This window comes from Streptomyces sp. WMMB 322 (assembly GCF_900090145.1).
Classification (GTDB): domain Bacteria; phylum Actinomycetota; class Actinomycetes; order Streptomycetales; family Streptomycetaceae; genus Streptomyces.
Map to the genome: position 1 here is coordinate 114,058 of NZ_FMHI01000008.1, position 111,570 is coordinate 225,627.

Annotated in this window: 101 protein-coding genes and 1 pseudogene (2 of these 102 cut by a window edge); 52 read left to right on the top strand and 50 right to left on the bottom strand. The window is 71.0% G+C overall.

Features of this window, described 5'->3' with window-relative positions; all coding sequences use genetic code 11:
- From H180DRAFT_RS15045 to H180DRAFT_RS15060, 4 genes are all read right to left on the bottom strand, one after another.
- Window positions 1–2,327, bottom strand: the 5' portion of a protein-coding gene (locus H180DRAFT_RS15045; protein WP_055486571.1) for a DUF3376 domain-containing protein. 136 nt of this gene lie to the left of the window's left edge; the window shows 2,327 of its 2,463 coding nt (coding positions 1–2,327); its start codon is at window positions 2,325–2,327; the stop codon falls past the left edge of the window.
- Window positions 2,328–2,574: 247 nt separating this feature from the next.
- Window positions 2,575–3,507 carry a sulfite exporter TauE/SafE family protein gene (locus tag H180DRAFT_RS15050; protein ID WP_055486572.1) on the bottom strand — a complete coding sequence of 311 codons (933 nt, stop codon included), beginning with the start codon at window positions 3,505–3,507 and terminating at the stop codon, window positions 2,575–2,577.
- Between the two features lie 139 nt (window positions 3,508–3,646).
- Entirely contained in the window at window positions 3,647–4,105 is a 459-nt protein-coding gene (locus tag H180DRAFT_RS15055; protein ID WP_055486573.1) for an RrF2 family transcriptional regulator, read from the bottom strand.
- A gap of 118 nt (window positions 4,106–4,223) precedes the next feature.
- Complete coding sequence (locus H180DRAFT_RS15060) at window positions 4,224–5,030, bottom strand: thioesterase family protein (protein ID WP_254666032.1); 807 nt, start codon at window positions 5,028–5,030, stop codon at window positions 4,224–4,226.
- 193 nt (window positions 5,031–5,223) lie between these two features.
- Between H180DRAFT_RS15060 and H180DRAFT_RS15065 the strand changes: the two genes are divergently transcribed.
- Both H180DRAFT_RS15065 and H180DRAFT_RS15070 read left to right on the top strand, forming a co-directional pair.
- Entirely contained in the window at window positions 5,224–5,910 is a 687-nt protein-coding gene (locus H180DRAFT_RS15065; protein WP_055486574.1) for a TetR/AcrR family transcriptional regulator, read from the top strand.
- A 342-nt stretch (window positions 5,911–6,252) separates the two neighbouring features.
- Window positions 6,253–7,638: an MFS transporter gene (locus H180DRAFT_RS15070; protein WP_055486575.1), complete on the top strand. Its 1,386-nt coding sequence runs from the start codon at window positions 6,253–6,255 to the stop codon at window positions 7,636–7,638.
- A 113-nt stretch (window positions 7,639–7,751) separates the two neighbouring features.
- Here H180DRAFT_RS15070 and H180DRAFT_RS15075 read toward each other — a convergent pair whose 3' ends face one another.
- The 3 genes from H180DRAFT_RS15075 to H180DRAFT_RS15085 all read right to left on the bottom strand — a co-directional run bounded on the left by H180DRAFT_RS15075 (window position 7,752) and on the right by H180DRAFT_RS15085 (window position 10,066).
- Window positions 7,752–8,195: a PaaI family thioesterase gene (locus H180DRAFT_RS15075; RefSeq protein WP_055486576.1), complete on the bottom strand. Its 444-nt coding sequence runs from the start codon at window positions 8,193–8,195 to the stop codon at window positions 7,752–7,754.
- A 319-nt stretch (window positions 8,196–8,514) separates the two neighbouring features.
- Entirely contained in the window at window positions 8,515–9,411 is an 897-nt protein-coding gene (locus H180DRAFT_RS15080; RefSeq protein WP_055486577.1) for a cytochrome c biogenesis CcdA family protein, read from the bottom strand.
- 31 nt (window positions 9,412–9,442) lie between these two features.
- Window positions 9,443–10,066, bottom strand: coding sequence for a redoxin family protein (locus H180DRAFT_RS15085; RefSeq protein WP_055486578.1), 624 nt, complete (start codon window positions 10,064–10,066; stop codon window positions 9,443–9,445).
- A 313-nt stretch (window positions 10,067–10,379) separates the two neighbouring features.
- On the opposite strand from H180DRAFT_RS15085, the gene H180DRAFT_RS15090 reads away from it, so the two are divergent.
- Both H180DRAFT_RS15090 and H180DRAFT_RS15095 read left to right on the top strand, forming a co-directional pair.
- On the top strand, window positions 10,380–10,748 hold the full coding sequence (locus H180DRAFT_RS15090; RefSeq protein ID WP_055486579.1) for a hypothetical protein: 369 nt from the start codon (window positions 10,380–10,382) through the stop codon (window positions 10,746–10,748).
- Window positions 10,749–10,856: 108 nt separating this feature from the next.
- Window positions 10,857–11,984 (top strand): CapA family protein, encoded by a 1,128-nt coding sequence (locus H180DRAFT_RS15095; RefSeq protein WP_055486580.1) that lies wholly within the window; start codon window positions 10,857–10,859, stop codon window positions 11,982–11,984.
- 152 nt (window positions 11,985–12,136) lie between these two features.
- Here the strand turns inward: H180DRAFT_RS15095 and dgoD are convergent, their stop codons facing one another.
- From dgoD to H180DRAFT_RS15120, 5 genes are all read right to left on the bottom strand, one after another.
- A complete protein-coding gene (gene dgoD, locus H180DRAFT_RS15100; protein ID WP_055486581.1) occupies window positions 12,137–13,285 on the bottom strand; it encodes a galactonate dehydratase in 1,149 nt (382 codons plus the stop codon).
- Window positions 13,286–13,382: 97 nt separating this feature from the next.
- On the bottom strand, window positions 13,383–14,195 hold the full coding sequence (locus H180DRAFT_RS15105; RefSeq protein WP_254666039.1) for a carbohydrate ABC transporter permease: 813 nt from the start codon (window positions 14,193–14,195) through the stop codon (window positions 13,383–13,385).
- 122 nt (window positions 14,196–14,317) lie between these two features.
- Complete coding sequence (locus H180DRAFT_RS15110; RefSeq protein WP_055486583.1) at window positions 14,318–15,331, bottom strand: carbohydrate ABC transporter permease; 1,014 nt, start codon at window positions 15,329–15,331, stop codon at window positions 14,318–14,320.
- The gene (locus H180DRAFT_RS15115) at window positions 15,331–16,656 is read right to left on the bottom strand and encodes an ABC transporter substrate-binding protein (protein ID WP_055486584.1); all 1,326 of its coding nucleotides are present in this window, start codon (window positions 16,654–16,656) and stop codon (window positions 15,331–15,333) included. The genes H180DRAFT_RS15110 and H180DRAFT_RS15115 overlap by 1 nt, the downstream gene beginning before the upstream one ends.
- Before the next feature lie 105 nt (window positions 16,657–16,761).
- A complete protein-coding gene (locus H180DRAFT_RS15120; RefSeq protein ID WP_055486697.1) occupies window positions 16,762–18,783 on the bottom strand; it encodes a beta-galactosidase in 2,022 nt (673 codons plus the stop codon).
- A gap of 138 nt (window positions 18,784–18,921) precedes the next feature.
- Between H180DRAFT_RS15120 and H180DRAFT_RS15125 the strand changes: the two genes are divergently transcribed.
- Both H180DRAFT_RS15125 and H180DRAFT_RS15130 read left to right on the top strand, forming a co-directional pair.
- Window positions 18,922–19,716, top strand: a complete 795-nt coding sequence (locus tag H180DRAFT_RS15125; protein WP_055486585.1) for an SDR family NAD(P)-dependent oxidoreductase — start codon at window positions 18,922–18,924, stop codon at window positions 19,714–19,716.
- 85 nt (window positions 19,717–19,801) lie between these two features.
- A complete protein-coding gene (locus tag H180DRAFT_RS15130; RefSeq protein WP_055486586.1) occupies window positions 19,802–20,533 on the top strand; it encodes a FadR/GntR family transcriptional regulator in 732 nt (243 codons plus the stop codon).
- 26 nt (window positions 20,534–20,559) lie between these two features.
- Here the strand turns inward: H180DRAFT_RS15130 and H180DRAFT_RS15135 are convergent, their stop codons facing one another.
- The 5 genes from H180DRAFT_RS15135 to H180DRAFT_RS15155 form a co-directional block, all read right to left on the bottom strand.
- Window positions 20,560–20,775: a DUF397 domain-containing protein gene (locus H180DRAFT_RS15135; RefSeq protein WP_055486587.1), complete on the bottom strand. Its 216-nt coding sequence runs from the start codon at window positions 20,773–20,775 to the stop codon at window positions 20,560–20,562.
- Window positions 20,776–20,850: 75 nt separating this feature from the next.
- Entirely contained in the window at window positions 20,851–21,066 is a 216-nt protein-coding gene (locus tag H180DRAFT_RS15140; protein ID WP_055486588.1) for a DUF397 domain-containing protein, read from the bottom strand.
- Window positions 21,063–21,902: a helix-turn-helix domain-containing protein gene (locus tag H180DRAFT_RS15145; RefSeq protein ID WP_055486589.1), complete on the bottom strand. Its 840-nt coding sequence runs from the start codon at window positions 21,900–21,902 to the stop codon at window positions 21,063–21,065. Before H180DRAFT_RS15145 ends, H180DRAFT_RS15140 begins: the two co-directional genes overlap by 4 nt.
- 127 nt (window positions 21,903–22,029) lie before the next feature.
- Complete coding sequence (locus tag H180DRAFT_RS15150; protein WP_079100128.1) at window positions 22,030–23,289, bottom strand: PP2C family protein-serine/threonine phosphatase; 1,260 nt, start codon at window positions 23,287–23,289, stop codon at window positions 22,030–22,032.
- Window positions 23,286–24,089, bottom strand: coding sequence for an alpha/beta fold hydrolase (locus tag H180DRAFT_RS15155; protein ID WP_055486591.1), 804 nt, complete (start codon window positions 24,087–24,089; stop codon window positions 23,286–23,288). Before H180DRAFT_RS15155 ends, H180DRAFT_RS15150 begins: the two co-directional genes overlap by 4 nt.
- Window positions 24,090–24,221: 132 nt before the next feature.
- Here H180DRAFT_RS15155 and H180DRAFT_RS15160 point away from each other — a divergent pair, with 132 nt between their 5' ends.
- The 4 genes from H180DRAFT_RS15160 (at window position 24,222) to H180DRAFT_RS15175 (ending at window position 28,822) form a co-directional block, all read left to right on the top strand.
- The gene (locus H180DRAFT_RS15160; protein ID WP_074466823.1) at window positions 24,222–24,824 is read left to right on the top strand and encodes a MarR family winged helix-turn-helix transcriptional regulator; all 603 of its coding nucleotides are present in this window, start codon (window positions 24,222–24,224) and stop codon (window positions 24,822–24,824) included.
- Complete coding sequence (locus tag H180DRAFT_RS15165) at window positions 24,824–25,723, top strand: EamA family transporter (protein WP_055486592.1); 900 nt, start codon at window positions 24,824–24,826, stop codon at window positions 25,721–25,723. Before H180DRAFT_RS15160 ends, H180DRAFT_RS15165 begins: the two co-directional genes overlap by 1 nt.
- Before the next feature lie 142 nt (window positions 25,724–25,865).
- A complete protein-coding gene (locus H180DRAFT_RS15170) occupies window positions 25,866–28,523 on the top strand; it encodes an ATP-dependent Clp protease ATP-binding subunit (protein WP_175437774.1) in 2,658 nt (885 codons plus the stop codon).
- A 50-nt stretch (window positions 28,524–28,573) separates the two neighbouring features.
- The gene (locus tag H180DRAFT_RS15175) at window positions 28,574–28,822 is read left to right on the top strand and encodes a DUF4236 domain-containing protein (RefSeq protein ID WP_055486593.1); all 249 of its coding nucleotides are present in this window, start codon (window positions 28,574–28,576) and stop codon (window positions 28,820–28,822) included.
- A 117-nt stretch (window positions 28,823–28,939) separates the two neighbouring features.
- On the opposite strand, the gene H180DRAFT_RS15180 is transcribed toward H180DRAFT_RS15175, so the two are convergent.
- The 3 genes from H180DRAFT_RS15180 to H180DRAFT_RS15190 all read right to left on the bottom strand — a co-directional run bounded on the left by H180DRAFT_RS15180 (window position 28,940) and on the right by H180DRAFT_RS15190 (window position 31,099).
- Window positions 28,940–29,650: a GAF and ANTAR domain-containing protein gene (locus H180DRAFT_RS15180; RefSeq protein ID WP_055486594.1), complete on the bottom strand. Its 711-nt coding sequence runs from the start codon at window positions 29,648–29,650 to the stop codon at window positions 28,940–28,942.
- 92 nt (window positions 29,651–29,742) lie between these two features.
- Window positions 29,743–30,621: an Fpg/Nei family DNA glycosylase gene (locus H180DRAFT_RS15185; protein WP_055486595.1), complete on the bottom strand. Its 879-nt coding sequence runs from the start codon at window positions 30,619–30,621 to the stop codon at window positions 29,743–29,745.
- A gap of 52 nt (window positions 30,622–30,673) precedes the next feature.
- Window positions 30,674–31,099, bottom strand: coding sequence for an OsmC family protein (locus H180DRAFT_RS15190; protein ID WP_055486596.1), 426 nt, complete (start codon window positions 31,097–31,099; stop codon window positions 30,674–30,676).
- A gap of 250 nt (window positions 31,100–31,349) precedes the next feature.
- On the opposite strand from H180DRAFT_RS15190, the gene H180DRAFT_RS15195 reads away from it, so the two are divergent.
- The 3 genes from H180DRAFT_RS15195 to H180DRAFT_RS15205 all read left to right on the top strand — a co-directional run bounded on the left by H180DRAFT_RS15195 (window position 31,350) and on the right by H180DRAFT_RS15205 (window position 33,284).
- The gene (locus H180DRAFT_RS15195; RefSeq protein ID WP_055486597.1) at window positions 31,350–31,904 is read left to right on the top strand and encodes a glycoside hydrolase family 25 protein; all 555 of its coding nucleotides are present in this window, start codon (window positions 31,350–31,352) and stop codon (window positions 31,902–31,904) included.
- Window positions 31,905–32,013: 109 nt separating this feature from the next.
- Entirely contained in the window at window positions 32,014–32,436 is a 423-nt protein-coding gene (locus H180DRAFT_RS15200) for a hypothetical protein (protein WP_055486598.1), read from the top strand.
- A gap of 38 nt (window positions 32,437–32,474) precedes the next feature.
- A complete protein-coding gene (locus H180DRAFT_RS15205; protein ID WP_079100129.1) occupies window positions 32,475–33,284 on the top strand; it encodes a DUF1707 SHOCT-like domain-containing protein in 810 nt (269 codons plus the stop codon).
- 39 nt (window positions 33,285–33,323) lie between these two features.
- On the opposite strand, the gene H180DRAFT_RS15210 is transcribed toward H180DRAFT_RS15205, so the two are convergent.
- The 4 genes from H180DRAFT_RS15210 to H180DRAFT_RS15225 form a co-directional block, all read right to left on the bottom strand.
- A complete protein-coding gene (locus tag H180DRAFT_RS15210) occupies window positions 33,324–34,934 on the bottom strand; it encodes a CoA transferase (protein WP_079100137.1) in 1,611 nt (536 codons plus the stop codon).
- Window positions 34,935–35,091: 157 nt separating this feature from the next.
- Complete coding sequence (locus H180DRAFT_RS15215) at window positions 35,092–35,898, bottom strand: DeoR/GlpR family DNA-binding transcription regulator (protein WP_055486600.1); 807 nt, start codon at window positions 35,896–35,898, stop codon at window positions 35,092–35,094.
- Entirely contained in the window at window positions 35,895–36,737 is an 843-nt protein-coding gene (locus H180DRAFT_RS15220; RefSeq protein ID WP_055486601.1) for a class II fructose-bisphosphate aldolase, read from the bottom strand. Before H180DRAFT_RS15220 ends, H180DRAFT_RS15215 begins: the two co-directional genes overlap by 4 nt.
- 242 nt (window positions 36,738–36,979) lie before the next feature.
- Window positions 36,980–37,876 (bottom strand): SIS domain-containing protein, encoded by an 897-nt coding sequence (locus tag H180DRAFT_RS15225; RefSeq protein ID WP_055486602.1) that lies wholly within the window; start codon window positions 37,874–37,876, stop codon window positions 36,980–36,982.
- Between the two features lie 410 nt (window positions 37,877–38,286).
- On the opposite strand from H180DRAFT_RS15225, the gene H180DRAFT_RS15230 reads away from it, so the two are divergent.
- From H180DRAFT_RS15230 to H180DRAFT_RS15250, 5 genes are all read left to right on the top strand, one after another.
- Window positions 38,287–39,459, top strand: coding sequence for a CaiB/BaiF CoA transferase family protein (locus H180DRAFT_RS15230; RefSeq protein WP_055486603.1), 1,173 nt, complete (start codon window positions 38,287–38,289; stop codon window positions 39,457–39,459).
- A complete protein-coding gene (locus H180DRAFT_RS15235; protein ID WP_055486604.1) occupies window positions 39,456–40,481 on the top strand; it encodes an LLM class F420-dependent oxidoreductase in 1,026 nt (341 codons plus the stop codon). Before H180DRAFT_RS15230 ends, H180DRAFT_RS15235 begins: the two co-directional genes overlap by 4 nt.
- 118 nt (window positions 40,482–40,599) lie before the next feature.
- Window positions 40,600–41,742, top strand: coding sequence for an acyl-CoA dehydrogenase family protein (locus tag H180DRAFT_RS15240; RefSeq protein ID WP_055486605.1), 1,143 nt, complete (start codon window positions 40,600–40,602; stop codon window positions 41,740–41,742).
- Window positions 41,743–41,790: 48 nt separating this feature from the next.
- Complete coding sequence (locus H180DRAFT_RS15245; RefSeq protein ID WP_055486606.1) at window positions 41,791–43,005, top strand: acetyl-CoA C-acetyltransferase; 1,215 nt, start codon at window positions 41,791–41,793, stop codon at window positions 43,003–43,005.
- A 105-nt stretch (window positions 43,006–43,110) separates the two neighbouring features.
- Window positions 43,111–45,303 carry a 3-hydroxyacyl-CoA dehydrogenase NAD-binding domain-containing protein gene (locus H180DRAFT_RS15250; RefSeq protein WP_055486607.1) on the top strand — a complete coding sequence of 731 codons (2,193 nt, stop codon included), beginning with the start codon at window positions 43,111–43,113 and terminating at the stop codon, window positions 45,301–45,303.
- 346 nt (window positions 45,304–45,649) lie between these two features.
- On the opposite strand, the gene H180DRAFT_RS15255 is transcribed toward H180DRAFT_RS15250, so the two are convergent.
- Together H180DRAFT_RS15255 and H180DRAFT_RS15260 are read right to left on the bottom strand one after the other, a co-directional pair.
- Window positions 45,650–46,114, bottom strand: a complete 465-nt coding sequence (locus H180DRAFT_RS15255; protein ID WP_055486608.1) for a Crp/Fnr family transcriptional regulator — start codon at window positions 46,112–46,114, stop codon at window positions 45,650–45,652.
- 124 nt (window positions 46,115–46,238) lie between these two features.
- Entirely contained in the window at window positions 46,239–46,850 is a 612-nt protein-coding gene (locus H180DRAFT_RS15260) for a DoxX family membrane protein (protein WP_055486609.1), read from the bottom strand.
- A 371-nt stretch (window positions 46,851–47,221) separates the two neighbouring features.
- Between H180DRAFT_RS15260 and H180DRAFT_RS15265 the strand changes: the two genes are divergently transcribed.
- Entirely contained in the window at window positions 47,222–48,085 is an 864-nt protein-coding gene (locus tag H180DRAFT_RS15265) for a universal stress protein (RefSeq protein WP_055486610.1), read from the top strand.
- 144 nt (window positions 48,086–48,229) lie between these two features.
- On the opposite strand, the gene H180DRAFT_RS15270 is transcribed toward H180DRAFT_RS15265, so the two are convergent.
- Window positions 48,230–48,955 carry a response regulator gene (locus H180DRAFT_RS15270; protein WP_055486611.1) on the bottom strand — a complete coding sequence of 242 codons (726 nt, stop codon included), beginning with the start codon at window positions 48,953–48,955 and terminating at the stop codon, window positions 48,230–48,232.
- A 299-nt stretch (window positions 48,956–49,254) separates the two neighbouring features.
- Here H180DRAFT_RS15270 and H180DRAFT_RS15275 point away from each other — a divergent pair, with 299 nt between their 5' ends.
- Window positions 49,255–49,728 carry a pyridoxamine 5'-phosphate oxidase family protein gene (locus H180DRAFT_RS15275; RefSeq protein ID WP_079100138.1) on the top strand — a complete coding sequence of 158 codons (474 nt, stop codon included), beginning with the start codon at window positions 49,255–49,257 and terminating at the stop codon, window positions 49,726–49,728.
- A 118-nt stretch (window positions 49,729–49,846) separates the two neighbouring features.
- On the opposite strand, the gene H180DRAFT_RS15280 is transcribed toward H180DRAFT_RS15275, so the two are convergent.
- Both H180DRAFT_RS15280 and H180DRAFT_RS15285 read right to left on the bottom strand, forming a co-directional pair.
- A complete protein-coding gene (locus H180DRAFT_RS15280) occupies window positions 49,847–51,532 on the bottom strand; it encodes a sensor histidine kinase (protein WP_055486700.1) in 1,686 nt (561 codons plus the stop codon).
- Between the two features lie 149 nt (window positions 51,533–51,681).
- Entirely contained in the window at window positions 51,682–52,449 is a 768-nt protein-coding gene (locus H180DRAFT_RS15285) for a MerR family transcriptional regulator (RefSeq protein ID WP_055486613.1), read from the bottom strand.
- 160 nt (window positions 52,450–52,609) lie between these two features.
- Between H180DRAFT_RS15285 and H180DRAFT_RS15290 the strand changes: the two are divergent.
- Window positions 52,610–52,810 (top strand): annotated as a pseudogene (locus tag H180DRAFT_RS15290) (long-chain fatty acid--CoA ligase); the annotation flags it as partial.
- A gap of 59 nt (window positions 52,811–52,869) precedes the next feature.
- Here the strand turns inward: H180DRAFT_RS15290 and H180DRAFT_RS15295 are convergent.
- From H180DRAFT_RS15295 to H180DRAFT_RS15315, 5 genes are all read right to left on the bottom strand, one after another.
- Entirely contained in the window at window positions 52,870–54,069 is a 1,200-nt protein-coding gene (locus H180DRAFT_RS15295) for a cytochrome P450 (protein ID WP_175437779.1), read from the bottom strand.
- A 110-nt stretch (window positions 54,070–54,179) separates the two neighbouring features.
- Window positions 54,180–54,794, bottom strand: coding sequence for a GTP-binding protein (locus H180DRAFT_RS15300; protein WP_055486614.1), 615 nt, complete (start codon window positions 54,792–54,794; stop codon window positions 54,180–54,182).
- The gene (locus tag H180DRAFT_RS15305; RefSeq protein WP_055486615.1) at window positions 54,775–55,131 is read right to left on the bottom strand and encodes a DUF742 domain-containing protein; all 357 of its coding nucleotides are present in this window, start codon (window positions 55,129–55,131) and stop codon (window positions 54,775–54,777) included. Before H180DRAFT_RS15305 ends, H180DRAFT_RS15300 begins: the two co-directional genes overlap by 20 nt.
- Window positions 55,128–55,544 (bottom strand): roadblock/LC7 domain-containing protein, encoded by a 417-nt coding sequence (locus H180DRAFT_RS15310; RefSeq protein WP_055486616.1) that lies wholly within the window; start codon window positions 55,542–55,544, stop codon window positions 55,128–55,130. The genes H180DRAFT_RS15305 and H180DRAFT_RS15310 overlap by 4 nt, the downstream gene beginning before the upstream one ends.
- Window positions 55,541–57,244 (bottom strand): sensor histidine kinase, encoded by a 1,704-nt coding sequence (locus tag H180DRAFT_RS15315; protein ID WP_079100130.1) that lies wholly within the window; start codon window positions 57,242–57,244, stop codon window positions 55,541–55,543. The genes H180DRAFT_RS15310 and H180DRAFT_RS15315 overlap by 4 nt, the downstream gene beginning before the upstream one ends.
- Before the next feature lie 586 nt (window positions 57,245–57,830).
- On the opposite strand from H180DRAFT_RS15315, the gene H180DRAFT_RS15320 reads away from it, so the two are divergent.
- Window positions 57,831–58,745 (top strand): oxygenase MpaB family protein, encoded by a 915-nt coding sequence (locus H180DRAFT_RS15320; protein WP_079100139.1) that lies wholly within the window; start codon window positions 57,831–57,833, stop codon window positions 58,743–58,745.
- A gap of 133 nt (window positions 58,746–58,878) precedes the next feature.
- Entirely contained in the window at window positions 58,879–59,664 is a 786-nt protein-coding gene (locus H180DRAFT_RS15325) for a VOC family protein (protein WP_055486618.1), read from the top strand.
- Between the two features lie 123 nt (window positions 59,665–59,787).
- Here H180DRAFT_RS15325 and H180DRAFT_RS15330 read toward each other — a convergent pair whose 3' ends face one another.
- Both H180DRAFT_RS15330 and H180DRAFT_RS15335 read right to left on the bottom strand, forming a co-directional pair.
- Window positions 59,788–61,278, bottom strand: coding sequence for a M1 family metallopeptidase (locus H180DRAFT_RS15330; protein WP_055486619.1), 1,491 nt, complete (start codon window positions 61,276–61,278; stop codon window positions 59,788–59,790).
- Window positions 61,279–61,415: 137 nt separating this feature from the next.
- The gene (locus tag H180DRAFT_RS15335) at window positions 61,416–62,342 is read right to left on the bottom strand and encodes an FAD-dependent oxidoreductase (protein ID WP_055486620.1); all 927 of its coding nucleotides are present in this window, start codon (window positions 62,340–62,342) and stop codon (window positions 61,416–61,418) included.
- A 160-nt stretch (window positions 62,343–62,502) separates the two neighbouring features.
- Here H180DRAFT_RS15335 and H180DRAFT_RS15340 point away from each other — a divergent pair, with 160 nt between their 5' ends.
- Window positions 62,503–65,979, top strand: a complete 3,477-nt coding sequence (locus H180DRAFT_RS15340) for a hypothetical protein (RefSeq protein ID WP_055486621.1) — start codon at window positions 62,503–62,505, stop codon at window positions 65,977–65,979.
- Window positions 65,980–66,075: 96 nt separating this feature from the next.
- Entirely contained in the window at window positions 66,076–67,755 is a 1,680-nt protein-coding gene (locus tag H180DRAFT_RS15345; protein WP_055486622.1) for an ABC-F family ATP-binding cassette domain-containing protein, read from the top strand.
- A 205-nt stretch (window positions 67,756–67,960) separates the two neighbouring features.
- Here H180DRAFT_RS15345 and H180DRAFT_RS15350 read toward each other — a convergent pair whose 3' ends face one another.
- From H180DRAFT_RS15350 to H180DRAFT_RS15360, 4 genes are all read right to left on the bottom strand, one after another.
- Window positions 67,961–70,393 carry a Tex family protein gene (locus H180DRAFT_RS15350; RefSeq protein ID WP_055486623.1) on the bottom strand — a complete coding sequence of 811 codons (2,433 nt, stop codon included), beginning with the start codon at window positions 70,391–70,393 and terminating at the stop codon, window positions 67,961–67,963.
- Between the two features lie 163 nt (window positions 70,394–70,556).
- On the bottom strand, window positions 70,557–70,682 hold the full coding sequence (locus tag H180DRAFT_RS30435) for an LPFR motif small protein (protein ID WP_254666040.1): 126 nt from the start codon (window positions 70,680–70,682) through the stop codon (window positions 70,557–70,559).
- 88 nt (window positions 70,683–70,770) lie between these two features.
- Window positions 70,771–71,631, bottom strand: a complete 861-nt coding sequence (locus H180DRAFT_RS15355; protein WP_055486703.1) for an SCO6745 family protein — start codon at window positions 71,629–71,631, stop codon at window positions 70,771–70,773.
- A gap of 98 nt (window positions 71,632–71,729) precedes the next feature.
- Entirely contained in the window at window positions 71,730–72,593 is an 864-nt protein-coding gene (locus H180DRAFT_RS15360) for an enoyl-CoA hydratase/isomerase family protein (RefSeq protein ID WP_079100131.1), read from the bottom strand.
- Between the two features lie 245 nt (window positions 72,594–72,838).
- Between H180DRAFT_RS15360 and H180DRAFT_RS15365 the strand changes: the two genes are divergently transcribed.
- Complete coding sequence (locus H180DRAFT_RS15365) at window positions 72,839–73,387, top strand: ATP-binding protein (RefSeq protein ID WP_055486624.1); 549 nt, start codon at window positions 72,839–72,841, stop codon at window positions 73,385–73,387.
- Here H180DRAFT_RS15365 and idi read toward each other — a convergent pair.
- From idi to galE, 3 genes are all read right to left on the bottom strand, one after another.
- The gene (idi, locus tag H180DRAFT_RS15370) at window positions 73,362–73,922 is read right to left on the bottom strand and encodes an isopentenyl-diphosphate Delta-isomerase (RefSeq protein WP_055486625.1); all 561 of its coding nucleotides are present in this window, start codon (window positions 73,920–73,922) and stop codon (window positions 73,362–73,364) included. The genes H180DRAFT_RS15365 and idi overlap by 26 nt on opposite strands.
- 64 nt (window positions 73,923–73,986) lie before the next feature.
- Complete coding sequence (locus H180DRAFT_RS15375; RefSeq protein ID WP_055486626.1) at window positions 73,987–74,922, bottom strand: cation diffusion facilitator family transporter; 936 nt, start codon at window positions 74,920–74,922, stop codon at window positions 73,987–73,989.
- A 172-nt stretch (window positions 74,923–75,094) separates the two neighbouring features.
- Window positions 75,095–76,087 (bottom strand): UDP-glucose 4-epimerase GalE, encoded by a 993-nt coding sequence (gene galE / locus H180DRAFT_RS15380; protein WP_055486627.1) that lies wholly within the window; start codon window positions 76,085–76,087, stop codon window positions 75,095–75,097.
- Window positions 76,088–76,468: 381 nt separating this feature from the next.
- On the opposite strand from galE, the gene H180DRAFT_RS15385 reads away from it, so the two are divergent.
- The 15 genes from H180DRAFT_RS15385 (at window position 76,469) to H180DRAFT_RS15455 (ending at window position 94,126) form a co-directional block, all read left to right on the top strand.
- Complete coding sequence (locus H180DRAFT_RS15385) at window positions 76,469–78,370, top strand: DUF5941 domain-containing protein (protein WP_055486628.1); 1,902 nt, start codon at window positions 76,469–76,471, stop codon at window positions 78,368–78,370.
- Window positions 78,367–79,119 carry a phosphocholine cytidylyltransferase family protein gene (locus tag H180DRAFT_RS15390; RefSeq protein ID WP_055486629.1) on the top strand — a complete coding sequence of 251 codons (753 nt, stop codon included), beginning with the start codon at window positions 78,367–78,369 and terminating at the stop codon, window positions 79,117–79,119. The genes H180DRAFT_RS15385 and H180DRAFT_RS15390 overlap by 4 nt, the downstream gene beginning before the upstream one ends.
- A complete protein-coding gene (locus H180DRAFT_RS15395; protein ID WP_055486630.1) occupies window positions 79,107–80,168 on the top strand; it encodes an iron-containing alcohol dehydrogenase family protein in 1,062 nt (353 codons plus the stop codon). The genes H180DRAFT_RS15390 and H180DRAFT_RS15395 overlap by 13 nt, the downstream gene beginning before the upstream one ends.
- Complete coding sequence (locus H180DRAFT_RS15400) at window positions 80,146–80,925, top strand: CDP-alcohol phosphatidyltransferase family protein (protein ID WP_074466829.1); 780 nt, start codon at window positions 80,146–80,148, stop codon at window positions 80,923–80,925. The genes H180DRAFT_RS15395 and H180DRAFT_RS15400 overlap by 23 nt, the downstream gene beginning before the upstream one ends.
- A gap of 14 nt (window positions 80,926–80,939) precedes the next feature.
- Window positions 80,940–81,848, top strand: a complete 909-nt coding sequence (locus tag H180DRAFT_RS15405) for a glycosyltransferase family 2 protein (RefSeq protein ID WP_055486705.1) — start codon at window positions 80,940–80,942, stop codon at window positions 81,846–81,848.
- Window positions 81,849–81,915: 67 nt separating this feature from the next.
- Window positions 81,916–82,857: an ABC transporter permease gene (locus H180DRAFT_RS15410; RefSeq protein ID WP_055486632.1), complete on the top strand. Its 942-nt coding sequence runs from the start codon at window positions 81,916–81,918 to the stop codon at window positions 82,855–82,857.
- Window positions 82,844–83,677: an ABC transporter ATP-binding protein gene (locus tag H180DRAFT_RS15415; RefSeq protein ID WP_055486633.1), complete on the top strand. Its 834-nt coding sequence runs from the start codon at window positions 82,844–82,846 to the stop codon at window positions 83,675–83,677. The genes H180DRAFT_RS15410 and H180DRAFT_RS15415 overlap by 14 nt, the downstream gene beginning before the upstream one ends.
- Before the next feature lie 705 nt (window positions 83,678–84,382).
- The gene (gene hpnC / locus H180DRAFT_RS15420; RefSeq protein ID WP_055486634.1) at window positions 84,383–85,297 is read left to right on the top strand and encodes a squalene synthase HpnC; all 915 of its coding nucleotides are present in this window, start codon (window positions 84,383–84,385) and stop codon (window positions 85,295–85,297) included.
- A 7-nt stretch (window positions 85,298–85,304) separates the two neighbouring features.
- On the top strand, window positions 85,305–86,246 hold the full coding sequence (gene hpnD / locus H180DRAFT_RS15425; protein ID WP_055486635.1) for a presqualene diphosphate synthase HpnD: 942 nt from the start codon (window positions 85,305–85,307) through the stop codon (window positions 86,244–86,246).
- A complete protein-coding gene (hpnE, locus tag H180DRAFT_RS15430) occupies window positions 86,243–87,820 on the top strand; it encodes a hydroxysqualene dehydroxylase HpnE (protein WP_079100132.1) in 1,578 nt (525 codons plus the stop codon). The genes hpnD and hpnE overlap by 4 nt, the downstream gene beginning before the upstream one ends.
- The gene (locus H180DRAFT_RS15435; RefSeq protein ID WP_055486636.1) at window positions 87,817–88,887 is read left to right on the top strand and encodes a polyprenyl synthetase family protein; all 1,071 of its coding nucleotides are present in this window, start codon (window positions 87,817–87,819) and stop codon (window positions 88,885–88,887) included. The genes hpnE and H180DRAFT_RS15435 overlap by 4 nt, the downstream gene beginning before the upstream one ends.
- Window positions 88,888–88,936: 49 nt before the next feature.
- Window positions 88,937–90,952: a squalene--hopene cyclase gene (gene shc, locus H180DRAFT_RS15440; protein WP_055486637.1), complete on the top strand. Its 2,016-nt coding sequence runs from the start codon at window positions 88,937–88,939 to the stop codon at window positions 90,950–90,952.
- Window positions 90,949–91,641 carry a phosphorylase family protein gene (locus H180DRAFT_RS15445; RefSeq protein ID WP_055486638.1) on the top strand — a complete coding sequence of 231 codons (693 nt, stop codon included), beginning with the start codon at window positions 90,949–90,951 and terminating at the stop codon, window positions 91,639–91,641. The genes shc and H180DRAFT_RS15445 overlap by 4 nt, the downstream gene beginning before the upstream one ends.
- A gap of 7 nt (window positions 91,642–91,648) precedes the next feature.
- Window positions 91,649–92,662: an adenosyl-hopene transferase HpnH gene (gene hpnH / locus H180DRAFT_RS15450; RefSeq protein ID WP_055486639.1), complete on the top strand. Its 1,014-nt coding sequence runs from the start codon at window positions 91,649–91,651 to the stop codon at window positions 92,660–92,662.
- 81 nt (window positions 92,663–92,743) lie between these two features.
- Window positions 92,744–94,126: an aspartate aminotransferase family protein gene (locus tag H180DRAFT_RS15455; RefSeq protein ID WP_055486640.1), complete on the top strand. Its 1,383-nt coding sequence runs from the start codon at window positions 92,744–92,746 to the stop codon at window positions 94,124–94,126.
- Between the two features lie 20 nt (window positions 94,127–94,146).
- Here H180DRAFT_RS15455 and H180DRAFT_RS15460 read toward each other — a convergent pair whose 3' ends face one another.
- Complete coding sequence (locus tag H180DRAFT_RS15460) at window positions 94,147–94,938, bottom strand: tyrosine-protein phosphatase (protein WP_055486641.1); 792 nt, start codon at window positions 94,936–94,938, stop codon at window positions 94,147–94,149.
- 738 nt (window positions 94,939–95,676) lie between these two features.
- Between H180DRAFT_RS15460 and H180DRAFT_RS15465 the strand changes: the two genes are divergently transcribed.
- The 5 genes from H180DRAFT_RS15465 (at window position 95,677) to H180DRAFT_RS15485 (ending at window position 99,842) form a co-directional block, all read left to right on the top strand.
- A complete protein-coding gene (locus H180DRAFT_RS15465; RefSeq protein WP_254666033.1) occupies window positions 95,677–97,674 on the top strand; it encodes a sensor histidine kinase in 1,998 nt (665 codons plus the stop codon).
- Window positions 97,675–97,890: 216 nt separating this feature from the next.
- A complete protein-coding gene (locus H180DRAFT_RS15470) occupies window positions 97,891–98,307 on the top strand; it encodes a roadblock/LC7 domain-containing protein (RefSeq protein ID WP_055486643.1) in 417 nt (138 codons plus the stop codon).
- 9 nt (window positions 98,308–98,316) lie between these two features.
- Window positions 98,317–98,700, top strand: a complete 384-nt coding sequence (locus H180DRAFT_RS15475; protein ID WP_055486644.1) for a DUF742 domain-containing protein — start codon at window positions 98,317–98,319, stop codon at window positions 98,698–98,700.
- The gene (locus H180DRAFT_RS15480; RefSeq protein WP_055486645.1) at window positions 98,678–99,283 is read left to right on the top strand and encodes a GTP-binding protein; all 606 of its coding nucleotides are present in this window, start codon (window positions 98,678–98,680) and stop codon (window positions 99,281–99,283) included. Before H180DRAFT_RS15475 ends, H180DRAFT_RS15480 begins: the two co-directional genes overlap by 23 nt.
- Window positions 99,264–99,842: a GAF domain-containing protein gene (locus H180DRAFT_RS15485; protein ID WP_055486646.1), complete on the top strand. Its 579-nt coding sequence runs from the start codon at window positions 99,264–99,266 to the stop codon at window positions 99,840–99,842. Before H180DRAFT_RS15480 ends, H180DRAFT_RS15485 begins: the two co-directional genes overlap by 20 nt.
- A 71-nt stretch (window positions 99,843–99,913) precedes the next feature.
- On the opposite strand, the gene H180DRAFT_RS15490 is transcribed toward H180DRAFT_RS15485, so the two are convergent.
- Entirely contained in the window at window positions 99,914–101,116 is a 1,203-nt protein-coding gene (locus H180DRAFT_RS15490; protein ID WP_055486647.1) for an acyl-CoA dehydrogenase family protein, read from the bottom strand.
- Window positions 101,117–101,799: 683 nt separating this feature from the next.
- Here H180DRAFT_RS15490 and H180DRAFT_RS15495 point away from each other — a divergent pair.
- Window positions 101,800–102,741 carry an alpha/beta fold hydrolase gene (locus H180DRAFT_RS15495; protein ID WP_055486648.1) on the top strand — a complete coding sequence of 314 codons (942 nt, stop codon included), beginning with the start codon at window positions 101,800–101,802 and terminating at the stop codon, window positions 102,739–102,741.
- Window positions 102,742–102,775: 34 nt separating this feature from the next.
- The gene (locus H180DRAFT_RS15500; protein WP_055486649.1) at window positions 102,776–103,138 is read left to right on the top strand and encodes an MmcQ/YjbR family DNA-binding protein; all 363 of its coding nucleotides are present in this window, start codon (window positions 102,776–102,778) and stop codon (window positions 103,136–103,138) included.
- A gap of 62 nt (window positions 103,139–103,200) precedes the next feature.
- Here the strand turns inward: H180DRAFT_RS15500 and H180DRAFT_RS15505 are convergent, their stop codons facing one another.
- Both H180DRAFT_RS15505 and H180DRAFT_RS15510 read right to left on the bottom strand, forming a co-directional pair.
- Complete coding sequence (locus H180DRAFT_RS15505) at window positions 103,201–105,414, bottom strand: putative bifunctional diguanylate cyclase/phosphodiesterase (RefSeq protein WP_055486650.1); 2,214 nt, start codon at window positions 105,412–105,414, stop codon at window positions 103,201–103,203.
- Window positions 105,411–106,232: an SAM-dependent methyltransferase gene (locus H180DRAFT_RS15510; protein ID WP_055486706.1), complete on the bottom strand. Its 822-nt coding sequence runs from the start codon at window positions 106,230–106,232 to the stop codon at window positions 105,411–105,413. Before H180DRAFT_RS15510 ends, H180DRAFT_RS15505 begins: the two co-directional genes overlap by 4 nt.
- A gap of 589 nt (window positions 106,233–106,821) precedes the next feature.
- On the opposite strand from H180DRAFT_RS15510, the gene H180DRAFT_RS15515 reads away from it, so the two are divergent.
- From H180DRAFT_RS15515 to H180DRAFT_RS15525, 3 genes are all read left to right on the top strand, one after another.
- Window positions 106,822–107,022, top strand: coding sequence for a DUF2180 family protein (locus tag H180DRAFT_RS15515; RefSeq protein ID WP_055486651.1), 201 nt, complete (start codon window positions 106,822–106,824; stop codon window positions 107,020–107,022).
- A 123-nt stretch (window positions 107,023–107,145) separates the two neighbouring features.
- Window positions 107,146–107,484 carry a DUF6343 family protein gene (locus H180DRAFT_RS15520; RefSeq protein ID WP_074466824.1) on the top strand — a complete coding sequence of 113 codons (339 nt, stop codon included), beginning with the start codon at window positions 107,146–107,148 and terminating at the stop codon, window positions 107,482–107,484.
- Window positions 107,485–107,534: 50 nt separating this feature from the next.
- Window positions 107,535–108,035, top strand: a complete 501-nt coding sequence (locus tag H180DRAFT_RS15525; RefSeq protein WP_175437776.1) for a hypothetical protein — start codon at window positions 107,535–107,537, stop codon at window positions 108,033–108,035.
- Window positions 108,036–108,159: 124 nt separating this feature from the next.
- Here H180DRAFT_RS15525 and H180DRAFT_RS15530 read toward each other — a convergent pair whose 3' ends face one another.
- Both H180DRAFT_RS15530 and H180DRAFT_RS15535 read right to left on the bottom strand, forming a co-directional pair.
- On the bottom strand, window positions 108,160–109,527 hold the full coding sequence (locus H180DRAFT_RS15530) for a transglycosylase family protein (protein WP_055486652.1): 1,368 nt from the start codon (window positions 109,525–109,527) through the stop codon (window positions 108,160–108,162).
- Between the two features lie 171 nt (window positions 109,528–109,698).
- Window positions 109,699–110,472 (bottom strand): DUF6227 family protein, encoded by a 774-nt coding sequence (locus tag H180DRAFT_RS15535; protein WP_055486653.1) that lies wholly within the window; start codon window positions 110,470–110,472, stop codon window positions 109,699–109,701.
- Window positions 110,473–110,667: 195 nt separating this feature from the next.
- Between H180DRAFT_RS15535 and H180DRAFT_RS15540 the strand changes: the two genes are divergently transcribed.
- Window positions 110,668–111,312, top strand: a complete 645-nt coding sequence (locus H180DRAFT_RS15540; RefSeq protein WP_055486654.1) for a phosphoribosyltransferase — start codon at window positions 110,668–110,670, stop codon at window positions 111,310–111,312.
- A 240-nt stretch (window positions 111,313–111,552) separates the two neighbouring features.
- Here H180DRAFT_RS15540 and H180DRAFT_RS15545 read toward each other — a convergent pair whose 3' ends face one another.
- A protein-coding gene (locus tag H180DRAFT_RS15545; protein WP_055486655.1) for a zinc-dependent alcohol dehydrogenase crosses the window boundary here: on the bottom strand, window positions 111,553–111,570 show its 3' end. It continues 1,164 nt past the right edge of the window; only the last 18 of its 1,182 coding nucleotides appear in the window; the start codon falls outside the window, past its right edge; the stop codon is at window positions 111,553–111,555.

Below are 111,570 nucleotides of genomic sequence, written 5' to 3' on the forward strand. Positions count from 1 at the left end.
CCGGCCATGTAGGCGCGCAGTGCTTTGCGGCCCAAATGTTTGATGATGCGCTTGAGTACGGGGTGGCGGATGCGGAACGTTTCCAGGACGGAGTCGGCGGCAGCCTCGAGGACCTTCCGGCCGTCTTCGGAGGCGGTGGCCTCTTTCAGCAGCCGGCTGTCGGTCGATTCGAGGAGTTCCTGCAGGTTGCGCCTCATCCACTCCCCGGGCTGCTCTCCGTCTGGGCCCTCGACAGCCAGGATCGCCTCGTGCAGTCTGCGCTCGAATTCCCTGCGCTTGCCTTCGCTTTCGGGTGTGAACAGGCACAGCAGATGATGAGCGGCGTCCAAGCGCCCCCAGGTGAAATCACTCTCGCGCCAGTCACTCTTGAAGAATCCGCCGAAGTGCTGGAATCGGATGCCGTAGAGCTTCCGGTCGCCCATGTCCGCGAAGCGGTCCTCGTAGAGCGCTCTGCTCATCTTGTCCGGCCCGAGGCGAAGAAAATCGCACTCCGGCAGGGGCGGCTCGATGACCTTCGATGGAGGGGCGTACGCACGGGAGACGACCTCGATCGCGAGGCAGCGCGCGATGACAGCCTCAGCCTCAGCTTTGGTCTCCTCCGGTTCGTTCTTCTTTGCCGCGTGGTCGATGTTGGCTGCTCTGCGTACCTTCACGTACCGGATGGCCGCTTCTTCGATCAGCTCCTTCAGAATCTTCGGGATTTCCATGACCCTGAATTCGTCTCGGATGAAGAATGCAGCTCGCTCATCGGAGAGCACTGGTTCTCCGTGACCCTGCACCCGGATCAGGATCTGGCCGACGTGGGCCTCCATGAGTGCGGTCGCATGGCGGAGACGTTCAGTGATGAACTGGGCCCCCTCGATCAGGCGCAACTGCTGGGCTTCCCCGAGGCCGTCCGACAGATGGCAGTGCAGCTGCTCGCTGAGTGACTGCAGGACACGCGCAGCGGGGATGAACCCCCATCGCCATTCCCCGTCGGAGGTCGACAGTGGCTTGGTGATCTGCTCCATTTCGTTGAGTGGAATCCAGTTGGGGGACGGGCTGCCGTTGACGATCGCGGTGATCTGGTCGGCGGACGCTTCGGGGGGAACGCCGAGGAAGGTGACCGCGGTGTTTTCCGCAAGCCGCATGCGCAGGTCGTGGATCACTCCGCGGGCGCGGTTGTGGCGGTACTCGGGCAGGAGCTCCGCCGCCTGCTTGGTGAGGCGATCAGCCAGCTGTCTCCCGCCCTCCTTCGCCATCGTCCGCTGGAACAACTCGACGTGGATCTCGCGGAAACTCCCGTTCAGGCGTCTACTCAGCTCCTCGGCGCTCGACCGGAAGTCCGCCTCCTGGGGAAAGCTGGTGGCATGGAAGGCGACCTTGTAGGCGGCGGTCTTCTCGTCGATCTGGTCCGTGTGGTCGTGTTCGCCCCTGCCGGATGAGGGCGCGACGTAGACGACAACCCGGCGGATCGGGTTGTCCACGGTGCGATTTGCGATGGTCTCCAGCACCGGCTCGAATGGAGCGTTGTTGAGGACCCCGCCGTCCATGACGAAACTCGCTGGATCGTCCAGCGCCGTCTTGGGACGCACGCGGTAGCGCATGAGCGGGGATTCATTGACAGGCGGGAAAGCCACCGGGAAGCTGCCGGTCGCCCGCGCCGCCTGGACCAGTGCCTCCGCGTTCTCCGGTACGAAGTCCGCCTTCCTGAACTCCTTCCGGGTCCACTTGTCGCCGTCGCGTGTGTAGCTCACGGCCTTCTCGTCGTGCTGGAACCGGTAGAGACGCCGGTGGTCACGTACCTCGAAGTCGTTGCCGAACCCGTCCGTACACAGCCGGGACCGACCGGCCAGCGATGTGGCGGGCAGGAACAGTGTGACGGGAGCCCGAGTCGACTCATTACCCAGGTCGATGAGTCCGACCGCTTGGCGAACCTTGTCCTCGAACGACTCTCCGCTGAGCACGCTCGTCGAGGAGCTCTGCTTGAGCAGTTCGCTGAGAGCGGCGGAGTCCTTCCACACCTTGCGCAGATTGGGAAGGTTGGCGCCGCGAGCGATCGCGGTCGCCAGGAGCATGCCGTTCAACCCGCCTGCCGACGAACCTGCTACCACGTCGATCACGATCCGCGTGCGCGGGCACGATGCCGCGATCTCCTTCCAGATCTGGAACACGCCCTTGTCGCCGGGCTCGACGGTGTCCTCACCCGCACCGCTCGTGGCGTGCCGCAGCAGGTTGAGTTCGTGCGTGACGCCCCCCATCCAGACAGCGAGGCTGACGCCGCCGTTCATTACCAGAGCGAGCCGCGTCTCGTGGCCGGCGGGCAGGGAGGTCGGTGGCTTCGTCATGCCAGCAACATTGATCGGCAAGCCGGCAGTCCGGCTGCGTCGAAACGGGTTCGCTGGGCCATGTGGCGCACGATGTCGAGCCGGGCAGGCGCCGGGTGACGCGAACCGGTGACCATCCACCGGGTTCGCTTTCCCGGCGGACCGAAGACGCAGAGCTCGTGTTCGCCCCTGCCGTGAGCGCAGCGGAATTGAGAGCATCCGACCGCCGGGTGCCCGGGCCGCCCGGCCCGGGCACCCGGTCTCGCGGTCACGCCGAGGGCGTGCCCTCCTTCGCGGTGGCGTCCGTCGCCGCTGCTTCATCGTTCCGCTCACGTGCGACGTTGCGGCGGTGCTCCCGCACCGAGTGGGCGAGTGCGGCGGCCCAGACCGCGTACAGCACCACGTACACGGCCGTCTTCACCGTGCCGCCCGCGCTCACCCAGTCGCCGTTCAGCAGGGTGCGGACGTTGGTGAGGACGATGATGCCGCCGACGGCGGACCCGAGGACGCGCGGCGGAACATGCCGGACCAGCCAGGCCGCGAGCGGTGCAGCTATGACACCGCCCACCAGAAGGGCCGCCGCCCACGACCAGTTGACGCCCCCGGAGCCGAGCCCCGCCAGGAAGCCGATGCTCGCCGCGATGGTGACGAGGAACTCGCTGGTGTCGATGGAGCCGATCACCTTGCGCGGCTCCAGCCGTCCGCTGGCGAGGATGGCCGGGGTGCCGACCGGCCCCCAGCCGCCTCCGCCGGTGGCGTCGACGAATCCGGCGACGAGGCCCAGCGGGGAGAGGAAACGCTTGCGCAGCGGCTTGCCCAGATTGCGGGAGGAGAAGCCGGTGAAGGTGAAACGCCCGAGCAGGTAGAGGCCCAGCGCGAGCAGGATGAGCGACATGACGGGCTCGGCGACGGCGGTGGAGAGGCTGGAGAGCACCGTGGCGCCGGCGAACGCGCCGACCGCGCCCGGCACACCGATCTTCGCCACGACGCGCCAGTCGACGTTGCCGAAGCGCCAGTGCGAGGCGCCGGAGGCGAGGGTTGTTCCGATCTCGGCCAGGTGCACCGTGGCCGACGCGGCCGCCGGATTGGTACCCACGGCGAGCAGCAGTGTCGTCGACGTGACGCCATAGGCCATTCCCAGGCTGCCGTCGACAAGTTGGGCACCCAGGCCCGCCAGCGCCAACAGGATGAGCGTTCGCATGCTGCCCCGATCTTAGAGATCCCTAGTATTCCTACCGCTTAAGTAGAGAAACTTGCCCGACCGTCCGAGAGAGGGTCAAGGGTGTCTCGTCACGTGGACAGGATCAGGAGTCGTGCACGGTCGGAAAGGCCGCGCAGGCTCAGGGGTTGGTCCACGACTCGGGCTTTTCCGCGAGCCTGGTGACGCGTTCGGGAAGGTCGGAGCGCGCGACGTCGGCGAGCGTGACCTCGCCGAGGACCGCGCGCACGTTGGCGCGCACCGCGATCCACAGGGGCAGCAGCGACTCGGCCGGGCCGGTGTAGGAGAGTGCGGGCGGGCGCTCACCGCGCACGGAGACCAGCGGCCCGTCCACGACGCGGATCACATCGGCGATGGTGATCGTCTCGGCGGGAGCACCCAGGTTGTAGCCGCCCTGGCCGCCGCGGCGGCTGACGACGAGTCCGCCCCTGCGCATGTCGTTGAGGATGCCCTCGAGGAACTTGCGGGGGACGCCCTGGGCCTCCGCGATCTTCTCGGCCTTGACGGGGTGTTCGTCACCCGCGGCCGCCAGTTCCAGCGCGGCACGCACCGCATAGTCCGCTCTCGCCGAGATCCGCATACCCGCATTGTCCGGCACCGCGGCGGCGGTCCGCCGGTGGCATGCGCGAACCCGCTTCCCGCGAGCGCGCAGGAGCGTACGGCTTACGGCCTGCGGCGAGCGGCGGGGGAGGGGGACTTCAGGGGCGGGAGGCCACGAAGAGGCTCTGCACACCCCGGCCGATCGGTCCCTGTTCGTCGTGGAGCGCGGATTCCGTCATGCCGACGCCGGCCGCGTCGATGCTCGTACGTGCGTCGACGCAGACCCATTCCCCGGCCGGGTGACGGTGCAGATGCACGGTCAAGTCGGGGTTGACGAAGAGGTGTTGGGAGAAGTCCAGCACGTTGCTCACGCCGTTGCCGGAGTCCGCCGCCACCAGCACGCGGTCCAGCGGCGCCGTCTTCTCGCCGTCCACCAGGGGAACCCTCATCCGCAGCCAGCAGGCCGCGGGCCCGTTCCCGAGGAACGAGCCGTGCGCGAACCGGGACTCCATGGCCGTGTGGTAGCCGACGTCCCACGGGACGGGGAAGAACGGCTCGGGCTGCCCGCTCGCGGGTCCGGGCACCTCCGGACCCGGGGTCTCCTGGGGAACCGAGCCGGGTTCGGTGCGGATGCGCAGCGCCCGTGCGCGCATGACCTCCTTGCCGCCCTCAGGCGTGAGCGAGGCCTCGACGAGTTCCACGCTGCGTCCCTCGCGCAGCACCTGCGTGGTCACCGTCAGGGGCTTCAGCGGCACGGGACTTGTGATCTCGAAGGTGATCCGGGCCAGCCGCATGTCCTCGCGGGCGCCCGGACGCACCCGCACGGCGCGGCCCAGCAGCGCCGCGGGCGGCCCGGCGTGCTGGCTGTCCGCGGACCAGGGGCCGCGGGTGTTCTCGGTCGGCACGTACCGGTCGTCGGCCACCTGCTCGAAGAAGGCCTCTGCGCAACTGGTTATTTCTGGCACGGCTGTTCTCCTGCCCGCTGGGTGGTCCGGCAAGAAGGCTACTGGCAGGTAGTGGCGGGTGTCACGGCCGCGGGGATGCCGCTCTGCCGGACGGGGAAGGGCAGGTCAGCCGCCCTCGGTCGCAGGCCGGGATGCCGTGGCTGTCGCCTTGAACGGAGTTGGAGGTGAAGCCGAGTTCAGGTATAAGTTGCCCATGGCACTCACCGCGTTCGACGACTGGGACGGTCCGCCGCTGCCGTCGATGGTGAACCCGGCCCTGTTGCGCGAGACCCCCGCGACCGAGCGGGGCGCCCGCCGGCGGTCGGAACTGATAGCCGCCGCGCGCAAGGTCTTCGAGCGCTCCGGCTACCTGGACGCCCGCCTGACGGACATCACCAAAGAGGCCAAGTGCTCGACGGGCTCCTTCTACACGTACTTCAAGAACAAGGAAGAGATCTTCGCCGCGGTTCTCGAGGTCGCCCAGCAGGACATGCTGCACCCCGGCATGGACCGGGTGCCGGACACCGACGACCCCTACGCCGTCCTCGAAGCGAGCAACCGGGCCTATCTGGAGGCCTACCGGCGCAACGCGAAGCTGATGGCGCTGCTGGAGCAGGTGGCCAACATCGACCCCGTCTTCCGCGAGTTGCGCCGGCGCCGGAGTGAGGCGTTCATCCACCGCAACGCCCGCGGCATCGCCGATCTGCAAAAGCGTGGCTTCGCCGATCCCGGCCTCGATCCGATGCTGGCCTCGCGGGCGTTGTCGAGCATGGTCAGCCGCGTCGCCTTCGGGCTCTTCGCCGCGACCGGGGGTGCTCAGGAGCCGGTCGACTTCGAGCAGGTCGTCTACACGGTGACGAGGATCTGGGCCAACGGCCTCAGGTTCCCCGGGCATTCCTGAGCCGGCCGGTTCAACTCGTCAGAGCCGTCGGCCCGTTGCCGGACCCCGCCTCGCTGCCGCCCCAACTTGCCGCTCCCCTCGCCCGGTTGCGTCACCGGGAGGCGCCCGTTTGCACCTCCCGCCGCGCAGCGGCCGGGGTCACCGGCTCCGGTCCGCTGTCCAACGGCGCGCCGCCGCAGGGCCGTCGGGGGCGCCACTGCGTCCTCGGTGGGCGTCCTCGCAGCGCAGACGGTTGTGTTCCGGCTGTTGACACCGCAATGGCCTTCCCCGAAGCTTCGCCCAGAAGTTGAACATGACGTCAGCTTACGGCGATCAGTTGCAGTCCACCGCCAAGGGAGAGCCATGACTGAAACGGCGGAACCGAGCGAGGATGCGGCAGCGGCAGCGGCGGCGCAGCCCGGAACCCAACCCGAGGGCCATCGCAAGCTGCTCGCCGCGGGGCTGATCGGCAGCTCGATCGAGTGGTACGACTTCTTCCTCTACGGCACGGCTGCCGCGCTGGTCTTCCCCCACGTCTTCTTCCCCTCCAGCTCGCCGCTCACGGGCACGCTGCTCTCCTTCAGCACCTTCTGGGCGGGCTTCATCGCGCGGCCGCTGGGCGGCATCCTCGCGGGACACTTCGGCGACCGCTACGGCCGCAAGCCCATGGTCGTCGCCTGCCTGCTGGGCATGGGCCTGGCGACCTTCCTGATCGGATGCCTGCCGAGCGCCGGGAGCATCGGGATACTCGCGCCGATACTCCTGGTGACCCTCCGCTTCATCCAGGGCCTGGCGTGCGGAGGGCAGTGGGGCGGCATCGTGCTGCTGCTGACGGAGTCGACCAGCCCGAAACGCAGGGGATTCGCCGGCACCTTCGGGCAGATGGGCGTGCCCTTCGGCGTCATCCTCGGCAACGTGGCCTTCCTGGCGTCGACCGCCGTGATGTCGGAGTCGGCGTTCATGACCTGGGGCTGGCGCATCCCGTTCTTCTTCTCCGCGCTGCTCTTCCCGGTGGTGCTGTACATCCAGACGAAGGTCGAGGACAGCCCGGAGTTCCGCGCGCTGCAGGAGGCCTCCAGGAGCAAGCAGGAGAAGGTCGCCCGTGCTCCGCTCAGCGAGGCCGTCCGCAAGGACTGGCGCAAGATCCTCCTCGCCTGCGGGATGCTCGCCGCCACCAACTGCCTCTTCTACATCAGCATCGCGGGCGTCCTCAGCTACGCGACCGCGGAACTGGACATGAGCCACGAGTCGCTGCTCTCGGTCTCGCTGCTCTCCTCGCTGCTCGGGGCGGGCGTGATCCTCTGGTCGGGCGCGGCGTCCGACCGGATGGGCCGCCGTCCCATGATCCTCATCGGTTCGGCCGCGCTGATCGTGTGGGCCTTCCCCTACTTCTGGCTCGTCGACACCAGGAGCCTGCTGCTGTTCTTCGTCGCGCTGGCCGTGGGCAGCGTCTTCCAGTCCATGACATACGGGCCGGCCGCCGCCTACATCGGGGAGATGTTCGCGCCCAGGATCCGCTTCTCCGGCGCCTCCCTGGCCTACCAGCTTGCGGCCATCACGGTCAGCGGCGCGACACCGCTCGTCATGACCGCCCTCATAGCCGAAACCGGCTCGACCACGCTGGTGTCCGTCTTCGTGGCGGCCATGGGCCTGGTCACCTTCTGCTGCACCTGGGCCCTGCGGGAGTCCAACCCGGCGGAGGTGCGCAACGATCCGGACGCGGTGCCGGGCGAGCTGCTGCACGCCTGACCGTTCTCCACGGCCTGCCCGCACGCCCACGGCCTGCCCGGCACGTCATGACGAGGCCGGGCAGGCGGTCCCGGGAGGACCGGGGGCGCGAACTCCCGCCCCCGGTCGCGCCGTCAGGCGCCCTCGGGCTGTCCCTGCGGCTCCTCCTTGGCTCCGGTGCCCTGCGAACCGCCGCCGTCGGAGGGCAGGTTGGTCAGACGCACCTCACCGCGCGCGATGTCGCGGCCCGTGTCGTCCGTGACGGTGACGAGCCACAGCTGCTGGGTGCGGCCGCGGTGGATCGGCGTCGCCGTGGCCGTGACCCTGCCGGAGCGTATGGCCCGCAGGAAGTTGGTGTGGTTCGCGACGCCGACGACGTTGCCCCGGTCGCCGTACCAGACCGCGGCGGCGATGCTGGCAGCCGTCTCGACCAGCGAGCAGTACACGCCGCCGTGGACGATGCCGTAGGCCTGGAGGAGTTCGGGGGTGATCTCACAGGTGACGACGGTCCTGTCGGCCGTGATCTCGGGGAACTCCATGCCGACGGTCTTCTCGAAGCCCGTGCCGAAATCGTTCATTGACTCTCTCCGTGGTCGAGGGCTCTTCGTGACGGTCCGCGGCGGGCCGCCGCGCTCTGCGGCGTTCGCGGCAGAGCACGTACGCCTGGGGGCCGCACCTCTCCCGCGAAGTGCCGGGCGCCAGACCCGGGCGGGGGAGGGGAGACGGCGCTGTCCTGCACCAGTCTGGTGCCGGGGCGCGGACGTCCGGACATCGGCCCCCTTGTTCGGGTGTGCAACGTCGGGGAAGGGCCGTCGGCGCCCGCCCGCGCCGGAGCCCGGGGGCGATGCATGCGGAGTGCGGCGACGGGCCCGCCGTGGGCGGAACCCGCCGCCCGCCTCACCCGGCGACGTGCTCCCGGCCGGCTTCCCCCTCGCGCCGGCTCTCCACCGCGGAGCGACGGCCACGGCCCCTCACCCGCACCACCGCGACCGTCAGCAGCACCACGAACGCGGCCGCCACGAGGGGGAGTCCCGTCCACTCCAGGCCCGCCGAGATCGTCCGCTGCACCGTGCTCGCCGCCTCGATGACGGGGTCGCTCGTCGCGCCTCCGCTCAGGGACCGGATCTCGTACCAGCCGTAGTACGCCGTGTAGGCGCCCGCGAGCACGACCAGACCCCCGCCCACGCGGGAGGCGGCGGCGCCCATGCGCCGCAGACGGCCCAGGGCGGAGGTCCGCGCCAGGGCCACGGCGAGCGCGGCGGTGCCGACCACAGCACCCATCCCGGCCGTGTACGCACCGAACAGCAGCAGGCCGCCTGCCGTCGAGCCGCTCCGGAACGCCGAGACGACGACCGCGAGGAACGGCGCGATCGTGCAGCCGAGGGAGGCAACGGCGTACGCCCCTCCGAACAGCGCCATCGACGGCACGGAGCCGGTGACTCCGGGCGCGCGGCGGACGCGGGGCAGCAGCGTGGGAAGCTGCCGCCCGGCCAGGAGCCACACCCCGGCGCACGCGAGGAGCAGCCCGAACACCACGGTGAACCAGGGCAGATGCTGCTGCACCTGGCCCGCCAGAGGGGCGACGACCAGCCCGAACAGCCCGAAGACCGCCGCGAATCCCAGCGTCATCGCGGCGGTCGCCGCCAGCGCCCGCCCCACCGCGGCGCCCCGCGAGGGCGAGTCCTCACCCAGCACCAGCAGCGACAGATACGCGGGCAGCAGCGCGAAGCCGCAGGGGTTGACCGCGGCGAGCATGCCCGCGGTCAGTGCCAGCGCGAGGGGCAGGTCGTCCATGGGCCTTCCAGCGGCTCAGCAGGGCAGCGGGTCAGCCGGCGAGCCGGGCGACCTGCTCGGTCAGCTGGCCGGGAGTGGTCGCCGCCTCCTGCTCGACGGCCTTGCCGTTCTTGTCGAGCATGACGTACGAACTCTGCTGCGTGATCCCGAACTTCTTCCAGACCGCGCCCTTCTGGTCGTTCAGGTGCGGGAAGTTGCCGACCTTCTGCGTCTTGACGAAGCCCTTGATGGGTTCGGTCTTGTCGAGCCCGGCCACACCGATGAAGTTGACCTTGCCCTTGTACTTCTCGGCGAGCTTCGCCGTCTGCGCCGCCTGCCCCTGGCACGTCCCGCACCACGGCGCCCAGAACCACAGCACGGCGGGCTTGTCCGCCAGCGAGGCGCCCTTGAAGGCCTTCCCGTCGATCGTCCGGCTCGTGAACTGCAGCTTCGCCGGAGTGCCGTTCGGGTTCTTCTCGCCCGGGGCGACCCCTTCCGGTGCGTCCTTCTCCGGCGCCTTCTTCCCGTCGCCGGCGTTTTCGCCGTCGGTCTTCTCCTTGCCGGCGGGCTTCGTGGAAGCCGGGCCGCCGTCGTCCGAGCCGCATCCGGCCAGGGCCAGTGAACTCGCCACGAGCAGGGCAGTGAGGGCTACACGGGAGCGACCGGCACGCATCATCTGAATCCTCTGGTGGTGGATCGGGCTCGCCACGCTAAGACGTGGCGTGCGGCTTCAGTCGGACTTTAGCCGCAGCTGACTAATCCGCAGGCCCGCCCTCCTCGCCGGGCCGGCCACCGGCCCTGTCCGACTTCCCGAGGCCCGCCCGCCCGTCGGTCGCGCGAGTGCGTCCCCTGCGTCCACTCCATCGCGTGACTGCCCGGCCGTGCGCGGGCGGGTCGACGCGGGCCCGGCCGCGCCGGGGGAGCACGATGCGCGCACCACGGGCCCCGCGTGCGGCCCGGAGGAGCGCGGGCCCCGGAGGTCACGGACGATGGACACCCACTGGCATGCCTTCAGCTACACCGGCCACGAGAGGCCGAGCGACGGGGAGGCCCGTGATCCGGAGTCCCCCACGCCGCCGATCGAGCTGAACATGTGGTTCCGCAAGCCGCGTTCGATGATGGACGGCACGTTCACCGAGGCCACGGGCGCGGCGGGCTGGCTGGAGAAGGAACTCACGGAGTCCCCGCCGCGGGACACCGCCCTCCAGGTCCCGAGGCACATGGACCGCGCCCGTGACGCGCTCCGGCGCGGAGCGGACGCCTACGTCGGCTACTACACGGCTCACGACCGCTTCCTCGTACGGGCGGTCCTCGCCTGCCCGCGCCGGGGTGTGCCGTGTCCGTCCCCTCCGCGGTAGACCGCCGTCGTGCCTGCACAGCGCCGGGATCTCCGCGGGGGCGGGCACGGGCGGGACCACGGGGCGCAGCTTGCGGCCCGGCTCGTCCCGGCATGAAATATTGCGGTGATGAGCGGCGAATCGGTCACTTTGTCCCTGTGCGGTGACGTCATGCCCGGCCGCGGCGTCGACCAGATCCTTCCGCATCCTGGTGCCCCCGAGCTGCGCGAGGGATTCATGCGGGACGCGCGGTCCTACGTCGAGCTGGCGGAGAGGGTCAACGGGAGCATCCCCGCCCCGGTCGACTTCTCCTGGCCCTGGGGGGAGGCCCTGGACGTGCTGGAGGAGGCCGCGCCCGACGTCCGGGTGATCAACCTCGAGACGAGCGTGACGCGGCACGGCGACTTCGACCGCTTCAAGGGTGTCCACTACCGGATGAACCCCGCCAACCTCGGCTGTCTGACCGCCGCGCGGCCCGATGTGTGCGTGCTGGCGAACAACCATGTGCTGGACTTCGGACGGTCCGGCCTGGAGGAGACCCTGGACTCACTCGCCGGAGCGGGCCTGCGCACCGCGGGCGCGGGCCGGGACACGGCCGGGGCGCGCGAGCCGGCCGTGGTGCCGCTCGACGGGGGGAGGCGGCGCGTGATCGTCCTGGCGATGGGGACACCCTCCAGCGGCATCCCCATGGACTGGGCCGCACTCCCGAACCGCTCCGGTGTGAACCTCCTGGACCTGACCACCCGCAACGCGGCCGCTCTCATCTCCGGCAGCATGCGGGAGTCGAGACGTCCGGGCGACATCGTGGTCGTCTCCGTCCACTGGGGATCCAACTGGGGATACGACCTGCCCAGGAACCAGACCGTCTTCGCACGCGCGCTCATCGACGGCGGAGGCGTGGACATCGTCCACGGGCACTCCTCGCACCACCCTCGGCCCATCGAGGTCTACCGGGGCAAGCTCGTGCTCTACGGCTGCGGCGACTTCATCGACGACTACGAAGGCGTCGAGGGTCACGAGGAGTACCGCGACGATCTGCGGCTGCTCTATCTGGCCTCGGTCGAGGCGGACACGGGCAGACTGACGGAGCTGCGCATGGCGCCCTTCCAGGCACGGCGCATGCGGCTGTCGCGGGCGGCGCCGGAGGACGCCGAGTGGCTGCGGGCCGTCCTCGACAGGGTGAGCGGTCAGTTCGGGGTGCGGGTCGGGAACGGCCGGGACGGGATGCTGACGCTGCAGCAGGCCGGCGGCTCCTGACGGGGGCGGCGCCTCGCGCACAGGGCCCGCCGCCCCGGCGACGCCGGGCGGCCGCTTCCTGCCGCGCCGCCCGGCCGCCCCGCCGCCCCGCTGCCGGGAGGCCCGTCCGTCCGTCCGTTCCGTCGGGCCGCCCCCCGGGGAACCGGCGCAGGTCACCACTCGGCGAACGCGCCGTCCCCGTACCGCCAGAGCGGGTTGTGCCAGCTCTTCGCGCTGCCGTCCGCGTCCCGCACGGCCTTTTCGTCGATCTCCACACCGAGCCCCAGGGCCGTCGGCCGCAGCAGATGGCCCTCGTCGAATCGGAAGACGGACCGGTCGGCGACGTAGTCGAGGAGTTCGGCGTCCGCGTTGTAGTGAATGCCGATCGACTGTTCCTGGATGAGGAAGTTCGGTGTGCAGAAAGCGAGTTGGAGGGACGCGGCGAGAGCCAGCGGCCCCAGCGGGCAGTGCGGTGCAACGGCCACGTCGAATGTCTCGGCGAGCGCCGCGATGCGGCGGCACTCCGAGATGCCGCCGGCGTGCGAGAGGTCCGGCTGGAGCACGGCGATCCCCGCCCGGAGCGCGGGCAGCACGTCCGTGCGGGAGTAGAGCCGCTCACCCGTGGCGACGGGCAGCGCGGTCGAGCCGGTCACCTGCCCGATCAGATGCGTGTACTCGGGCAGCACGGGCTCCTCGACGAACATGGGCGCGTACGGTTCGAGCACGCCGGCCGCCCTGACCGCGCCGGCCGTGGAGAAGCGGCCGTGGAAGTCGATCGCGAAGTCCCTCTCGGGCCCCAGGACTTCGCGCGCGGCCTCCGCACGCGCCGCGACGTCGTTCAGCTCCGAGACGGTGGGCAGGCGGCTCATCCTCCCGGAGGCGTTCATCTTCACCGCGGTGAACCCGGCCTCGACCTGTGCGGCGACCTGGTCCCGTACGGCCGCCGGCTCGTCGCCGCCCACCCAGCAGTAGGCGCGGGCGCGCTCGCGCACCGGTCCGCCCAGCAGCCGGTGCACGGGAGCGCCGAGCGCCTTGCCCGCGATGTCCCACAGCGCCTGGTCGATGCCGGCGACCGCGCTGGAGAGGACGGGGCCGCCACGGTAGAAGGAGCCCTTCGTCATGACCTGCCACAGGTCCTCGATGCGTGAGGGGTCCGCGCCGGTCAGGAACTGGTCGGCGAGCTCGTGCACGGCGGTGCGTACGGTATCCGCCCGGCCCTCCACGACGGGTTCGCCCCAGCCGACGAGGCCGTCGTCTGTCTCGATGCGGCAGAAGAGCCAGCGCGGCGGCACGGCGAAGGTTTCGACTCGGGTGATCTTCAAGTGGTGCTCCAGATGGTGCGGTTGAGCGTGCCCGGCACGCCGCCCGGTCCGTCGGGTGCGGACCGGGCGGGCCCGGGCCTGTCGTGCGTGGTGGTGGTCAGCCCTTCACGCTCCCCTCGGTGAGACCGGTCCGCCAGTAGCGCTGGAGGACCAGCATGGCCGCGGCCAGCGGAATCACGGAGAGGAAGGCGCCGCCGATCGTGTACTGCAGCAGTTCGGGCAGCCGTTCCGCAGCGGTCTGCCACGTGGTCAGGCCCAGCGTGATCGGGTACTTCCGGTCGTCGGAGAGCATCACCAGCGGCAGGAAGTAGTTGTTCCAGATGCCGACGAACTGGAAGAGGAAGACCGTCACCAGCGCCGGTGACATCAGGCGCAGCACGAGCTGGAAGAAGATCCGCCCCTCGCGTGCTCCGTCCACGCGTGCCGCTTCCAGCAGCGTGTCGTCCACGGCCGACTCGGCGTAGATCCGGCACAGATAGACGCCGAAGGGACTGACGACGCCGGGGATGAGCACCGCCCAGTAGGTGTTCGTCAGCCCGAGCTGGTTGAACAGCAGGTACAGGGGGAGGGCGAGCGCGGTGTGCGGCAGCAGCACGCCCGCGAGCACGGACCTGAAGACCGCCTCCCGTCCGCGGAAGCGGTACTTGGCCAGCGCGAAGCCCGCCGCGGCCGCCAGCACCGTCGCCAGCAGCGCCCCGACTCCGGCGTAGAGCAGCGAGTTGAGCACCCACTGGAGGTAGATGTGGTCGTCGTGGGTGAGGATCTTGCCGACGTTCTCCAGCAGTTGCGGGCTGTCGAACCACAGCCCGTTGCTGCCGTACAGCTTCCCGGTGGTCTTCGTGGCGGCGACGACCAGCCAGTAGACCGGCAGCAGGAAGTAGCCGGCGGCGGCGGCGAGCGCCAGGATCATCAGGATGCGTCCGGGCGAGGGCGTGCGGCGCGGACCTGCGGGCGCGTTCACCGCGGCCGGGCCGGGCCCGTCGGCGGTGGTGGTGCTCTCGGGCCCGGGGTCTGCGGGAGTTGTGGTCGCGCTCATCGCCTGCTCCTGTCCTTGCGGGTGACGAGGGTGAGGAAGCCGAACGACAACGCGCAGGCGACGAGGGCGAGCAGTACGGCCTTGGCGGCGGCCAGATAGACGTTGGCGTTGGCGAAGGCGTCGTTGTAGGCACTGAGGTTGGGAGTGAAGCTGCTGGAGACCGCCGGTGAGAGCACCTGGATGACGAGGGGCTCCGCGAAGAGCTGCATCGTGCCGATGATGGAGAAGACGCAGGTGAGCACCAGGGCCGGCCGCACCATCGGAATCTTGATCCGCAGGGCCGTCTGCCAGGGACCGGCGCCGTCGATCCTCGCCGCCTCGTACAGCTCCTGCGGAATGGATTTGAGCTGCGCCACGATGATCAGCATGTTGTAGCCGGCGAACTCCCAGACGACGATGTTCGCGACCGACCACAGCACGTTGTCGTAGCCGAGGAAGTCCGGCGACGACGCACCCAGCGCCTCGGTGATGGGGCTGATGCCCGGGACGTACAGGAACCCCCACAGAATCGTGGCGATGACACCGGGGATGCCGTAGGGGAGGAAGTAGGACGCCCGCAGCAGACCGGCCCAGCGGTGGGAGAGCTGGTCGAGCAGCAGCGCCAGGACGAGGGCCAGCACCAGCATGACCGGCACCTGGACGACGCCGAAGAGCAGCACCCGGCCGAAGCTCTCGATGAAGTCGGCCTGCTGGAGCGCGATTGCGTAGTTCTCCAGGCCCCCGAAGCCGACCGTCGGCTCGCCGAGGCCGAGCGGCCCGTGCCGCTCCACCTTCAGCAGGCTCTGGTACACGGCGTAGACGATCGGCAGGACGAAGGCGAAGACGAAGAGCGCCAGGAACGGGCCGAGGAAGAACCAGGCGGCGGAATCGGGCCGGGAGGAGCGGCGGGGGCGAAAATCCCGTGCGCCGGTTGCGGGGCGGGACGCGCCGGAGGTGCCGGAAGGGACGGCCGGGCCGGCGCCGGCGTCGGCCCGGCCGGCAGATGCGGTGGAGTCGGAAGGTGTAGGCATCACGCGCTCCTCGCCTTGAGTCCCTTGGCCTTCATGTCGTCCAGGACCCGTCCCTGCACATCGTTGAGGGCGTCGACGAGCGTGCCGTGACCCGCCGTGGCCCGGCCGAAGGCGTCCTTGATGTGCTCGAAGGACTGGATGGTGGTCGGCGCCCACTTCCAGGACGTGTCGACATGCTTGTCCGACTCCTGGAAGACCTCGTTGTAGCGCTGGCCGCCGAAGAAGGGATCCGCCTTTCCCAGCGCGGACTTCTCCAGATCGATGCGGGCGGCCGGCCAGCCGTATCCCGCGGCGACGAGAAGGTCGATGCTCTCGGGGTCGGTGTTGAGCCAGTGCGCGAACTCGATGGCCTCGGCGGGATGCCGGGTGCCCTGAAGAACCGCCGTGGAGGAACCGCCCCAGTTGGCGGAGGCGGACTCGCCCTCCTCCCACTGGGGGAGCGTCGTCACACGCCACTTCCCCTTCGTGCCGGGGGTGTTGCCGCGCAGCAGGGCGTCGCCCCACTGGGCTCCGGGCCAGCTGGCCAACTGGCCCGTCTGCAGGGCCCGGTACCAGCCGCTCTGGGTGTCGGGCATGACCTTGACCAGGCCGTCCCGTATCAACCCGTCCCAGTAGTCGGCGACTTCGAGCGAGACCTTGCTGTTGATGTCGACCAGCCAGGTGTCGCCCTCGGACCGTATCCACTGCGCACCGCGCTGCCAGGGGAAAGCCGCGTACCACATGGCGTTCCTCGGCGGGAACGACGTGATGCGGGCACCCCCGCCGCGCTTCTTGATCTTGAGGGCGGCTTGCCGGAACTCGTCCCAGGTGCGCGGGACTTCGACGTCCCAGCGCTCGAAGAGGTCCTTGCGGTAGTAGTAGCCCATCGGGCCGGACCCCTGGGGCATCGCGAAGACGTCGCCGCCGAAGACCCCTTGGTTCCACTGCCAGTCGACGTAGGAGCCCTTCAGCTTGTCCGCTCCGTGTTCGCTGAGGTTCGTCAGTCCGTTCACGAGCATGAACTCGGGCAGTGCGTAGTACTCGACCTGAGCAAGGTCGGGCGGGCTGCCGGCCTTCAGCGACGAGTGCATCTTCTGGTAGCCGCCCTGTGTGTTGGCCGGCACGGTCTGCACCTGGACGTGGATGTCCGGACGCCTGCTGTTCCACAGCGCCACGGCCTTCTGCAGCGGAACCCAGGTCCAGAAGACCAGCCGGACCTTCTGGCCGTCCCTGCGCGGTGCCTGCGTCGTGCGCCGCGCCGCGCCTGCCGACTCGGCGCACCCGGCGAGCGCGGGCGCCGCTGCCGCGGCGGCGCCCCATGAGAGAACCTTCCTGCGAACGGGCATCCGACCTCCTCGTCTGGGGTCCCCCCGGGCCGGAGGCGCAGGGGGAGGGTCCCCCGCCGGGCGCAGGGGGAAATGCCGGACTTCTCAGTGCCCCGTGACGGCGGCTCAGTGCTCCATGACGGCGACCCCGCGGGGCGGCAGCGTCACCGCGGTGACCCGGTCCGTTCCGTACGGGCCCAGCCGGTCACGCATCGGTTCGGGCAGTTCCACGACGGCGTCCTCGTCCCCGTGGTTGAGCAGGAACAGGAAGCGGTGCTCGTCGTCCTCGCGGACCGTGGCCTGGACCCCTTCGGGCAGCCCGGCCAGCACGGGGCCCACGCCCGCGGCCTGACGGACCTGGTCCATCAGGCCGCGCATGGCGGCCCGATGGAGCCGGGTGCCGATGTACCAGGCGGTGCCGGCGCCGTAGGCGTGACGGGTGACGGCGGGGCGTCCCGCCAACTCACCCCCGCGGAAGACGGCGACGGCCTCCGCGCCCTCCAACTCGACGGCCTCCGACCACAGATCGCCCTCGGTGCCCGGCGCGCCGAGCGGCCCGCCGGGGTCCACGCCCTCGACGGGGACGCTCACGCCTTCGTCCAGCGGCCAGAACTCCTCGACGCGCAGACCGAGCAACTCCCGCAGCGGTGCGGGATATCCGCCCAGGTGCACCCGGTCGCAGCCGTCGACGATCCCGGAGAAGAACGAGACGAGCAGCTGCCCGCCGCCCTCCACGTACTGAGCCAGACGGCGGGCGTCGTCCTCGCCGAGCAGATACAGATTGGGGACGACGACCAGTTTGTAGCCGGACAGTTCGCTCGACGGCGGCAGGACGTCGCAGGCCACACCCGCGTCGAAGAGCGCACGGTGGTGGGCACGGTTGATCAGCGCCTGGTCCAGAGCGGTCGAGGGACGCGAGTCGAGTTCCAGCGCCCACCAGCTGTTCCAGTCCGTCAGCAGCGCGGCGTCCGCGCGTGAACGGGTTCCCGCGATCTCCGGTACGGAGCCCAACTCGCGGCCGAGATCGCTGACTTCGCGGTGGATGCGGGTGCCGGTGCCGCCGTGCGGGAGCATCGCGGAGTGGAACTTCTCGGCGCCGCCGCGCGACTGCCGCCACTGGAAGTACATGATCGCGTCGGCGCCCTGCGCCACGGCCTGCCAGCTCCACAGCCGCATCGCGCCCGGTGGCTTGGGGCCGTTGCGCGGGCGCCAGTTGACGGCGCTGGGCGCCTGTTCCAGCAGCAGCCACGGCTGCCCGCCGCGTGCCGAGCGCATCAGGTCGAAGTTGTACGCGGCGGAGAGGTGGGTGTCCGGGTCGTGGGGGTCCTGGTAGAAGTCCAGCGACATCACGTCCTGGTGCCGCGCCCATTCGAAGGCGTCGACGGGCTTGTGGTGCGGCATCAGGTTCGTCGTCACGGGCACGTCCGGCGTGACGCGGCGCAGCACCTCCGTCTCGGCGAGGAAGCACTGTCGCAGCGCGTCGTCGCTGAAGCGCCAGTAGTCCAGCTGCTGGGAGGGATTGGCGAAGGTGGGGGCCAGACGCGGCGGCAGCACCTCGTCGAAGGAGTCGTAGCGCTGCGACCAGAAGGCCGTGGACCAGGCCTCGTTGAGAGCGCCGACGGTGCCGTAGCGCTCCCCCAGCCAGCGGCGGAAGTCGGCGGCCGACACGTCGCAGAAGCACTGCCGGATGTGGCAGCCGTACTCGTTGCCGACGTGCCACACCTCCAGGGCCGGGTGCTGCGCGTAGCGGCCCGCGACCTGCTCGACCAGGCGGGTCGCGTACTCGCGGTAGACGGGGCTGGAGGGGCAGTAGTGCTGCCGGCCGCCCGGCCATTTGCGGCGGCCGTCCTCGGTCTCGGGGAGGATCTCCGGGTGCAGCCGCGTCAGCCACGGCGGCGGGGAGGCGGTCATCGTCGCGAGGCAGACGCGCAGACCGGCCTGCGCGAGGTTGTCCATCACGCGGTCGAACCAGCCGAAGTCGAAGTCGCCGGGCCGGGGTTCGACCTGCGCCCAGGCGAAGACCCCCGCCGTCACCATCGTGACCCCGGCCTCCTTCATCAGCCGGGTGTCCTCGGCCCACACCTCCTCGGGCCATTGCTCGGGGTAGTAGTCGCCGCCGAAGTGGATCCGCCTGTCTGACCTCTTCATGCTGCCGGGCACCTTCGGGTCGTCGGTCGCTGTCGCACGCAGATGGTTCAATCCATTAATTATGAATTAACGTAAGTGCACCCCGGGAAGGGGTCAACCCTCCCCGGCCGGTTCCGTACGAAGCGAGGGAGGTGCCCGATGACAGGGCCGGCGAAGGACGCCGACGCGGGGGCCGTACGCGCTCCCGGCCGGTTCCACGGACGGACCGCCGTCGTCACCGGAGCCGCATCAGGCATCGGCGCGGCCACCGCGCACCGCCTCGCGCACGAAGGCGCCGCCGTCGTGATCGCCGACGTCGACGAACCGCGCGGCGCCCGGGTGGCGGAGGGGATAGGCGACGGCGGCGGCGACGCGGTCTTCGTCCCGGCCGACGTGGCGGACCCCGGCGCGTGGCGGCGCATCCTCCGCGCCGCACGCGAATTCGGGCCCGTCGGTGTGCTGGTCAGCAACGCGGTCAAGGTGGAGGTCGCCCCCGCCCACGAGACCACGCCCGACTCGTGGAACCGGCAGATCTCCGTCGGGCTCACCGCCGCCTTCCTCGGCGTACGGGCCTGCCTGGAGGACCTTCGTGCCGAACGCGGAGCGGTCGTGCTCGTCTCGTCCGTCCATGCGCACCACGGCATTCCCGGGCACCCCGCCTACGCGGCCGCCAAAGGCGGACTGCTGTCGCTGTGCGGTCAGTTGACGGTCGAGTACGGACCACAGGTGCGGTTCAACACCGTGCTGCCGGGGCCGGTGCTCACCGGGCTGTGGGACCGGGTGCCGGAGCAGGAGAGGGCCGCCAGCGTCGCGGGGACCGCGGCCCGCCGTTTCGGCACGCCGGACGAAGTCGCTTCCGCCGTCGCGTACTTGGCCTCGCCGGAAGCGTCGTACGTGACCGGCGCGAGTCTCCTGGTCGACGGGGGGTGGAGCGTCATGAAGTCCTCGTCGTGACGATTCAGCATGAGGCGGCCCCCGGAAGAGACGGGCACCGGGCGGACCGGCGGTCAAGAAGGCATCGGAGAAGGAGAGTCAGGGCATGTCCGGTTACGCGCGCCGCGGAGTACACGGCCAGACCGTCGAGGCCATCGCACACCGCGTACTCAGCGGTCGCATCGGTGCGGGAGACACACTCGACCTTGGCGCGCTCCAGAGCGAACTCGGCGTCAGCCTCACCGTGTTGCGCGAATCGCTGAAGGTGCTCGCAGCCAAGGGGATGGTCGACGCACGGCAGAAGCGGGGCACATTCGTGCGGCCCCGCGCCGACTGGCACCTCCTCGACGCGGACGTGCTGCGCTGGCAGTTCGAATCCGCCGACGGCCCGGACACGGGCGCCGGCAACGCCCTGCTTCGTGACCTCGCCGAAGTGCGGGGCATCGTCGAACCGGCGGCGGTACGGCTCGCCGCCGAACGCCGCACCGACGCGGACCTCGCGACGCTGGACGACGCACTCGCCGCCATGGAGCGTGCCTCGGAGATCGGCGACGAGGCCGTCGACGCCGACCTCGCCTTCCACCGTGCCCTGCTCGCCGCCTCGCACAACGAGATGCTGGAGCGCATGGAGATGGTCATCGCCACCGGCCTCGCCTACCGCGACCGGCTCGTGCACGCCTCCGGCCACCGCCCGCAGAACCCCGTGCCCAGCCACAGGGCCGTGCTCGACATGGTCCGGGCGTGCGACGCCGACGGTGCGGAAGCGGCCATGCGGGCCCTGCTCGAACAGTCGGCCAGGGACCTGGACGAGATCCGCGGCAAGGGCGCGGCAGGCTGAGACCTCGCCTCGCCCTCGCCCTTGCGTCAGCGGCGGGCGGCGCCCGCGACGAAGCCCACGAATGTCGTCCACTGCCGGGTCGGCAGCGAAAGCACCGGCCCGAGCGCGGACTTCGAGTCCCGCACGTTCACCGTGCCCGCACCTGCCGCGACTTCGAGACAGTCACCGCCGCCCGAACCGCTGTGGCTGCTCTTGAACCAGTGCAGCTCGCCGTGACCGGCCTTGTGCTGCTCGGTGTTCATAGCTCTCCCGCAAGCTGCTCGATGAAGGCCCTCGGCTCCCTGAGGTTCAGGGCCACGGGGGCCCGGCTTCCTGCGTCAGCGGCGGGCGGCGCCCGCGACGAAGCCCACGAATGTCGTCCACTGCCGGGTCGGCACCGAAAGCACCGGCCCGAGCGCGGACTTCGAGTCCCGCACGTTCACCGTGCCCGCACCTGCCGCGACTTCGAGACAGTCACCGCCGTCCGAACCGCTGTGGCTGCTCTTGAACCAGCGCAGCTCGCCGTGACCGGCCTTGTGCTGCTCGGTGTTCATAGCTCTCCCGCAAGCTGCTCGATGAACGCCCTCGACTCCCTGAGGTTCAGGGCCATCGAGCGCAGCTTGCCATATCGGAGAGAGAACGAACTCACTTGCGCGCGGTCGCCGACGACATGACCGATTCCCTGCGATTCGAAGTAGCCGAAGTGATGGTGCTCCGCAGTCTCGATGAGCACCATCGGGCCGTTGAGCCCCGGGTGGAAGCCGCGCCCCAAGGGCATCACTTGCATCTCCACATTGCGCAACTGGCCCTGGGTCAACAGGTGTTCGAGCTGGTGCCGCATCGTTTGCGGGTTCCCGAGGGGATTGCGCAGTGCTGCTTCGTCGATGACGAACGAGAAGTTCACAGCCGGGCGCCTGGTCAGGAGGCGCTGTCTGTTCAGGCGGGCGTCGACGTGCTGTTCGACGACCTCTTCTTCCAGGGGTGGGCACCTACCTTCGAACACGGTACGTGCGTAGTCCTCCGTCTGGAGCAGGCCCGGAACGAGTTGCGGGTCGTACGAGCTGCGGCTCACCGCCTCCATCTCGATGAGGGCGAAGTCCCGGAAGAACGCGGGCAGTTTGGCGAAATCGACCTCCTCCTGGAGGACTTGCAGCGCACCGCCCGCCTCCAGTACGCGCTCGGCCGCGGCCGTGAAGGGGGCCTTCGCCGGGCGGCGGCCCTGCTCCACCGAGGCGACCGTCTCGTGCGAGTAGCTGATGAGTTCGGCCAGCTCCTCCTGCGTCAGCCGTGCCTTCTCGCGGAAGAGCTTCAGCAGCTTTCCGTAGCCGACCCAGATGGCGGGCCGGTCGTCGTTCTTCCTGCTGGCCTGCTTGCTGTTCGTCCCGCCCATGAGCGCCCCACGTCGTTGCCGAAGATGTGAGGTCCAACTCCGCTACCTCGCACGGAGGTACGGGCTGTGCCCCGTACAACGCCGGGCGGCACTCGTACACGGGCCGCCTTCGTTCACTCCGTTCACGTCAGCTCTCGGGAGGCACGCCCAGTGCCAGTACCGCCGTGTCGTCGACCAGCCCTTCGCCGAAGGCGTCCAGCAGGTCGGTGATGGCGGCGACGACCTCTCCGGCTGTGCTGGGCGCCAGCACGTCTGCGTAGCCCAGCAGCGCGTCGTCTCCGTAGCGCTCACCCGATTCGGTGGCGGTGTGGGCTTCGGTGAGCCCGTCGGTGTACAGGAGCAGGGTGTCTCCGGGGCCCAGATGCACGTTGGTGGTCGCCACATGCGGTGTGGCGAGCACACCGATCAACTGCCCGCCGGGAGTGGGGAGATACTCGGCGCGTCCGCAGCGGCGCAGCAGCAGCGCGTTGGGGTGCCCGCCGCTCGCGAGTGTCACGCCGAAGCCGTCGTCCTCGGGCCGGAGAACTCCGAAGAGGACGGTGCAGAAACGGGGGTCGTGCTCGAAATCAGCCGTGTTCAGCACGGTGTTGAGGTTCTTGAGCACGGCCACGGGGTCGGGGTTGTAGACGGCCGCGGCCCGCAGGGTGTAGCGGGCGAGCGAGGTCAGCACCGCCGCGGGCGCGCCCTTGCCGCACACGTCACCCAGGAACAGCCCCCATGTGTCCTTCGTGAGCGGGAACAAGTCGTAGAAGTCTCCGCTGACTTCGTCCGGGGAGGCGACGTGGTAGTGAGCGGTCACATCCATCCCCGGAGGTGATGCCAGTGCCGGCGGCACCAGCGTCTGCTGGAGCGTGCTGACCAGGCGCTGGGAGCGCTCGCGTTCGAGTTCCGCCTTCTCTCTGGAGCGCAGCAGCTCCGACTCGTACGCACGTCGGTCCCGGGCGTCGTTGACCGTGGTGCGGATCAGTTGCGGCTGTCCGCTGCTGTCCGTCTTGACGACGGAGGTGACGAGCACGGGCAGCCGGGATCCGTCGGCGGTCCTCAGTTCCAGGGTGACCCCGCTCACCTCGTGCTGGAGGTGGACCAGCGGTGCGAAGTGCGTCTCGTGGTAGATCTTCCCGCCCACCGTCAGCAGATCCACGAAGCGCATGTTCCCGACGACATCGTCGTGGGAGCGGCCCAGCCAGTCCAGAAGCGTGCGGTTGGCCTTGACGATCCGTCCGTCCATCAGCGTGGAGAGGTAGCCGCACGGAGCGTTCTCGAACAGATCCTCGGGGTTGTCCTCCAGCAGCCCGGCGTGCGCGGCCGCCCCCGGTGTGCCGTGGCCGTCGGGGGTGTCGTGCTGCTGCGGAGGGCCCTGCTCCGCGTCGTCCGCGCCCCGCATCATCCGTCACGGGCTGCGAACCCGGCGATGGCCTCCGTGGTGGCGGCAGGCGCGCTCAGCTGCGGGCAGTGGCCGACGGCTTCGAGGGTCACCAGTTCGCTGCCGGGGATCGACTTGTGGACGAACGCTCCGACCTCGCGGGGAGCGATGACGTCCTGGGCGACGTCGATCACCCGGGTCGGTACCGAAACGCGCCCGAGGTCGGCGCGGTTGTCGGAGAGGAACGTCGCACGGGCGAACACTCTCGCGACGGCGGGGTCGATCCGGCAGAAGCTGTTGGTCAACTCCTCGGTCAGCTCAGGCCGTTCAGGGTTGCCCATCACGACGGGGGCCAACGCCTCGGACCAGCCGAGGTAGTTGCTGTCCAGTGACTCCAGCAGCTCGTCGATGTCCTCGGCGCTGAACCCGCCCCGGTATCCGGCGTCGTCGATGTAGCGCGGCGAGGGCGTGAGCAGAATGAGCTTCTCGAACAGCTGGGGCTCCCACGCCGCGGCCAGGACTGCGAAGACGGCGCTCACCGAGTGCCCGACGAGCACGAGCGGCCCCAGGTCGAGTTCATGGCAGATCTCCAGGATGTCCTCGGCGTACGCGTCCAGTGAGGAGTACCGCTCCTCGCTCCACGCCGAGAGATCCGACTTCCCGGTGCCGACGTGGTCGAACTGGACGATCTTGAACTGCCGTGCCAGCTCCGGGGCCACGAGGCGCCACATGTTCTGGTCGCAGCCGAAGCCGTTGGCCAGCATCAACACGGGGCCGTCGCCCCGGCCGGTGATCACCACGTTGTTCCTGCTCAGTACATCCATAACGCTTCCATTGTCCTACTTGGCCTGGTATGCGGCGATGGGTGGAGCGTGACTCGGCGGCGCTCTCGTGCCGGGGAATGCCGAGGGTGCCGAGGGGTTGAGGTGAGGGTCGGCGCGCGATATGCATGAGTCATGCATGACTCTAATCGCACGGCCAATCTCCTCGGCGCCACCGCGCTCGCCGTGACCGACCTGGCTCTCACCGGAGCCACCAAGGCCGCCGGGACCAGCGCCAGCGGCTCCGCCGCGCTGGTGGTGCTCTCCGCCTCGCCCGGCCTGAGCGTCACCGAACTCGGCCGCCGCGTCGGTCTGTCACAGCCCGCCGCCGCCCGCATGGTCGACTCGCTCGAAGCGGGCGGGCTCGTCGAGCGGCGCCCGGGGCCGGGCCGGTGGGTCTCCGTGACGCCGACCGCCGCCGGCACCCGCACCGCCCGCACGATGCTCGCCGCACGCGGCACCCCGCTGAACCAGATCGTGGACGTACTGGACGAGGCCGAACGGGAGAGGCTCGACGCACTTCTGGCCAAGCTTCTGACGCGGCTCTACGCGGAGGTCGGCAACGCCGATCTGCTGTGCCGCCTCTGCGACCGCGAGGGCTGCGTGCACGACGGCGCGGTCTGCCCCGTCGGGCAGGCCGAGCGCGACGAACAGCGTGAGCAGCACGGCGGCCGGCAGCGTGAGCAGCAGGGCGGGGGGCGCCGGAGCGGTGCGGGCGCCGCACCGCGCCCCGACTGATGGGTCCGCTCCTCGCGCTGGCCTCCGCCGTCTTCTACGGCGTCGCCGACTTCACCGGCGGCCTGCTCGCGCGCCGCGCCGGCTTCGCCCTCGTCGCGCTCACGGGCCAGGTGGCAGGACTCGCGCTCACCCTGGCGGCGGCGCCGCTGTTCCCTGCGCACGGACCGGCGCTCCCCGACCTCGCGTGGGGAGCGCTCTCCGGGACCGGAACCGGCCTGGGCATGGTCTTCCTCTACCGGGGGATGAGCCGCGGAGCCATGAGCGTCGTGGTGCCCGTCAGCGCGGTGGGCGGTCTGGCCCTGCCCGTACTGGCGGCCGTCGCGGTCCTCGGGGACCGTCCGTCGGCGCTGTCCTGGCTGGGCATCCTCGTCGCCGTGCCGTCCCTCTGGCTGGCGTCACGCAGCGCGCCCACGCCCGGCGCACCGGCCGCCGTCACCGGAGCCTCCCTGGACGGACTCACCGCGGGCGCCGGAATCGCCCTCCAGTACGCGGCCCTCGCGCAGGCCGGTCAGAGCTCCGGCATCTGGCCCGTCACGGCAGGCCGCGTCACCGCCGTCGCCGTGATCCTGCCCGCGGCGCTCCTGGCGCTGCGTGCGGCGGGGCCGAAGGCGGCGGCTGCCGACCGGGCGGGCAGTGCGGCGCGGGCTGCGCGGACGGTGCTGACGCCGCGCCGCGCAGCCGGCGCCGCCGCGACAGGCATGGCCGCTGCGCTCGCCCTCGTGCTCTACCTCCTGGCCACCCGGGAACAGATCGTCACCGTCGCCGTCGTGCTCTCCTCGCTGTATCCCGCGATACCGGTGCTTCTCGGACTCACCGCCCTGCGGGAACGCCCCACAGGGCTGCAGTCCGCGGGGCTCGTGGGCGCCGCCGTCGCGACGGGGCTGCTCACCGCGGGCTGAGAGCGGGGGAAGAGCGGCGCGAACGCGGCGCGAACACCGCCGCGCACGTGTTGCCGGGCCATTCGGGGGAACCCCGCACCGCAAGCTCGATGAAGCCGACACAGCGTGGCCCGGCGCCGCCGGGCCGGCGGGACGGATTCCAATGACCAGCGGGTACATGGGTCCCCGGGACTTCGGCAGGGACCCGTTCGGAGAGTACATACGGCGCATCCTCGGGGGCGCCGACCCGTCGGGCGGCAGCGGCGGAGGCCGGGACCCCCGCTACTACGACTTTCTCCGTCTGATGAGCGAACCGGCCCGGCAGCTCATCTCCGAAGCGGCCTCGTACGCGGCCCAGCGCGGCAGCAGCGACCTGGACACCGAGCATCTGCTGCGCGCGGCGCTCACCACCGAACCGACCCGCACCATGATCACGCGGGCCGGCGCGGACACCGACACGCTCGCCGAGAACATCGACCGCGAGGTGGGGGAGGGCACGCCACGCAAGTCCATCGCCGTGAGCCCCGCCGTCAAGCGGGCGCTGCTGGACGCCCACGACATCGCCCGCGCGCGGGGTGCCTCCTACATCGGCAGCGAACACGTGCTCATCGCGCTCGCCGCCAACCGCGACTCGGCGGCCGGACAGATCCTGGGCGCGGCCCACTTCGACCCGGGTGCGGCCTCCTCCGGCCCCTTCCCCGGGCATCCGGGTCACCCCGGCCAGCCGGGGCAGCCCGGCCAGGGCGCCCCGCAGTACCCGGGAGGGCAGCCCCCAGGCGCGGAGACGCCCCCCGGCAGGGGCGCCCAGGGCAAGCCGCGTTCCGAGACGCCCACTCTCGACAAGTACGGCACGGACCTCACGGAGATGGCCCGCGACGGGCGCATCGACCCCGTGATCGGCAGGGACGAGGAGATCGAGCAGACCATCGAGATCCTCGCCCGGCGCGGCAAGAACAACCCCGTCCTCATCGGTGAGGCGGGTGTCGGGAAGACGGCCATCGTGGAGGGCCTGGCCCAGCGCATCACCGACGGCGACGTGCCGGACAACCTCCTGGGCCGCCGCGTCGTCCAGCTCGACGTCTCCGGCGTCGTCGCGGGCACCCGCTACCGCGGCGACTTCGAGGAGCGGCTCAGCAACATCATCGACGAGATCCGCGCACGGTCCGAGCAGCTGATCGTCTTCATCGACGAGCTGCACACCGTCGTCGGCGCCGGCGGAGGCGGAACCGAAGGCGGCTCCATGGACGCCGGCAACATGCTCAAACCGCCGCTCTCCCGCGGCGAGTTGCACGTCATCGGCGCCACGACGCTCGAGGAGCACCGCCGTCACATCGAGAAGGACGCGGCGCTCGCCCGGCGTTTCCAGCCGGTCCTGATCTCCGAGCCGAGCGTGCCCGACGCGGTCGAGATCCTCAGGGGCCTGCGGGACCGCTACGAGGCGCACCACCAGGTCCGCTACAGCGGCGACGCGCTGATCGCGGCCGTCGAGCTCTCCGACCGCTACCTGACGGGCCGGTTCCTCCCGGACAAGGCCATCGACCTCCTCGACCAGGCCGGTGCCCGCGTGCGGCTGCGCAACTCCACCCGCGGCACCGACATGAGGGCGCTGGAGCGCGAGGCCGAACGCGTCAGCCGGGACAAGGACCAGGCCGTCGCCGCCGAGGACTACGAGCGCGCCACACAGCTGCGTGACCGGCTCACGGAGCTGGAGGAGGAGATCGGCCGCGGCGAGCGCAAGCAGCACCCCAACGGGCGCATCGCCGAGGTGACCGTCGAGGACATCGCCGACATCGTCTCCCGCCAGACGGGCATCCCCGTCAGCAGCCTCACCCAGGAGGAGCGCGAGCGCCTGCTCGGCATGGAGGACCGGCTGCGCGAACGCGTCATCGGTCAGGACGAGGCGGTCTCCGCCGTGGCCGACGCCGTGCTGCGCTCCCGGGCCGGGCTGGCCAGCCCCGACAGGCCCATCGGCAGCTTCCTCTTCCTCGGTCCCACCGGCGTCGGGAAGACCGAACTCGCCCGCGCGCTCGCCGATTCGCTCTTCGGCACGGACGAGCGGATGGTGCGCCTCGACATGAGCGAGTACCAGGAGCGGCACACCGTCAGCCGGCTCGTCGGTGCTCCGCCCGGCTACGTCGGGCACGAGGACGCGGGCCAGCTCACCGAGACCGTGCGCCGCAACCCGTACTCGCTGCTGCTTCTCGACGAGATCGAGAAGGCGCACGCCGACGTCTTCAACCTCCTGCTCCAGGTGCTCGACGACGGACGCCTGACGGACTCCCAGGGCCGCACCGTCGACTTCACCAACACGGTCATCGTCATGACCAGCAACCTCGGCTCCGAGGCGATCACGGGACGCGGCGCCGTCCTCGGCTTCGGCAGCGGCGACGAGGAGGAAGAGGAGGATGCCCGGCGGGAGCGTGTGCTGCGGCCGCTGAGGGAGCAGTTCCGTCCCGAGTTCCTCAACCGCATCGACGAGATCGTCATCTTCCGGCAGCTGTCCGACGAGCAACTGCGCACCGTCACCGACATGATGCTGGACGAGACCCGGCACCGGGTCCATGCCCAGGACCTCGCGGTGGAGTTCACGCCGGCCGCCGTCGAGTGGCTCGCCAGGCGCGGCTACCAGCCCGAGTACGGGGCGCGTCCCCTGCGCCGCACCATCCAGCGCGAAGTGGACAACCAGCTCTCGCGGATGCTGCTCAGCGGTGAACTGAAACCGCACACCCGGCTGTTGGTCGATGCGGAGGACGAGGAGCTGGTCTTCCGCCCGCAGGGGGAGGTCACCTCGGCCGGTCCGGACGACGGGCGCATGCCGTGAACGATCACGGGCACGAGGGACAGCAGCGGTCCTGACACAAGGAGGCGATCATGCCGCTGACGTTCCGTAAGAGCTTTCAGGTCCTGCCCGGGGTCAAGCTGAACATCAACCGCAAGTCGTGGTCGGTGACCACGGGCGGCAAGAAGGGCCCGCGGCGCACCGTCAACTCCAACGGTCGCCAGACGACGTCGATGGACCTGCCGGGCCCGTTCGGCTACCGGCACACCACCTCCTCCAAGCGCAGCAGCAAGGGGGACAAGCTGAAGATGCTCAGCGAGGCCGTGCGGGGGAAGCACTAGGAGACGGACGAAGATCTTCAAAGGGGCCGCCCGGCTGCCGGCCGGGCGGCCCCTTCGTGCGGTGGGATTTCGCGGCGGCTTTCGACAGCGACCCAGGGGCCTTCGTCGGAGGGACCGCTACGAGCGGGGCTTCGCCCCGGGGACCTCGCCGGTCTCGGTGACCACGCGCACGATCTCGCGCAGCTTGATGTTCCGGTCCTGTGAGCTCTTCTTCAGCACGGCGAAGGCCTGGTTCTCGTCGAGGTGGTAGCGCTCCATCACGATGCCTATGGCCTCGCCGATGCTGTGCCGCGTCTCCATGGCGGCGTTCATCTGGGCGTGCGTACGTGCGCTGGAGAAAGCGACCGCCGCGTGCGAGGCGAGCAGCCAGCCGACGTGCTCGGAGCGCGGCGTGAAGACCTTCGGCTTGGACGAGTAGAGGTCGAGGGCCCCGAGGTTGTCGTCCTCGGTGTAGAGCAGGAAGCCCATCATGCTCCCGATGCCGAGCTTGCGGGCCTCGGGCGCGTACCGGGGCCACCGCTTGACGGTCGTGCTCATGTCCGCGATGCGGTAGACCTCCTTCAGCGTCCGTGCGGCGTCGAAGCAGGGGCCCTCACGGACCTCGCCCTGGATGCGGTCCGAGGCGCGTACCACGTCGCTGGTGGTGGCCAGGGTGCTGACCTGATGGTTCTCCAAGGTCATGACGCCCGCGGCCTCGCAGCCGTCAACCAGCTCCACGGCGTACTCCACGAGCCGGTCGAGGGTCTTCTGCACGGATTCCTGGGCGAGCAGGTCGCGTGCCATATGGGCGAGGCCTGTGGCGAACTCGTCCAGCTCGTCGGCAGACATACCCGTTCCCTCAATATTCGGCATCGGTGGACCCTTCCGTCGCGCCACAGTACGCCCCTCCACAACGGCATTCTGCGGGCCCGGGGCCGCGGCTATTTCAGCAGCCGGGACATGCGCCGGTCGGCGAGCGGCTTCCCGCCGGTCTGGCAGGTGGGGCAGTACTGCAGGGATGAATCACTGAATGAGACTTCCCGCACAACGTCCCCGCACACAGGACACGGTTGTCCTTTGCGGCCGTGGACCCGCAGCCCCGTCTTCTTCTCCGACTTCAGCTTTCCGGCGGCCAGCCCCCGCGAGCGTTCGACGGCGTCCTTGAGCGTGGAGCGCAGAGCGTCGTAGAGCCCGGTGACCTCCTCCTCCGAGAGCTCACTCGCGATCTTGAACGGGGAGAGGCGTGCCGCGTGCAGGATCTCGTCCGAGTAGGCGTTGCCGACCCCGGCGATCACGCTCTGGTCCCGCAGCAGCCCCTTGATCCGGTGGCGCTGCCCCCGCACGAGACCGGCGAAGGCCTCCCGGGTGAAGTCGTCGGCGAGCGGGTCCGGCCCGAGCCGTTCGATGCCCGGCACCTGTGCCGGGTCGTCCACGCAGTAGACGGCGAGGCGCTTGCGCGTCCCGGCCTCGGTCAGATCGAACCCGCCGCCTTCGCCGCCCTGCTCCGGCCCGGTCAGCGACAGCCTCAGAGCCAGCGGCCCCTTGCCGGGGCGGGGCGGCGCCGCCGGGACGGAGTCCCGCCAGCGCAGCCACCCCGCTCGGGCCAGGTGGACGACCAGATGCAGACCTCCCGCGTCCAGATCGAGGAACTTCCCGTGCCGGGAGACTCCCGTGACGGTCCGGCCCTCCAGCGCGGAGGGCTGCGGCTCGTACGTCTTCAGCACGCTGATCGCGACGGGCGTGACGCGCTCCACCGTGCGTCCGGTGACGCGGTCGTCGAGGAAGTCGCGCAGCGCCTCGACCTCGGGCAGTTCGGGCATCTCTCCTCCGCTCCCGTGCGGCCGCGGGCCTCGTGCCCGCCTGCGGCCCGGTTCAGCTCAGCTTGGCGGTCAGCGTGATGGTGGTGCCCGAAAGGGCCTGGGAGACGGGGCAGTTGGCCTTTGCCTCCTCCGCCGCGGCGGTGAAGGAGGCCTCGTCGATGCCGGGGACCTCGCCCTGCACGGTGAGGTGGATGCCGGTGATGCCGGTGCCCGGCTGGAACGTCACGTCGGCCCGCGTCTCCAGCCGCGTCGGGGGCTTGCCCGCGGAGTTGAGCCCGTTGGAGAGCGCCATCGAGAAGCAGCTGGAGTGCGCTGCCGCGATCAGCTCCTCCGGGCTGGTCCTCCCGTTGGGCTCCTCCGCGCGCGATGCCCAGGTGACGGACTGGGTGCCGATGCCGGAGGAGTCGAAGGTGACCTCACCCGACCCCTTCTTCAGGTCGCCGTTCCACACGGTGTGAGCGGTGCGTGTCGTCGCCATCGTCGGACTCCTCGGTCGCGTGTGCGTCTCTGCCAGTGTGCCGGGCGCGCCCGCGGCCGCGCCCGCACCGATCCTCTCCGCCGGGCGCCGCGGGCGGCGGGGGACGCGCCGGAGCAAGCCCCGGGCCCCGGTCGCGTTGCCGCCCCGAGCGCCCGATCGGCGCCCCGCGGCGGCCCGTTCGGGGTACGGTGCGCCGACTTGGGGGTATCGGACTGATGACCGCGCGGCCGGACGGCAGAAGGAGTGCAGGGTGATCAAGGGCGTCGACGTCTCGTCGTACCAACCGTCGGACTACAGCACGAAAGGGCTCGACTTCGTCTTCATAAAGATCACGGAGGGCACGTCGTACACGAACCCGAAGTGGGTCGCGCAGCGCCAGACCGCGCGTGACGCCGAACTCGTCACCGGCTTCTACCACTTCGGCCGCGCCGGGAGCATGAAGAACCAGGCCGACTACTTCATGTCGAAGATCAACCTGGTCAAGGGCGACATGCTCGTCCTGGACTGGGAGGACTCGGAAGTCTCCAACTCGGAGAAGGACTACTTCATCAAGTACGTCCAGGAGGAACGCCCCCACACCAGGGTGCTGCTCTACTGCAACACCAACTTCTGGTTCAACCACGACACGACGTCGTTCGCCGGCGACGGCCTGTGGATAGCGCACTACAACGGCAAACCCGGCAATCCCGGGATCGAGCACCCGTGGCACTTCCACCAGTACACCGACGACCCGATCGACACGAACCTCGCCAAGTTCGACAGCCGCGCCGATCTGCGCGAGTGGACGTACAAGGAGCCCTCGTAGGCGAGGAGTTGGGCTCCAGCCCGCATTCCCTCCCCGCAGGTTGGGCCGCCCCCGGCCCCCGGCAGGCCCTCGCGCGACAGGCGGTGCCGAATGCGGATAACCTCCCGGCATGCCCGAAGCCAACATAAGCGCGCCGACCGAAGAAGAGACGACCGGGGACGGGGCCGCAGAGGTCACCCGTGACGAAGAACCCGGGTCCGCCCCGGGAGCAGAGGGGGACCAGGGGGAGCAGTTGGACCAGGGGGACCAGGGGGAAGGGGACGCGCGTACCGGCCTCACGCCGCGGCAGGCGCGCAGGGTCCGCATCGTCCTCTCCGGCGTCGTCATGGTCGCCGTGGCGGTCGCGCTCGTCGTACGCCTGGGCAGTGCACCCTCGGTGCTCACCGTGGGCTTCTACGGCATCGCGCTCATCCTCTCCGGCACCGCGATCGTGCTCAGCCGCCGTGGCCGCACCCGTGTCGCCACCGGAGTGCTGGTGCTGGGATTCGGGGCCGTCGCCCTGGCCGAGTGGCTTCTCGCGTCCGTCCAGTAGCCGATCCCGGGGGCCACGGCGCGTAATAGGCTGACCACATGAGTGACGAACTCCCCGAAATGCGCGCTTCGGACGCCGAACGGGAGCGCATCGCAGACGTGCTGCGCGATGCGCTGGCCGAAGGGCGGCTCGGCATGGACGAGTTCCAGGAACGCCTCGACAGCGCCTACCGGGCCCGCACACGCGGGGAGTTGGTGCCTCTCGTACGCGATCTGCCGCACCACGGGGACGACGGTGCTTCCGCCGGCCGCTCGCCGGAGAGGCCCGGTGCCCTGGACGATTCGCCGCCCCCGTCGCTCAGCAAGACGCGACGGTGGGCGGAACGGATCGGCGGAAGCGCCACCTCGCGCTGGGGCATCGGCATCATGGGCGGATTCGGCCGCCGTGGCCAGTGGACGGTGCCGCGCGTCTTCACCGCCCTGGGCATCATGGGCGGCGGCGAACTGGACCTGCGGGAGGCCCGGTTCGAGGACCGGAACGTGGTCATCCGCTGCTTCGCGCTGATGGGCGGCTTCAGTGTCACCGTGCCGCCCGGTGTCGGCGTCGAGGTCCGCGGTGTCGGCATCATGGGCGGATTCGACTCCTCCGCCTCCGGATTCGGTGACGCCGACGCGCCGCACGTGGTGATCACCGGCGTCACGATGATGGGCGGCGTCGCCGTCGTACGGAAGATCCCGCGCGAGGAGAAACTGAAGTTGCGCGCCGAGCGGCGCCAGAAGCGGGAGCTGGAGCGCAGGGAGCGACGGCAGGGACGGGACCGCCACCGGCACGGCGGGCCGCACGCAAGCCACCGCGACCACGGGCCCGGCGGCCACGGCCACCGCGGTCACGGCAAGGAGTCCCTGTAGGGCGAACTCGCGGCCCGGCGTGCGGCCGTCCCGCCCTGATCACCACCAGGCAGCGGTGTCCGTGCCGGGCATGCCGGGCGGATGCGGCCAGTCCGGAGGAGACCCGTCGTAGGCGACGGGCGGCAGCGCATAACGCAGGCGTCCCAGCGGGCTGTCCGCCTCGGCCAGCCAGGGAGCGGGATCGACCGGGTCCTGGGCCGCGGCGTCTGCCGCCTCCTCCCGCGCGTACGGTGAGAGCTGCGAGGCCAGCCCGTCGACCAGCCAGTTGGCGGTCTGGGCGAGCGCCAGCCGCACGAGCCTCGCCCCGCGCCCGCCACGCCGCTGCTCGGTCAGGGCCCGCATCACCGCGGCCGCCAGCAGATAGCCGGTGCCGTGGTCGAGGGCCTGCGCCGGCAGGGCGCCCGGAATGCCCTCGCCCGCCTCGTCCCGCTGGCCCTCGACGGTGGCGATGCCGCTCGCCGCCTGCACCAGGCTGTCGAAGCCGCGTCTTCTGTGCCAGGGCCCGTACGCACCCCAGGCGCTGAGCTGGCCCACGACCACTCCCGGCCGGCGGTCCGCCAGCGACTCGGGAGCGAGTCCGAAGCGGTCCAGCGCTCCGGGACGGTAACCGGTGACGACGACGTCCGCCGACGACAGCAGTTCGTCGAACGCCGCCTGCCCGGACCGGGACGAGAGGTCGAGGAGCGCCGAGCGCTTTCCGGCGCCGGTGTCGGCGTGCGTGTCCAGGTTCTCCGGAAGCTGCGGCGCGTCGATGCGCAGAACATCTGCACCGAACAGTGCGAGCGCCCGGGTGGCGACGGGACCTGCGAGGACTCTGGTGAGGTCCAGCACGCGCACCGCGTGCATCGGGCCGTGGCCCGAAGACTCCGGCAGGGTGCGCAGGGGCGCCTGGTCCATGCGGGCCGTCGACAGCAGCGGACGGCGGGAGGACTGCGCGCCCTGAGGATGCACCGCCCACTCCTGCGGCGTGCGCACGGCCACGGCGAGGCCGCCCGCCGCGTGCACCGTCTCCTCGACCTCGGCGGCGTCGCGCTGGGCGAGTTCCGTGGCGAGGATCTCCGCGAGTGTGGTGTCGTCGCGGTCCTCGACGGAGATGCCGAGGGCGGACAGCAGCCGCGTGCGGTGGTGCGGGTAGTTGGCGTGGGTGCGCACCCATCCGTCCGCGGTGCGCCAGAAGCGGGACAGCGGGGAGAACGTCACAGGGGCGCGCCCGTCCGTCCTCAGGTGGCGCCCGCTGGTGAACGAGGTGGCCACCGCGCCGTCGTCGACCTGCACGGACGGAACCGCGAGGGGGCCGCCGTCGCCGGCGCTGCCCGCGCTGCTGCCCGTCCCGGTTGCTCTCGCCCGTACGGACGACAGTTCGGCCGCGGCCAGTGAGCACACCGCGACCGACGCGCGGGCCAGTTCGAGTACGGGCAGCCGGGCCGGCAGCACCGCTCGCCGTGTGTAGGAGACCCTCTCGAGCAGGGCGGCGTCGCCTCCCAGCGCGGCCCAGGCGTGGGCGATGCCCGGAAGACCGGCGTCACCGCCGGGCCCGGCGGTGTCCGCGGGCGCCCGGGCGGGCTCCGTGCTCACCGGGGCGCTGCCGGGGCCGGTCGCCGGGCCGGAGGGGGTCGCTGTACCGACTGCCGCTGAGGAAGATCGTTCCATGCCGGGCATTCTGGCACCGGCCGGGCGTTCTCCCGTGGCAGCGGACTCGCAGGCCCGGCCGCGTCGCCAGGGCGACGCACCCGAGAGGCCGGGTGGGTGCCGGCAGGGCGCGTGCGGCACGCGCATGCCGTGGACCTGCCGAGGGTGTCGGTGGCCGTCAGCCCTCCGCCGCGGACGGCGCCGAGGTCACGACACGCAGGCCCTGGTCGGAGAATTCCCGCCGGGCGGCTTCGTCCATGGACGGGTCCGTCACGAACGTGCCGAAGACCTCCTCCCCGCCGACGCGGGCGAAGCAGCGCAGGCCCAGCTTCGAGGAGTCCGCGACGACCACGGCACGGGCCGCCCGCTCGGCCATGAGCCTGTTGGTGCTCGCCTCGGCTTCGTCGTGGACGGTGCCGCCCCACTGCGCGTCGATGCCGTTCACGCCGATGAAGGCGATGTCCAGCGTGAGCTGCCGCAGAACCATCTCGCTGTAGGGGCCGGTGAGTTCGAAGGAACGGGAATGGGCCACACCGCCCGTCAGCACGATCCTGATCTGCGGCCGGACCGCCAACTCATTGGCGATGTTGAGGGAGTTGGTGACGATCGTCAGCCGCGCATGCGGCCCGGCCTCGGCGAACTCCGGCCGCGTGGCGAGCGACCGGGCGATCTCCGTCGTCGTCGTGCCTCCGCTCAGCCCCACGACGTCGCCCTCCTCCACCATTGATGCCGCCGTCTCGGCGACGGCGTGCTTCCGGGCGGCCTGGTGACCGTTCCTGTACCGGATCGGCAGGTCGTAGGCGACCGGGGCGAGCACGGCCCCGCCCCGGGTGCGCTTGAGCAACTGCTGCTCCGCGAGGGCGTCCATGTCGCGGCGCATGGTCGCAACCGACACCTCCAGGGATGTCGCGGCCTCCGCCACGTCGAGCCGCCCCCGCTCACTCAGCAGCTCCAGCAGGGCGTTCATCCGCTCGTGCCGTTTCATGAAGCCGGGGCTCCCAGCATGCGCAGCAGCCGTTCGGCCTCCCGCGAGACCGCTTCCCTTGCCGGCCCCACGTACTTGCGGGAGTCGATGAGCGACTGACTCTCCGAGAGCGTCCGGCGCACCTCGCCGGTGAACACGGAGACCAGATGCGTGGAGATGTTGATCTTCGTCATGCCGGCGCCGACGGCTGCACGCAGTTCGCCGTCAGGGACCCCTGACGAACCGTGCAGCACGAGGGGCACGGGAAGCCGCTGCCGCAGGGAGCGGATCAGCTCCTTGTCGAGGACGGCCGTTCGCTCCCGCATCGCGTGGGACGAGCCGACGGCGACGGCGAGGGCGTCCACCCCCGTGGCCTCGACGAAGGCGAACGCCTGCTCGGGGTCGGTACGCGCACCGGGGGCGTGCACACCGTCCTTGCCTCCCACCTCGCCCAACTCGGCTTCGACGTAGACCTGTTCGCGATGGCACCAGCCCGTCAGCTCCGAGGTGGTGGCCACGTTCTCCTCGTAGGGCAGAGCGGACGCGTCGATCATCACGGAGCGTACTCCCGCCGAGACGCCCTCCCGCAGCAGCGCGGCGTCGGTGATGTGGTCCAGGTGCACGGAGACGTCGGCCTCGGATGCCTCAGCCAGGGTGAGGGTGGCACGCAGGAGCGGCAGCAGACTCCCATGATATCGGACGCAGTTCTCGCTGATCTGGAGTATGAGCGGCACTTCCGCGCGCTCCGCCGCCGCGACCAGTGCCTCGGCGGTCTCCAGGTGCAGCACGTTGAAGGCGGGAGCGCCGAGACCCGCCGCGCGCGCCGGACCGAGGACGGCATCGGTGGAGACAAGGGGCATGCTGCGGACCTCCGTTGAGGACGGGACAGGGCAGGGACCAAGGCCGGAAGGCAGTGATGATCAGGCAGGAGGATTGGCAGGTGGCAGGTGGCAGGTGGCAGGTGGCAGGAACAACGGCACAGGCGCGGGCAGCGGCCGAAGAAGCGGCGGCGGGAAGCGGCGCGAGACGTAAAGGCCCGGGGGGAGCGGAGGACCGGTCCCGGGCCGGGCCGTCCGTCGGCGCTCGCCGGCCTCCAGCAGCCTCAGCGGGTTTCCAGCATCACCGAACGGGTCAGGCTGCGCGGCGTGTCGGGATCCAGACCGCGCTCACGGGCACGCGCCAGTGCAACGCGCTGCACCAGCACCAGCTCCGCCATCGGATCGCGCCTCCCGTGGTGCACGAACGCGGCCCCCGTGCGGGCCACTTCCTCTCCCAGCCCTTCCGGCGAAGATCCGAAAAGCCAGGTGACGCGCCCGGGGGCGGCGATGGATATGGGCCCGTGCCGGTACTCCATCGCCGGATACGACTCGGTCCAGGACTGCGACGCCTCCCGCATCTTCAGCGACGCCTCGTGCGCCAGCCCGACGCTCCAGCCCGTGCCCAGGAACGTGAACTGCTCGGCGTCCACCCACTCCTGCCGGACCTCGGCCGAGAGTGCCTCCTCGGCGTCCCGCACCGCCGCCGTGATGTCCTCGCCGAGATGCGTCCTGAGCAGCGCGAGCGCGCTCGTGGCGAACCGCGTCTGCACAACGGACTGTTCGTCGGCGAACGGCAGGGCGACCGTCTCGTCCGAGACGGCGGTCGCGGGGGTGTCCGGGTCGCCCACGACGGTGACGGTGGGGATGCGTCCTCGCACCGCTTCCAGCAGACGGAGCACCTCTGTCGTGGTGCCGGAGCGGGTGACGGCCAGCAGTCGGTCGTAGCCCCGGCCGGCACCGAGCATCGCCTCCGATGCTGCGAAAGCGTCCGTCACACCCAGTCCCGCGCTCTCGCGCAGGGCGGCGTACGCCTGAGCCATGAACCAGGACGTGCCGCACCCGACGACCGCGACCCGCTCCCCGGCGCGGGGCAGCGGAGCCCCGGCGGCCAGCTCGGCGGCCGAGTGCCACGTCCCGGGCTGGCTGCTCAACTCCCGTTCCATGTGCGTGGTTCCGCCCATCGACCCCACCTCTCCGCGCCTCCCCGGCGCCTCTCCACCCGGCTGCTCGTTTCCGGAATCCGGCTGGTCCCGTCGTTCGGGCGCTGGTCCGGAGGACCGCCGGGCACTCACGCTATTGCGCGAAGTTGCACTTTTTCACCGGTCTTCAATCAGTATCACGCAGTCGAGCCCCTGGTGCCAGGCCACGTACAGGTGAGCAGTCGTGCCCGATGTTGACGTCCTGAGTGGTTCCTCGGTGCGCTGGCCCGAAGTGCCGCCCGGGAGGCCTGTTTTCCGTGTGGTTTTCCGTGTGGCGCATGCCACGGCGCGGCCGCTGCTCCGCCTGCCGCCCGGGCTTGTGGAATGGGTGACGCGTCCTTAGCATCACCGGTGTTACATCAGTTGTGTCAAAGTGTCAGAGGGCGGGCCAGATGGCAGCAGCGACGTCGTACGGCGAGGGCCCGCTCCGCGGTGTACGCGTCGTGGAACTGGCCGGTATCGGCCCGGGACCCTTCGCGGCGATGGTGCTCGGCGACCTGGGCGCGGACGTGGTGCGCGTCGACCGTCCCGGCGGCGCCGCACTGGGAATCGACCCCGCCGGCGACGTCACCAACCGCAACAAGCGTTCCGTGACGCTGGACCTGAAGGACGCGGACGGCCTCGCGAACGCCCTCGGCCTGGTCGAGCGCGCCGATGTCCTCATCGAGGGCAACCGGCCCGGCGTCGCCGAACGCCTCGGGATCGGCCCGGACGCCTGCCTCGCGCGCAACCCCGCCCTCGTCTACGCACGCATGACGGGCTGGGGCCAGGACGGGCCGCTCGCGCCGCGCGCCGGTCACGACATCGGGTACATCGCCGTGACGGGTGCGCTCGGGATGACCGGTCCCGCCGAGGGCCCTCCGTACGCCGCCGCCAACCTGCTGGGGGACTACGCGGGAGGTTCGCTCTACCTGGTGATCGGTGTGCTGGCGGCCCTCCAGCACGCGCGCACCCCGGGCGGACGCGGCCAGGTCGTCGACGCCGCCATCGTCGACGGCACGAGCCACCTCACGGCCATGATCCACGGGATGCTCGCCGCCGGGGCGTGGCAGGACCGGCGGGGCGCTAATCTGCTCGACGGCGCCGCGCCCTTCTACGGCACCTACGAGACGGCCGACGGCGGTTTCATGGCCGTGGGTGCGCTGGAGCCCAGGTTCTACGGGGAGTTCACAAGGCTCCTCGGTCTCGGCGACGAGGCGCCCGGGCGCGACGATCCGGCCGCCTGGGGGGAGTTGTGCGCCGCCGTCGCGGACCGCTTCAAGACCCGCACGAGGGACGAGTGGGACGAGGTCTTCCGCGATTCGGACGCCTGCGTCGCCCCCGTGCTCTCCCTGCGGGAAGCTCCCCGGCACCCGCATCTGGCCGCCCGCGGAACCTTCGTCGAACACGCCGGAATCACCCAGCCCGCACCGGCGCCGCGCTTCTCCGCGACTCCGGCCGCGGTCTCCCGGCCGCCCGCGCTGCCCGGTGCCGACGCCGCCGATGTGGCCCGCGACTGGCAGCTGCCGGCACTCGCCGGGCCCGCCCCCTCCGACTCCGACCCCGCCAAGGACAGTGACGCATGAAGATCGCCACGCCCCTCCAGTACGCCGACAACCCCCGCACCGCAGCCGAAGAGGTCGTGAAGCTGGAGGCCGCCGGCCTCGACGCCGTGTGGGTCGCCGAGGCGTACGGCTTCGACTCGCCCACCGTCATGGGCTACATCGCCGCCCGCACCGAGCGCATGCTCATCGGCGCGGGCATCCTCAACGTCTACTCCCGCACCCCCGCGCTCATCGCCCAGACCGGCGCCGGCCTGGACGTCCTCTCCGAGGGGCGCGCGCTGCTGGGCCTGGGCGCCTCGGGGCCGCAGGTCGTCGAGGGCTGGCACGGCAAGGCGTACGACAAGCCGCTGGGCCGAACCCGGGAGACCGTCGAGCTGTGCCGGCGCATCTGGCGGCGCGAGGTCATCGACCACCACGGCATCACCGACATGCCGCTGCCTCCCGAGAAGGGCGGCAAGCTGGGCAAGCCGCTGAAGTTCCTCAACCGGCCGCAGCGGGCGGAGATCCCCCTCTACATCGCCTCCCTCGGCCCGGCGAACGTCCGGATGACCGCCGAGATCGCCGACGGCTGGCTGCCGCATCTCTTCGTCCCCGAGAAGGCCAAGCAGGTGTGGGGCACCGCGCTGGCGGAGGGAACCGCGCTGCGCGCACCGGAACGCGGTCCCCTGGAGATCTCCGCGGGCACCCTCCTGGCCATCGGTGAGGACGCGGCGGCCGTCCGGGAGTCCGTGCGGCCCCTGATCGCCCTGTACATCGGCGGCATGGGCGCAAAGGGCAGGAACTTCTACAACGATGTGGCCCGGGCGTACGGTTATGAGGAGGCGGCCGAGAAGGTGCAGGACCTCTACCTCGCGGGAAAGAAGCGGGAGGCGGAGGCCGCGGTTCCCGCCGAGTTCTGCGAGCTGGTCTCCCTCTGCGGTCCCGAGAGCTACGTGCGTGAGCGCGTCGAGGCGTTCCGCGAGGCCGGGGTGACGATGCTCAACGTGACGCCCGTCGGGCCCGACCCGGCCGCTCTGATCGAGAAGGTCAAGAGCTGGCTCTGACGTAGCCGTCGTCCGGTCGGCACCGCGGTCGCCACGGGGTGTGCGACACGGCCCACGGGGTGAACAGGCGAGACGTGAAGAGCGACCACGCGAAGGCCCGAAGGGGAGCACCGACCACATGAAGCGCCAGATCTTCACCGAGGACCACGAAGCGTTCCGGCAGACCGTCCGCACCTTCCTGGCCAAGGAGGTCGAGCCGCACTACGAGCAGTGGGAGAAGGACGGCATCGTCTCCCGCGAGGCGTGGCTCGCGGCCGGGCGCCAGGGTCTGCTCGGTCTCGCCGTCCCCGAGGAGTACGGGGGCGGCGGCACCGCCGACTTCCGGTACGCCGCCGTGCTCGGCGAGGAGTTCGCCCGCGCGGGCGCCGCGGGCATCGCCCTGGGCCTGCACAACGACATCATCGGCCCGTATCTGACGTCTCTGGCGACGGACGAGCAGAAGCGCCGCTGGCTCCCCGGCTTCTGCTCCGGCGAGATCATCACCGCCATCGCCATGACGGAACCCGGCGCCGGCTCCGACCTCCAGGGCATCCGCACGACCGCGGAGGACAGGGGCGACCACTGGGTGCTGAACGGCTCCAAGACCTTCATCTCCAACGGCATCCTCGCCGACCTGGTGATCGTCGTGGCACGTACGAAGCCCGAGGGCGGCGCGAAGGGCCTGAGCCTCCTCGTCGTCGAACGGGGCACGGAGGGGTTCGAGCGCGGCCGCAACCTCGACAAGATCGGGCAGAAGTCGCAGGACACCGCCGAGTTGTTCTTCAACGACGTGCACGTGCCGAAGGAGAACCTTCTCGGCGAACTGCACGGCGCCTTCGTCCACCTGATGACCAACCTCGCGCAGGAGCGGCTGGCCATCGCGGTCGGGGCGATCGCCGGCGCCGAGGAGATCCTCGGGCAGACGACGCGGTACGTGAAGGAGCGGGAGGCGTTCGGACGGCCGCTCGCCAGGCTCCAGCACGTGCGTTTCGAGATCGCCGAGCTCGCCACGGAGTGCGCCGTGACCCGCGCCTTCCTCGACCGCTGCATCGAGGACCACTCGAAGGGCGAGCTGGACGCCGCCCACGCGTCCATGGCCAAGTGGTGGGCGACGGAACTGCACAAGCGCGTCACCGACCGATGTCTCCAACTGCACGGCGGCTACGGCTACATGAACGAATTCCCTGTCGCCCGTGCCTACACCGACGGACGCATCCAGACGATCTACGGCGGCACGACCGAGATCATGAAAGAGATCATCGGCCGTTCGATCCTCGACTGAACCGGCCCCGACCCGCCCGAACCGCCACGCACCGAAAGGCTGCCGATCTTGAGCACCGAAGCGTACATCTACGACGCGATCCGCACCCCGCGCGGCCGCGGCAAGGCCAACGGCGCCCTGCACGGGACCAAGCCCATCGACCTGGTCGTCGGCCTCATCCACGAACTGCGCCGCCGCCACCCCGCAATGGACCCGGCCGCGATCGACGACCTCGTGCTCGGCGTCGTCAGCCCCATCGGGGACCAGGGCTCCGACATCGCCAAGACCGCGGCCATCGCCGCCGGGCTCCCCGACACCGTCGCGGGCGTCCAGGAGAACCGCTTCTGTGCCTCCGGCCTCGAAGCGGTCAACCTCGCTGCGGCGAAGGTGCGTTCGGGGTGGGAGGACCTGATCCTGGCGGGCGGCGTCGAGTCGATGTCCCGCGTGCCGATGGGCTCCGACGGCGGCGCATGGCACATGGACCCCCTGACGAGCCTGGAGACGGGCTTCGTGCCGCAGGGCATCGGCGCCGACCTCATCGCCACCATCGAGGGCTTCTCCCGCCGTGACGTGGACGAATACGCCGTGCGCTCGCAGGAGTTGGCAACCGAGGCGTGGAAGGACGGCCGTTTCGACCGTTCCGTCATCCCCGTGCTCGACCGCAACGGCATGACCGTCCTCGACCGTGACGAGCACATCCGTCCGGGTACGACGGCCGACTCCCTCGCCGGGCTGAAGCCGTCCTTCAAGGACATCGGCGAGATGGGCGGCTTCGACGCGGTGGCGCTGCAGAAGTACCACTGGGTGGAGGAGATCGACCACGTCCACCACGCGGGCAACTCCTCCGGCATCGTCGACGGAAGCGCCCTCGTCGCCGTCGGCAGCGAGGAGGTCGGACAGCGCTACGGGCTGCGCCCCCGCGCGCGCATCCTCTCCGCAGCCGTCTCCGGCGCCGACCCCACCATCATGCTGACCGGGCCCGCGCCCGCCTCCCGCAAGGCCCTCGCCAAGGCCGGGCTGACGGCGGCCGACATGGACCTGGTCGAGATGAACGAGGCGTTCGCGGCGGTGGTGCTGCGCTTCGCCCGTGACATGGAACTGCCGCTGGAGAAGGTCAACGTCAACGGTGGCGCCATCGCCATGGGCCACCCGCTGGGCGCCACGGGCGCGATGCTGCTGGGCACCCTCGTGGACGAGCTGGAGCGCCGCGACCAGCGCTACGGCCTGGTCACCCTGTGCGTCGGCGGAGGCATGGGCAGCGCCACCGTCGTCGAACGGCTCTGACTTTCCGACCGGAGACGGCCACCACCGCGGGAGCGACGGCTTCCGCGGCCGGCCGCACCGCTTCCCACCGCCATCCCGCCCTCACGTACGGAGAGAAAACCCACCATGCCTGAGTCCACGACCATCCGCTGGGAACAGGACGGGTCCGGCGTCGTCACCCTCGTGCTGGACGACCCGGACCAGTCCGCGAACACCATGAACGCCGCGTTCAAGGAGTCGCTCGGCGTCGTCGCCGACCGCCTCGAGCGTGAGAACGAGGCCGGCAACCTCCGCGGCGTGATCTTCACTTCCGCCAAGAAGACCTTCTTCGCCGGCGGCGACCTCAACGACCTCATCCGCGCCCGCCCCGAGGACGCCCAGGAGGTCTTCGAGGGCAGCATGCAGCTCAAGCGCGATCTGCGGCGCATCGAGACCCTCGGCAAGCCCGTCGTCGCCGCCATCAACGGCGCCGCGCTCGGCGGGGGCTTCGAGATCACGCTCGCCTGCCACCACCGTGTCGCCCTCGACGCGAAGGGCTCCAAGATCGGCTGTCCGGAGGCCACCCTCGGCCTGCTTCCCGCAGCCGGCGGCGTGACCCGCACGGTCCGTCTGCTGGGGATCGCCGACGCGCTGCTCAACGTGCTCCTCCAGGGGCAGCAGTACTTCCCGGCCAAGGCCAAGGAGAAGGGCCTCGTCCACGAGGTCGTGGACAGCGAGGAAGCCATGCTGGCCGCTGCCCACGCCTTCATCGACGCCAACCCGGAGTCCGTGCAGCCCTGGGACGTGAAGGGCTACAAGATCCCCGGCGGCACCCCGTCGAGCCCGAAGCTCGCCGCCAACCTCCCCGCATTCCCGGCCAACTTGAGGAAGCAGACGGGCGGCGCCCCCTACCCCGCCCAGCACAACATCCTGGCCGCGGCGGTCGAGGGCGCCCAGGTCGACTTCGAACTCGCCCAGGTCATCGAGGCCCGCTACTTCGTCGAACTGGTCACCGGCCAGATCTCGAAGAACATGATCCAGGCGTTCTTCTTCGACATGCAGGCCGTCAACGCCGGCCGCAGCCGCCCCAAGGGCATCGAGTCCCGCCCGGTCCGGAAGGTCGCCGTCCTCGGCGCCGGCATGATGGGCGCGGGCATCGCCTACTCCTGCGCGAAGGCCGGCATCGACGTCGTCCTCAAGGACGTCTCCCTGGAGGCCGCCGAGAAGGGCAAGCGCTACTCGCAGGGCCTGCTGGAGAAGGCGCTCGAGCGCGGCCGTACGACCGAGGCGAAGCGGGACGAGCTGCTCGCCCGCATCACACCCGCCGCGGAACCGCAGGCCGTCGCGGGCTGCGACGCCGTCATCGAGGCGGTCTTCGAGGACCCGGCGCTCAAGCACAAGGTCTTCCAGGAGATCCAGGACATCGTCGCCCCCGATGCCCTGCTGTGCTCCAACACCTCCACGCTGCCCATCACCGCCCTCGCCGAAGGCGTCGAGCGCCAGGCCGACTTCATCGGGCTGCACTTCTTCTCACCGGTCGACAAGATGCCGCTGGTGGAGATCATCAAGGGCCGCGGCACGGGGGAGGAGGCCCTGGCACGCGCCTTCGACCTGGTGCAGCAGATCAAGAAGACCCCGATCGTCGTCAACGACTCCCGGGGATTCTTCACCTCACGGGTCATCGGGCACTTCATCAACGAGGGAGTCGCCCTCGTCGGCGAGGGCGTGGAGCCCGCGACCGTCGAGCAGGCGGCAGCGCAGGCCGGCTACCCCGCCAAGGTGCTCTCGCTGATGGACGAGCTCACCCTCACCCTGCCCCGCAAGATCCGCGAGGAGACCCGGCGCGGGCTGGAGGCCGAGGGCATCGAGTGGAAGGCGCATCCGGCGGACGCCGTCATCGACAGGATGGTCGACGAGTTCGGGCGCACGGGCCGCAGCGGCGGAGCCGGCTTCTACGACTACGGCGAGGACGGCAAGCGCGTCAGGCTCTGGCCGGGCCTGCGCGAGCACTTCAAGAAGGACGCCGACCCCGGCATCCCGTTCGAGGACATGAAGGAACGGATGCTCTTCGCCGAGGCGCTGGACACCGTCCGGCTCTTCGAGGAGGGCGTGCTGACCTCGGTCGCCGACGCCAACGTCGGCTCCATCCTGGGCATCGGCTTCCCGCCGTGGACGGGCGGCGTCATCCAGTACATCAACGGCTACGAGGGCGGCCCAGCCGGGTTCGTGGAGCGCGCCCGCGAGCTCCAGGAGCGCTACGGCGACCGATTCGCCGTGCCGGACCTCCTCGCGGAGAAGGCCGGCAAGGGCGAGTTCTTCAAGGACGACACCCCTGGATGAATGAGTCCGGTGTCCTGGTGGCCGTAGGCGGTCGGGGATCGCCTGATCGTGGCGCCGCGCTGGTGTCCCAGTCGTGCCAGAAGGCGGCTGCCACGGTCAGGAGGCGTTGGCCGGTGCGGGCGAAGACGCGGCGGCGGGGGTTGTGCCGCCGTGGTCTTCCCGGCTGAGCCGGCCCGAGGGGGCCGGGGCCGGAGGAGACGGCCCCGGCCCACTGCCGGGAGCAGGCGGGGCGGCCATGCCGGCCGAGGGGAACCGAGGAGAACCTGCACCACCGCCAGGCGCAGCGGTTCCGCGTCGGAGAGTCCCGGGGCCGCCCGGTCCGGCGACGAGGAGCTGCGCCTGCGTCTCACAACCGCAGTCCGCTGCCTTGTGGCCCGTAGAGGTCCAGGAGCCGTGTGCGGGCGGCGTGCAGGCGTCGAGCGATGATCTCCGCTACGCATCGGGTGAGTTCCTGCCCGAAGACGGGCTCTTCTCGGCACAGTTGCCGTACGGCTTCCGCGTCGAATTCGAGCGCCCTGACAGGTGAGAGGGCGGAGGCTCCCAAGTGCCAGGTGTGGGGCGGGAACAGCCACGACCAGCCGAGCAGCTTGTCGGGGCCCAGAGTCTCCACTTGGGCGGCGCGGCGTCCGGGAACATGGAGATCGAGGGTTACCGCGCCGGTCCGGATGATCCAGAAGCGGTCGGCGCGGCGGCCCTCCTCGAAGATGCGTGCCCCTTTGGGGAATTGCGTCTCGTGCGACAACTGCACCATCCGGTCGCGCCCGGCGGACGGCAGGTGGCTGATCAGCCGGGGGCTTGTCGGGGACGTCATGGTTGTCCTTCCGTCGGTCTGCCGCTCATCGCGGCGCCGTACTGCCTTGTGTACATGGAGGTGGGCAAAACGGCCCGGGCCGAGCCGGCGGAGGTGTCCCGGCCCGGGACGCAAGCCCGTGCGTTCACTGCAGCCAGCGGTTGCGGCTGACGAACGGGAACCGCTCCCACGTCCTGCCGAGCCCCCAGGTACGGCCGGCGGAGGCGACTGCGAGAGCGATCAGGACGACGGCATAGACGAGGTGGTAGTCCAGGACCGGGTTGGTCGACATGCTGGGCGAGCCGTCCGACAGGTACCGCGCAGGCGGCCACTCGGCCGCCCACATCAGGCCCATCAGCACAGTCCCGGCCACTGCTGTGAGCCGCAGGGCGACGCCGGCCGCGAGGGCGGTGCCGATGCCGAGGAGCCCGAGCATGAACAGCCAGTCGGCCCAGACGGCTCGGGCCCAGGAGTGGAAGGTGGACTCGAACGGTCCGGTGGCCACGCCGGACAGGAAGCCCTTGGTCGGTGAACCCCCGTCGATCCAGCCCTTGCCGGAGGGGGTGGCGTACCCCCAGCCGAAGAGCTTGTCGAAGAACGCCCAGAGGAATACGCCGCCGACGATCAGCCGCACTGCGGCGAAGTTCTTCTCGACGGTCGTGGAGGCCGAGGACTCCGCGGTGTGCGAAGTGCTGCGGGCCTGGTGCCTGCGCCACGGACGGGATATCCGTGAGCGGGTCGGCTGGTGAACGGCCATGACGGTTGTCCCTTCAAGGGGGCGGATCGAACGCGGTCTGTGGTGTCCGAAGCAAATGTGCCGCGGCCGGCAACGGCGGCTCTGCCGGCATGAGGCCTCTTCCGGTGGGCCGAACGTCCCGCTTGCGCGGGCCCGTTGGGCCTCGACTGCCGGACGGTGACTGTGCGGTGGCACCGGAGGGGACGAGCACGGTCCCCCCGCTTCGGGACGCCGGTACGGGGCCCGGGGGTCCCGGCCGCCGAGGGCCGAACGGCGGCCGACGCCGGGCCGAACGGCCCCTCTCCGTCGCTGTGTTGCCGACCGGATGCTGTGGTCACGAAGGAACACAGGGGTGTGCCGGGCACACCGTCGAGAGTGGGGAAGGCTTCGTCATGGAACGTGCAATCGTCGTCGGGGTGGACGGCTCCGAGGAGAGCATGGCCGCAGCCGCATGGGCGGCCGAGGAAGCGGTGCGCCGCGAGCTGCCTGTGCATCTCGTGCACGCCTGGTTCTGGCAGCCCGTTGATGTGCCGATCGTCCGGCCTCCGGACGTACAGGAGCAGGCGGGCAAGGACCTGCTGAACCTGGCGGAAAAGGAACTCAGCGAGCGTTACCCGAAGGTGCGGCTGTCGTCCGAGGCAGTGGGCGAGTCGGCGTCCCCGGCGCTGCTGAAGGCCGCCGAGCGGGCAGAGATGCTCGTCATCGGGTCCCGCGGACTCGGTGCCCTCACCGGTTATCTGCTCGGCTCGTGCGGACGACGTGTCATCGGTTCCTCCCCGCGGCCCGTGGTCGCCGTCCGGGCCGGTACGGACTCGCCGGCACGCCGGGAAGTCGTCGTGGGCCAGCAGGGCGACGCGGAAGAGTGCAGTGAGGTGCTGCGGTTCGCGTTCGAGACCGCGGCCGCACGGGGGGCGACGGTGCGGGCGCTGCGTGCGTGGAGTCTGCCGCCGGTCTACATCTACACCCCCGGCCCCTTGGGCCCTCCCGGGCAGAGCGGTGGAACGACGGCGCTGGAGCAGGCGGCGCTGGAGAAGGCCCTGGCTCCGTGGCGTGAGCGCTTCCCGGAGGTGCCGGTCATCGCGCAGGTCGAGATGGGCAACCCCGGACACGTGCTCGTCGAAGCAGCCGAGGGGGCGCAGTTGCTGGTGGTCGGCCGCCGCACACGCCGTGCTCCGATCGGGACCCGCATCGGGTCCGTCGCCCAAGCCTGCCTCCACCACGTGCACTGCCCGGTGGCGGTCGTCCCGCACGACTGACACCGGCCGGGTGCCGCGTACGGCAGAGCCGGGCCCGCCGGCCCGGCTCTGCCGCGTGCCCGGCGCAGGTCCCGCGGCGTGCACCGTGGCGCGTCTCGTCGGCTGTGAGTGGCCTGACGGATCCCGCTTGTGGTGTGCGCGCTGTCAGCGACTGTGCCTTCGCCCGGGCTCGGAGGCCCCTTTTCCCTTGGGCTGTTCCTGTGCGGCGAGCGCCTGGGTGGCGATCACGGCGGCTTGCACACGGCGTTCCACGCCGAGCTTGGCCAGCAGCCGGGAGATGTTGTTCTTCACCGTCTTCTCGGCCAGGTAGAGCCGCTTGCCGATCTCACGGTTGGTCAGCCCCTCACCCACCAGGGCCAGGATCTCCTGTTCGCGTTCCGTCAGGCCGGGCAGAGTCTCCTCCGGCTCTTCCGAACCGGCGCGAAGCCGGGTCATCAGGCGTGTGGTGGCGCCGGGGTCGAGCATCGACTGCCCCGACGCGACGGTGCGTACGGCGGTGACCAGGTCGGTGCCCGTTATCTGTTTGAGTACGTAGCCCGATGCGCCGGCCATGATCGCGTCGAGCAGGGCTTCTTCGTCGTCGAAGGAGGTCAGCATCAGGCAGGCGAGTTCCGGCATGCGGGAGCGCAGCTCCCGGCATACACGTACGCCGTCCCCGTCGGGCAGTCGCACGTCGAGGACCGCGACCTGCGGGCGCAGCGCGGGAATGCGGACGAGCGCCTGCTCGGCTGTCGCGGCCTCGCCGACGACCGTCAGATCGGGTTCGGCGTCCAGCAGGTCGCGCACACCTCGGCGGACGACCTCGTGGTCGTCGAGGAGGAAGACACTGACCGGGGCTTTCGAGTCTGTGCCATCGTCGCTGTCCGTCATCTGATTCCCATGCTTTCGGAGTGCGTTCCGCCGCGCCGGCATGATGCATCGTCCTCGCAACCAGGGTGCGAACGCCAGGGCGGAACGGAATTCCGCCGCCGCGCACCCGTGGGCGGAGTCGACGGCGCCGTCGCCGGGCCGGGGCGCGGAGCCGGGTTCAGCCCGGCGCCGGAGGTTTTCCGGCAGGCCCGGGGCGAGGGCGGGGCCTTTCGGCCCTGGTGCCGGAGTGCCGAGCAGGGTGACGCTGGTTCATTGGCCGGACGGCTGTCCCGACCGGCAGGTATTCAAGGGTGGGGATGATGAGCGAGAGCGTCTTGTGGAGGCTGGACGGCCCCGAAGAGCCGGGAGCGCAGCAGCACATGAAACCGCTGGACCGCGCAACTGCGTTGCGGCTGCTGACCTCGGTCACTCTGGGACGTCTCTTCTTCACCCAGCAGGCCCTTCCGGCTGTGCGCCCCGTCATTCATGTCCTGGACGGTGAGGACGTCGTCGTCCGGCTGAGCGACGCGGCTGCGCTGGCGGCCGTGACCGTACCGGCCGACGGCACGGGGGCCGTCGTGGCCTTCGAGGCCGATGCCATCGACCCCGAACGGCACCTCGGCTGGAGCGTCGTCGTCACAGGCTACGCCCGTCGTGTCGACGACCCGGCGGAGCTCGAGCGCTTCGGAGGCCTTCTGCGTCCCTGGGCTCCCGGGACCGTCACCGGGACGCTGCGCATCCGGCCGGACCTGGTCACGGGAATCGAGTTCGTCGACGCCGCGGCCGACGGGTGACCCGCGCGGTTCACGGGTGCGGCGACGTGCGCGCCATGGACGGCTCTCGTCTTCCGGGACGTCACCACGGTGCGCGCGGGTGAGGTGTTTCGCCGCCCCGTCCGCTCCGGGGCTCGGCCTACCTCTCGCCGCCGGGGCGCAGGGGAGCCCGCCACGCAAGCCGGCTTCCCTCGTCCACGGCCGTGTCGATCGCGAACGTCCCCCCTACGCTGCGGGCCCTGTCCGCGAGGTTCTTCAGCCCGCTGCGCCGACCGTCGGCGGGGATGCCCCGGCCGTTGTCCGTGACGGTGAGGACGACTTCGTCCCCGGTGGCCTGGAGACCGACTTCCACCCGGGTTGCGTGGGCGTGGCGTGCCGCATTGCTGAGCATCTCGCCCAGGGCCGCCAGGACGTGGTCCGCCACCGCGGGGGCCACGTCCGTGTCCAGGAGGCCTTCCATGCTCAGGCGCGGTGGATATCCCAGTGCCGAAGTGGCCTCGCCCACCACACGGGTGGCCCGCGCCCGCAGGCTGGTACCCGCGCGCTCCTCCTGAACCCGCAGGCCGAAGATGGTGCTTCGAATGATCTTGATTGTTTCGTCGAGGTCGTCGACCGCACGTGAGACCCGCTCCGCAGCAGCGTTGTGTTCCATCAGGCGTGCGGCGCTCTGCAAGGTCATACCCGTGGCGAACAGCCGCTGAATGGCGAGATCGTGCAGATCGCGGGCGATGCGGTCGCGGTCCTCCAGCAGCGTCAACTGCTCGGCGTCGCTGCGGCGTTCCGCGAGTTCGTGCGCGAGTGCTGCCTGCGCCGTGAAGGCGAGGAGCGGGTCGATCTCCCTGTCGGTGAAGACAGGTTCCCCCGGTGCCCGTGCCAGCAGCAGCACGCCCAGGCTTCGTTCGGCGCCGCCCAGGGGGACGGCGACCGCCGGCCCCAGAGCGCGGTATTCACGGGGCCCCGAGCCGTAGCGTGGGTCGCCCTCGAGACGGGCCGACCTGGCAGGTGCACCGGACTTGTGAGCGGCACCGGAGAGAGTGCCCTCTACAGGCACGACGAGCCCGCGGCGATTCATCTCCTGTGATCCCAGGGCGAGTTCGACGACCAAGTCGTCCGTGCCGGGGATGGGGACGGAGACATCCGCGAGGGCGGCTCCGGTGATCTCCAGTGCACGTCGGGCGATCAGCTCCAGAACCTCCAGCCGCGGCCTGCCGGAGAACAGGCTGTTGGTGATCTCCGTATTGGCCTGGAGCCACCGCCGGTGTCGCTGGGCTCCTTCGTAGAGCCGGGCGTTGTCGATCGCCACGCCTGCCGCCACCGAAAGCGTCGAAATGACGCTTTGGTCCTCGGCGTCGAATTCCTGCCCGCCCTTCTTGTCCGTCAGATAGAGATTCCCGAACACCTCTGCCCGCGCCCGGACCGGTACGCCGAGGAAGGTACGCATCGGCGGATGGTGGGCGGGGAAACCGTACGACGCCGTGTGCTCGCCCAGGTCGGCCAGACGCAGCGGCTCGGGATTGCGGATCAACTCGCCGAGCAGGCCGTGCCCCGCCGGCAGAGGCCCGATCTCCTTGATCTGCTCCTCGGTGAGTCCGACGGTCAGGAACTGCGACAGCGTCCGCCCGTCCGGGCCGATCACTCCGAGGGCCGCGTACTGCGCGTCGACGAGGAGGGCCGCCGCCTCGACGATCCGCCGCAGCACCTGGGCGAGATCGAGCTCCCGGCCCACGGATACGACGGCTTCCAGCAGGCTGTGAACGCGGTCCCGGGTGCCACGGACGTCATCGATGCGTGTCTGCAGTTCCTCCAGCAGCTCGTCCAGGCGCATCTTCGGTATGTGCGGAATCGATTCCTGCACGCCTCGGGTTTCTCCTTTCCCGCCGCTCGCCCCCGAGGAAAGGCTATCGCTCACGCAGTCGATCGGCCCTGGCCCGACGGCGCATTCCGGGAGGGCCGCGAGGATTCAGACGACAGAACCTAGTGGTCGGGGGACTGCGGGGCGCGCTCCTTCGGGAACGCGCCCCGCAGTTCCTCCTTGAGCGACCGCTGGAACGCGGTCATCAGCGCCTGCACGACCATCGGCTGCATATGGGCCGACAGCGACTTCATCCGCTCGACCTGCTCCGGGTCGCTCTCGCGCGCCCGGTAGGGCTCCCACACCTCGTCCTTGAACAGGCGGCTCAGCTCCCGTGCGGCTGCACGCGCATGTTCGAGCATGGCTTCGCGTGCGGCGAGGATCGTCTCCTGTGACAGCGGCATGTCCAGCACCCGCACTCCGAGGTGCAGCAGTGCGGGGTCCACGAGGAAGCGGGCCGGGTCGTCCGTGGTCTCCAGGACGCCCATCGCGGTCAGCCGCTCCAGGTCGTCACCGGTCAGCTCGCGGCCCACGCGCCGCTCCAGGACCTCCCGCGTCGCCTCGTCGACGGTGTCGGGCATCCAGGAGGCCACCATGGCCCGGTGGATCGCCAGGTCGTGCGGGTCGGTGTCCTCGGGCAGGCGCTGCAGGTAGCGCTCGATGGCCGACAGCGTCATGCCCTGGTTCTGCAGTTCCTCGATCAGCGCCAGCCGGGACAGGTGCGCCGGGCCGTAGCGGCCGACCCTGCGCGGCCCGATGGTGGGCGGCGGAAGCAGACCCCGCGTGCTGTAGAAGCGGACGGTGCGGACCGTCACGCCCGCCCGCGCGGCGAGCTCGTCCACGGTCAGGCTGTCCGCGTCCGCCCGGCCGTTGCGCTGCTGCTGCTCCATGCGTCCGCTCTCTCCCTGACCCGGTCTGTTCCAAGTGTGTTCAACAGTATTGCTGTCTCACCACCCTTGTACTGCAAGGCTTCCGAGGGAGATTCCCCGGGTCCGCCGGGGAAGCCCGGGCACCGGCAGAGCCGTATCCAGCCCCCGGAGGCGCCGTCGGGACCGCGCGGTCGCGGAGGCCAACGCGCAGCTCAACCGCACCGAACAGGTCAAGCGGTACCGGCTGCTCGGCGACGAATGGAGCCCGCAGACCGGGGAGTTGACGCCGTCGCTGAAGGTGCGCCGTCACGCCGTGCGGGAGAAGTACGGGCACGTCGTCGAGGAGCTGTACGGCCAGGGAGGGCCCACGCCGCACGGCTGACCCGCCGTCCGCTCCGGCCGCCGCGCTCCCGGCCCTCGCGGGTCTGTGACCTCCCGCCCTCACCCGCCCACGGCGGAGGTGGGCGTGAAGGTGACCGGCAGCGCTTCGAGGCCGCGCAGGAAGGGGGAGGGGCGCCACGCCAACTCGTCCTCGTCCACGGCCAGATCGACGTCCGGGAGCCTGTCCAGCAGCACCTCGATACCCGTACGCGCGATGCCCTCGGCGATCTCCTGCGCAGGGTAGGGGCAGCGGTGGGAGCCGTGGCCGAAGGAGAAGAAGGCGCTGTTGCCGCCGGTGAAGGAGTGCTGGTCGGGGCGGATGTGCGGATCGGCGTTGGCCGCTGCGAAGCTGAGGACGAGCAGGTCGCCGCTCTGGATGAGCCTGCCGCCGAGCTGGGTGTCGCGCGTCGTCCAGCGCCCGGCGATGTTCTGCGAGGGCGTCTCCTCCCACAGCACCTCGTTCATCGCCTCGCCGACGCTGGCGCGTCCGCCGCCGAGGAAGGCGGCGAAGCGGTCGTCGGTGAGCATCAGCCGCAGCGAGTTGCTGATCCAGTCGGCGGTGGGCTGATGGCCCGCGACCAGGTCGACCATCATGTCCTCCAGGATCTCCTCCGAGGAGAACTCGCCCGAGTTGGGATGCGTCTGCATCCGTGTGGCCACGTCGCCGGCGGGCGAGATGGCGCGGGAGCGGAGCAGGCTCCCCATGGCGCGCTGGAGATGCTGCCTGCCTTCGAGCGCGCCCTCGGAGCCGTTGACGACGGCGTTGATGCTCGGGACGAGCTCGGCGCCCTCCTCGGCGGTGAAGCCGAAGATCCGGGCCAGCACGACGGCGGGGAGCTGCATGGCGTACTGGCCGACGAGATCGGCCTCGGCACGTCCGCAGAAGGCGTCGATGAGTCCGTCCGCGTGCTGCTCGGAGTGGATGCGCAGCTCGAACGGGTCGACCTCGCGCAGGGCGTCGCTCACCAGGGTCGAGCGGCGCTCGTGGCGGTCGCCCACCTCGTAGAGGATCGACGGCTGGCGGCCCACCATCGGCATCAGCGGCCAGTCCGGCGGTATCCGGTCCCACATGTTCCACACGGACGAATCACGGGTGAACAGCGCCGGATTGCCGGTGATCTGGTGCAGCTCGCGGTAGCCGAGCACCAGCCACGCGGGGACGTCGCCGATCAGTGTCACCGGCGCGATCGGGCCGTGCTGCTCGCGCATCTCGCGGTAGAGCTTCCCGCGGTCCTCGCTGATGAAGCGGGGCCCGAACATGGGGACGGCGTCAGGGTGCACGGGGGCACCGGACGGGGGTGCGGTCCGCTCGTCGGCGGAGTCGCCGTACGCCCGGGGCTCCTCGGAGGGGGACTGCGGGGGCGGCGTGGTCACTGAACGGTCTCCCGGGCGGAGGAGGACAGGGTGTACAGGTGGTTGACGAGGGTGATCAGCACTTCCTTGCTGGACGCGCGCGACCGGGCGTCGCATTCGATGAGCGGGATGTCGTCCGGCAGGTCGAGCGCGTCGCGCACGTCCTCCGCGGAGTGCTCGGGGCCGCCGAAGTCGTTGCGGGCGACGATGAAGGGCATGCCGTGCGCCTCGAGGCGGTCGATCGCATACCAGGAGTCGGCGAGGCGTCGGGTGTCCACGAGCACGACCGCGCCGAGCGTGCCGGTGAAGAGCCGGTCCCAGAGGAACCAGAAGCGCTCCTGGCCGGGTGCACCGAACAGGTAGAGCACCGTCCGCTCGTCGAGGCTGATGCGCCCGAAGTCGAAGGCGATCGTGGTGGTCGTCTTGGAGGGGACGTCGTCGGCGTCGTCGACGCCCACTCCCGCCCGCGTCATCGTCTCCTCGGTGTTGAGCGGACGTATGTCACTGACGGAGCGCACCATCGTGGTCTTGCCGACGCCGAAACCGCCGACGATGACGATCTTGAGGCCGTTGTCGGCGGTGCTGCGCAGTGGCGGGCGGGTTCCGGTCAGATCAGAGGTTGCGGAGTCCAACGAGCACCTGCTTCAGGATTTCTGGATCGGGGAGTTGATCCGCGGCTGCGGCCGTACGCGGATGGCGGGCGGTGATCCGGCCTGCGGCGTGCAGGTCGCCGAGGAGGATCCGGACGATGCTCACCGGCAGCCCGAGGTCCGAGGCGATCTCGACCACCGCCGTCGGCGAGCGGCAGATCCGGAGGATGGAGGCGTGTTCCGACTGCATCCCGGGGGTCGGCTCGCACTCGCTGACCACCAGCGTCACCAGGTCGAAGGCGTCGGTGCCGGACCGGCTGCGCCCGCCCGTGACGGTGTACAGCCGGTCCGGGTCGTCGTCCCGGCCCGGCCGTTTCATGCGGGGTCTCTGGTCTCGTCCTCTTGCCTGGGCGGCGTGGTGAGGTACTCGCTCAGCTGCTCCACTAGTTCGTTCATGTTGTGGCCGATGAGGCCCACGTCCGAGTCCTCCGTCGCGACGAGCGCGAGGTGGGCACCGGAGCCGGCCTCCACCACGAAGAGGATGCCGCCGTAGAACTCCGCCATCGCCTGCCGCACGCCGCCGCTGCCGTTGCCGAACTCGACGGACGCGCCGTGCGAGAGGCTCTGGATGCCTGCGGAGATGGCGGCGAGCTGGTCGGCCTGGTCCATGTCCAGCTCCGAGGAGCTGCACAGCTTCAGTCCGTCACGGGAGAGAACGAGGGCGTGCCGTGCCCCCGGGGTCCGCCGCAGCAGACTCTCCAGCAGCCAGTCGAGCTTGCCGTCTGTGATCATTCGGTGTTGTCCTCCGGACGTGACGAGGAGGGGGAGGGGGACACGGAAGAAGCCTCGTCGTCGGGCTTCTCCTGGGCGGACGAACCGCCCTGCACAGCGCGGCGGAAGGCCCCGAACCGCGATCCCGACTGCTCCGACGACCTGGCCGGCTCGGATGTCCTGCCCGCTTCGGGCGACGCGTTGCCCTTCCGCGAGGCCGCGAGTGTCTGGCCGCGGCGCCGCTTGGGCAGGCCGCGGGGACCGGCCTCGGTGGCCGAGGCGTGCTCGGGGGACGGTTCGGCGGAGCCCCCGGACGACAGGTCCAGGGTCTGCTCGGTGCTCTGCCCCGGCCCCTCGCCGGCCGGGGCGGCCTCGGGACGCCTGCGGCGGGGCAGCCCGGTGCTGCTCCCGGACTCCCGGCCGGACAGGGACGACCCGTCCGAGGACCGGGGGAGCGGCTCGGACGGCCGCGGCCCGGACGGAGCGGCGCCGGCGGGCGAAGGACGCGGACCCGTGACGGCACCGGAGTCGCGGGTCCGTGCGGGCGCCGCGGTCTCGGGCTCCCGCTTCGCCGTGGTGATCAGTGTCTGCGGGATCATCAGCAGGACGCCCGTGCCTCCGTGCGCCGACGGGCGGAAGGAGACGGAGAGCTTGTGCTTGTGGGCCAGCCGTCCCACGACGGCGAGGCCGAGCCGGGTACCGGAGAGGTTCGTCAGGTCCAGCGATTCCGAGCAGACGGCCTGCTGGGCGCGTTCCAGGGCGACGTCACCCATGACGAGCCCCCCGTCCTCGACGGTGATGATGACACCGGCCGACGCCTCCTCCACGTAGACGTGCACCTCGGAGGTGGGAGGCGAGAAGTTGGCGGCGTTGTCCATGAGTTCGGCCAGCGCGTGCATCACGCCCTCGGCTGCGTGACCGGCCACCGCCAGGTCGCACGAGGAGTGCAGGCGGATGCGCTGATAGCCGCTGATGCGTCCCATCGCGCCGCGCAGGATGCTCTCCATGACGATGGGCTTGGCCCATCGGCGCCCGGTGCGGGCGCCGGTCAGTACGGCGATGGAGTCCGCGAGGCGTCCCGTCTGCGCCGTGCGGTGGTCCAGGTGCAGCAGGTCGCCCAGGACCTCCTCGTCGGAGTACTTGTGCTCCATCTCCCGCAGGTCCGCGGCCATGCTCGTGGCCAACGCCTGCACGCGGCCGGCCGCGTTGGCGCACGCGGCCATCGCGGCCGCGCGCATGCCCTCACCGCGGTGCACCTCGTTGGCGAGCGAGTGCAGCACGCGCTGATGGGTGGGGTTGGCGACGGTCGGTACGGCGGCGAGCGCGGTCTGCGCGGAGGCGCCGGAGCGGAGCCGCTCCACGAGGATCGGGACGACGACGTCCGCGAAGTGGGCCGCGACCGCCCGCTCTGCCTCGGCCTCGGCGTTCTGGTGTGCGACGAGGGCGCGCAGCCCGCGTGAGACGAGGATGCCGCGGGTGGCGACTGCGATCGCGATGCTCAGCGCGAGCGCTGCCGCGCCGCTGCCCCAGGCGATGCCGGGGCGTATGGACTGGGGTGCCGTGTGGACGGCCACCAGGCACGCCGGACCCGTGAGCAGCACCGCGATCAGCAACGCGAGTGCGGTGCCCGTTCCCGCTCGCGGCTTTCTCGGCGGCTGTCCGGATCCAGGGGCCGCTGCGCCGGGGGCGGGGCGTTTGCTGGGTGAGGTCTCGGGGGTCATCAATCAGGGTCCTTGTGGGGACAGGTCCGGGCAGGGAGGTGAGTGGTCCACGACAGTCCGATCAGCGCCGCACCAATATAGGGGAGGCAGTGATCATTCATAGTCACAGGCCGAAAACATCTGATCAATCGCTCACCTACGTCCGCCCGTTCAGGATCCTCCGGGTGCGCAGGACCGGCCCCGGGGGCGGTAACTCCTGCCGACGGCTTTCCCGTTGGATGCCGTTCCCGCGCAGTGGCCCTCAAAAGTGGCACTGCGCGCAAATGCCGTTCCATGTCGTACCGGTCATGGCCGTGACCGCTCGTCAACTGCCCGCCTCGCGGGGGCGGTGTCCCGGCCGGTTGCCGTCCTCAGTCTGGCCATGGATGCCTCCCGTGGGAAGAGTCCGGCAGGTTCCGCATCGCGCTGCGGCCCCGTTACGGGTCTCCCCTCGGGCCTGCGCTCCGGGCAGGGGCCCCGGAAAGCGGGCGCACTCCGATTCGGCGGACAGAACGGCCAGACGGTGGCGCAGCGCACGGAAAGGAACCCGGCGGCCGCCCGGCAGGCGTACGCGCGTTCCCCGTCCCCCCGGAGCATCATGAACAAGATGAGCAGCACGAGCAGCGACCGCGGCGGCAGCACGGGACCGGAGGGTCCCCGCACCGCCCGCGACGATCCCCGGCCACCCCCTCCGGACGGCATGCTGTGGGACCTCGCGGGCGAGGTGCGGGTGCTGCTGACGCTGCCGGCGGCCCTGACCATGCAGGTGGCGCATCCGGCCGTCAGCGCCGGCGTCGACGAGTACTCGGTCTTCCGCACCGACCCGTGGGGCCGGGCCGAACGTTCCGTGGCCAGCGTGCAGCGCTGGGTCTACGGCGGCGCAGAGGCCGTCGAGGAGGGCCGCCGGCTGCGGCGCCTGCACCGGGACATCCGGGGAGTGGACGCGCACGGCCGCGAGTACCACGCACTGACCCCCGCCAACTACGCCTGGGTGCACGCCACCGGCTTCCCCGTCTTCCAGCACTCTCGGCGCTACCTCGGCGCCCGCCCCTACACGCAGGACGAGGAGCGGCAGTTGTACGCGGAGTGGCTGCAGGTGGGGAGGGTTCTCGGCATCCAGGACCGCGACATGCCGCAGACCCTCGAGGAGTTCTGGCCGTACTACCGTCGGATGCTCCGCGAAGAGGTGGAGAGGACCCTCGTCGTGGAGGAGCTGGTCTCCGTCGGCCGCAGGGTGCCCCCGCCCGACCGCGGCCCGCGCCCCGTGCGCGTGCTGCTGAGGCTCCTGTGGCCCGTGCTGCGGCCGGCGTTCGCCCGTTTCCAGCGCTTCGTGACCATCGGCTTCATGCCGCCGGACGCCCGCGAGGCGATCGGCCTGCCGTGGTCGCCGAGGCAGGAGCGGCGGCTGGTGCGCCTCGGGCGGGTGACGGGCGCCCTGGTGCCGAGGCTCCCGGAGCGGCTGCGGTTCCTGCCGCCGGCGTACGCCGCCCGCAAGGCGTACCGGGAGGGCCGCCGCGCCTGACGGCACGGCCCTGCCGAAGCGGGGACGCGGGTGAATTCGAGGCCCGCAGGGCCCCGGGGGCGGCGTGGCGGAGGCGGCCCGGCACGGCCCTCTCGGCACAGTGACCGGCACCGAGTCCCCACAAGGAGCTGTCATGCCCGAGGTAACCGAGAGGTACGAGCCAGGCGTCCCGTGCTGGGTCGATCTGATGGTCCCCGACCAGCAGGCGGCCCTCGACTTCTACAAGGATCTCTTCGGCTGGCAGGGCGAGATCGGGCCTCCGGAGGCCGGCGGGTACTCGATCTGCACTCTGCACGACAGGCCCGTCGCGGGCATCATGGCCACACCCGCCGAGGACGACCGGCCGGCGCCCCCTCCGGCGTGGACCATGTACCTGGCCACGGAGGACACGGACGCCGCCACGCAGCGCATCACGGACAACGGCGGCGCGTTGCTGGTGCCGCCCGTGGACGTGATGGACCTGGGGCGCATGGCCGTCGCCAAGGACCCGACAGGCGCGGTGTTCGGCCTGTGGCAGGCGAAGGAGTTCATCGGGGCGCGGACGGTGAACGAGCACGGCGCAGTGATCTGGAGCGAGCTCAACACCTCCGGCGTCGACGCCGCCACGTCCTTCTACCGCAACCTCGCCATCGAGGCAGGGCCGATGGACGGCGCACCCGGCTACAACGCGCTCAACGCCGGGGGGAGGACGGTCGGGGGCATGCAGGGCCTGGAGAACTCCCCGCCCGGAGCGCCCTCGCACTGGATCACGTACTTCGCGGTCGACGACACCGACAGCGTCGTCGACGCCCTCATCCGGGCGGACGGATCGGTGCTCGTGCCGCCGTTCGACATGATGGCGGGCCGGATGGCCGTCGTTCAGGACCCGCAGGGGGCGGCCTTCGCGCTCATCAGGCCCGTACCGATGGGGAACGCCTGAGCCGGACGCAGACGAGGAGCACACGGCCCGGCCCCGGGAGCGCAGACCGCCCCCCGGGGCCGGGCCGTGTGCAGCGTGTGCGGCGCGAGGTGCCGGGCGCCCCATCCGCGTGCTGACGCAGGCTCAGTGGCGGTGCGCCCCGTGCACGGCCTGGATCTCCTCCCACGACTTGGGCTGTTTCCTTTCGGCGGCGTTCACGTCCCCGCCGAGCGCCGGCTTCTTCGGCTTCGAGGTCTTGTACAGCCAGGTGTCGAACAGCGATGAGAGCGACTTGCCCGAGACCTTCTCCGCGTACTTCACGAAGTCCCCGACGCGCGCGTTGCCGCCCTCGCGCTCGGCCGGCCAGCCCTTGAGGATCCGGAAGAAGTCCTTGTCGCCGGTCTTGTTGCGCAGTGCCTGCAGCGCCATGGCGCCGCGGTCGTAGACGGCGGCGTGGAACTGGTTCTCCGGCCCCGGATCGCCGGGAGCGACCTTCCAGAACGAGTCGTTCGCGGGGTACGACTCGTAGACCTCGGAGGCGATCTCCTGTGCCGTGCCCTCGCCCTCCTTCTCCGACCACAGCCACGACGCGTACGAGGCGAAGCCCTCGTTGAGCCAGATGTCGCGCCACTTGCGCACGGAGACGCTGTCCCCGTACCACTGGTGCGCCAGTTCGTGCACGACGACGGAGACGTCGGTGCCGTCCTTGAAGCGCTCGTTGCCGTAGAAGGGCCGCGTCTGGGTCTCGAGCGCGAAGTGGGCCCCGCTGGCGGGCACGTAGCCGCCGATGGAGCTGAACGGGTACTCGCCGAACACGCCCTCCAGCCAGCCGGTTATCTCGGCGGTGCGCTCGACACTGGCACGCGCCGCGCCGTCCTCGTCCCCGAGTTTCCTGCTGTAGGCGTTGATGACGGGTGTACCGCTCTCCGTCCGGCTCCGGGTGACGTCGAACTTCCCCACGGCCATGGTCGCCAGATAGGTGGCCTGCGGCTGCCCTGAGCGCCAGTTGGAACGGGTCCAGCCGCCCGTGGCCGGCTCCTCGGAGACAAGGTCGCCGTTGCTGATGCTCTTGTAGCCCTCGGGTACCGCGATGCTGATGTCGAACGTCGCCTTGTCGCTGGGGTGGTCGTTGCTGGGGTACCACCACCACGCGGATTCCGGCTCGTTGGCGGCGACCGCGCCGTCGGGGGTGCGCTGCCACGACGTGTAGCCGTCGACCTCCACCTCGGAGGGTATGCCCGAGTAGCGGACGACGACGCTGAACTTCTCGCCCTTCGAGAGGGGTTCGGCGGGCGTGACTTCCAGTTCGTGGGAGCCGGAGGTGGAGACCTTCGCCGTACGGCCGTCCACGTGCACCTGCTTCACGCCGAGTGCGAAGTCCAGGTTGAAGCGGCTCAAATCCTGGGTGGCCTTGGCCAGGACCGTCGCCGTGCCGCTCAACTCGTCCGTCTTCGGCTGGTACTTCAGCCGCAGATCGTAGTGCGAGACGTTGTATCCGCCGTTGCCGTAGTCCGGGTAGTAGGAGTCTCCCGCCCCTGGTGCGCCCGGTGAAGGACCGGCTTCGGCCGCGGAGGCCGGGACGGTGAGCGCGAGAACGGCGGCCACCGCGCCCGGAACGATGAGTCTTTGACGCACGAGTCCTCCAACTCCCTTGCGACAGCGCGAAGATGCGCGATGTGAGCAGTCGCAGGCTATGTACTCCGCCCGCCATCCGTATCTGTTTCGTGTGTATCTGCACATGAATGGCGTGCGGCTGGAGTCCGCTGCCGCGTTCAGCCCTGCGTGCCCTTGTGCCCGGCGGCTCCCAGCAGCCGCACCGCCTCCAGGGCGCAGCCCCACGAGACCGTGACACCCGCGCCGCCGTGGCCGTAGTTGTGCACGCACAGCGTGCCGTCCGGCAGCGTCTCCGTCTCCAGCCGCACCCGGGGGCGGTACGGGCGCAGCCCCACGCGGACCTCCAGGACGCGCGCCTGCGCGAGCTCGGGGTGGACGCGGGCACAACGCTCCACAATGGCCCGCGTGGTGGCCGGGTCGGGAACGGTCTCCTCCTCGTCCTCGTCGGCCGTGCCGCCCAGCAACAGGCCGTAGGGCTGCGGCAGTACGTAGGTGGTCTCGCTCGCGCCCGCCTCCGAGGAGAGGAACCACTCCTCGATCCCCGGGTTCTCCACGACGACGATCTGCCCCCGTACGGGCCGCACTTCGGTGTCGCCGACCAGTTCGCGCGCGCCGAGCCCGCTGCAGTCGACCACGACCGGCGCCTCGGCCGACACCTCCGCGAGGGAGGCGGCGGTGCGCTGCTCCCAGCGGCCGCCCGCGGCCGTCAACCGCCTCCGCAGGTAAGGGAGATAGGTCTGCATGTCGACAAGAGGGGTGCGCGGCGGCGATCCGATGAGGGACATCCACTCCGGCGGCACCGAGGACGAGGAGCCTCCTTCAAGGGTGCCCCGCACCAGCCGTACTCCCGTGAGCGCCGGCTGCTCGGCGAGCCACGCGAACTTCCGGAACGAGCGCACCGCCCACTCCAGCGCCTTCTGTCTGGGTTCGATGCGGTACGGCCAGCACAGGCCTCCGGAGATCCCCGACGCCGTGTCCGCGTCCCGGTCGCGGCTCCACACCCGTACGCCCATGCCGCGCTCGGCGAGCAGCACGGCCGTCGTCAGCCCGCTCACCCCGCCGCCGACGACGATCACTTCATCCATGCCGCGACGTTATCCCGCCGCGACGCGTGAGAATCGCCCGACGGTAGGGGATGCCCCGGCAGCCGCTTGCGCACACGTACCGGCCGCAAAACACTCACGTCCTGCACATCCCTGCGGAGAACCCTTACGCGTGGCACATACAGCGGGCAGAATCCGCGCCATGTCCCGTGCAGCCGCCACCGAACTCCTCGACGTTCTCGAGCCGCTCGCATATCCGCAGCGCACCCGGCAGGTCGCCGCCCACGCACGGGCCGCCGGCCGCGAGGAGCTGACGGGGCTTCTGCACGGGCTCGAGGAGTACGGGACGTACGGGCAGCGGATCGCGGTCATCGCCGCGTGCGCGGGCCAGGACACCGACTACCTCTCCGCGCGGCTGGCGCACCCCGACCCCTTCATCCGGGGCCACGCCCAGCGCGCGGCCGCCGCACCCTCCTCCCGTGTCAGCGACGACGCGCTGTGGGTGGCCCTGCACGACGCGCCGTCCGCGATACGTGCCCAACTGGTGCGCACCATCGTCCGGGGCCGGCGCACACAGCTCGCCGACGGCCTGGTCGACGCCGTCCGCGGCCGCTGGGGCGACGCGGAGGCGGCGCGGCTGCTCCCGGCCTGCGGCCCCGAGACGGCGGCGCGGCTGCTGCCGGCGCTCTTCCACGCCGTCACCGGCTGGCGCTCGCTGGCGGCCCGGCATCCGGATCTCCTTCTGGCCGATGCGGGGCGGCAGTTGGAGGACCTGCCGCACGTGCTGCGCGAGCAGTGGTGGCGGCGGTACGGGGCCGGGATCGCCCGCACGGCCGCCGCCCGGCCGCGGCGCGTGCTGGATCTGCTGGAGCAGTACCGCGACGAGGGCCTGCTCACGCCGGAGTTCCTGCCGCACCTCGTGCGGCTCGTCTCGGCCGACCCGGGACGTGCGCTGCGGCTGCTGCTGCGTCCCGCCCAGATCGGCCGGCTGCGCGAGACCGGGCTGCCCGCGAATGTGCTGCGGCGGCTGGTGCACGTCGATCCGGCCGAACTGGAGGACCTGGGGCGGGTGTTCAGCGGCCACCCCGCGCGCCTGGCGGAGCTGCTGCACGCACTGCCGCCCGGCCGACGGGCCGGCTTCTACGAAGCCGTGACCGACGCCGAGGAACGTGAGCACGCACCCGTGGACGAGGAGGTGCTCCGGGCGCTGCCGCACAGCCTCCGTGAGGAGGAGGCCCGGCGGATGGCGCACCAGGCGCGCGCACGCGGAGCGCACTGGTCGACCGTGACGGCCGCCCTGGCGCATCTGCCCGACGAATCGGCGTACGCGGAAGTCACCGCCGCCACTCGTCGCCCCTCGCCCGAGGACAGGGCCCTGGCCTGGCCGATGCTGGTGCGTCAGGCCGCACACACCTCGCAGCGCCACGGGGGCAACCGGACCGTCGTGACGGCCCTCGTGGCGGACATGGCCCGGCTGCGCGACGAGCAGGAGTCCGTACGGGCCGCCGCGCTCGGCGCCCTCGCGGACCTTCCGGCGCGGCTCTTCGAGGACGCCGCCGTCGAGCACCTGGACCGCGTCGCCGGCGACGCCGTGGGCGCGCCGGGCTCCTCGCAGGAGAGCCGCGCCGCACTCGGCCGGCTCGCCCGCTCGGTGCTGCGCGAGCACGTCGCCGGCGCCCAACAGGGCCTGACCGGCTGGGCGTTGCGCACCATCGTCCGGCTCACGGGGAACACCGACGAGGCGGACCTCGGACGTCTCGACCGGAGACTGCCCCACGGCGGGGAGCATGCCGTCTTCGAGGCGCTGCGGTACTGGCTGGAGGCGGGAGCCGAGAACGACGACCACGGCCTGACGTTCGCGCTCGCACGCGCCGTGGGCAGCCGCGCTTCGGGGATGCCGGAGCTGCAGCAACTGCTGTGGCAGGCCGTCCAGTTCGGTACGGAGCACACCGCCCGCACCGCCGTCGAGCTGTGGCTGGCCGACCCTGCGAGGAGGGCGGAGCGGGCCGGGCGGGTGCTTGCCGTGGACGCCTCGGCGGCGCTCCTGCCCGTCGTCTCGCGGACGATCACGACGCGGCGCACGGATCTGCTCGACCCCGTCCTGGACGCCACCCCGCCCTGCGGCCGGTTCTTCAGCAAGGAGAGCCGCCGTCCGCAGCCGCCGGTCGGCAAGTGCACGGCCCGCTGGCTGCCGCGCCAACTGCGCGCCGCGGCAAAGCTTCTGGCGCAGGAGGCGGACGACGACAGCAGCCCGATGCCCGCGCGGCGAGCGGCGCTGCGGCGCCTCGCCGCGATTCCCGGCGAGGGCGGCAGAGAGCTGCGGCTGTGGGCGAACGACCCGGTCGAGGCCGAGTCGGAACTCGCCGACACCGCGCTGGCGGCCACCGTGCGGACCGACCGGCCCGACGAGGCGCTTCCGCTGCTGCTGGAGCACGTCCGCGACGGGCGCGCCCACATCGCCGTCCCCGCCCTGCCCCGCGCGTTCCGCTACACCGCGCCCTGGCGGCTGTCGGACGTGCTGCGCCGTCTGCTGCTCCCGCCGTCCGGCACGCCGCAGACGGAGCAGCGCCGCGGGCCGGGCGCCGAGCGCAGCCCGGAGGAGGTCCGCGCCGCAGCCGACTCGCTCGCCTCCCGCAGAACGGCCGTGCGGCTCGCCGTGGAGTGCCTGCCCCTGGCCGAGGCGGCGGAGCTGCTGCTGAAGGTCTACTCGTTCCCGGGCCAGCACCCGGATGTGAAGTCGGCATGCGTGAGGTGCGCAACGCGGCTGCTCGACGACGACCGCGCCTGGGAAATCGTCGAATCCGCGGCACAGGGAGTGCCCGTACTGCGCCACGCCCTGATGCGCGTACGTCCGCTCGAACTGCCCGAGAGGCACCGGGAACGGTACGCCGGGCTGATCACCGGCCTGTGCCACGTGGACGACCGGAGCGTGACCGAGGCCGTCTACTCCTCGCTGGCCGACTGGGCGCTGTGGGCACCGGACGCGGCGGCCGTGCTGTCCTCGGCCGTCACCGACCTGGGCAACCGCGGCACCTGGCGGCAGGCCGCCGAAGGGCTCGTCGAGCTGGTGATCACGCTTCCCGGTACCGGCCGCACGCTCGAACAGGTGCTGTCCGGGCTCATCGCCGCGGACTGCGCACCCGACACCCCCGACGCCCGCGCCGACCGCGACCGCCCGGCCAGGCGCCGCGTCCAGCACATCGCCCGCACCCTCGGCGAGTGCGCGAGGCAGCGGGCCGCGGCCCGCCGCCCCGCCGGACGGACGGGCGTACTCCTCGCCGGGCACGAGGAGTTCGTACCCGTCGCGGCGAAGCTGCTGTGCTCGGCGGTGACCCTGGAGAGCGACCCGGAAACCGTCGGCCGTCAGCTGCGCGGCATCGCCGGTCTGCACGGTCACCGCCCGGGACTGGCGTGGCGGACCGCCGAGGAGCTGCGCCGCTCGCTGCGTCCCCTCCAGCGGCCCGCCGAGACCAGGGAGCGGCTGCTGCCCGTGGCGCGGGAGCTCGCCGAGGACGGCGGCACGGCGGCGGGGCTGCTGGCCGTGACGCTCGCCGCCGCGGTCAACCCGGCATCCGGCTGGTCGGAGTCCTGGCGTGAACTGCTGCGGACGATGCGCCGCCACGACGTGCCCGACGTGCGGGCCGCCGCGCTGGAGCTGGAGACCGACCCGGGGGAGTGACCGGTCCCCGGGCCGCGGCGGGGGGCCGGGCCGCGCCGCCGCCGGAGCCAGGAATGCGCGCGACGTCCGGCAGAAGGGCCCGTAGCATCGGCGGGCATGTCCGCAACTCTCGTCGCCAAGGCACTCACGGCAGGTCACGGTGACCGCACGCTCTTCTCCGGACTGGATCTCGTCGTCGCCCCCGGGGAAGTGGTGGGCCTCGTCGGGGTGAACGGCGCCGGAAAGTCCACCCTGCTTCGGATCCTCGCCGGGCTGACCGGGCCCGAAGAGGGGGAGGTGTCGCTCAACCCGCCGGAGGCGACGGTTGGCCACCTCCCGCAGGAACCGGAACGGCGTGCGGGCGAGACGGTCCGCGCCTTCCTGGAACGCCGCACGGGCGTGGCGGCGGCCCAGAGGGCACTGGACGAGAGCACACGCGCCCTGGAGGAGAACCGGAACGGGGCCGCGGACGCCTACGCCCTGGCCCTGGAGCGCTGGCTGGCCCTCGGCGCCGCCGACCTGAGCGAAAGGGCGGCCGAAGTCACCTCCCGGCTCGGCCTGGACGTGGCCCTCGACCGCCCGATGACGACCCTCTCCGGGGGCCAGGCCGCCCGCACCTCCCTGGCGTCCCTGCTGCTCAGCCGCTACGACGTCTTCCTCCTGGACGAGCCCACGAACGACCTGGACATGGACGGTCTGCACATCCTGGAGACCTTCGTCGGCGGCCTGCGCGCCGCCACGGTGCTCGTCAGCCACGACCGGGAGTTCCTCTCCCGGACCGTGGACAGCGTGCTCGAACTCGACCTCGCGCAGCAGCTCGTGAGCCAGTACGGCGGCGGATACGACGGCTACCTGGAGGAGCGCGCCCGCGCCCGCAGGCACGCCCGCGAGGAGTACGAGGAGTACGCACGGACCCGTGCCGGCCTGGAGGCCAGGGCCCGGCAGCAGCGCGGCTGGATGGACAAGGGCGTGCGCAACGCCCGCCGGAAGATGCCCGACAACGACAAGAACGTGCGCAACGCCCGCATCGAGGCCACGGAGAAACAGGCCGCCAAGGCACGGCAGACGGACCGGATGATCGAACGCCTCGACGCCGAGGCGGTGGAGGAGCCCCGCAAGGAGTGGCAGCTGCGCATGGAGATCGCGGCCGCACCGCGCTCGGGGTCCGTCGTCGCCACGCTCCGGGGTGCCCGGGTGCGCCGCGGCGACTTCGCGCTGGGGCCCGTCGACCTCCAGATCGACTGGCGCGACCGCGTCACCGTCACCGGGCCCAACGGAGCCGGCAAGTCCACGCTCCTGGCCGCGCTGCTCGGCCGCGCCGAACTCGAGGCGGGCAGCGCCTCCCTGGGCTCCGGCGTCGTCATCGGCGAGGTCGACCAGGCGCGCCGCCTCTTCCACGGGGAGGAGAGCCTGCTGGACGCCTTCCGCGACGCCGCGGCGATGGAGCCGGAGGAAGTGCGCACGCTGCTCGCGAAGTTCGGGCTCTCGGCCCGTCATGTGCTGCGCCCCGCGGCGACCCTCTCCCCCGGCGAGCGGACCCGGGCGGCGCTGGCGCTCCTTCAGGGGCGCGGTGTGAACCTGCTGGTGCTGGACGAGCCCACGAACCATCTCGACCTGCCGGCCATCGAGCAGCTGGAGTCGGCGCTGGCCTCCTACGAGGGCACGCTGCTGCTCGTCACCCACGACCGCCGCATGCTGGAGGCCGTTCGCACGACGCGGCACATCGAGGTGTCCGGCGGCACCGTACGGGAACGCCGGCGCCCGGAGGCCTCCCCGGCGAAAGCTCCGCCCCGGTAGGCACCCAGGGACGTCTGCCCGCGGCCCGGAGGCGGGAGCGGGGCCGGCCGTCCACCCTCGACTGCCCAGTGACGCGGCCGTATTCGGGACTTCCGGACCGCGGACCCGGGCGCGGGATGCCACGGCCGGGCTGCTCCCGTGTGCCGCCGAACCGTCCCCGTGCAGCGGCCGGGCCACCCCGCGGGTGTGGCCCGGCCGCGTGCGCTCAGCGCTTCTTCCCGTCGCCGCCCAGCAGCCCGGCCCTGCGCAGCGCGTCCGCCATCTCGCTGTTGGCGGGCTGCGCGTCGCGGCGCTGCTGCCTGCCGCCGTTGCCGCCCCCGCTCTGCTTCCGGCCCTCGGGACGGCCTCCGCCCTGCCTTCCGCCGCCCTTGCGGGGGCCCGGCGTGCGGTCCGCGCCGCCCTGGCGCCTGCGGCGCTCACCGCCGCCGTCGCCGGCACCCGCACCGCCCCCGGAGGTGTCGTCGTCCAGCCGCATCGTCAGCGAGATGCGTTTGCGTGCCGCGTCGACCTCACGGACCTTCACCTTCACGATGTCGCCGGGCTTGGCGACGTCCCGCGGATCCTTCACGAAAGACTTCGACATCGCGGAGACATGCACGAGCCCGTCCTGGTGCACGCCCACGTCGACGAAGGCCCCGAACGCGGCCACGTTCGTGACCACACCCTCCAGGATCATGCCCTCCTCGAGGTCCGTGAGCTTCTCCACGCCCTCCTTGAACGCGGCCGTCCTGAAGGCGGGACGCGGGTCGCGGCCGGGCTTCTCCAACTCGCGCAGGATGTCCGTGACCGTCGGCAGCCCGAAGGTGTCGTCCACGAACTGCTTCGCGTCGAGCGAGCGCAGCACCGCCGTGTTGCCGACGAGCGTGGAGACGTCGGTGCCGGCGGCCCGCACCATCGTGCGGACGACCGGGTAGGACTCGGGGTGCACGCTGGAGGCGTCCAGGGGATCCTCGCCGTCGCGGATGCGCAGGAAGCCCGCGCACTGCTCGTACGCCTTCGGGCCCAGCCGCGCCACGTCCTTCAGTTCGCTGCGGTTCTTGAAGGGGCCCCGGCCGTCGCGGTGCGCGACGATGTTCTCCGCGAGGGACGTGCCGATGCCCGAGACGCGGGAGAGCAGCGGCGCGGACGCGGTGTTGACGTCCACGCCGACGCCGTTCACGCAGTCCTCCACGACGGCGTCGAGCGAGCGCGAGAGCTTCACCTCGGACAGATCGTGCTGATACTGCCCCACACCGATCGACTTGGGGTCGATCTTGACCAGTTCCGCGAGCGGGTCCTGAAGCCGCCGTGCGATGGAGACGGCACCGCGCAACGAGACGTCCAGGTCCGGCAGTTCCTGCGAGGCGTAGGCCGACGCGGAGTAGACGGAGGCGCCCGCCTCCGAGACCGTGACCTTCGTCAGCTTCAACTCCGGCTGAGAAGCGATCAGTTCGGCCGCCAGCTTGTCCGTCTCGCGGGACGCCGTGCCGTTGCCGATCGCGATCAGCTCCACGGAGTGCTCCCGCGCCAGCACGGCGAGCTTCGCCAGCGACTCCTTCCACTGCTTCTGCGGGGCGTGCGGGTAAATGGTGTCCGTGGCGGCCACCTTGCCCGTCGCATCGACGACGGCGACCTTCACGCCCGTGCGCAGACCGGGGTCGAGGCCGAGAGTGGCACGCGTGCCGGCCGGCGCGGCCAGCAGCAGATCACGCAGGTTCGACGCGAAGACCCCGACCGCCTCGTCCTCCGCGGCGGTCCGCAGCCGCACCCGCAGATCCAGGCCGAGGCGCACCAGGATGCGCGTACGCCACGCCCAGCGCACCGTCTCCAGCAGCCAGGCGTCGCCGGGACGGCCCTCGTCGCGGACGCCGAAGTGCTGGGCGATGGTGCTCTCGTACGAGCTGGGCGTGCCCCGCTCCGCGGTCTCTCCCGGCTCCTCCGGCTCCAGCGTCAGGTCGAGGATCTCCTCCTTCTCGCCGCGGAGCATGGCCAGCACCCGGTGGGAGGGAAGTTCCGTGAAGGCTTCGGTGTAGTCGAAGTAGTCCTTGAACTTGGCGCCCTGCTCCTCCTTGCCCTCGCGCACCCTGGCGGCGAGGTGACCGCGCAGCCACATGCGCTCACGCAGTTCGCCGATCAGGTCGGCGTCCTCGCCGAAGCGCTCGGAGAGGATCGCACGGGCACCCTCCAGCGCAGCGGCCGCGTCGGCGACACCCTTCCCGGAGTCGACGAAGGCGGCGGCTGCTGCCTCCGGTTTGACGCCCGGGTCGCTCAGCAGCCCGTCCGCAAGGGGCTCCAGCCCGGCTTCGCGGGCGATCTGCGCCTTGGTGCGGCGCTTGGGCTTGAACGGCAGGTAGATGTCCTCCAGGCGGGCCTTCGTCCCGGCCGAGCGGATCTGCTCCTCCAGCTTCGGGTCGAGCTTGCCCTGGGACCGCACGGACTCGAGTACCGCCTCGCGCCGGTCCTCCAGCTCCCGCAGATAGTGCAGCCGCTCCTCGAGGGAGCGCAGCTGGGCGTCGTCGAGGAGCTCCGTCGCCTCCTTGCGGTAGCGGGCGATGAACGGCACGGTCGACCCGCCGTCGAGCAGCTCGACGGCGGCCTTGACCTGGCGCTCCCGTACGCCGAGTTCCTCGGCGATCCTGCCTTCGATGGTCGTCGTCACGATGGTTGGTCCGCCTTCTTGGTGCTGGGTGTCCCCGGTGAGCATGCATTGTGGCAGGTGGCACCGTCAGACGGAGGCACGGACCGGGCCCGCGTGCGGAAAACTCCGCATGCGGGCCCGGCTGTTGTACCGTCTCCCGTTGTCGTGTCGCGTGGCAGGGGATTCAGACCCTGCGGCCGGCCCTCGACGCGCCGCCGAAGAGACGGGCCACGAGGCGGAAGGGCAGGGTCACCACGGTCGCGATGCCGCCCGCGACCATGCGGAGTGCGTCTGCGACAGCCCGGAACATACGCATCGGGTGGCCCCGAAGGGCGCACGTGAACCCCCGGCGGGCCCGGTGCCCGGTCCGCAGCGGGCCAACCCGGATGCAGCTCGCTTCACTTGCCGAACAGGTCCGCCGGGAAGGCACCCGCGTTCACGGCCGACGCGGCGAAGCCTCCGGCCAGTTCGGTGAGGCGCGCCACCCCCTCCGCACCCAGATGCTCGTAGGGGGCGCTGTCCAGACGGTCGGTGCTGTACTCCAGCTCCTTGCGCAAGGAGGCGCCCTCCTCGGTGAGTTCGCCCTCGGCGTCCAGCAGGCCGCGCTCCCGCAGCCGCTCCTGGGCCGCCGTCCAGTCCTGCTGGTTGTAACCGCGCGTCGACAGCACCCACTTGGGGGACATGCCGCGACCGCTGGAGGTGTGACTGACGAGAGCCTCCAACGGGTCCAGGCCCGCCGAGAGCAGCACGGCTATGTGCGAGTCGCCGCGGTGTTCGCGCAACACGGTGGCGGCGTGCCAGTAGGCCAGGTGCGGCGCCTCCGGCACGGGCAGGCCGGCATTGGCGGCGTAGAGCGGACGGCCCGGGCGCGTGCAGCCCTCGGTGGCCTTCAGCGCCAGCTGTGCCGCCTCGGTCATCTCCGGGGAGGTGAGGACCTCTTCGCCGAGCAGTTCGCGGAGCATCGAATCGACGGCCCGCAGCCGCGCGGCGAGCACCGTCGCGGGTGAGGCGTACTCCCACACGGCGGGCACGAAGCGCGCGACGAGCGCGGGGCTGAAGTTGTAGAAGGTGGCGGTGACCGTGCCGGCACTCACCGCACCCAGAGGCGCGGCACGTCCCGCGAGATAGACGGCGCTGGGGTCCTCGATGCCGTAAGGGGCGAGCTCCTGGCCCAGCGCGGGGGAGAAGTACACGGCCGAGTGGAGGGGGTTGAGCATGTTGTGGCACCGGCGGGCGGCGCGTTCCGGGAGAGACGTCATGACCACACGTTACCGATAGGTAAATCGCTTGTCCCGGCCTCCTCCCGCGGCAGCCGTGCGGCGCGGGCGTGCAGACAGGGGTGGCTTCGCCTGCGGCGCTACCGGCCCGCCGGACCGGGGGTCCAGCGGAAGCGCGGGGCCCGCCGTTCCATGAACGCGGCGGCGCCCTCGGCCGCTTCACCGCTCTCCGCGGCCACCCGCCGCCAGTGCCCGGTACGGGACGCTTCCACCGTGCTCCCGGTGAACTCCTTCGCCGCCGCCTGCGTCAGCTGCGAACGCTCGACCAGCGTGCGCGTGAAGGTGCCAACGCGTTCGTCCAGGCTCTCCTCGGGATGCACCTCGTCCACGAACCCGGTGCGAAGCGCGCGGTCCGCGTCGATCAACTCACCGGAGAAGAGAAGGTACTTGGCGGTCGCGGGCCCCACGAGCCGGACGAGGCGCTGCGTGGACGAGGCGGGGTAGACGATGCCGAGCTTCGCCGGTGTGACGCCGAACAGCGAGCCCTGCGCGGCGAACCGCAGGTCGCACGCCGCCGCGAGTTGCGCCCCGCCTCCCACGCAGTGGCCGCGCACGGCGGCCAGCGTCGGTTTGGGGAACGCGCTCAGTGCCTCCTCGGCCGCGACCGCGAGTTCCTGTGAGGACTCCACGGAGTCACGCAGAGTGGAGATGTCGGCTCCCGCGCAGAAGGTGTTCTGCGCGCCCGTGACGACGAGGACCCGCACGGATGCGTCGTCGGCGAGGGCCGAGAGCACCCCGGGCACCTCCCGCCACATGGCCTCGGTCATCGCGTTGCGCTTGGCCGGATTGTGCAGGACGAGGGTCGCCACGCCGTCCGCGTGCTCCGTGAGCAGCGTGGGCTGTGCCTGCCGCGTCTGCTCCGCCCACTGCGACTGCTGTGCCTCGGATGCCGGATGTCCTTGCGGCTCCGCCGGTCCTTGCTGCGCGGGTCGTGCTCGCTCCATGTACGGATCGTAGCCGGGCGAGTGACCGGGCAGGCGTCAGGCAGTGGCCGGCGAGCACCGGAGCACGGGCGCAAGGTCTGTCACAGACCCGTCCTGGGCGGAAGTCTTCTGTCAATTGCCATCGATAAGTGCCGACTTGCGGTCAGTGGGCCGGAGCCGGCCCCCGGCGTACCAACACTCAATGCACGCACATCTGCAAGAACGCTCGCGTGCAAGTACATCCGGAGAGAATCGGGGTGCGGGAAATGGAGAACCGCCGGGGCAGGGCGCCCGGAGCGGGCGGGGTGTCCCCGGTGGCCCTGCCGGTGCAGGAACGGACCGCATCACCGGTCCGCGAGGGAAGCTGGCGGTTCACCGCCCCCGCCCTGGACTCCTCCGTGCCGCAACTGCGGTACGCCGTACGCGATCTCGTCCGGCGCCAGGGCGCCGTACCGGAGGACGTCCTGCAGAACCTGCTGCTGATCCTCTCCGAACTGGCCACCAACGCCGTACGGCACGCGGCGCTGCTCTCACCCGAGATCGGAGTGGAGGTGGCCCTGCAGAACGGGTGGCTGCGCATCGCCGTGGAGGACAGCCACCCCTACAGGCCCAAGGCCCTGGATTTGGACCCCGATCAGGAGCACGTCGGCGGGAGGGGCCTGCTGCTCGTCAAGGTGATCACATCGGAGTCGGGCGGAGTGTGCGACGTCGAACAGACCGGCACGGGGGGCAAGGTGATCTGGGCGGCGCTGCCCGTCCCCGTCGTCCACGGCGGCCTGCCCCCGGCGGTCACCAGCCGGCCGCCGCTCCCGTGAGCTCGCCGATCGCGGGACGCGCCGCGTCGAGCACCGTCATGAACCAGGTGGAGAAGGCCCCTTCGGCCTGACGGCGGGCCAGCTCGCCCGGGGTGACGAACGCCGTCTCGGCGATCTCCTCCGGGTCGGGGTGCAGTTCGCCGCGTACGAGCCCCGCGAAGAGGTGGTTGTACTCCTGCTCGACGAGGCCCGAGTCGGGGTCGGGGTGGTTGTAGCGGACGGTGCCCGCCTCACGCAGCAGGAAAGGTGCGGCCCCGAGTTCCTCGCTCACGCGCCGTGCCGCCGCGGCGAAGGGCGACTCGCCCGGATAGGGATGTCCGCAGCAGGTGTTGGACCACACACCGGGGGAGTGGTACTTGCCGAGCGCGCGGCGCTGCAGCAGCAGCCGCCCCGAATCGTCGAAGAGGAATACGGAGAACGCGCGGTGCAGCCGGCCCGGTGCCACATGTGCGGAGAGCTTCTCCGCGGTACCGATCGTGGTCCCGTCCTCGTCGACCAGTTCGAGCATGATCGGTGCCGCTGCGCTGTTCGCCATGTTGATCCTTCTGTCGGGGCCGTCGGTCGTCCGCCTGCCGGCAAGGGCCCCAGTCTGCCGCAGATCAGTGGCACAACTTCGCTTCGTGGGCCGCATGTCCGCGCGGCTCCAGCTGGAACGTGCAGTGCTCGACGTCGAAGTGGTCACCGAGGCAGAGCTGCAGGTCGTGCAGCACCCGCTCGTGCCCCACGGTGCCCAGCGTCTCCGGTGTGACCACCACATGCGCCGAGAGCACCGGCATGCCGGAAGTGATCGTCCACACATGCAGATCGTGCAGCCCGACCACGCCCTCCACGGAGAGGATGTGCTCACGCACCTCGGCCATGTCCACGTCCCGCGGAGCCGCCTCCAGCAGCACATCCAGGGCCTCCCGCGCCAGTTTGAGCGTGCGGGGGACGATCATCGCGCCGATGACGAGGGAGGCGGCGGGGTCGGCACCCTGCCATCCCGTCGTCGCGACGATCACGGCGGAGATCAGCACGGCCAGCGAACCCAGGGCGTCCGCCAGCACCTCCAGGAAGGCGCCGCGCACATTGAGGCTCTCCCGCTGCCCGCGCAGCAGCAGCGAGAGCGAAAAAACGTTCGCCACCAGGCCGATGCCGCCGAAGACCGCGGTGAGCACCCCGTCGGTCTGCGCCGGTTCGATGAAGCGCTCCACCGACTCGAAGAGGATGTAGCCACCGACGCCCAGCAGCAGAAGGCAGTTGGCGAGCGCCGCGAGGATCTCGGCCCGGGCGAAGCCGAAGGTGCGCCGCTCACTCGAAGGCCTGTTGGCGAAGTGGATCGCGAGCAGGGCCATGCCGAGCCCGAGGGCGTCGGTCGCCACATGCCCGGCGTCGGCCAGCAGGGCCAGCGAGTCGGCGAGCAGCCCGCCGACGATCTGGGTGACCAGGACGGTCAGCGTGATGAACAGCGCGACACGCAGCCGCTTCCGGTACGCCGCGGACGCGGTGCCGCCCGCCGCCGGAGCGGGTCCTCCGTGAGCGTGCCCAGCGCCCATCGCTGTGAGCCTCCGCGTCCCTGGTCCTGTGCGCCACGCGCCTGTCGGACGCAAGTGAACTACGCCGGGAGGGCAGGTGCAACGCGACGCTGAACACCGTTGTCATGTGCCGTGACCTGCGGTTTCCGTCCGGGGGCGGACAGCGCGGAGGATCAGCGGACGCCGGGCGTGGTCAGCGTGCGCCGGGGTGCCGCAGGCACCAGCCCTCCCACGCTGAGGTGATCATGCCGCGCACGCTGTGGCGGGCCGCCCAGCCCAGCTCCTTCTCCGCGAGCTGTGCCGAAGCGACCACGCGCGCCGGGTCGCCGGGCCGCCTGGGAGCGACTCTCGCGGCAGGCTCCCGCTTCCCCGTGACCTCGGCGACGAGATCCGCCATCTCCCGCACCGACAGCCCCCTGCCCGTGCCGATGTTCACGGTGAGATCGCCGCCGCTCCCGGCCTCCGGCAGCCTGCGGGCCGCCGCGAGGTGCGCCTCGGCCAGATCCTGGACGTGGATGTAGTCGCGCACGCACGTGCCGTCCGGCGTGGGGTAGTCGTCACCGAAGATCAACGGGGCCTCGCCGCGGGTGAGGGCGTCGAAGAACATCGGCACGATGTTGAAGACCCCCGTGTCGGCCAGCCGCGGCTCGGCGGCGCCCGCGACGTTGAAGTAGCGCAGACAGGCGGTGGACAGGCCGGCGGCCCGGCCCGCGGCGCGCACGAGCCATTCGCCCGTGAGCTTCGTCTCACCGTAGGGATTCATCGGCACGCACGGCGTCTCCTCGGTGACCAGATCGACGTCCGGAGTGCCGTAGACGGCGGCCGAGGAGGAGAAGACGAAGCGGCGCACTCCCGCCGCGACGACCGCCTCCAGCAGCACCGTCAGCCCGTGCACGTTCTCCCGGTAGTAGCGCAGCGGCTGCTCGACGGACTCCCCGACCTGCTTGCGGGCCGCGAGATGCACCACGCCCGTGATGCCGTGCTCGGCGAACGTACGGTCCAGCAGCTCCCGGTCCAGCACCGAACCCCGCACCAGGACGGGCTGCGGCCCCGGCATCCCCTCCAGACGCTCCGGCACCGCCGCCGAGAGATCGTCCAGGACGACCGCCCGCTCCCCGGCCTCCGCCATCGTCCGCGCGACGTGCGCCCCGATATAACCGGCCCCGCCTGTGATCAACCACGTCATGACGGCAGACTATCCGCCGCCCGGGAGGCCGTTCCGCGCTCCGTGCACGCCGGTGCAGGCCGCGGCCCCGCTCGCGGCGGGCCCGCCCACGGGCGCCACCCGAACGAGTCCCCGCGGCGCCCGTGGCGTGCGCAGGGGACCGGAAGCCGGAAGCGGAGGCGGCAGGAACCGCATTTGGCGCTCCGACCAAGATCGACCATGCTGTGCTCCGGCAGGGCAACCCCCGCACGGTGAACGCGCGATGAAAGGGCGCCCGTGCGATCCGATAGCCTCTGCCGACGCGCCGCCCGCCACCGTGCGGGCCACGGCGCACCATGCCCGCTGCCCGGCCCTCCCCAGGCCGGAAGATGCGCTGTGCCAGCGTCCAAGGAGTGAGTTCGACTGTCGACCGCCATCCTCACCGGTCCGCCGGTCGCGGGGTCGCCGCTGGAGGGCGACCTGCGGTCGCTGGGGTTCGACGTCCAGGTCGCGGCGGAGACGGGCCAGGTGGCCGCGGCAGTGGCCGCCGCCCCCGCGGGAGCGAGGGTCGCGCTCGTCGACCCGCACTTCGTCGGCCACCGCCACAGCCTCCGGCTGGCGCTGACCGACCCCCGCTTCGCGGCGGGTGCCGTCACCGGGGCCCTGTCCGTACAGGCGCAGGCCCGCGGCGCGCTGACGCGCGCCCTGCACGAAGCGGACTCCGCGGGCTCCGGCGCCGCACCCGAGGCATCGGGCCCCGGACCCGACGACGAGGGCGCGGTCACCGCGCCGCCGCGCACCCTGCCCGACGCCGTGGCCGACGCACTGGAAGCCGGCGACGTCGCCGTGCACCGCCCCGAACTGGGCCCCCTCTTCGCGGCCGCCCCGGTGGGAGAGGAGGCACGAACGGCCGCACGCACCGCCGTCGACGGCGTCGACGACGAGGCGGTGCGCCTTCGCAACGCGGTGAAGTCGCGGGACGGCTTCTTCACCACCTTCTGCGTCAGCCCCTACTCCCGCTACATCGCCCGCTGGTGCGCACGCCGCGGCCTCACCCCGAACCAGGTCACGACCGCATCCCTGGTGACCGCGCTGATCGCGGCCGGCTGCGCCGCGACCGGCACGCGCGGCGGTTTCGTCGCCGCCGGTGTGCTGCTGATCGCCTCCTTCGTGCTGGACGCGACCGACGGGCAGCTCGCACGCTACGACCTTCAGTACTCCACCCTCGGGGCCTGGCTCGACGCCACCTTCGACCGGGCCAAGGAGTACGCCTACTACGCGGGCCTCGCCCTCGGCGCGACCCGCGGCGGCGACGACGTATGGGCGCTGGCCCTCGGCGCGATGGTGCTGCAGACCGTCCGCCACGTCGTGGACTTCTCCTTCAACGAGGCCAACCACGACGCCGTGGCCAACACCAGCCCCACCGCGGCCCTTTCCACCCGGCTCGACGACGTCGGGTGGACGGTGTGGCTGCGCCGCATGATCGTGCTCCCGATCGGCGAACGCTGGGCCCTGATCGCGGTGCTGACCGCCTGCACCACGCCCCGCATCACGCTCGTCGTGCTCCTCGTCGGCTGCGCCCTCGCAGCCTGCTACACCACCGCGGGCCGCGTGCTGCGCTCGCTCACCCGGAAGGCGCACCGCACCGACCGCGCCGCCCGTGCCCTGGCCGACCTCGCCGACAGCGGCCCCCTCGCCGAGGGGTTCGCGGCCCTGGCCCGCCGAGCACATCTTCGGCTTCCCGGGTACGGCCCTCCGGCCGTCGCCTTCCTCGGCACCGCCGCGCTGCTGGCCACCGCGCTGTGGACGCCGCTGGGCAGCGTCTGGCCGTGCGTGGCCGCCCTCGCCTATGCCCTGACCTCCGGCTTCGCCGTCGCCGCCCCGCTGAGGGGCCCACTGGACTGGCTCGCCCCGCCCGTCTTCCGTACTGCGGAATACGTGCTTGTGCTTGTCCTTGCGGCGCGGGCGGAACAATCAGGGGTGAACGGCGCGCTGCCCGCCGCTTTCGGGCTGGTGGCGGCGGTCGCCTACCATCACTACGACACGGTGTACCGCATCCGCGGCGGCACCGGCGCGCCTCCGCACTGGCTTGTCCGTGCGACCGGGGGTCACGAAGGACGAGCCCTGGTCGTCGCCCTCGCCGCGGCCCTCTGGGCCTCCGGCGCAGGCCGCGGCCCGGAGCAGGGCCCAGGCCCGACAGGTTTCACCATCGCGCTGACCACGCTCGCCGTGGTCGTCGCGGCAGTGGTGCTCATCGAGAGCATCCGTTTCTGGGTGTCCTCCAAAGCACCCGCCGTACACGACGAAACAGGAGAACCCGCATGATCGGCCTCGTGCTGGCCGCCGGCGCCGGACGGCGTCTGCGCCCCTACACCGACACCCTTCCCAAGGCACTCGTGCCGGTGGGCCCCGAGGGCGAGGAGGAGTCGCAGACCGTCCTCGACATCGCCCTGGCCAACTTCGCGGCCGTCGGCCTCACCGACGTCGCCGTCGTCGTCGGCTACCGCAAGGAAGCGGTGTACGAGCGCAAGGAAGCCCTGGAGAAGCGGCACGGCGTCAAGCTCACCCTCGTCGACAACGACAAGGCCGAGGAGTGGAACAACGCCTACTCCCTGTGGTGCGCACGCGACGTGATCAAGCAGGGTGCGCTGCTCGCCAACGGCGACACCGTCCACCCCGTCTCCGTCGAGAAGACCCTCCTCGACGCCCGCGGCAACGGCCAGAAGATCATCCTCGCCCTCGACACGGTCAAGCACCTGGACGAGGAGGAGATGAAGGTCGTCACCGACCCGGAGAAGGGCGTCCAGCAGATCACCAAGCTGATGGACCCGGCCACGGCGAGCGGTGAGTACATCGGCCTCACCCTCATCGAGCCCGAGGCCGCCGAGGAGCTGGCCGACGCGCTGAAGACCACCTTCGAGCGCGACCCGCAGCTCTACTACGAGGACGGCTACCAGGAGCTGGTCAATCGCGGCTTCAAGATCGACGTCGCGCCGATCGGCGACGTGAAGTGGGTCGAGATCGACAACCACGACGACCTCGCCAAGGGCAGGGAGATCGCATGCCAGTACTGACCCGCCTCATTCCGTCGCCCGTCGTCGTCGACATCAGCCGCGGCGCCCTGGACGACCTGGCGGGCCTGCTGGCCGATCAGCGGATCTCCTCGAACGGCAAGCTCGCCTTCGCCATCAGCGGTGGCTCGGGCGCGGCTCTGCGTGAGCGCTTCGCCCCCGCCCTCCCCAGCGCCGACTGGTACGAGGTCGGCGGCGGCACCATCGACGACGCCATCCAGCTGGCCGACTCCATGAAGTCCGGGCGCTACGACGCCGTTGTCGGCCTGGGCGGCGGCAAGATCATCGACTGTGCCAAGTTCGCGGCGGCGCGCATCGGCCTGCCGCTGGTCGCCGTGGCCACCAACCTCAGCCACGACGGCCTGTGTTCGCCGGTCGCCACCCTCGACAACGACGCGGGACGCGGCTCCTACGGTGTGCCCAACCCGATCGCCGTCGTCATCGACCTCGACGTCATCAGGGAGGCACCGGCGCGGTTCGTACGCTCCGGCATCGGCGACGCGGTCTCGAACATCTCCGCCGTACGGGACTGGGAGCTTGCCCACACGGTGCGCGGCGAGGACATCGACGGCCTCGCCGCGGCCATGGCCCGCCAGGCGGGGGAGGCCGTGCTGCGTCACCCCGGCGGCGTCGGCGACGACGCGTTCCTCCAAGTCCTCGCCGAAGGGCTGGTGATGACCGGGATCTCGATGTCGGTCGCCGGTGACAGCCGGCCGGCCTCGGGTGCCTGCCACGAGATCAACCACGCCTTCGACCTGCTCTACCCCAAGCGCGCTGCCAGCCACGGCGAACAGTGCGGTCTCGGGGCGGCGTTCGCCACGTTCCTGCGGGGCGACCGGGAGATGTCGATGCTCATGGTCGAGGTGCTCCGGCGCCACGGCCTCCCCGTATTGCCTCACGAAATCGGCTTCGACGAGGACGAGTTCGTGAAAGTGACGGAGTACGCCCCGGAGACCAGGCCCGGGCGGTACACCATCCTCGAACACCTCGACCTGTCCGCCGACCAGATCAGGGACGCATACCTCGACTATGCACAAGCCATCAGTAGCTGAACTCCGTCCGGTCGTTCACCCGGAGGGCGTGAAGGACAGGCGCAGCGGTGAGCACTGGGCCGGGCGGCTCTACATGCGCGAGGTCTCCCTGCGCGTGGACCGGCACCTGGTGAACACCGGGGTCACGCCCAACCAGCTGACCTACCTGATGACTCTCGCAGGCGTCCTCGCCGCCCCGGCGCTGCTGCTGCCGGGGATCGGCGGGGCCGTGCTCGGCGTGGTGATGGTCCAGCTCTACCTGCTGCTGGACTGCGTGGACGGCGAACTCGCCCGCTGGAAGCAGCAGTACTCGCTCGCCGGGGTCTATCTGGACCGGGTCGGGGCCTATCTGTGCGACGCCGCCGTGCTGCTGGGCTTCGGCCTGCGCGCCGCGGACCTGTGGGGCGGCGGCCGGATCGACTGGCTGTGGGCGTTCCTGGGCACCCTCGCCGCGCTCGGTGCCGTACTGATCAAGGCCGAGACCGATCTGGTCGGCGTGGCCCGCCACCAGGGCGGGCTGCCGCCCGTGAAGGAGGCCGCGAGCGAGCCCCGCTCGTCGGGGGTGGCGCTGGCCCGCAGGGCCGCCGCCGCGCTGCAGTTCCACCGGCTGATCCTCGGAATCGAGGCGTCGCTGCTCATCCTGGTCCTCGCGGTCCTGGACGAGGTCGGAGGGGACCTGTTCTTCACCAGGCTCGGTGTCGCCGTGCTCGCCGGGATCGCCGTCGTCCAGACGCTGCTGCATCTGGTGTCCATCCTCGCCTCGAGCAGGCTCAAGTGACGGAGGGAGCCACCATGCCGCAGCAGAGCCCGGAGCGGTCCGCACAGACCCCGAGGCTCGGCGCCGTCATCCTCACGATGGGCAACCGCCCCGAGGAACTGCGGGCGCTGCTCGACTCCGTCGCCAAGCAGGACGGAGACGCGATCGAGACCGTCGTGGTCGGTAACGGTGCGCCGCTGCCCGCGTTGCCGGAAGGTGTACGGACGGTCGAGCTTCCGGAAAATCTCGGCATCCCCGGAGGCCGGAACGTCGGCATCGAGGCCTTCGGCCCGTCGGGCGCCGAGGTCGACGCCCTGCTCTTCCTCGACGACGACGGTCTGCTTCCGGACACCGGCACCGCCGAGCTCGTGCGCGAGGCCTTCGCCGCCGACCCGGCGCTGGGCATCATCAGCTTCCGCATCGCCGACCCGGACACCGGCGAGACCCAGCGCCGCCATGTGCCCAGGCTGCGCGCCGCGGACCCGATGCGCTCCTCCCGGGTCACGACCTTCCTCGGCGGCGCCAACGCCGTCCGTACGAGGGTCATCGCCGAAGTCGGCGGACTGCCGGACGAGTTCTTCTACGCCCACGAGGAGACGGACCTCGCCTGGCGGGCCCTGGACGCGGGCTGGTCGATCGACTACCGCGCCGACATGGTGCTGCACCATCCCACGACGGCGCCCAGCCGGCACGCGGTCTACCACCGCATGGTCGCCCGCAACCGCGTGTGGCTGGCCCGCCGGAACCTGCCGGCCCTGCTCGTACCCGTCTACCTCGGCGTCTGGTTGTTCCTCACCCTCGCCCGCCGCCCCTCGCGCCCGGCCCTGCGCGCCTGGCTCGGGGGATTCCGGGAGGGGTGGGCCAAGCCGTGCGGCCCGCGCAGGCCGATGCGCTGGCGTACCGTGTGGCGGCTGACCCGACTAGGTCGCCCGCCCGTGATCTGACAAGCTCGTCTCCAGCACCATCACTTCTTCCAGTTCACTTGCGCGTGTGAGGACGAAAGTTTCCAACGTGACCGAGACAACGCACGGCGGTGCTGTGGGCGTGAAGCCTCCGCCCACCCCGGACGACCGTCTGTCCCCGGCCGACCTGGCGGCCAAGTACGGGCTCTCCGTGAGCGGTGCCCGGCCCTCGCTGCCGGAGTATGTGAGGCAGCTCTGGGCGAGACGCCACTTCATCCTGGCCTTCTCCAGGGCCAAACTCACCGCCCAGTACAGCCAGGCGAAGCTGGGCCAGGTGTGGCAGGTGGTCACGCCCCTGCTGAACGCCGCTGTCTACTTCCTCATCTTCGGCGTGATCATGGGCGGCCGTAAAGGCATCCCGGGCGGCCAGGAGAACTACATTCCGTTCCTTGTGACGGGTGTGTTCGTCTTCACCTTCACCCAGACCTCGGTGCTCAACGGGGTGCGCGCCATCTCCAGCAACCTGGGCCTCGTCCGCGCGCTCCACTTCCCGCGGGCGTCCCTGCCGATCTCCATCTGCCTGCAGCAGCTCCAGCAGCTGCTGTACTCGATGATCGTGCTGGTCGTCATCCTCGTCTCGTTCCGGCACTTCCCGGCCTGGTCCTGGCTGCTGATCCTCCCCGCGCTGCTCTGCCAGTTCCTCTTCAACACCGGCCTGGCCCTGATCATGGCGAGGCTGGGCAGCAAGACCCCGGACCTGGCCCAGCTGATGCCGTTCATCACACGGACCTGGCTGTATGCGTCCGGCGTGATGTTCTTCCTGCCGTACCAGCTCTCGAGGATCGACGCACCAGCCTGGATGATCGACGTGCTCCAGGCGAACCCGGCGGCCGTGTACATGGACCTGATCCGGTTCGCGTTCATCGACGGCTACCCCGCCTCGTCCCTCCCGCCGCACGTGTGGGCGCTCGCGCTCGGCTGGGGTGTGCTCGTCGGCATCGGCGGATTTGTTTTCTTCTGGAAGTCGGAGGAGCGTTATGGCCGTGGCTGAGGACACCCAGGAGAAGACAGATGTGATCCACCAGGCGGAGGGCCCCGCCACGGAGAAGCCGTGGGTCCCCACCGTCATCGCCGAGGACCTGCACATCGTCTACCGCGTCTACGGAGGCGCGAAGGGCAAGGGCAGTGCCACGGCGGCGCTGAACCGCATCATCCGGCGCAAGCCGGGCGGTGGCAGCGTCCGGGAGGTGCACGCGGTCAAGGGCGTCAGCTTCACCGCCTACCGCGGCCAGGCCATCGGCCTGATCGGCTCCAACGGTTCGGGCAAGTCGACGCTGCTGCGCGCCATCGCGGGCCTGCTGCCCGCCGAGAGCGGCCGCGTCTACACCAACGGCCAGCCGTCGCTGCTCGGAGTCAACGCGGCACTGATGAACGACCTCACGGGCGAGCGGAACGTCGTGCTCGGCGGGCTGGCCATGGGGATGTCCCGCGAGGAGGTCGCCGAGCGCTACCAGGGGATCGTCGACTTCTCCGGCATCAACGAGAAGGGCGACTTCATCACCCTGCCGATGCGCACGTACTCCTCCGGCATGGCGGCCCGGCTGCGGTTCTCCATCGCCGCCGCGAAGAACCACGACGTGCTGATGATCGACGAGGCGCTGGCGACGGGCGACAAGAAGTTCCAGCGCCGCTCGGAACAGCGCGTCCGGCAGCTTCGTGAGGAGGCCGGCACGGTCTTCCTCGTCAGCCACAACAACAAGTCGATCCGCGACACCTGCGAGCGGACGCTGTGGCTGGAGAAGGGCGAACTCGTGCACGACGGTCCGACCGAGGAAGTGCTCAAGGAGTACGAGAAGTTCACGGGCAAGTAGGCCCGCTCACGCGCGCCACCCGGCAGCTGAGGCGGCGGCCGGTCCGGACCTGGTTCCGGGCCGGCCGCCGCTTTCGCGTCCGGGGCCGGGCCTGACCGGACGGCCCTCGCACGCGGTCCCCTGCGCCGGTCCCGTACCTCGCGAGCCCCCTGCTCGCGCCGGGCGGGCCGGGCCGGGCACGCTCCGGGGCGGCCCTCCCCTCCGGTACCGGCCCTGCCGGGCAGCTTCCCCGGCTCGCCGGAACCACCGCGCCGGAACCACCGCGCCGGAACCACCGCGCCGGCCACGGCGCGGACCGCCGGACCCGCCGCCCGGGCCGTCCGCGGAAGCGGCACCTCGCTGACGGCGACGGCGAGGCAGCCCCCGCCCGAGCCCCGCCGCCGGCGTCACGGCCCGCCCGGTTGGAGAGGCCGCGCGTGACGGCTGCTTCGTCCCTGCCCGCCGGGCGACGCATGCCGTGGCCGGAGCGCGACTTCGCCGGCCCCGTCGCGGGTTCCCGCGCGCCGGGCGCCCGCCGGTGCGTGTGCCGCCCTCACCGGCAGTCCCGGCGGGCCGGACCCGCGCCCTGCCTGCCCGTTCGGGGCCGCGCGTGGGGCTGCTGCGGGCCGCCCCTCGCCGCCGTGCTGGAGCGGCGTGTCCGAAATAGGATGTTTTGACCCAGCGGTGTAGAAACGGAGATGTGACGGCAATGGCTTCTGGCAGCACGTGGTGAGCGCGGAGGCGGACGCCCATGCGCGTGCCGTCCTCGCCAAGGCCACGCGGGAGAACTTCCCAGTGGCGCCCGGATTCCTGCCGCGTGAGTGGCGCTACGACCTGATGGCCGTGTACGGGTACGCGCGGCTCGTCGACGACATCGGCGACGGTGATCTCGCCCCCGGCGGCCTCGACGCGAAGTACCTGGGGCTCGGCCCCGAATGGGGCAGCGAGGCCGGAGCCGACCGGCTCGCAATGCTCGACGCGTTCGAGGCCGACCTGCGCGGCCTCTTCGAAGCCGGACGTCCCGCCCCCGCACACCCCCTGCTGCGGGCCCTCGCTCCGACCGTGCGCCGCCGGAACCTGACGCCCGAACCGTTCCTCGCCCTCATCGAGGCCAACCGCCAGGACCAGAAGGTCCGCCGCTACGCCGACCACACCGAACTGCTCGGCTACTGCGAGCTGTCGGCCAACCCCGTGGGCCACCTCGTCCTCGCCATCACCGGAACCGCGACCCCCGAGCGGATCCGTTACGCGGACGACGTGTGCACCGGGCTCCAGATCGTCGAACACCTCCAGGACGTCGCCGAGGACCTCGGCCGCGACCGCATCTACCTTCCCGCCGAGGACATGGCCCGCTTCCACGTCACCGAGTCCGACCTGGCCGCCCCGAGTGCCAACGCGTCGGTTCGTGCCCTGCTGGCCTTCGAGGCGGACCGTGCCCGCGTGCTGCTCTCGTCGGGCGACCCGCTCGCCGCCAGCGTCCGCGGGCGCCTGAGGCTGCTGCTGGCGGGCTTCACGGGCGGTGGACGCGCCGTCCTCCGCGCCCTGAGCCGTGCCGGATACGACGTACTCCCAGGACCTCCCCGGGCCACCACGCGCGGGCTGCTGCGCGAGGTGGCCGCAACCCTGCGACGAGAGGGGTGAGCGGACCGTGGACAGAGCCCGGCCCGTACCGTACGTGCCGCCGTCGGTGGCGGCCGCGTACGACTACTGCGAGTCCGTCACGGGCCAGCAGGCCCGCAACTTCGCCTACGGAATCCGGCTGCTCCCGACCGGGAAGCGCCGGGCGATGTCCGCGCTCTACGCATTCTCACGGCGCGTCGACGACATCGGCGACGGCCCTCTCGACCAGTCCCTGAAGATCGCCAGGCTGGAGCAGACCCGCGAGCTGCTGGGACGCATCCGTGAGGGCGCCATCGACCAGGACGACACCGACCCCGTCGCGGTCGCGCTCAGCGACGCCGCACGCCGCTACCCTGTCCCACTGGGCGGGCTCGACGAACTGATCGACGGAGTCCTGCTGGACGTGCGCGGCACCAGGTACGACAGCTGGGAGGAGCTGGAGGTCTACTGCCGGTGCGTGGCCGGTGCGATCGGCCGGCTCTCTCTCGGCGTCCTCGGAACTCTTCCCGGTGTGGGCGACGCGGTCCGCGCCCCCGAGTACGCCGACACTCTCGGCCTGGCGCTCCAGCTCACCAACATCCTCCGGGACCTGAGGGAGGACGCCGTTCACGGACGTACATATCTGCCTGCCGAGGATCTTGAGAAGTTCGGCTGCTCCGCCGACTTCCACAACGGCGAGGCGCAGCCCGGCAGCGACTTCAGGGGACTCGTCCATCACGAAGTGCAGCGCGCCCGCGCCCTGTTCGCGCAGGGATACCGGCTGCTGCCGCTGCTCGACCGCAGATCCGGTGCCTGCGTCGCCGCCATGGCCGGCATCTACCACCGTCTGCTGGAACGTATCGCCGCCGATCCGCACGCGGTGCTGCGCGAGCGTGTCTCGCTCCCGAACAGGCAGAAGGCGTACGTCGCCGTGCGCGGGCTCACCGGCGTCGACGCACGGCACGCAGCGAGGCGGAGCGCACGCGCATGACCGGATCCGACACCGGGCCGGCAGCCGCTCACGCCACCCGCGAGCGTCGTGCCGTTGTCGTCGGCGGCGGGATCGCCGGCGCCACAGCAGCGCTCCGGCTCGCCGACGCGGGCGTGCCCACCACCCTCCTCGAGTCGCGTCCGCGGCTGGGCGGCCTCGCCTTCTCCTTCCGCCGGAACTCGCCGGCCGGCCCGCTCACCGTCGACAACGGGCAGCACGTGCACCTGCGTTGCTGCACCGCCTACACCTGGTTCCTGCAGCGGATCGGCGGCGTGGGGCTCGCACCGCTGCAGCGCCGACTCGATGTGCCCGTCCTCGACGCGGCAGGCGCCCGGCCCCTGTTGAGCAGGCTGCGACGCAACTGCCTGCCCGTACCGATGCACTTGGCCGCGTCGCTGGCCACCTACCGGCACCTCACACCGGCCGAGAGAGGCAGGGCGGCCCGCGCGGCGCTCGCCATGGACGCACTCGACCCGGCCGATCCGGCCCTGGACGACGTCGACTTCGGGACCTGGCTGCGCGCGCAGGGCCAGAGCGACCGTGCGATCAGCGCCCTGTGGGACCTGGTGGGCACCGCCACGCTCAACGCCCGTGCCCCGCACGCCTCGCTGGGCCTCGCCGCGACGGTCTTCAGAACGGGACTGCTCTCCGCGCCGGGTGCCGCCGACATCGGGATCTCCCGCGTGCCGCTGGGGCACCTGCACGACACGCTCGCCCGCGGAGCCCTGCGTGCGGCAGGCGTGAACGTCCTCACGCAGACCCGCGTGCGTGCCGTCGCCGCGACGCCCGGCGGAGGCTGGACCGTCTCCGCCGGCGACGGGCGGGGAACGGCCGCGGAGCACTACGCAGACGCCGTCGTGCTGGCCGTGCCCCAGCGCGAGGCGCACGGGCTGCTGCCGGAGGGGGCGCTGCCGTCGCCGGAGAGGCTGCTGCAGATCGGCACCGCCCCGATCCTCAACCTCCATGTCGTCTACGACCGCCGGGTGCTGCGTCGGCCCTTCTTCGCCGCGCTCGGATCACCCGTCCAGTGGGTCTTCGACCGCACGGGCCCCTCGGGCCTCGGCGGCGGCCAGTACCTCGCCGTCTCCCAGTCGGCCGCGCACGGGGAGATCGACCGGTCCGTGGCGGCCCTTCGGGAGCGGTACCTGCCGGAACTGGCACGGCTGCTGCCCGCGGCCCGCACCGCCCGCGTCGTCGACTTCTTCGTCACCCGCGAACGCACGGCCACCTTCGACCCGCGCCCCGGCGTCGGACGGCTGCGCCCCGCCTCCCGCACCGCGGCGCCGGGTGTCTGCCTCGCCGGAGCTTGGACCGATACCGGCTGGCCGGCGACGATGGAGGGCGCCGTACGGAGTGGAATGACCGCCGCCAGGGAAGCTCTCACTGTCATGGGCCGCCGGTACGACAATGATCAGGTACCCGGCACCACACGAGAGGGCGGTGGCATGATCAGCGCCGACACAGACGGCATGTCCGGCCGACGCAGACGGACGACACCGCAGGATTCCCCCACAGCAGCACCGCGGTCAGCGGTACCCGCACGCACGGCACCGAACGCAGAGGAGACCCCGTGACCACGGCGAACCAGCAACCCGTCGTCGAGAACACGAGCGTCAGCGCTCTGCTGGAGCGAGGAAAGCGCCTCGCCACCCCGCTCCTGCGCGCCTCGGTCGAGCGGCTCGCTCCACCGATGGACACCGTCGCCGCCTACCACTTCGGATGGATCGACGAGGCCGGATGCCCCTCGGAGGCCGACGGCGGCAAGGCCGTACGCCCGGCGCTCGCCCTGCTCTCGGCCGAGGTCACCGGGGCGCCGCCGGAGACCGGCCTGCCCGGCGCCGTCGCCGTGGAACTGGTGCACAACTTCTCCCTGCTGCACGACGACCTGATGGACGGGGACGAGCAGCGGCGCCACCGCGACACCGTCTGGAAGGTGCACGGCCCGGCGCAGGCGATCCTCGTCGGCGACGCGCTCTTCGCCCTGGCCAACGAAATACTGCTGGAGGCGGGCACCCCCGAGGCCGGCCGCGCGACACGGCGGCTGACGCGGGCCACGCGCAAGCTCATCGACGGGCAGGCGCAGGACATCTCCTACGAGCACCGCGAGCAGGTCACGGTCGAGGAATGCCTGGAGATGGAGGGCAACAAGACCGGTGCGCTGCTGGCCTGCGCCGTCTCCATCGGCGCGGTGCTGGGCGGGGCCGACGACCCCACGGCCGACGCGCTGGAGTCCTACGGCTACCACCTCGGGCTCGCCTTCCAGGCGGTCGACGACCTGCTCGGCATCTGGGGCGACCCCGATGCCACGGGCAAGCAGGCCTGGAGCGACCTGCGGCAGCGCAAGAAGTCCCTGCCCGTGGTGGCCGCGCTCGCCTCGCCCCCCCCCGCCGCCACCCGTCTGGCCGAACTGATGCGGGCGGACGCGAAGAAGAGCCAGGCCGAGATCGAGGACTTCGACGAGGCGGAGTTCGCCACGCGTGCCGCGCTGATCGAGGAGGCGGGCGGCCGCGAGTGGACCTCGGGGGAGGCGCAGCGGCAGCACGCCACCGCTCTCGCGGCCCTCCAGCCCCTCGACCTGCCCGCGCACGTGCGCGATCAGCTGACCGCGCTGGCCGACTTCGTCGTCGTACGCCAGCGATGACCGCACCCCGGCGCTCGCCGCGTCGCCGGGTCCTCTGGAAGGTATTGAGATGACAGCGACGACGGACAGTGGCGCCGGGGCCATGGCCGCCACCGCGGTGCCGGCGGCTCCCGAGAGCCTCGTGGGCCGAGCGGAACACGCGACCGCCCTCGCCGTGGAGGACCTGCTCGCCAGGCAGGACGCGGCGGGCTGGTGGAAGGGCGACCTGGAGACCAACGTCACCATGGATGCCGAGGACCTGCTGCTGCGGGAGTTCCTCGGCATCCGCGACGAGAAGACGACGCGGGAGGCGGCCCGCTTCGTAAGGTCCCGGCAGCGGGAGGACGGCACCTGGGCGACCTTCCACGGCGGTCCGGGAGACCTCTCGACGACCATCGAGGCGTACGTCGCGCTGCGGCTCGCCGGGGACTCCCCGGACGCACCGCACATGGCGCGGGCCGCGGCATGGGTGCGCGAGCAGGGCGGAGTCGTCGCCAGCCGGGTCTTCACCCGGATCTGGCTGGCGCTCTTCGGCTGGTGGCGCTGGGCAGACCTGCCCGAGATGCCGCCGGAGATGATCTGGCTGCCGAAGTGGTTCCCGCTCAACATCTACGATTTCGGCTGCTGGGCCCGGCAGACGATCGTCCCGCTCACCGTGGTGTGCGCGAAGCGCCCCGTCCGTGCGGCGCCGTTCTCGCTGGACGAGTTGCACCGCGACCCGGCCCGCCCGAACCCTCCCCGGCCGATGGCCCCCGCGTCCACCTGGGAGGGCTTCTTCCAGCGCCTGGACCGGAGCCTGCACGCCTACCGCAAGGTCGCCTCCCGCCCGCTGCGCCGGGCCGCGCTGCGCAGCGCCGCCCGGTGGATCGTCGAGCGGCAGGAGAACGACGGCTGCTGGGGCGGCATCCAGCCTCCCGCCGTGTACTCGCTGATCGCCCTGCGCCTGCTCGGCTACGACCTGGACCACCCGGTCATGCGGGCGGGCCTGGCGGCCCTCGACAACTTCACCGTCCGCTACGAACCGGGCCGGGGCGGCGGGCAGGGCGAGGAGCAGGACGGTCCGATGCGGATGGTCGAGGCCTGCCAGTCCCCGGTGTGGGACACCTGCCTGGCCGCCATCGCCCTCGCCGACGCCGGCCTGGCCCCCGACCACCCCGCGCTCGTCAAGGCGGCCGGCTGGATGCTCGGCGAGCAGGTCCTGCGGCGCGGCGACTGGTCCGTACGCAAGCCCCAACTGCCGCCGGGGGGCTGGGCTTTCGAGTTCCACAACGACAACTACCCAGACACCGACGACACCGCCGAGGTCGTCCTCGCCCTGCGCCGCGTACGTCATCACGACCAGGAGCGTGTGGAGACCGCCGTACGCAGGGCCGTGCGCTGGAGCCTGGGCATGCAGTCCAGGAACGGAGCCTGGGGCGCCTTCGACGCCGACAACGACAGCACCTTCCCCAACCGGCTCCCCTTCTGCGACTTCGGCGAAGTCATCGACCCGCCCTCCGCCGACGTCACGGCGCACATGGTGGAGATGCTCTCCGCCGAGGGAAGGCGCGACGACCCACGGGTGCGCAGGGCCGTCTCCTGGCTGCTGTCCGAACAGGAGGTCAGCGGCGCCTGGTTCGGACGCTGGGGCGTCAACTACATCTACGGCACCGGCTGCGTGGTGCCCGCGCTCGTCGCCTCGGGGCTCGCGCCCTCCCACCCGGCCGTCCGCCGCGCCGTCTACTGGCTGGAGAGCGTCCAGAACGGCGACGGCGGGTGGGGCGAGGACCTGCGCTCCTACCGTCCCGGCCAGGAGCGCGAGTGGGCCGGACGCGGCACCTCGACCGCCTCGCAGACCGGCTGGGCCCTGCTCGCACTGCTCGCGGCGGGCGAGCGGGACTCGATGGCGGTGGAGCAGGGGATCAACTGGCTCGTGCGGACGCAGCGGGCGGACGGCACCTGGGACGAGCCGCACTTCACCGGCACCGGATTCCCGTGGGACTTCTCCATCAACTACCACCTCTACCGGCAGGTCTTCCCGCTCACCGCCCTGGGCCGCTACCTGCACGGCCCGGGCACCGGAACCGGGCGGCAGGACGAGAGATGACGGTCTCCGGTGACCGCGGCCCTCTCCTGATCGCCTGCGCGATGGGCATCGAGCGGCTCGCGCTGCGTCGCTTCGGCGTCATCCAGCAAGGGGCGGCCGGGCCGGTCACCGTACTGCGCACCGGGATGGGTCCGCTGGCCGCCGGGCGCGCGGTCGCAAGGGCGCTGCGGGACGAGCCGGAGGCCGGTGGCACTGCCGTCGTGGCGACGGGATTCTGCGCCGGGCTCCTGCCCGGCATGCATCCCGGCGACCTCGTCGTGGCCGACGAGACACGGGACGCGTGGGGCCGCACGGAGTGCACCCGCACGGAGCTGCTGGCCGAGGCGCTGCGTCCGTACGGAACGGTGCACGTGGGGCCGCTCGCCGGCTCCGCGCACATCGTGCGCGGGCCCTCACGCTCCGCCCTGCGCACCGCCACCTCCGCCGTCGCCGCCGACATGGAGTCGGCCGCCACGCTCCGCACCGCCACGACGCCCGCCGGACGGCGCGGCGCGTCCGGCGGGCCGGACCCCTCGGCGCCGGAGCGGAGACGTCCCGTTGCGGCCGTACGGGTGGTGGTGGACGCGCCCGGACATGAACTGATCCGTCTCGGGACACTGCGAGGTGGAATATCGGCATTCCGCATGCTCAGCGGAGTTGTGCCCGCATTCCTCGAATGGCACCGATCCTTGCTGCTCCCCTGGAGGTGAGCGAGTCATGGCCATGCCTCTGCGTCAGACCGTCCGAATCGGCAGCTACCTCTTCCGGCAGAAGCTGCGAGGCCGCGAGAAGTTCCCGTTGATCGTGGAGCTGGAGCCGCTGTTCGCGTGCAACCTGAAGTGCGAGGGATGCGGGAAGATCCAGCACCCCGCGGGACTCCTCAAGCAGCGGATGCCGGTGGCGCAGGCGGTGGGCGCGGTGACGGAGTCCGGTGCGCCGATGGTCTCGATCGCCGGCGGCGAGCCGCTGATGCACCCCCAGATCGGTGAGATCGTCAGGCAGCTGGTGGCGAAGAAGAAGTACGTCTTCCTGTGCACCAACGCCATGCTGCTGCGGAAGAAGCTGGATGAGTTCACCCCCTCCCGCTACTTCGCCTTCGCGGTGCACATCGACGGGCTGCGCGAGCGGCACGACGAATCCGTCGCGAAGGAAGGCGTCTTCGACGAGGCGGTCGAGGCGATGAAGGAGGCCAAGCGGCGCGGGTTCCGCGTCACGACCAACTCCACGTTCTTCAACACCGACACGCCTCAGACCGTCATCGAGGTGCTCGACTACCTCAACGACGACCTGAAGGTGGACGAGATGATGATCTCGCCCGCCTATGCATACGAAAAGGCCCCGGACCAGGAGCACTTCCTGGGTGTCGAGCAGACCCGCGAGCTGTTCCGCAAGGCCTTCGAAGGGGGCAACAGGCGCCGCTGGCGGCTCAATCACAGTCCCCTCTTCCTCGACTTCCTCGAAGGCAAGGCGGACTTCCCCTGCACGGCCTGGGCGATCCCCAACTACTCCCTCCTGGGCTGGCAGCGGCCCTGCTACCTGATGAGCGACGGCTACGTGACCACGTACAGAGAACTCATCGAGGAGACCGACTGGGACGCCTACGGCCGCGGCCGTGACGACCGCTGCGCCAACTGCATGGCGCACTGCGGCTACGAACCCACCGCCGTGCTGGCCACGATGGGTTCCCTCAAGGAGTCGCTCCGTGCGGCCCGGGAGACCGCACGGGCCTGAGCCCGTACCTCCGCGGCGCGGTGGCACGCCATGCCGCCCGTATCACCACAAGGCAACCGACACCGTGAAGGGGGCCGGGAGATGAGCGACTTCGACCTCACCGAGTTGCTGGCGCAGCGCGGAGCCGAGCGCTACGAGCTGCACGCGCGGCACCTGAACCACCAGCAGCCGCGGATGCTGCGGACCATCGGCTTCGACAAGGTCTACGAACGGGCCGAGGGGGCACGGCTCTTCGACGCCGAGGGCCGTGACTACCTCGACATGCTCGCGGGGTTCGGTGTGATGGGGATCGGACGTCATCACCCCGTCGTGCGGCAGGCACTGCACGACGTTCTGGAGGCGCAGCTCGCGGACCTGACCCGCTTCGACTGCCCCCCGCTGCCGGGGCTCCTCGCGGAGCGGCTGCTCGCCCACGCGCCCGGGATGGAGCGGGTGTTCTTCGGCAACAGCGGCACGGAGGCCGTCGAGACGGCGCTGAAGTTCGCCCGGTACGCCACCGGCCGCCCGCGCATCCTCTACTGCGACCACGCCTTCCACGGGCTCACCACGGGTTCGCTGTCCGTCAACGGGGAGGCGGTCTTCCGGCGCGGGTTCGACCCGCTCCTGCCGGACACGGCCGTGCCGCTGGGTGATCTGGAGGCTCTGGAGCGGGAGTTGAAGAAGGGCGGGGTCGCGGCGCTCATCGTCGAGCCGATCCAGGGCAAGGGCGTGCACGCCGCGCCGCCGGGATATCTGGCCGCCGCCCGTGAACTGCTGCACCGCCACGGTGCGCTGCTGATCGTGGACGAGGTGCAGACGGGGCTGGGGCGCACCGGGGACTTCTTCGCCCACCAGCACGAGCCGGACGTGCGGCCGGACCTCGTGTGTGTCGCCAAGGCGCTCTCCGGGGGCTACGTACCCGTCGGCGCGACGCTCGGGAAGGACTGGATCTTCAAGAAAGTCTACTCCTCGATGGACCGGGTGCAGATCCACTCGGCCAGCTTCGGCTCCAACGCACAGGCGATGGCCGCCGGACTGGCGACCCTGGCCGTCCTGGAGAACGAGGACCTCACCGCCAGGGCGCGCCGCACGGGTGACCTGCTGCGCGGCCGGCTCGCGGCGCTCGTCGGGGAGTACGAGATGCTGCACGAGGTGCGCGGGCGCGGCCTGATGATCGGCATCGAGTTCGGCAGGCCCAAGTCCCTGAAACTGCGGGGGCGTTGGACGATGCTCCAGGCGGCACGCAAGGGACTGTTCGCGCAGATGGTGGTGGTGCCGCTGCTCCAGCGGCACCGCATCCTCACTCAGGTCTCCGGGGACGAACTCGAAGTCATCAAGCTCACACCGCCGTTGGTGATCGGCGAGCCGGAGGTGGACCGGTTCGTCCATGCCTTCAAGGAGATCATGGACGAGGCCCACGACGGTGGCGGCCTGATGTGGGAGTTCGGGCGGAACCTGATCAGACAGGCGGCGGCGAACCGCTGACGAGACAGGCTCCGCCCCCGTCAGCCCTCCTCGAGCAGCCTCTCCCGGAGACGCTCGCGCGTGGACCGCTCCAGGCCGAGCCCCTCGGTGAGGTACGGCTCGACGCCGCCCCACATCTCGTCGATGGTGTTGAGGGCGGCGTGCAGATAGGCGACCCGCGCGTCGAAGAGCGGTGAGAGCAGTTCCGCCACCTCGGGGGAGACGGAGCCCTGGGAACCGCGGTGCATCTTGTAGCGGCGGTGCGGGGAGTTGGACTGCAGATAGTCCTCCTCGATCGCCTCCTGTTCCACGCCGAGCGCCAGCAGCGTCACCGCGACGGAGAGCCCGGCGCGGTCCTTGCCCGCCGCGCAGTGCATCAGCGCGGGGACGCTGTCCTCCGCGAGGGAGTGCAGGATCCGGCTGTGCTCCACCGTGCGGTTCTTGATCATGGAACGGTACGAGGCGATCATGCGGGCCGCGCCCTGGCCGTCCGCCAGGACCGTCCGCAGCTGTTCCAGCTCGCCGTCGCGCACCATCTTCCAGAACTCGGCGCCGTCAGCCGGGTCGGACAGCGGGATGTTCAGGTTGCGCACGCCCGGCAGCTCCACGTCCGGGCCCTCGAGGGCCTGGTCGGCGGAGTTGCGGAAGTCGAAGACGGTGTGCAGCCCGAGGCCGCCCAGGAACGCGGCGTCTTCCGGCGTCGCGTGGGCGAGGTGGCCGCTGCGGAAGAGCATTCCGTGCCGCACCCGGCGCCCGTCGGCCGTCGGGATTCCGCCGAGGTCGCGGAAATTGCGTACCCCGGTCAACGTGGGTTCGGTGGACTGCTGGCTCACGGATGCTCCTCGTCTGCGCGACAGCCGGTGCCCGATCCGACGATACGACATGGGGGAGTGCGGGACCGGAGATGCGGGGACGGGAGATGACGCACGGTGCCCGGCCGGACGCGAGGGGTGCCAGGGGAGTGCGTCCGTGCTCTGAAACGCCTCTCCGGGGGTCGATTTCCGGCCCATTATGCGAGCTTGTGAATTGAGTGGCGAGTGCGTGTGCATGCGGTGAATATGCCTGCGTCAGTAAGCGGTCAAGGGTCCCCGATATATGCGTATGGGCACTTGGCCCCGGTTCGCTTTCCGAAACCGGGCGGCCGGATTTATTCCGATCCGGAAACGGTTCGTCACGATGGTGCCGGTGCCGCCCGGTACGGTCGGCCGGTGGGTCCAACAAGGCCCTGAAGCGGGCGATTTCGCAGATCAGCGCGTTTGTGGAAACGAACTCGACTTGTTCGGCGCAGAGTTGAACAGCTCCCTTGGCGGGCATGCCCGCTTCCGAGTAGGCGTGGCGAAGAGTAACTGTGGGGCCCTTCATGGGCGTTACGATCACCTGGCGTGCCCCGCACAAACGGCTGCGAGGTTCACTCTTAAGGAGCTGGCGAAGGGTGGCGAATATGTCATCTGCGTCCGCGATGAGTGGTTGTGCGCACTAGCGTGTCCGTGGCTCTGCCCGAGTCCATGCGCCACCGTGCTCGTGCTTCGTAGAGGCCCACCAGCAGACATCAAGTCAAACCGAGGAATCCGATGCCTGAACCCCCGAGCCATGCGGTGCAGTCAGGAAGGGGAGCACCCGGTCCCGCGCACGCCTCCGGGCCCCGCGCCGGGAACGCCCCGCTGCCCGTCGCTACGCCGGGATCCGACGGAGCGACCCTGCACGTCGGACCGGGAGCCCCGGGTGCGGCCGCGGCGAGCGGCTCCCGGCGGCGGCACGGACGCTCCCCGGCACCGCTGACTCAGGGCGACACCGCGCTCCGGCACAGCATGGTGCGCCTGGCAGTCCTTCCCGCGGTGATCGTCGCCGTGGCGGGCGCCGCGGTGGTGGCGTACGTCATGAGCGTCGAGGGGAGCACGGGTGCCTCGGGCTCGCCCGCGCAGGGTGCCGACGGCGCCGTGCTCTGGAGCATCCTCGGCGCTGCGCTCCTTCTCGTCTGCGGCGTCGTCTTCGGTGCCGCGCACTTCGCCACCGCACAGTCCCGCGACGCACTGGAGCGCCACACCGTGCTCCGCCGTTCCGTGGCACGCGGACGTTCCGAGATCCGCGCCCTGCTCAGCGCTCTGGAGCGGGGGGAGCGCCCCTCTGCGGGTCTCAGGCCGTTGCCGCCCCAACCCGCCCCAAACGCCGAGGCGTTCGAGCTGCTCACGTACGAGCTCGCCCACGCCCAGCACGCCGCCGAGAGGGCCGTCACCGACGCAGTGGCACTGGTGCGCAGCAACTCCAGCGGCAGCGAGGAGAAGGTCGAGGTCTTCGTCAACCTCGCCCGCCGTCTGCAGTCCCTGGTGCACCGCGAGATCGAGCTCCTCGACGAACTGGAGAACGAGGTCGAGGACCCCGACCTGCTCAAGGGGCTCTTCCACGTCGACCACCTCGCCACCCGCATCCGGCGCCACGCGGAGAACCTCGCCGTGCTCGGCGGCGCCGTGTCCCGCCGCCAGTGGAGCCGTCCGGTCACCATGACCGAGGTGCTGCGCTCCTCCATCGCCGAGGTCGAGCACTATCCCCGCGTCAAGCTCGTGCCGCCGATCGAGGGCACCCTGCGCGGCCACGCCGTCGCCGACGTGATCCACCTGCTCGCCGAACTCGTCGAGAACGCCACGGTGTTCTCCGCACCGCAGACCCAGGTGCTGCTGCGCGCGCAGCATGTGACGGCGGGTCTGGCCATCGAGGTCGAGGACCGCGGCCTGGGGATGCCCGTCGCCGAACAGGACCGCATGAACGCGGTGCTTTCCGACCCCGACCGCATCGATGTCGGGGAGCTGCTCCAGGACGGTCGCATCGGGCTGTTCGTGGTGTCGGCGCTTGCGCAGCGGCACGGCATCGTCGTGCAGCTGCAGAGCAACATCTACGGCGGCATTCAGGCTGTCCTGGTGCTCCCGCGTGAGGTGCTCGGCGACGAGCCCGCCGCCGGCGAACAGTCCGGAGCCGCGCACGGCGCGCGTGCCCACGGCACCGCGGAGGCGAACGGTGCCACGAGTGACACGGCGCCCCTGCCGCCCGCGAGGACGGAGAGCACCGAACACCCGCACGAGCGCCCGCCCTCCCCGCCGGGCACGCCCGGTGCCGCTCCCCCCGGAGCCCGCCGCCCGGCGGAGCCCGGAAGGCTCCCGTACGAGCCCGGCCCCCAGTCGCCCGCCCACTCCTACTCCGGGCGGCAGCCGCTGCCCCAGCCCGAGCGGTCCCCGTCCGCCTCCCCGTCCCCGTCGGCTTCTTCGTCCTCCGCCGCGGGGCAGGGTGCGCAGCCCCGCTTCCAGGCCCGGCCGCAACGCTCCGGGCCCGCCGGCGGTGCGGCAGCGAACAGTGATCGCCCCGAACTGCCCAGGCGCCGCCGCCAGGAACACCTCGTACCCGAACTGCGCGAGGCGCCCGCCGACCGCGGCGGGCGGGCGGAGGCCGAGTGGGACGCTGCGGCGCAAGGACACAATCCGGGCCTGATGGCAGCGTTCCAGCGCGGAACCAGCCTCGCGGAGGAGGCCGGTCGCGGCACCGACAGCACCGGACGCGGTGCACCTCACCCCGCCGGCTAGGGCTGTGCCGGTGCCTTGCCCGCGATCCCCCGGCCTTCGGCATGGACTCTCCCAGCCGTTCACCGGCCAGGCGGATCAGATGTCCCCGAGCCCGCGGTCGTACGTACGCAGCACGCGCCGCGGGTCTGATCCCAAGATTCCGACGGACCGGGCCCGCTCGTCGGCCCGGCTCCCGCCCGCTCTGCGGTGCACGCCCTGAAGGAGAAGAACGCGATCATGGTGAGCGAAGCCCCCATCGGCCACACGACAGACCTCTCCTGGCTGCTGACCGGACTTGTCCAGCGCGTGCCCCACACGCGCAGCGCGCTGCTGCTGTCCTCCGACGGCCTGGTGAAGGCAGCGCACGGGCTGGAGACCGACACCGCCGACCATCTGGCGGCGCTCGCCTCCGGGCTGTACTCGCTGGCGCGCAGTGCCGGGGTGCGGTTCGGCGAGGGCGGTGACGTGCGCCAAGTGGTGGTGGAGCTCGACACGTCGCTGCTCTTCGTCTCGACCGCCGGGCAGGGCGCCTGCATCGCCGTGCTCGCCGGGAGCGAGGCCGACGCCGCCGTGCTCGGATACGAGATGGCGATGCTCGTGAAGAGCGTCCGCCCGTATCTGGGCACACCCGCACGGCAGCCGGCCGGCCACTGAGGCGGCTGCATGAGACAAGAGCCTTTAGAAGAGCCGTTGCTGGACGACGACGCGGGACGGCTGGTCCGGCCGTACACCGTCAGCAATGGGCGTACGAAGCCCACTGCTCAGTTCGACCTTCTGACCATGGTGATGGCCACCGGCACCCGGCCGCAGAGCTACCTGGGCCCTGACCACAGCCATGTTCTGAAACTCTGCGGCGGTCCCGTCTCCGTCGCGGAGATCGCCGCACAGATAGCCCAGCCCGCAGTGGTCACCAAGGTGCTGCTGTCCGACCTCGTGGACTGCGGAGCCATCACTTCGCGTTCCCCGGGACGTGCGCCGCTGGGAAACGACCCGACCGATCGAGAATTGCTGGAGGCGGTGCTGGATGGGCTCCGTAGACGACTCTGAGGCGAGCCGTGCCGATCCGTTCCCTACCGCGCTGAAGATCCTTGTGGCCGGCGGTTTCGGCGTCGGCAAGACGACGTTCGTCGGCGCGGTGAGCGAGATCGAGCCGCTCAGTACGGAAGAGCTGCTGACCCAGGTCAGCGCTCCGACCGACAGCCTGGAGGGCGTCGAGAACAAGTCCACCACCACCGTCGCCATGGATTTCGGGCGCCTCACCCTCAGCGCCTCACACGTGCTCTACCTCTTCGGCACGCCGGGCCAGGAGCGCTTCTGGTTCATGTGGAACGAACTGTCCGACGGCGCACTCGGGGCCGTGGTGCTCGCCGACACCAGAAGGCTCGAACACAGCTTCGCGGCCGTGGACTTCTTCGAGCGGCGAGGCATCAGCTTCATCGTCGCGGTCAACGAGTTCGAAAACTCCTACCACTACGAGCCCGAGGAGGTGCGGGCCGCGATCGACCTCAAGCCCGACGTGCCGGTGGTGCTGTGCGACGCCCGGCAGGCCGCGTCCAGCACGCAGGTTCTCGTCTCTCTTGTCCAGCATCTGCTCAACACGAGGAGTTCCCATGGCACCGACACCGTATGACCCCACCAGCCACCTGCTGCTGACCCCCGAGGACGCCGAGGCCCCCAACAGGGTCGTGCGCCTGAGGGAGTTGGGCCTCGGGGAGTCTCCCGTCCCCGAGTTCGACGACTTCGCCCGCCATCTCGCGCGGGTCACCGGCGCGCCCTACGCGATGGTGAACTTCATCGACGAGGACAAGCAGTACTTCGCCGGTCTGTACGCGCCCGGGTCCGACCAGGCCGTCGAGCTGGACTCGTCCTCGAACGCGGGCGGTTCCGTCGGCCGTGTGATGGCACGCGACCACGGCTACTGCCCGCACGTGATCGTGCGGCGCAAGGCCCTGGTGCTGGAGGACGTGTGCGACTATCCGCGTTTCGCCGGCAACCCCGTCGTCGACGAGATCGGTATCCGCTCCTACCTCGGGGCTCCGCTCATAGACCGGACCGGCATGGCTCTCGGCACGGTGTGCGTCGTCGACCAGGAGCCGCGGCCGTGGGGGCGCCAGGGGCTGGAGACCATCAAGTCGATGGCGGCGGACCTCGTGGAGCAGATCCACCGGCGCGAGCACCAGGGGCCCTGAACCCCGTCCCGGCAGGGGGCCGGGTTCGGGCCCCGGGCCCGGCGGACCTCAGGGACGCTGTTTGTGCTCCGTCAGCGGACGGGTTCGGGCTCGCGCCGCACGAGTTCGCTCAGTCGCTGGGACCAGGAGCCCTTGGCCGTGCCGAGGGCGATCTCGCCCAGGCGCAGCCGCTGGATGTCCGAGGTGCCGGCGGGAGCGAAGATGTGGTGTGCGTCGCGCAGATAGCGTTCGACCGGGCGGTCGGTGAAGAGCCCGCACGCAGCGTGGATCTCCATGGCGTCACGCGCCGAGTCCAGGGCGCTCTCCACGTTCACCAGCTTGGCGTTCATCAACTCCGCGTCGCACGGATGCCCTTGGTCGAGCAGGTGCACGGCGTGGTAGGCGGCGAGGCGTGACGTCATCAGCCGCGACTGCATCTGGCCGAGCTTGAGCTTGATGGAGCCGAGCTCGCCGAGTGGTGCGCCGTAGCGCTGCCGCTCGGCGCAGAAAGCGGACGTCTCGTCGAGGATTGCCTGGTGGATGCCGAGGGAGACGGCGGTGAGGTTCGCGCGCCCGTACAGAATGCTGGAGGAGTAGGCGACGGCGAGCCCGTCACCCTCCTCGCCGAGCCGGTTGGCGGCCGGCACGCGGCAGTTGTCGAAGATGAGCTCGCCGAAGCTGAAGCCGTGCAGGCCCATGGCGGGGCGCTGACGGCCGAGCGAGAAGCCGGGGGCGTCTGCCTCCACGAGGAAGGCGGTGAGGCCGCCGGAGCCCTCTCCGGTGCGGGCCACTACGCCGTGCAGGTCGCCCACGTGGGAGTTCCCGACGTAGACCTTGCTGCCGTTGAGGATGTAGTCGTCTCCGTCACGTACGGCGGAGGACGACATTCCGAGGACGTGGCCCCCGGACTCGGGTTCTGTCACGGCTATGGTCGGGAGGCAGTCGCCCGAGGCAATTGCCGGTAGCCAGGTCTTCTTTTGCTCCTCGTTGCCGAAGTGAAGGATCTTGGCCACACCGAGCTGTGAGGCCTGCACCATGGCGCCCATCGCGCCGCTCACCCTGGCCAGTTCCTCGATCACCACCGTCTTGCCGAGGTGACCCACGCCCATGCCTCCGTATCCGGGTGGCACGGTGGCGCCGATCCACCCCTGACGGGCGATCAGACGGGAGAGCCCGACGGATGCGGCACGGGCCTCCTCCATCTCGGCTATTCGGGGCTTGACCTCGGTCTCAGCGAACTCCCGGACCGACTTTCGCAGTTCCTCGTGGTGATGGTCCGTGAAGTAGCGTTGCATGACGAGCCCTTCTCCGCGGGTGGCTCCGCTTCCGGTTGGGCGGAGGTCGTACATCGGCTTTGAACCCGCCCCTGGCATAGACCGTCCGCATTATGCTCCACTGTCGCACCGCCAGTTCAAGATCGTTCAGCCGGTTTGGCTGAAACCCTCCCTACTGCAACCTCAACTGGCTTGTGCAAAGGGGCGCATGGCACCGCTACAGGGGCGGTGCCTGTGGGGGCGCCCCACCAGCATTACCCACCGGCATAGCCTCGCTACCGCTTGCAGCGAGCAATTCCTGCCCAATGGCGGCAAGTCGACACCGAAGAAGACCGGTGAGGGTTCGCGAGGGTGCGCCGTCTATCGTTGAATTCTGTATGTTTTTGCTCCCATTTGAGCGTGTCTCATGGCAGCTCGGAGAGCGTCGGCGCGTTCCGGATCATGCGGCGCGTGCCGCACTCGCGCCATCGCGAGGGCCGTGAAGACGGCGCACGGGCCGACTGAGTGCGCTCGACCCGATGAGGGTGGCTTGAACTGCGCGATGAGTACGGCCAGTACGCCGTGAATGAGACACATGGCTCGGCGGCCGCAGTAGGCGCTCTCATCGCGGGGCGGTGACCTTCACGACACACGAACCGCCGCGTACGGTTACCCTCTGCGAACCGGCCAGGCGGGCGGACCGGGCGAGCGAGGAGGCGGAGACCGTGGGCGGCGTACGGCAGGACCACACGACGGCAGCGGACGGAACCACGATCGCCACGTACACCTGGCTTCCCGACGATGCCGAGGGCGCGGGCAGGGTTCCGCGGGCCCTCGTGCAGATCGCGCACGGCGCGGCCGAACACGCCCAGCGCTACGACCGGTTCGCCCGGTTCCTCGGCCGCTTCGGCTACGCCGTCGTCGCCTCCGACCACCGCGGCCACGGAGCCACCGCCGAGTACACGGGCGGATACGGCGTGGTGGGGGAGAGCGGCTGGCGCGCGACCGTCGAGGACCTCAAGGCCGTCGGCGACCGTGTGCGGGCCGAACTGCCCGACGGCACGCCCTTCGTCTTCTTCGGGCACAGCATGGGCTCGCAACTGGCCCGCGACTACGTCCAGGAGTACGGGGAGGGGGTGGCCGGGCTCGTCCTCTCGGGCACCTTCCGCTCGCTGCCGGGCTGCGAGGCCGGCATGGCGATCCGTCAGCTCGAGCACGAGATCGACAAGGGCGGCCGTGACGCCGTCTCGGACTTCGTGCCCGATCTGTTCAGCTCGTTCAACGACCCGTACCCGCACCGCACCGGGTTCGAATGGCTCTCCCGCGACGAGGACGAAGTCGACGTCTATGCGGGCGACGAGCGCTGCGGGTTCGCCTTCAGCGCGGGACTTTCCCTGGACTGGGTGCTCGGCAGCCGCAAGATCAACGACCCGGCGCAGCTGGCACGGATTCCGCGCGACCTTCCCGTGCACATCGCGGTCGGCGACCAGGACCCCTGCAACCAGGGCATGACCCTCGTCTACGAACTCCTCGAGGACTTCCGGTACGTGGGGATGCGAGAGCTGGACTGGCGGGCGTACGCGGGCGCCCGGCACGAGATCCTCAACGAGACGAACCGCGACGAGGTCCACACCGACCTGCTGCAATGGCTCGACGCGCACGTGTGAGACGTGCGCGGGGCGACCGGAGGGAGCAGCAGAGGTGAACAACAGGGACGGGGAAAGACCAGGGGCGGCGGTATGCGCCGACGACGTCCGCGAAGCGGCGTTGTCGCTCCCCGAGGCGACGGAGAAGCTCGCCTGGGGACAGCCGACGTTCCGCGTCGCGGGCAGAATCTTCGCCTCGCTCGGCGACGACGACACGACGATCGGCGTGAAGTGCCCGAAGGAGGAGCGGGCCGAGCTGATCGCCGCCGAACCCGCGAAGTTCTTCGTCAAGCCGGGTCACGACGACAACTACAGCTTCGTGCGGGTACGTCTGGAAGCACTCGAGGACGTGGACGAGCTCCGCGACATCCTCCTCGACTCCTGGCGGCAGGCGGCGCCCAAGAGGCTGCACGGCTGAACTGCTGCACCACCGGACCCGCGGGCGCGAGCTGACGGGCCTCTCGCCGCCGAGGCCGCCCCTCAGGGAAGGGCCGCGAAGCCCTGCTGGAAGCTGGAGGGCGGCCCCGGACGTGCGTAGTACCAGCCCTGCGCGGTGTCGCAGCCGAGATCCCGCAGCTTCGAGGCCTGGTGCTCGGTCTCCACACCCTCCACGGTCACGGCCAGGCCCAGAGCGTGCGCGAGCGTGACGATTCCCTCGACGAAGGTGACGTCGGCCGGGTCCGCCGGGTGCTGCTGCAGTCCCCGGGTGAAGGAGCGGTCCAGTTTCAGCGTGGTGGCGGGCAGACGGCGCAGGTTGGCGAGGTTGGAGTAACCGGTGCCGAAGTCGTCGAGCGCGATCTCCACGCCGAGTTCGGCGAGCTGGCGCAGCGGCTTGAGCTCGTCCTCGTCGGCGCCGATCAGTGCGCTCTCCGTCACCTCCAGGCAGAGGGAGGAGGGCGCCATGCCGGCGGCCTCCAGCACCGCCACCGTGTCGGGCACCAGATCCGGGTGGTGCAGCTGCCGGGGGGAGAGGTTCACATTGACCCGCAGCGGCCTGCTGACGTCGTCGCCCTTGCCCTTTGCCTTGCTCTTGCCGCCCTGCCCCTTCTTCCTGCCCGCGTTGCGCTCCTCGTGCCACGCGCACGCCTGCCGCACGGCCTGCTCCATCACCCAGCGCCCCAACGGGACGATGAGACCGGTGTGTTCGGCCAGCGGGATGAAGCGGTCCGGGCCCAGCAGCCCGTGCACCGGGTGCTTCCAGCGCACCAGTGCCTCGGCGCCGTCCACATGGCCGTCGCTCATTCGGATCAGCGGCTGGTACTCCAGGAAGAACTCGTCCCGCTCCAGCGCCGCCGGCAGACGGTTGGTGAGGCTGTGCCGGTCTATGGCGCGCGCGTCCGAGTCGGGGTCGGCAAGCTCGTAGCGGTTGCCGCCGGCGTCCTTCGCGCGGTACATGGTGATGTCGGCGCTGCGCATGACCTCTTCGGGGCGCAGCTCGCCGCTCGGCCCCTCGACGATGCCGATGCTCGCCCGTACGGACAGCTCACGTCCGTCGACGCCTATCGGCGTCGCGAGGGCCGCCAGCACCTGCCGGGCGAGCTCCGCGACCTCCTCGGGGCCGGACGGGTCGGTGACGAGCGCGGCGAACTCGTCGCCGCCTATGCGTGCCACGAGGTGACCCGAGCCGGCCGTGCAGGACTGCAGCCGCTCCGCCACCGCGATCAGCAACTGGTCGCCCACGGCGTGTCCCAGGCTGTCGTTGACGGCCTTGAAACCGTCGATGTCGAGATAGCACAGCCCGAAGCGCTTCACGTCGCCGCTGGTCGAGAGCAGCCGGTCGAGCCGTTCCGCGAACAGGGTGCGGTTGGGCAGCCCCGTCAGCTCGTCGTGCGTCGCCTCGTAGCGCAGACGCAGATGCAGCAGCCGGCGCTCGGTGATGTCCTCCAGCAGCGCGAGCTGGTAGCGCGGTTCGCCGTCCGCGTCGCGCAGCAGCGAGACGGTGAGGTTGGTCCACAGGACCGTGCCGTCGGGCCGGTGGTACGGCTTCTCCACGCGGAAGTGGTCGCGCTCGCCCCGTACCAACTGCCGGTGCATGCGCCACACATGAGGAGCGTCGTCCGGGTGCACCCACTCGTTGACGTTCCGCCGCCGCATCTCCTCCTCGGAGCGGCCGAACATCCGGGCAAGCGCACCGTTGGCGTCCCGGATGCGCCCGTCCATGTCGGCGATGGAGATGCCGATGGTGGCGTCGTTGAAGACGGCGCGGAACCGGGTCTCGCTGGCGTGCAGCGCCTCCTCGACGGCGGTCTGGGCCGCAAGCGCCGCCCTGGAGAGGGACTCCTGCTCGCTGAGGGTGCGGTCGCGCAGGGCCTGGGTGAAACCTGCGGCGATGGCGTGCTGGAGGCGGGAGCAGCGGGAGCGCGCCTCGTCGACGTCGAGCGTGCTGTTCTCCGGGTCGCGCCCGTAGAGAACCAGATAGGCGTCGATGACGCCGAGCAGGTGCGGCAGAGCGTCCGGGCTGGTGAAGTGACCGTCTACGAGCGCGACGCCGACCTCACGGCCCACGGCGGGTGTGAAGGGCTGGGCGTGGAGCGCGTCACAGAGGCGCACGGCCAACGGGTGGAGGTAGTCCTCCAGTTCGGCACGCGTCATCGAGGTCTGCGTGACCGGGTAGACGGCGCGGCTCCAGATGGTCGCGAAGCGCCGTAGTCCGTCCTTCTCGAGCCCTTCGGACTCCTGCGGCCCTGGACTCACCCGATGCTTCCCGCCTTGCGGCCCACCCCTGCGTAGCCGCTGAGGAGGAGGGGATCCTCCGCTTCGGGCATGTCCTCGGGACGCCACCGGGGCAGCGGCACCAGCCCCGGTTCGACGAGTTCGAAGCCGTCGAAGAACTGCTTGATCTCCGTGCGGGTGCGGGTGATCAGCGGAGAGCTCGTCTGTCTGTAGACGTCGCGGACTCCCGAGCCGAGGGTGCGCATCGGGCCCTCGTCCGCCGAACTGTGCGACAGCACAAGAATACTGCCGGGTGCGAGCGCGTCCCTGATCTCACCGACGGTCTTCCAGGGCTCGTCCTTGTCCTCGACGAAGTGCAGCAGCGCGACGAGCAGCAGCGCGACGGGCCTCCCGAAGTCCAGGAGCCGTTCCGCTTCCGCACTGCCGAGGATGTCCTGCGGGGAGCGGAAGTCGGCCGAGACCACGTCCGCGAGGTCGTTGCCCTCCAGCACGGCGCGGCTGTGGGCGACCGCCACGGGGTCGTTGTCGACGTAGACGACGCGGGCGGAGGCGTCCGCGGACTGCGCGGCTTCGTGGACGTTGCCGAAGGTGGGAATGCCCGAGCCGATGTCCAGGAACTGGGTGACGCCCTCGCCGATCGCGTAGCGGACGGCGCGGCGCATGAAGGCACGATTCGCCTGCATGATTTTCGGCAGGCCCGGCCAGGCCGCGATGGCGCGTTTCGCCGCTTCCCTGTCCACCTCGAAGTTGTGCGAGCCGCCCAGGTAGTAGTCATACATTCTGGACACGCTCGGCACCGTCAGGTCTATGCCCTGAGGGGCCCAGGCAGGACGCTCCATCTGGGTCTCCAGCTCGTTCCACTCCACGGCCGATTGCCGCTGGGTCATGAGGCTACTGACAGGTGCCGGGCAGTTGGAAGGAATCGGGAACTCTACGGCTTGATCTTGTCCGCTGGTACGGGAGTTTCCGGGGCATAGCACCCCGGCAAGTTACTCCCGGCCGCATGAGGGCCCCGAGAACGGGACGAACTGACCCGCCCCGCACCTGTGTTGGCTTCCGGTTCACCCGGCGGCGCCGGACGCGTCGCACGGATGCATGGCACCGTAACCCGCTTCGGCGTGCGGGCACCCGGGAAGCACGCACCTGCTCGGGTCGAATGCCGTACGGGGCGTTGCGTTCGGCATGCCGGTACCGCGCCCTGACCGGAGCGTGTGCCAACCCGGCGCCTGCCCAGGGCTGTTGAGGGCGCCCGCATCCGGGTCCTGGAGCCGGGCACCGAATCCTTCGCGGCCGGGGGTGGGATCGCGTCACCGATGCGGGGAGCGCCGTACCGGTGGTGCGCCGTTTCCGGGGCGGCAGCGAGGGCAACCCGGCCCGGACGCGGCGGGCCCGCCCGGCTCGCCGCAGACTGCTGAAGGGAGACCGGTCATGAACTGCTACGACTGCCGGGCACTGCAGGAGAACACCGTCGCGGTGGCCGTGTGCGGCCGCTGCGGTGCGGGTCTGTGCATGGACCACGCACACGTGGCGCCGCAGACCGTGCACGAGGCGGCCGGCACGGGCACGTACACGCATACGCCGAATGCCAGGCGTCTCACCTGCGGTGTGTGCCACGAGGCCGAGGTCTGAGCGGAGCCCGGAGCCCGGGGCCCCGGAGCCGGGCCCCGGGGGTGACCGGCGGCCGTGCCTCCCGCGGGCGCTGTGGAGGACACTGGAAGTGGAACCATCCCGGAACGGGAAGAGGCGAGAGAGATGACACTTCGCCGTCCCGGACAGCGGGCCGGCACGCAACGTCCGGAGCCGCCCCAGCCGTTCGAACGGTACTGGCCACGCACGGGGACCGAGCCGGTCACGGCCCGTAGCGCGATGGGCGTCCGGCTGATACTGGCGGTGCTCTTCACGCCCGTCTTCCTGGCCGGAACCGCCCTGTTCTGGTTCTGGGCGACGCAGACGGGCCCCGGTTCGGTGCCGGGCGCCGACTCTCTGTACACACTCACCGCCATCTGCGGGGGTCTGTCGCTGTTCGCCCTCACCGACCTGATCGTCGTGCTGCGGCGCAGGCGCAGGCGGCGTCCGCCAACTTCCGGGTGAGGCCCGACATGGACGTTTTCGACTGGACCACACGGGTACCGCCGGGTGGCATGACTGAGGACGAGGGCCACGACCCGGGGGCGCAGCCGGAGGACGAGGGAATCCCCGACCTCCAGGACGGCTCGCCCGAGGCGGAACTGGCCAACGACCCCCAGCGGGCGCCCGTACCGGGGGACGAGCCCGTGGCCGTGGAGAGCTACGGAACCACTTTCTCCGAGCAGGTCGAGGGCGAATCCCTGGACGACCGCCTGGCCGAGGAGGAGCCCGACGTCGGCGACGAGGGAGCCGAGGAACTGCCCGACGAGCAGGCCGGACAGCTGAGCGACGATCCGCTGTCGTGGCGGGCCGCCAACCAGGACACCTTCTCCACCGCGTCACCGGCGCAGGGGCTGTCGGGGGAGGAGACGGCCATGCACGTCGCGGAGGACGACGATGTCGAACTCGGCCTGGACGTCGAGGACATCGACGAGGCGGCGGAGGGCGTCGACCATCGGCCGCCCCGCCCGGCGGGACCGCAACAGGTGGACCTGAACACCGACGAGACCCAGTGACGGCTGTGGCCGGCACGGCACGCCTGCCGGCGGTCTCCGAGGTGACCGGCGGCGGTGACCAGGAGGCGTTCCGCGTTTCCGGATCACTGCCGAGGGACCTCCGCCCGAGCGGCGGCCGTGGCCGTCACAGACGCACGCCGCGCCCCCGCAGATAGCCGAGGGGATCGATGTCCGTGCCATAGCCCGGGCCCGTACGGATCTCGAAGTGCAGGTGCGGTCCCGTGGAGTTGCCCGTGGAGCCCGAGCGGCCCAGGCGCTGGCCGGGGCTCACGGTCTGGCCCGCCCGCACCGAGATCGCCGAGAGGTGCCCGTACTGGCTGTACCTGCCGTCGCGGTGGCGCAGCACGACCTCGTAGCCGTACGCGTCGGCCCAGCCCGCCGAGACGACCTTGGCGGCCGAGACGGCCTTCACGGTGGTTCCTGTGGGCACGGGGAAGTCGACACCCGTGTGGTGGCCGGAGGACCAGTTGCTGCCCGCCGCCCGGTAGGCCGTGCTGGGGCCGAAGCCGCTGACCGGGGCGGACGCGGCAGGGGATGCGGGCTTCCGTTCCGGTGCCCGGGCCTTCCGCTTCGCTTCGGCCTTCTGCCGCGCGACCGCCTTCGCCTCGGCCCTCGCCTCGGCTTCGGCTCTTGCTTCGGCCTGGGCTTTCGCTTCGGCCTTCGCCTCGCCGCGGTCCTTCCCGGCGGACTGCCCGGACCGCCGGGAGTCCTCGGCGGCTCCGGACGCTGCCCGTGACCGCGCGCCGGAACCGGCCCCGGGCCCGGCTTCCTTCCGGGCCCCCGGCTTCGCCTGCGGCTTGTCCGTACGGTGCGTGCCGTCCAGGTTCAGGCGCTGCCCGGGGAGGATGAGATCCGGGTCGCCGCCGACGGTCTTGCGGTTGCGCTCGTACAGGCCCGGCCAGCCGCCCTTCACCTCGTGTTCCTCCGCGATGGAGGAGAGGCTGTCGCCGCCCACGACCTCGTACGTCGTCGCCTTCTTCGAGCGGTCCGCTCTTGCCTTCTCGGCCCTCCGGGCCCGCTCCGCCTGCTCGGCACCGTCCCCCTGCGCCGCGTGTTCCCCGCTCTCCGCATGCCGCTCGGTGCCCGGCGCCCGTGCCGCCCGTGCCTGTACGTCTGCGGCCGAAAGGCCCGCCCGGGGCCCGCAGTCGGGCCACGCCCCGGGGCCCTGACCCGACAGCACCTTCTCCGCGACGGCGATCTGCTGGCCCTTCGTCGCCAGGTCCGCGCGGGGCGCGTAGGCCCTGCCGCCGTAGGCCTCCCAGGTGCTCTGTGAGAACTGGAGCCCGCCGAAGTAGCCGTTGCCCGTGTTGATTTCCCAGTCCCCGCCGCTCTCGCACGCGGCGACCTTCTGCCAGGCGCCGTCCGGAGCCGCATGCACGAGCTGTGCCCCGACAAGGGGTAACGCGACGCCGGCACCGCCCGCGGTGACCTTGAGCGACGTGCGGGAGAACGTGCCCGTGCGGTTGCGGCGGTGACGTCCACGAGCGGCCATGGCGGGACCTCCGGTCAAGTGGGCGCCCCGTCTTGGGAGTTACGGAGCGTCAGTGAGGTTACGGAGCGCGCCCACGATACGTTCGGCGCCCGGAAAGTCACAAGGGGTCACGACAAGTCGCACAGAGGGACACGGTTGAGCCGTCGCCGGACAGGTCCGGTACCCGGACGGTCAGGAACCGAAGCCGCGGTCACGCACCAGACGGTTCACGGCACGGTCCGCGAACCCCTCTTCCAGGTAGACCTCGCATACCAGCGCTCCCGTGCCGGACAGGTCGTGCTCGACCTCGTACAGGCTGATCTCGGAGCCGTCGGCCAGCAGGAACGCGTGCTCGTAGACCGTGCACCACACGTGCCGCTCGTGGGCCAGCACCTGCGGCCTCGGCACGGGGAGGATCTCGTGGCCGCGGGCCGTCTCCAGCAGCCGAGCGATCTCCTCGCCCGGCCGGTCGGCGTTCTCCGCGCGGCGCAGAAGACGGCGGGCGTGGTCGGGGGAGTCGGTCTCGCTGTACGTGCGCCTGCCGAAGGGATGGTCCGCCGTCAGCAGAAGTTCCACGGGTACGTCACGGGCAGGCCGTGCGTTCCGCGGGCCGTGCGCGGCGGACCGGTGCCCCTGGTGCACCCGCTGCTCCGAGCGGGCCAGCGCCTCCTCGCTCTCGTACACCTCGTGCAGAACACCGCCTCCGGCGGCGTCGTCTCTGTCGTAGCTGAGCTCCCACAGCGACAGGAGATCCCCGTCCGGCAGCAGGAAGACGTGCCGGTGGCTGATGCACCGCAGGCTCGGCGCGGGCGCCTTGCGCTGCCGCCAGCCGTGCAGCTCCACATGGCACAGCAGGGCGTTCTCGACGCTGGCGAGCACGGCGTCGGAGATGTCGAACGGATTCCGGGCCCGCGCCAGCATCTGTCGCACGTGTAGAGCAGGCGTCGGCACTGCTTGCACGCCCATGGCGGAGCCCCTCCCGGCATTCGGCAACGACGACCCCCGCAGCGACACACCGTAGTCCTCCGGGCACGCTCACGGGAGCGGATTCGATGGAATTCCGGTGTCGGAAGGGGAACCTCCGCACCGCGGACTGTGTAGCTTCTCTGAAGACGGGTACCGCGAACGCCACAGCTCCCCGCATCGAGGGAGGAGGCAGTCATGCAGTTCCGTGACCGCCGGGAGGCGGGGAAGGCCCTGGCCGAGAAGCTGACCCGGCAGCAGCACGAGGGACGGCTGCCGGAGCCCGTCGTTCTGGCACTGCCGCGCGGCGGTGTACCCGTCGCCGACGAGATCGCCCGGGCGCTGGGCGCGCCGCTGGACGTCGTCGTAGCCCGCAAGATCGGTGCTCCCTTCCAGCCGGAGCTGGGCGTGGGAGCGGTGGCCGGTGATGCTGCGCCCGTCTACGACCCTGTTCTTCTGGGGGAGTTGGGGCTGAGTGAACGTGACCTGGCGCGGACGGCAGAACGCGAACAGGCCGAGCTGAAGCGGCGGGAGGAAGCCTACCGGCGGGGCCGTGAGCCCCTGGACCTCGCGGGCCGGTCCGCTGTCGTCGTCGACGACGGTGTCGCCACGGGCTCGACCGCGCGCGCCGCGCTGCGTGCCGTGCGGCAGGCCGGTCCCGTACGCACGGTTCTCGCCGCCCCCGTGTGCTCGCGGGAGGCGACGGACCAACTGGCCGGTGAGGCCGACGAGATCGTCTGCGCGTACGTGCCGCCGGCGTTCGGCTCGGTCGGCTTCTGGTACGGGAGTTTCCCGCAGCTGAGCGACAGCGAGGTGCTGGACATCCTGCACGTGACGAGGTGACTCCACTCGCGACGAGCTGAGCAGGAGCTGCTCCGCGAACTGATCAGGAGCAAGAGCAAGAGCCGAAGCAGGCAGCCGAAGCAGGAGAAGAAGCAGAAGCGCCGGCGGGTTCGGCGCCCGTCGGCGCTGCTGCTCAACTCCCGTGCTCCGCAGTGCAGTCGGCCCGGGCGGCGCTGCCCCGCACCGAATCCCCGTACCGAATTGCCGCACCGCACCCCGCTCGGCATCCTCGCGGCGCGGTCACGGCCGCATGACGAC

Coding starts and splice junctions, on each gene's coding strand:
- H180DRAFT_RS15305 (WP_055486615.1), bottom strand. CDS start 55,131: ATGAAACGGCCGGGCCGGGACGACGACCCGGACCGGCTGTACACCGTC.
- H180DRAFT_RS15270 (WP_055486611.1), bottom strand. CDS start 48,955: ATGACGGACAGCGACGATGGCACAGACTCGAAAGCCCCGGTCAGTGTC.
- H180DRAFT_RS15400 (WP_074466829.1), top strand. CDS start 80,146: ATGCACAAGCCATCAGTAGCTGAACTCCGTCCGGTCGTTCACCCGGAG.
- H180DRAFT_RS15345 (WP_055486622.1), top strand. CDS start 66,076: ATGTCCGCAACTCTCGTCGCCAAGGCACTCACGGCAGGTCACGGTGAC.
- H180DRAFT_RS15085 (WP_055486578.1), bottom strand. CDS start 10,066: ATGATGCGTGCCGGTCGCTCCCGTGTAGCCCTCACTGCCCTGCTCGTG.
- H180DRAFT_RS15470 (WP_055486643.1), top strand. CDS start 97,891: ATGGTGAGCGAAGCCCCCATCGGCCACACGACAGACCTCTCCTGGCTG.
- H180DRAFT_RS15080 (WP_055486577.1), bottom strand. CDS start 9,411: ATGGACGACCTGCCCCTCGCGCTGGCACTGACCGCGGGCATGCTCGCC.
- H180DRAFT_RS15165 (WP_055486592.1), top strand. CDS start 24,824: ATGGGTCCGCTCCTCGCGCTGGCCTCCGCCGTCTTCTACGGCGTCGCC.
- H180DRAFT_RS15530 (WP_055486652.1), bottom strand. CDS start 109,527: ATGGCCGCTCGTGGACGTCACCGCCGCAACCGCACGGGCACGTTCTCC.
- H180DRAFT_RS15110 (WP_055486583.1), bottom strand. CDS start 15,331: ATGCCTACACCTTCCGACTCCACCGCATCTGCCGGCCGGGCCGACGCC.
- H180DRAFT_RS15140 (WP_055486588.1), bottom strand. CDS start 21,066: ATGAACACCGAGCAGCACAAGGCCGGTCACGGCGAGCTGCGCTGGTTC.
- H180DRAFT_RS15175 (WP_055486593.1), top strand. CDS start 28,574: ATGCCGCTGACGTTCCGTAAGAGCTTTCAGGTCCTGCCCGGGGTCAAG.
- H180DRAFT_RS15235 (WP_055486604.1), top strand. CDS start 39,456: ATGAAGATCGCCACGCCCCTCCAGTACGCCGACAACCCCCGCACCGCA.
- H180DRAFT_RS15340 (WP_055486621.1), top strand. CDS start 62,503: ATGTCCCGTGCAGCCGCCACCGAACTCCTCGACGTTCTCGAGCCGCTC.
- H180DRAFT_RS15510 (WP_055486706.1), bottom strand. CDS start 106,232: ATGGAGCGTCCTGCCTGGGCCCCTCAGGGCATAGACCTGACGGTGCCG.
- H180DRAFT_RS15365 (WP_055486624.1), top strand. CDS start 72,839: ATGGAGAACCGCCGGGGCAGGGCGCCCGGAGCGGGCGGGGTGTCCCCG.
- H180DRAFT_RS15070 (WP_055486575.1), top strand. CDS start 6,253: ATGACTGAAACGGCGGAACCGAGCGAGGATGCGGCAGCGGCAGCGGCG.
- H180DRAFT_RS15240 (WP_055486605.1), top strand. CDS start 40,600: ATGAAGCGCCAGATCTTCACCGAGGACCACGAAGCGTTCCGGCAGACC.
- H180DRAFT_RS15520 (WP_074466824.1), top strand. CDS start 107,146: ATGACACTTCGCCGTCCCGGACAGCGGGCCGGCACGCAACGTCCGGAG.
- H180DRAFT_RS15135 (WP_055486587.1), bottom strand. CDS start 20,775: ATGAACACCGAGCAGCACAAGGCCGGTCACGGCGAGCTGCACTGGTTC.
- H180DRAFT_RS15065 (WP_055486574.1), top strand. CDS start 5,224: ATGGCACTCACCGCGTTCGACGACTGGGACGGTCCGCCGCTGCCGTCG.
- H180DRAFT_RS15155 (WP_055486591.1), bottom strand. CDS start 24,089: ATGGATGTACTGAGCAGGAACAACGTGGTGATCACCGGCCGGGGCGAC.
- hpnE (WP_079100132.1), top strand. CDS start 86,243: ATGACCGGATCCGACACCGGGCCGGCAGCCGCTCACGCCACCCGCGAG.
- H180DRAFT_RS15475 (WP_055486644.1), top strand. CDS start 98,317: ATGAGACAAGAGCCTTTAGAAGAGCCGTTGCTGGACGACGACGCGGGA.
- H180DRAFT_RS15485 (WP_055486646.1), top strand. CDS start 99,264: ATGGCACCGACACCGTATGACCCCACCAGCCACCTGCTGCTGACCCCC.
- H180DRAFT_RS15360 (WP_079100131.1), bottom strand. CDS start 72,593: ATGGAGCGAGCACGACCCGCGCAGCAAGGACCGGCGGAGCCGCAAGGA.
- H180DRAFT_RS15315 (WP_079100130.1), bottom strand. CDS start 57,244: ATGACCCCCGAGACCTCACCCAGCAAACGCCCCGCCCCCGGCGCAGCG.
- H180DRAFT_RS15255 (WP_055486608.1), bottom strand. CDS start 46,114: ATGACGTCCCCGACAAGCCCCCGGCTGATCAGCCACCTGCCGTCCGCC.
- H180DRAFT_RS15190 (WP_055486596.1), bottom strand. CDS start 31,099: ATGGCGACGACACGCACCGCTCACACCGTGTGGAACGGCGACCTGAAG.
- H180DRAFT_RS15335 (WP_055486620.1), bottom strand. CDS start 62,342: ATGGATGAAGTGATCGTCGTCGGCGGCGGGGTGAGCGGGCTGACGACG.
- H180DRAFT_RS15125 (WP_055486585.1), top strand. CDS start 18,922: ATGACAGGGCCGGCGAAGGACGCCGACGCGGGGGCCGTACGCGCTCCC.
- H180DRAFT_RS15205 (WP_079100129.1), top strand. CDS start 32,475: ATGAGTGACGAACTCCCCGAAATGCGCGCTTCGGACGCCGAACGGGAG.
- H180DRAFT_RS15220 (WP_055486601.1), bottom strand. CDS start 36,737: ATGCCCCTTGTCTCCACCGATGCCGTCCTCGGTCCGGCGCGCGCGGCG.
- H180DRAFT_RS15145 (WP_055486589.1), bottom strand. CDS start 21,902: ATGGGCGGGACGAACAGCAAGCAGGCCAGCAGGAAGAACGACGACCGG.
- H180DRAFT_RS15210 (WP_079100137.1), bottom strand. CDS start 34,934: ATGGAACGATCTTCCTCAGCGGCAGTCGGTACAGCGACCCCCTCCGGC.
- H180DRAFT_RS15120 (WP_055486697.1), bottom strand. CDS start 18,783: ATGAAGAGGTCAGACAGGCGGATCCACTTCGGCGGCGACTACTACCCC.
- H180DRAFT_RS15250 (WP_055486607.1), top strand. CDS start 43,111: ATGCCTGAGTCCACGACCATCCGCTGGGAACAGGACGGGTCCGGCGTC.
- H180DRAFT_RS15150 (WP_079100128.1), bottom strand. CDS start 23,289: ATGATGCGGGGCGCGGACGACGCGGAGCAGGGCCCTCCGCAGCAGCAC.
- H180DRAFT_RS30435 (WP_254666040.1), bottom strand. CDS start 70,682: ATGTTCCGGGCTGTCGCAGACGCACTCCGCATGGTCGCGGGCGGCATC.
- H180DRAFT_RS15055 (WP_055486573.1), bottom strand. CDS start 4,105: ATGCGGATCTCGGCGAGAGCGGACTATGCGGTGCGTGCCGCGCTGGAA.
- H180DRAFT_RS15455 (WP_055486640.1), top strand. CDS start 92,744: ATGAGCGACTTCGACCTCACCGAGTTGCTGGCGCAGCGCGGAGCCGAG.
- H180DRAFT_RS15415 (WP_055486633.1), top strand. CDS start 82,844: ATGGCCGTGGCTGAGGACACCCAGGAGAAGACAGATGTGATCCACCAG.
- H180DRAFT_RS15225 (WP_055486602.1), bottom strand. CDS start 37,876: ATGGGCGGAACCACGCACATGGAACGGGAGTTGAGCAGCCAGCCCGGG.
- H180DRAFT_RS15105 (WP_254666039.1), bottom strand. CDS start 14,195: ATGATCCTGGCGCTCGCCGCCGCCGCCGGCTACTTCCTGCTGCCGGTC.
- H180DRAFT_RS15480 (WP_055486645.1), top strand. CDS start 98,678: ATGGGCTCCGTAGACGACTCTGAGGCGAGCCGTGCCGATCCGTTCCCT.
- H180DRAFT_RS15280 (WP_055486700.1), bottom strand. CDS start 51,532: ATGCGCCTGGACGAGCTGCTGGAGGAACTGCAGACACGCATCGATGAC.
- H180DRAFT_RS15375 (WP_055486626.1), bottom strand. CDS start 74,922: ATGGGCGCTGGGCACGCTCACGGAGGACCCGCTCCGGCGGCGGGCGGC.
- H180DRAFT_RS15525 (WP_175437776.1), top strand. CDS start 107,535: ATGACTGAGGACGAGGGCCACGACCCGGGGGCGCAGCCGGAGGACGAG.
- H180DRAFT_RS15095 (WP_055486580.1), top strand. CDS start 10,857: ATGAGCGGCGAATCGGTCACTTTGTCCCTGTGCGGTGACGTCATGCCC.
- H180DRAFT_RS15265 (WP_055486610.1), top strand. CDS start 47,222: ATGGAACGTGCAATCGTCGTCGGGGTGGACGGCTCCGAGGAGAGCATG.
- hpnH (WP_055486639.1), top strand. CDS start 91,649: ATGGCCATGCCTCTGCGTCAGACCGTCCGAATCGGCAGCTACCTCTTC.
- H180DRAFT_RS15075 (WP_055486576.1), bottom strand. CDS start 8,195: ATGAACGATTTCGGCACGGGCTTCGAGAAGACCGTCGGCATGGAGTTC.
- H180DRAFT_RS15185 (WP_055486595.1), bottom strand. CDS start 30,621: ATGCCCGAACTGCCCGAGGTCGAGGCGCTGCGCGACTTCCTCGACGAC.
- H180DRAFT_RS15465 (WP_254666033.1), top strand. CDS start 95,677: ATGCCTGAACCCCCGAGCCATGCGGTGCAGTCAGGAAGGGGAGCACCC.
- H180DRAFT_RS15295 (WP_175437779.1), bottom strand. CDS start 54,069: ATGTTCGGGCCCCGCTTCATCAGCGAGGACCGCGGGAAGCTCTACCGC.
- H180DRAFT_RS15405 (WP_055486705.1), top strand. CDS start 80,940: ATGCCGCAGCAGAGCCCGGAGCGGTCCGCACAGACCCCGAGGCTCGGC.
- H180DRAFT_RS15230 (WP_055486603.1), top strand. CDS start 38,287: ATGGCAGCAGCGACGTCGTACGGCGAGGGCCCGCTCCGCGGTGTACGC.
- H180DRAFT_RS15515 (WP_055486651.1), top strand. CDS start 106,822: ATGAACTGCTACGACTGCCGGGCACTGCAGGAGAACACCGTCGCGGTG.
- H180DRAFT_RS15325 (WP_055486618.1), top strand. CDS start 58,879: ATGCCCGAGGTAACCGAGAGGTACGAGCCAGGCGTCCCGTGCTGGGTC.
- H180DRAFT_RS15490 (WP_055486647.1), bottom strand. CDS start 101,116: ATGCAACGCTACTTCACGGACCATCACCACGAGGAACTGCGAAAGTCG.
- H180DRAFT_RS15180 (WP_055486594.1), bottom strand. CDS start 29,650: ATGTCTGCCGACGAGCTGGACGAGTTCGCCACAGGCCTCGCCCATATG.
- idi (WP_055486625.1), bottom strand. CDS start 73,922: ATGGCGAACAGCGCAGCGGCACCGATCATGCTCGAACTGGTCGACGAG.
- H180DRAFT_RS15170 (WP_175437774.1), top strand. CDS start 25,866: ATGACCAGCGGGTACATGGGTCCCCGGGACTTCGGCAGGGACCCGTTC.
- H180DRAFT_RS15200 (WP_055486598.1), top strand. CDS start 32,014: ATGCCCGAAGCCAACATAAGCGCGCCGACCGAAGAAGAGACGACCGGG.
- H180DRAFT_RS15445 (WP_055486638.1), top strand. CDS start 90,949: ATGACGGTCTCCGGTGACCGCGGCCCTCTCCTGATCGCCTGCGCGATG.
- H180DRAFT_RS15160 (WP_074466823.1), top strand. CDS start 24,222: ATGCATGACTCTAATCGCACGGCCAATCTCCTCGGCGCCACCGCGCTC.
- H180DRAFT_RS15285 (WP_055486613.1), bottom strand. CDS start 52,449: ATGGAGCAGCAGCAGCGCAACGGCCGGGCGGACGCGGACAGCCTGACC.
- H180DRAFT_RS15540 (WP_055486654.1), top strand. CDS start 110,668: ATGCAGTTCCGTGACCGCCGGGAGGCGGGGAAGGCCCTGGCCGAGAAG.
- H180DRAFT_RS15115 (WP_055486584.1), bottom strand. CDS start 16,656: ATGCCCGTTCGCAGGAAGGTTCTCTCATGGGGCGCCGCCGCGGCAGCG.
- H180DRAFT_RS15390 (WP_055486629.1), top strand. CDS start 78,367: ATGATCGGCCTCGTGCTGGCCGCCGGCGCCGGACGGCGTCTGCGCCCC.
- H180DRAFT_RS15355 (WP_055486703.1), bottom strand. CDS start 71,631: ATGACGTCTCTCCCGGAACGCGCCGCCCGCCGGTGCCACAACATGCTC.
- H180DRAFT_RS15260 (WP_055486609.1), bottom strand. CDS start 46,850: ATGGCCGTTCACCAGCCGACCCGCTCACGGATATCCCGTCCGTGGCGC.
- H180DRAFT_RS15215 (WP_055486600.1), bottom strand. CDS start 35,898: ATGAAACGGCACGAGCGGATGAACGCCCTGCTGGAGCTGCTGAGTGAG.
- H180DRAFT_RS15130 (WP_055486586.1), top strand. CDS start 19,802: ATGTCCGGTTACGCGCGCCGCGGAGTACACGGCCAGACCGTCGAGGCC.
- H180DRAFT_RS15320 (WP_079100139.1), top strand. CDS start 57,831: ATGAGCAGCACGAGCAGCGACCGCGGCGGCAGCACGGGACCGGAGGGT.
- H180DRAFT_RS15395 (WP_055486630.1), top strand. CDS start 79,107: ATGCCAGTACTGACCCGCCTCATTCCGTCGCCCGTCGTCGTCGACATC.
- H180DRAFT_RS15310 (WP_055486616.1), bottom strand. CDS start 55,544: ATGATCACAGACGGCAAGCTCGACTGGCTGCTGGAGAGTCTGCTGCGG.
- H180DRAFT_RS15275 (WP_079100138.1), top strand. CDS start 49,255: ATGAGCGAGAGCGTCTTGTGGAGGCTGGACGGCCCCGAAGAGCCGGGA.
- H180DRAFT_RS15535 (WP_055486653.1), bottom strand. CDS start 110,472: ATGGGCGTGCAAGCAGTGCCGACGCCTGCTCTACACGTGCGACAGATG.
- H180DRAFT_RS15050 (WP_055486572.1), bottom strand. CDS start 3,507: ATGCGAACGCTCATCCTGTTGGCGCTGGCGGGCCTGGGTGCCCAACTT.
- shc (WP_055486637.1), top strand. CDS start 88,937: ATGACAGCGACGACGGACAGTGGCGCCGGGGCCATGGCCGCCACCGCG.
- galE (WP_055486627.1), bottom strand. CDS start 76,087: ATGACGTGGTTGATCACAGGCGGGGCCGGTTATATCGGGGCGCACGTC.
- H180DRAFT_RS15090 (WP_055486579.1), top strand. CDS start 10,380: ATGGACACCCACTGGCATGCCTTCAGCTACACCGGCCACGAGAGGCCG.